Raw genomic sequence first — 109,728 nt, 5'->3', positions numbered from 1 at the left:
GCTCGATGTAGCGAAAGATGAGACGTTGGAAGCAGTAGAAACAGAAACAGGCGAAGCAGCTGAAGAGCTCGAAGTTGTGACAGATGAGACATTGGAAGCAGTAGAAACAGAAACAGACGAAGCAACTGAAGAAATTGAAGTCGTGACAGATGAGACATTAGAAGTAGTAGAAGAACAAGATCATAGCACGATTTCAACTCTTGATAAGGTAATGGGATACTATGAGCAGCTCCGTTCTGCATACAAAAACTTTATTTCCTTTCTAAAATAATTCGACCTACAGGGATCCGTTTGGATTCCTGTTTTTAAATAGGCTCAGTTTTATTCTTTTGGGTTTGAATATAAAAGTGGAATAAATGTATACATCAACATCTTTGATTTTGTAATGGTGTAATTTTGAAAGCACAAAAACAAACGTCTGAGCTAATAAATTTACTTCAGACGTTTGTTTTTTTTATTTCTATTTGGTTTAAAATTTTCATTTAAATTTGAATGAAGATTTGCTATGTATGAATGAAGCCATTCTGGGAGTTTCCCAGTTTTATAGACTTGTTGAACTTCTTTTTCCAATATCCCTAACGGTGGATTGTTTGGATGGATTGGATCATGAAGATTAATTTCTAATAAATCTATATTTATATCTATTTGTTGAGGGTCGGTTTCAATAGACTCTAGCGAATCCTTAAAAGCAGTTTCAATATCTTGTGCATATTGTTGAACTTCATAAAGTTGTTGGATTAATAATAAATACTCCGCACGAAAACGAATAATATCCTTACTCATTTGTGTAAATTTTTTCGTTGCTGCAGCAACTTCTCTCTGCTTTCCCGCAAGTAAATATGGAACAAGCTTTTGTAACCGTTGATTTTTACTTTTATTTATATCTAGTATTTCGTCATTAATATTTTTTATTTTTTTAGTAAGGGAACGTTCATTATTAATAATATTTACTCGGGCAATTTTTTGTTCGATTTGCTCGCGCTTCTTATAAAGAACGGCTAACTTATCATCATATTCTTGTTTTATCGAATTAAAATGTTTTATTTCCGGATACATTTCCACCCTCCTTTTCTATAATTGAAACGTCTCTAACACAATAAATTCGTAATAAAAATTATTTTTTCTGTCTGTGAATAGGGGATTTTAGAGAATATGTAATAATTTTCATCGAACCGCAATGTAAACATGTAATATTATCAAAATTGTTTGTAAATGTTACGGGGTATCTTTTATTACTGTCGATAACTTAGTAATATAAACATGGTCTTCATAGAGTGCTCTCATTAAATCTTCATATTTTTTATTGTATTCTTTAATGCTAGTATTTTTTATAATTAAGGAGTGTTCATAGGATGTTTAAAGTGCTAATAGCTGATGATGATCAAAATGTACGAGAAATTATTAGGTATTATTTTGAGCAACATAATATCGAACTAATTGAAGCTCCTGATGGAATCGAAGGACTTGAGTTAGCAAAAAAAGAGTCACTAGATCTTATTATATTAGATATAATGATGACTAGTATGGATGGCTATGATGTCTGCCGCGAAATACGTAAGTTCTCAGATGTGCCTATAGTTATGTTAACTGCTAAAGGAGAGGAATTTGATCGTGTACTAGGGTTAGAGCTTGGAGCAGATGATTATATTACTAAACCATTCAGCCCGAGAGAATTGGTTGCAAGGATCAAGGCAATACTTCGACGAATTGAATCAAAAGATCAAACAAATCAAAGAATTTCAAGATATATTTATCATGATATTGAAATTAATCTTAATCGTCGGGAAGTCATTGTAAAAGGGGAAAAAATAAACTTTCGACCAAAAGAGTTTGATTTACTAGCTTTTCTAGCAAAATCACCTGGTAATGTCTATACTCGTGAACAATTATTGGAACAAGTCTGGGAATATAATTTCATTGGGGATATTCGTACAGTCGATGTACATATAAAAAAAGTTCGACAAAAACTAAAAAAGGTCAGTTATGATTTAATTGAGACGGTCTGGGGTGTAGGGTATAAATTCGAAGGTAGATTTTGAAGGGAATAATAAGACTAAAGTAAAAAGGTGAGTACATATGTGGAAAGTAGCTATTGGGTCAAAAAATCAAGCAAAGATAAATGCAGTGAAAGCAGCGCTCAGATCAAAGGATGTAAATGTAGATGCCTTTGATATTCCTTCAGCGGTTTCAAAGCAACCGTTCTCAGATGAAGAAACACAGGTAGGCGCAATAAACCGGGCAAAAGGATGTTTAACGAAAGGAGAGTTTGATTTTGCAATAGGGTTAGAAGGTGGAGTTGTTGAATTAGGATCAACAATGTTTTTATGTAATTGGGGTGCACTTGTCACCTCTACAGAGGATGTTTATGTGGCCAGTGGTGCAAAAATTGCCCTGCCAGAAGAGGTTGCCGCCAAAGTTAGAGAAGGTGTTGAACTTGGCATTGTCATGGCTGATTTCACGGGAGTAAATGATATTCGTAAAAAAGAAGGGGCAATTGGTATATTTACAAATGGATATGTTTCAAGAGCTGAGATGTTCACACATGTTGTTAAGTTGTTGATTGGTCAGTATGAATATAAACAGAGTAGCAAAAAGAATTAAATTTGCCATGTTAAAAAGTAATGGATGCTCACCATTACTTTTTTGTTTTAGAAATAATATGAAATGGTCGAATTTTGTCAATTAGTGCTTGTCAACTAAAATTAATTCGCGATATGATAGAAATGAGCACAGAATTAGAGGAGGGAGAAATATGGGGAAGAAATCCAAATTGGTCATCACAACCGTAGTTCTGATGCTAATGTTTGTTGCTGGCTGTTCAGTTTCAAAAGAAGAAATGATAGAAGAGACAAAAAATACCTTTATAGAAGGTTTTCATCAAGAACGTGTCGAGGCCAATGAAGAGACAGCTGAGATTCACTATTTTTTACCAAGTTCATTTTCAGTTTCCGATGTTTCTGAAAATAATGTAATTTTTGAGAAGGGAAATCAGCCTTTTCTGCTTTTTTATAATCCTGCAGAAGGATTAGACAGCCAGGTAAATATGGAACGGGACCTTGAATTTAAAGAAGAGGCTTTGCTGTTTGAAACCATCGATTCAGAAGGTCGTTTTGGCTATATTATGGTTGTCCCTGAAGAGAGTGATCAGTACACTCTTGTCATTGGGGTCGGTGGAATGAAGATAACCACGATGTCATCACTATCTGACTTGTCAGCAAGTGCAAAAGATATGATAGAAGTATTAAATTCGATAAGTTATAAATAAGTGTACAAAGTTAGAAGCATTAAGCCTTCTAGCTTTTTTTTGTTCTCACTTTTATTCTCTTAAAAACAAGGCATGCTAAAGGATATTACTCCATTAGGAACGACTCCATATTAACAGATGTCTTTACATATGTCATTGTTTAGATATAATTTCGTTATACAGATTTTTAGATTACGGATAGAAGGCTGGGATTATCATGAAACAATTTCTAAAAAAGAAAGGTGTAGACCTTTCTCTAAAGACATATTTTATTACTGCTTTAAGTTATATGGCTTTAGGTCTTTTTTCTTCATTAATTATAGGTTTAATTATTCGAACAGCCGGGCAGCAGCTTGGTGAGCATTTTCAATTAGAATGGTCTGAATGGCTTGTAACGATGGGACAGCTTGCAATGGATTTAATGGGCCCGGCAATTGGTGTTGCTGTAGCTTATGGTCTGAAAGCTCCTAGGCTCGTGCTATTTGCAGCTGTTGTCAGTGGAGCGGCCGGTGCGCAGTTAGGTGGTCCTGCAGGCAGTTTTATAGCGGCATTACTTTCAACAGAAATTGGAAAATTAGTATCAAAAGAAACAAGGTTAGATATTATCGTCACTCCTTTCGTCAGCATTGCAACGGGTTTCTTTGTCGCAACATTTATCGGACCTAAAATTGCAAGTGGTCTTGAATGGTTTGGAAGTGTAATTATGTGGGCAGTAGAACAACAGCCTTTGGTGATGGGCATATTAGTGGCGACGTTGATGGGATTAGCATTAACGGCACCAATTTCCAGTGCTGCAATCGCCTTTATGCTTGGTCTTGAAGGAATTGCCGCGGGGGCGGCAACGGTTGGATGTGCTGCGCAGATGATTGGTTTTGCAACGAGCAGCTATCGTGAAAATGGATTTTCCGGGTGGGTTGCTTTAGGAATAGGTACCTCGATGCTTCAAGTAGCGAACATCATTAGAAATCCTCTCATCTTAATTCCGCCGACAGTGGCGGGGATCCTCCTTGCCCCATTTGCAACCATCGTTTTCCAAATGGTCAATAATCCAGCAGGAGCCGGGATGGGGACGAGCGGATTTGTCGGGCAAATCATGACTTTTACTGTCATGGGATTTTCGTGGGACGTTTTTCTCCCAGTCATCCTCCTGCATTTTATTGGACCTGCAGTCATTAGCTTGATATTATCAGAATGGATGAGAAAAAAAGGCTGGATCAAATTTGGAGATATGAAGATAGAACAATAGGAAAAGCAATGTATAATTTATAATTGTTTTATTGTATTTCAAGAAGCAACTCTGAAATTACATACACTAATTCTAACTTATTAATTATTAATTAAAAAGGTGGTTTTCATTATGAAACATGTTGAGTCTAAGGAAATGTTTGAGGAAGTTATAAAAGATGGAAATGTAGTCGTGATGTTTTCGGCGGATTGGTGTCCTGATTGCCGTGTTCTTGATCCTGTATTGCCAGGTATCGTTGCTGACTTTCCTGAGTTTACATTTTACTATGCTGATCGTGATAAGTTGATCGATCTATGCGGAGAGTTGGACATCTTTGGAATTCCGAGCTTCTTAGCATATAAGGATGGCAAAGAAGTCGATCGATTCGTAAGTAAAGACCGTAAGACAAGAACTGAAATTGAATCATTTTTACAAACAGCACTAGACAAATAACTTATTTGAAAGATTTGGCGAAGGAAAAAGTCATGTTACACCCTTTCAAAACTGAACAATTCCTGTTAATATAGGTAAGTCAGAGGGTTCGAAAACTCCCCTCTCTAAAAAAAACTAAAGCGATAGCGCTTGAAATGAAAGGATGTACAAAATGGCAAAAGCTGAAGTAAATCACAGTAAGTATGAAGGCATTCGCTTTGATATTGAGAGTGAAGATGTAATTTTAGTTGATATTTTAGAAACAATTCCTTATGAGTACGTAGGAAAAGATACAGAAGTAGTAATCCCGACAAATGAGTTTACATCTGTATGTCCATGGTCTGGTCTGCCGGATTTTGCGGATATTAAAATTAAATTCATTCCTAATGAACTGTTAGTAGAAATGAAGTCTTTAAAATATTATTTAACATCATACCGCAATGTAGGTATTTATCAAGAGCATGCAACAAACAAAATCCTGGAAGATCTTGTGAATCTGATCAAACCAAAATACATGAAAATTGAAGCATTATGGAATGCTCGTGGTGGTCTTGGGACAGAAGTTGTGTGCGAATATCGTGAAAGTAAATAACTGGATGCAGAAACCTCTTTTACTACTTTAGTAATGGAGGTTTCTTCTTTTGGAACAGAGTGAAATGCATGTTACAATAGTTTCGTAATAAAGTATGCAATGGAGGGACCCCTCATGAAAATAAATCAATTAAAAAAAGAATTGGAACAGCGGTTAGCGAGTGCTGACCGTGTTATTACGTATAACAAGGAAAACGAAGAACTGCGCATTGAAAATAGTAAAACGAAAAAAGGCGTTTCAATTTCACTAGGTAAATTATTAGCAAAATGGGAAAAGCGAAAAGAAGCAGCTATTGATGAAACCATTCATTATGTTGATACATCTTTGCAACTAATGAATAAACGATTGAATTTAGCAGGAAAGGAAAAAGAAATCTTTCCAGTAATTCGTTCAACATCCTTTCCGCTTGAAACAGCTGATGGAAAGAAATTAGTCTATGATGAGCATACTGCAGAAACAAGAATCTTTTATTCTGTAGATCTTGGAAAGTCATATGCACTTTTAGATGAAGAGACGTTAGCAGGAGAAAAAGTAAGTGCAGATAAAATAAAAGAGCTGGCGCGTTTTAATGTTCGGTCATTGCCGACGGAGATGAAGACAGATAAGGTAGCAGGTAACACTTTTTATTTCATCAATTATAATGATGGTTATGATGCTAGCCGTATAGTAAATGATACTCTTATTGAGCAAATGACTAATAAAGTTGAGGGAAAGTTAGCGATTGCTGTGCCACACCAGGATGTATTGATCTTTGCTGATATAGTAAATGAGCAAGGCTATGATGTTCTTGCTCAAATGGTTTTCCAGTTTTTTATGAATGGACGTGTTCCGGTAACCGCTCTACCATTTCTTTATGAAAACGGCGAGTTCGAACCGATTTTTATTTTAGCGCAAAAGAAACCAAAGCAGTGACTGGTTGGTAAATTAAAAGTTAAAAGTTAAAACACTTACCAACTAACCAGCCTTCACCACTAGGGAAACACTAGTGGTTTTTCCTTTTTTTCGTTAAAATAGTGTACATAGAGGAGATGGTGTTTTTTTATGAGCCAGTTTAGAAACTTAATAAAAAAAATTCAAGATATATTTTTTGGTAAAGAAGTTGAACAAATTGAACAACTTGAGGAAATGAAAGAAAGCCAAACTAAATCGTTTGGGAGAATTGAAAGTGATCAGAGAAACGGGGAACCAAAAATAATTCATCGTTATCCAAAGCAGGGCCAGTTTCGTTTTCCTGTTATTGATGATAATGAGCCCAAAACGTCGAATGTACCTTCACCTAAACAAAAGATAGAACCATTACATAAGAGCAAACGACCACTTCAACAACAGGAAATGAAGGCAATTCACAAACCGAGCCCGAAAAAAACGGTTGAGAAATCAATTCCGGCTAAGGAATCAGCTAAAGAAAAAGTGGTTCCAAAATCACGGGAAAAGTTTTTAGGTAATAATTTCAAACCAACATCGATTCCATCGCCAGTCTATGGGTTTGGAAAACGATCGAGAACGAAGGAGGATGACTTACAGATTGATCAGCCGTTAAACAACTCTTTCGAAAAAAAGACATTTCCTACCTATATTAAGTCAATTGAAACCATCGAAAATGAGCTTCTAATAAATCAAAAGCAACAAATGGCTTCGAGCAAAGAGGTTAGTGCAACAATAGAGCAACAGGTAGAGTCTTCAGGAAGTAAATTAGCTCTTGAGTTCGATGTTGTCGAGAATGTGGAGATGGATAACGTTGAGGAACGAAATGAAGACAATGATACTGTAAATTCTGATGATCAACAGGAAGAAGTAGTAGAAATCGAGGGAAAGGTTACAAGCATTGATGAAAATGCAGAAATTGCCGCAGTCAGCGAGGAAGTCTCTTTGATGGAAGCTGAATCTGTAATGAGTGAAGAAGCCGCAATGATAGAACCAGAACCTGCTGTGAATGAAGAAGCCGCAATGATAGAACCAGAACCTGCTGTGAATGAAGAAGCCGCAATGATAGAACCAGAACCTGCTGTGAATGAAGAAGCCGCTATGAAAGCACCAGACTCTGTTATGAGTGAAGAAGTTGCTATGATAACACCCGATTCTGTTATAGATGAAGATGACTCCATGTTAGATGTTGATCCTGTTACGAGTGAAGAACTATACGAAGAAGTAGAGGTCGAGCAACGAGAACAGTATGAAGTCGCTGAAGAAGAGATGGATCATCAAATGGAGAAAGTTGAAGGCAATAATGATGCAGAAGATCAGCCTGCTTTGCCAAAAGAAAGATCGAATCGGGTAGTCATCCCATTTAATGTATTAATGTATACAAAGGATAAAGAAAAACAAGAAAACTCAACGGTAAATGAAACAAAGCAAGAGATTGAAAGTAGCTACGAATTCCCAAGTATTACCTTATTAGATGTTCCACCTGCGCAGGAAGGAGACAGTCAAGAGTGGCTGACTGAGCAACGGCAATTGTTAGAAAATACGCTTGAAAACTTCCATGTAAGTGCTAAAGTCGTAAATGTGACGAAAGGACCAGCAGTTACAAGATTTGAGGTGCAGCCGGCTCTTGGGGTAAAGGTAAGCAAAATAACGAACTTGGCTGATGATATTAAACTTTCCTTATCTGCCAAAGATATCAGGATTGAAGCACCAATTCCAGGAAAGAATGCGATTGGTATTGAAGTTCCGAACCGAGTAAGCTCTCCAGTAGGCATTCGTCAAATTATTAGAAGTAGCGAATTCCAAACAAGTTCGTCGCCATTGACAGTAGTAATGGGATTAGATATATCCGGGAAGGCAATTGTAACCGATATTCAAAAAATGCCGCACGGGTTAATTGCCGGAGCAACAGGCTCAGGGAAAAGTGTGTGTATAAATTCAATCCTGATTAGCCTTATGTATAAGGCAAAACCTGAAGAGTTGAAGCTATTATTAATTGATCCGAAGATGGTTGAGTTGGCACCTTATAATGACATCCCTCATCTCGTAAGCCCTGTTATTACAGATGCAAAACAAGCGACAATTGCCTTAAAATGGGTTGTTGAGGAAATGGAGCGTCGTTATGAACTATTTGCAGAAAGTGGTGTTCGTGATATAAAGCGATATAACCACATACACTGTAAAGACGAGACAATCCCTCCGGCTCTACCGTATATCGTTGTCATTATTGATGAATTAGCTGACTTAATGATGGTTTCTCCACAGGATGTTGAAGAAGCAATATGTCGTATTGCTCAAAAAGCAAGAGCCTGCGGCATTCACTTATTATTAGCAACACAACGTCCGTCTGTCGATGTTATTACAGGTTTAATCAAAGCAAATATCCCAACGAGAATTGCCTTTTCAGTTTCTTCATCAGTCGATTCAAGAACGATTATTGATTCAAGTGGGGCCGAGCGATTACTTGGTAAAGGCGATATGTTATTTTTGGAGAATGGTTCAGGAAAACCAATTCGTGTGCAAGGAAATTTTGTATCAGATGATGAAATTGACCGTGTTATTTATTTTGTCAAAAAACAAGGACAACCAGAATATTTATTTACGAAAGAACAGTTAGTAAAAACCCAGGCAAGTTTTGAACAAGAAGATGACTTGTTTGAAGAAGCTTGCTACTATGTATTTGAACAAGATATGGCGTCTGCTTCCAGTCTGCAACGACGTTTTCGAATTGGCTTTAACCGTGCTGCGAGATTAATTGAAATGATGGAGCATCAAGGAATTGTATCTGAAGCAATGGGAAGTAAGCCGCGAAATGTGTTAATAACAAGGGAAGAATTTGAGAGTCAGCTGGAAACAAATCATGTTTAAGGGCTATTATCTTGAGAATCTTGTCTATTTTTAGAGGAATTATGCTTCCATCCCTTGTTTTCTAGAGCATTGTTATATATGATAATAGCAAGTAACATTTTAATCTTTGAAGATATTATTTTACTGAGTAAGTGAATCAAGAAAAAGCATTTGTTTCGAACATTTACATTAAGGAGTGATCGACATGCAAGAGATTCAGCTATTTGACTTAGTTCAATCAGTTTCTCCAAAGTGGTTACCCTTATTAAGAGAAGATGAACAATCTATGCTCGTTGTTTTGCAGTATGGCCTAGGTAATCTTAGTGAAACTGATTTAAAAGAGATTATTGGTGCAGCCATTATGGAACAACATAAGGAACAGCCTTTGTATCATTAAAATGTTCTAAACTTGCTAGCTTAGTTTTTTGTTTTTACAGCTCACTTATTTACAGGTACCCGTGGAAGGATGAAAATCCACTTCACGGGTATTCATGCGTTACATAGAAGTTGGATATTGTTGTTATAGATAGAAAATGAATGAAATATTTGTGGAATAGTTAATAATAGGTAGTAAATATACTAGTCATTGTAAAGGAACAAGGAGACGTCATGAAAGAAATTGAGTTGAAGTTACAAGGTAAAATAAAGAGATTAACAAATAAGACATTTAAATTTGATGAGCGTGTGAAAGAAGGATGGTTTTCTGCCGTTTATTTCCTGAAAACGAGGGAAATTATTAAACGTCATAAAGAAGATAATGTCGTAACAATGCAGTTCTTTCAAAAAACGAATGCAGTTCTTTGTGGGTCTGACGAAGTCATTGCGCTTATTAAAACGTTTGCCAAAAACCCAGATGATCTTGAAATCCATTCATTAAAGGACGGGGACAAAATTAGCCCATTTGAGACGGTGCTAACGATTAAAGGTCCATATCAAAACTTTGGTTACCTAGAAGGGATTATCGATGGGATTTTGGCGAGAAGGACATCTGTTTCAACAAATGTGTATAATGTTGTGAAAGCTGCACGTAAATCCGGTACCCAAAAGCCGGTCATTTTTATGGGGGACCGAGATGATCACTTTACACAGCAATCGGGCGATGGCTATGCTGCGTTTATTGGTGGTTCAAAAGCGCAGGCTACACATGCAATGAATGAATGGTGGGGGAAAAAGGGCATGGGAACGATGCCTCACGCTCTTATTCAGCTTTTTCAAGGGGATGTTGTTGCGGCTGCAAAAGCTTATCATGAGACTTTTCCCGAGGATGAGTTACAGGCACTTGTTGACTATAATAATGATGTTATTACTGATGCATTGAAAGTAGCCAGAGAGTTTGGTCATAAATTAAAAGGCGTGAGAATTGATACATCAAGAACAATGGTTGATCAATACTTTTTTAGAAATCCCGATGTACTAGGATCATTTGACCCGCGTGGAGTAAACCCAGAATTAATTTTTGCCTTACGCAGGGCATTAGACGACGAAGGCTTTCACCATGTCAAAATTATTGCAACAGGCGGATTTGATGCAAAAAGAATTGAAGAATACGAATCCATTAATGTACCAGTTGATATATACGGGGTTGGCAGCAGTCTGTTAAAAATATCAATCGGGTTTACCGGGGATAATGTTCTTCTAAATGGTGAACACGAAGCAAAGGCCGGACGAAGATATCGTCCTAATCCGCGTCTGGAAAAAGTAGAATAGTCTGCGTATAAATGTTTTGCCAACAAAACTATCGCTACTACTCCTATTGGGTAGGAATGGTAGCGGTAGTTTATTTGATTTCGTACAAAGAACCAGCGTGAACATCTATTGCTAAGACAGCTTTATAAATTAAGAACACCATTTGACTGAGATTTATATGGTAAAGGGGGCGAAAATGGCATGAACGTGAAGGAAATCATTGATTTCAATCTCTTACGTAAAGAAAAACAACAAATCGCCGATCGTACTCTATGTTCTCTCTATGAAGAATATTTTTCTTATCTTGAAACAAGTATCAATTTAAGGGAAAAAGTAAGGGCAAAGCATATGTTTTATCATAAAGTTGGGGTTCCTTTTCAGGAATTGCATCATACAAAATGGAAGTTACAATTTGAACATTGGCTTGCTTTTGATTATGTAACTGTTATGGGTCATCGAATGTTCGATCAATTTATTCGCGAGTACAGTCATCAGTTGCCGAAACCAATGCTCGAAATGAGCAGCTTTCTTTTTTTGATGACACTTGAACCAATACTCATCGAGAAAGTAAATGACCGGCATAAGATTGAAGGAAGGAACCCATTATTCGGAAAAAGTAGTGAAATACAAAGTCTTCATTTTCCTTTTACAGACATTACGAAAGGCGATTTGATTTTTCTTCGTCAAACAAGAGCCGGATTTAAACAAGTAGCAATTGGACCTCATACGAAAATTAAAAAATTAGATAGTAACCGGTTGATGCAGCTAATTCAGGCTGACTATGAAAAGGTAAATAAAAGGAAACCTCATACAAGTTGGAGAGCGTTTCTGAAAGAATTCGGTATTCATTATTTAAAATTTGCAGAAACACTTTGATAGATGACTTTAATAATCGTCCATTAGTGGATGGTTCTTTTTTTATTAGGTATACTTATATTAAAGAAAGATTTTATCTTGAAATGGTTGTGATATCGTTTTTCTGTTATAATGGAAAATGCATGACATAAAAATTCACATACTGGAATAGCATACAATAGCATTAATACATATTAGGCATATACTGTTTTTAGATATCGTTATTAAGGTATGATAATTGAAATTGTGGAGGTCCATTCTATGACAATCTACCATTTTATCGGCATTAAAGGTTCAGGAATGAGTGCCTTAGCCCAAGTTCTTCATGACATGAATTACCAAGTGCAGGGGTCTGATGTAGAGAAGGTCTTCTTTACACAAAAACCACTTGAAGAGAAAGGGATTACGATTCTTCCGTTTAATAAAGAAAATATTAAAGAGGGTCAAGTAATCATTGCCTCTCCAGCATATTCTTCAAGTCATGAAGAAATTGAGCGAGCTAATGAACTAAATATCGATGTACAAAAATATCCTCATTTCCTTGGACAGTTTATTCAGCAATTTACAAGCGTAGCGGTTACTGGCTCACATGGGAAAACATCAACAACCGGTTTACTTTCCCATGTATTAAGTGCGGCACAGCCAACATCATTCCTCATTGGTGATGGAACAGGTAAAGGGGCCGAGAAGAGCAAATACTTTGTTTTTGAAGCATGTGAGTATCGCAGGCATTTTCTTAATTACAAGCCAGATTATGCCATTATGACAAATATTGATTTTGATCATCCTGACTATTTTCGTGATGTAGAAGATGTATACAGTGCTTTTCAGGAAATGGCAATGCAAGTGAAAAAGGCAATCATTGCTTGTGGAGATGATCAGTACTTACAACGTATTCATGCTCAGGTGCCTGTTGTATTTTACGGTCTAAGTGAAGATAATGATTTTCAAGGAAGAAATATTCACGTAGAGAAAGATGGCACAACATTTGATGTATTTGTTCGAAACAACTATTATAGTACATTTAAGATCAATGGCTTTGGTACGCATAATGTATTAAATGCGTTAGCAGTCATTGCTTTATGTCATTACGAAAACATTTCCGTTGAAGCTATTAAAGAACAGCTGCAAACTTTTGCTGGTGTAAAAAGAAGATTTTCGGAAAAATCTCTCGGTAAGCAAGTGCTGATTGATGATTACGCTCATCATCCAACAGAAATTTCGGCAACGATCGAAGCGACAAAGCAGAAATATCCTGACCGAGAAATTGTTGCGATCTTTCAACCGCATACATTTACGAGAACAAAAACATTTCTTGATGAATTTGCAAACAGTCTCAAAAAGGCTGATGTCGTGTATCTTTGTGATATTTTCAGTTCAGCAAGAGAAAATAGCGGAAATTTAACGATTCAAGATTTATTAGACAAAATTCCAGGGGCAAAGCTTATTAATGAAGCTGACATCCATCAACTAAGTAAACATCACCAAAGTGTATTATTATTTATGGGAGCCGGGGATATTCAAAAATTTCAACATGCCTATGAAAAAGGATTCTCGTAACCAAAACCAGAGCAGCTGCTCTGGTTTTTTTATAAGGTGTTTACTTGTCGAAAAAGGCGAGATGATCTAACTTTTTTAAAGGACTATATCGAATGATGTAGAAATTATTAGATAGCATGTTTGATTGAATGTTAAATGGGAATAAAAATGTTGAAGGGAAGTGTAATGATTGTCATGATGATTGTGTATGTAAGTGTTGCCCTAATTGCCGTAGCTTTTACTGTTTTAGTTGTGTATTTGGCAAGGACGCTGCGTTCAGTACAGCATACTCTGGATAATGTTGCAAATACAATGGAAAGTTTAGAGAAACAATTAAAAGGAATTACAGCAGAGTCTACCGAATTATTACATAGGACGAATCGTCTTGCAGAAGATATCCAAGGTAAATCAGAATCATTAAATACCGTATTTACCTCTGTAAAGGACTTAGGAGAATCGATGCAAGGCATTAACAAATCCATCAGGAAAGTGTCTGAGAATGTTTCTTCTCAAGCTGAACGTCAGTCTGACCAAATTGCACAGGCTGTTCAGTGGGGAAATGCTGCCATTGATTTATGGACAAAGTGGAAGAGTAAAAAGGAAGAAAAAGCGTTCAAAGACTAACACACTTGGAGTTGACTGCTTGTATGACACCCAAATATTAACTCCATTAAACAAATTAATAAAGGAGGATTTCAAATGGGAGAAAACAATCAAAACATTCAGCACAAGGAAGATAATTTGAACACGAAGGATTTTTTAATCGGGGCATTAGTCGGTGGTATCGTTGGTGCTACAACAGCCCTGCTACTCACACCAAAGTCTGGACGAGAGATTCGCCATGGGATTAATGAACAGGCACAAATTGCAAAGCTTAAAACAGTTCAATTAAAAGAAACAGCTACTGATTATGCAGGACAAGCAAAACAAAGGTCTTCTGATATTGCCCGAGCTATTTCAGAGCAATCTTCACAAGTAGTTGGCAAAGTAAAAGAAGTAGCAAGTAATGTAAAAGAAGATGTTCGAAATTTACGTAGTGTTGCTGCTGTTCCTGAAGAATTAGATGGTGAAGAAGTAACTGAACAAAATCTTGTCGAAGCTTCTAATGTAGAGCTTCTTCAGGAAGAGGAAGCAGCAGAAGAGTTAGAAAAAGCCAGAGCATAATTAACAAGTGAATATATTGAGAAAACGGTAGAAACACCCTCCTCATTGAGAAATGTCAGGGTGTTTTTACTGTGTGTACTTTACTCAAAATACTTTAACGCTTAAAAGCGTCTAATTATTAAAGAAAAAATCCGTGACAATAATTATTATTTCATATATAATTATTCGTAATCATTAGAAATTAGAAAAATCATTTTTTTAGAATATTTAAAAAACATAAGGAGTGGGGATTATGAGCAACGAACAATTAAATGAATTACGTAATAAACTGGATGAAGTAAACTTACAATTAATGGACGTTATTAATGAGCGTGCAAGACTGGTTCAAGAAATTGGTCGTGTAAAAAGTACTCAAGGTGTAAATCGTTTTGATCCTGTCCGTGAAAGAAAAATGTTAGACTTGATTGCTGAGAAGAATGAAGGACCATTTGAAACGGCAACATTACAGCATATTTTCAAGCAAATTTTTAAAGCAGGTCTAGAATTACAAGAGGATGATAATCGAAAAGCCCTTCTCGTTTCCCGTAAGAAACACCCAGAGAATACAATTGTTACGATTAAAGGCGAAACAATTGGAGACGGGAATCAACGTATGATTACTGGTCCATGCTCAGTAGAAAGCTATGAGCAAGTAGCTGAAGTTGCAAAAGCGATGAAAGCTCAAGGATTAAAGCTATTACGTGGGGGTGCGTATAAGCCTCGTACTTCTCCTTATGACTTCCAAGGGTTGGGATTAGAAGGTTTACAAATTTTAAAACGTGTAGCTGATGAGTTCGATATGGCAGTTATTAGTGAGATTGTGAACCCTGCTGATATCGAGTCAGCAATTGAATATATTGATGTTATCCAAATCGGTGCTCGTAATATGCAAAACTTTGAACTATTAAAGGCTGCGGGCTCAGTTAACAAGCCAGTTCTATTAAAACGAGGTCTTTCAGCAACAATTGAAGAATTCATTAATGCTGCAGAATATATTATCTCAAAAGGGAATGGCAATATTATTCTTTGTGAGCGTGGAATTCGTACTTACGAGAAGGCAACCCGAAATACATTAGATATTTCTGCTGTTCCAATCTTAAAGCAAGAAACTCATTTGCCGGTTGTTGTTGATGTCACCCACTCTACTGGCAGACGTGATCTTTTAATCCCTACTGCAAAAGCAGCTCTTGCGATTGGTGCAGATGCTGTAATGGCTGAGGTACATCCTGATCCGGCAGTAGCGTTATCGGATTCTGCTCAACAGATGGATATCCCGCAATTTAACTCATTTATGTCTGCACTGCGTGAATCAGGTCTATACAAAAACTAATAAACAGCTTACCTCTTCTATGCTTATAGGAGAGGTTTTTTATGCTCCAAATAGGTATACGAGTAAAAAATTACTATTATCAGCGTATAGCTCCAATTAGGAAAACAAATCCTATATAAAAAGATAGGGGTGGTATAGGGATGAGAATAGTAGTAATGGTCGTTAGTTTCCTATTGCTGATTGGTTGTGGAAATCAGGCCCATGAAGGAATGGATAGTACGATAGAATATAGTCAGTTTAGCCATACACCTGTAACTGAACTTGATGCTAAAGAAATGATTGAATTCCTTTATCGAGCTGAAAAGAAGATGAGGGAACCATTAGAAAATACATACGTAAATAATGAAGGAATTGAAGTTTTTTCAAATCAATTTATTAGTAAAAGTGATTTGTTCAAATACTATGAACAGTATTTAACAATTGAATTAGCTGATACACTTGTCCGCAAAGTGACAGATCTAAGCGTTAGCCGCAGTGGTGAGTATTTAGCAGCTTCTAATTACCATTGGTATAGTATTTACGATGCTGTACCGGAGTCAATTAAAATTATCCAACATACAACGATACAAACGGTTGTTGAGATGGATATACTTGATGAACTCGGTCAAGGACGTCTCCAGTATGTCATTATGAAAAATAGATTTGGTGAAAATCCAAAAATTGTTCAAAAGACGCTGTTATATAATTAATGAAGTTAAAAGTTGAAAGCATGGTTTAGTCAAAATGGGATGGTTTCTCTGAAAAAATTCGGAAACTTGTCGATATAAGTAATATGAATCAATTGCGGACCTCCTAAATGTGTCGTATGATAACATTACAATTATCTATTTATAACAAACAGTGATTGAATAAAATAGAGGGGGATCATTGTGAATACAACAACAATATATGATGTTGCCAGAGAAGCGAATGTTTCCATGGCTACAGTATCAAGGGTAGTAAATGGAAACCCTAATGTAAAACCAACTACAAGAAAAAGAGTACTAGAAGCGATTGAGCGATTGGGATACCGTCCGAATGCTGTAGCCCGTGGATTAGCAAGTAAGAAAACTACGACAGTAGGGGTCATCATTCCGGATATATCTAGCATTTTCTTTGCGGAGTTAGCTCGGGGAATCGAGGATATTGCGACAATGTACAAATACAATATCATCTTATGTAACTCCGATCAGAACAAGGACAAAGAGATTCATTTACTTAACACACTACTGGAAAAGCAGGTTGATGGAATTGTGTTTATGGGTGGAGAAATTACGGAAGAGCATGCTGAAGAATTTAAACGTTCACCAGTTCCGATTGTATTAGCAGCTACATTGGATGTAGAGAAAGAAATTCCATCGGTAAATATTGACTATCAACAAGCTACATATGATGCTATTACAGTTCTCATTAAGAATGGACATACGAATATTGGAATGGTGACGGGTTCATTAGAAGACCCAGTTAATGGTTATCAGAAATATCTAGGCTACAAAAAGGCCTTAGAGGAAGCAAGTTTACCGTTTGTTGAAGAGAATGTTGTGATTGGTGATTATACGTATGATTCAGGAATCGAAGCAATGGAGACGTTTCTGAAGATGGAGAACAAGCCGACGGCCATTTTTGCCGGAACTGACGAAATGGCACTAGGTGTGATTCATGGTGCCCAAGACAATGGCTACAGTATTCCGGACGATTTTGAAGTGATTGGTTTTGATAATACTCGTTTAGCTTCAATGGTACGTCCAACACTAACGACTGTTGTACAACCGATGTATGATATCGGTGCCGTTTCCATGCGTTTATTAACGAAATATATGAATAAAGAAGAAGTTGATGATCATATTGTTGTGTTGCCACATCGAATTGAATTTAGAAATTCTACACGCACAAACGATGGAGAGACTTTCTAAAGTTTTCAAGCAGTCTGACTTTTTAAGACAGACTGCCTTCTTCATGACCAAAAGTTAGAGAGTGTGATAAGTTATTCAGGGAGAGAGTTATGAAAAAACTTGATATATTAACACCTTTAGGTATTTTAGTAGGAACAATTATGATTTTCTTCGGAATTTTCTCCAATGCTGGTCCTAGTGGTATCTTCTTTTTTATCCAACTTTCCTCGATTATTATTGTTTTTGGAGGATTAATTGGAGCACTTTTTATTAACTTTTCCGCTGCAGAAATCAAAAAAATACCTCGGGTGATAAAGGAAGCATTCAATACGGATAATCATGATCTGCAAGGGTTAATTCAGACGTTTGTTGAGCTTTCTGGTAAAGCGCGTAGAGAAGGGTTATTAGCGTTAGAGAATGAAATTGAGGATGTAAAAGATCCATTTATTGAAAAAGGAATTCTGCTTGCTGTTGATGGTTTAGAGCCAGAGACAATAAAGGATATTATGATGGCAGAAATTGTTGCACTTGAAGAAAGGCACCGAAAAGGAAGGTCTATTATCGAAAAGGCAGGTGAATATGCTCCTGCTTGGGGAATGATTGGAACGTTAATCGGACTTGTGTTAATGCTTCAAAACCTTCAAGATCCTTCAACGTTAGGACCGAATATGGCAGTTGCTTTATTAACAACACTCTATGGTGTCTTACTGGCGAATTTAATTTTTATTCCAATGGCTAGTAAGCTGGCAAACAAAACAGAAGAAGAGGTGTTCATCAAACAAATTATTGTTGAAGGTGTTATCGGTATCCAATCGGGACAAAACCCAAAAATCCTCGAAGAAAAATTGAGTGCTTTTTTACCATTAGCTATGAATGGCAAAGCTGTAGAAAAAGCGGAGGAAGAATAAAATGGAACGAAGACGTCAACAAAAAAAAGGTGACAAAGGTGCACCAAAATGGATGGTAACCTTTTCTGATATGATGACGTTAATTCTTGTCTTTTTTATCATGTTATTTTCGATGTCAGTTGTTGATGCACAAAAATTTCGAGCCTTATCTGAATCGTTTCAGCAACGAGCCATCTTTGATTTTTATCCTTCGATGATTCCTCTTGATGATCTTATTGAAGATATAACTGATGATGTTGGGCTGCCTGATCATCCTATAAAAGAAGAAGAAAAGGGAAGTTCTCCGATTGATGATGATTTGAACATGATTGATAGTGATGAAGATATCAAGCTGGATAAGTTACTTGCCGAAGTGTTGGCCTTTTTAGAAAGAAATAATCTGACCGATGTGATTTCGGCATTGAGGGATGAACGTGGAGTCGTTCTTGTATTACAGGACAGGATCTTATTTGACTCCGGAGAAGCTGAAATTCTTCCCAGTGCTATTCCATTTCTTACAAAGGTAGGATTGTTATTAGAGAATATCCCAAACATTGTCAAGGTAGAGGGACATACTGACAGCAGATCAATCTCTACATATCGTTACCCATCCAATTGGGAGCTATCTGGTGCACGTGCAAGTAGTGTTATTCGCTTTTTAATTGATACCTACCAACTAGATCCACAACGTTTTATTGCAACAGGATATGGGGAAACGCGTCCGGTTGCACCAAACACAACACAAGAAAATCTACAAAAAAATAGACGTGTGGTCATTGTGATATCAGATCCGACATATTATCCGGATGATACGTACTAAAGTAAATGTAAAATTTAAAATGTAAAATGTAAATTTAGTTTAGAGTTTAGAGTTTAGAGTTTAGAGTTTAGAGTTGAAAGTTAGTGGGAAGTGAGGGATGTTGATTTATGCGGATTGGGATTATTGGGGCGATGAATGAGGAAATTGAATTAATGAGAGAGTCTTTAGAGTTAAAACAAGAATCTGTTCATGCCAAAAATGTATTTTATGAAGGGACATATGCCAATCAGGAGATTGTTTTATGTAAATCAGGCGTAGGTAAAGTGAATGGAGCGATAACAACTCAGATTCTTATCGACCGCTTTAACGTAGATAAGATTATTTTTACAGGAGTTGCCGGGGCTATAGATCCGACACTTGAAATTGGAGATATTGTGATTTCTACTAGTGCGATGCAACATGATATTGATGCCTCAGCACTTGGGTTTCCACGAGGACAAGTCCCTATGTTTGCGGAATCATCCGACTTTCAAGCTGCTGAATCCCTTATAGCGCTTGCTGAGGAAGCAGCAGAGCAGCTTAATGAGATTAACATAATCAAAGGCAGAGTATTAAGCGGTGATCAATTTATTGCGGATCCAGAGATTGTGAAGGAGCTAGACGGACAATTTCAAGGGAAGTGTGTTGAAATGGAAGGGGCTGCAGTCGCGCAGGCCGCGATGTTAAATGAGATTCCTTTCGTGATCATTCGATCCATGTCTGACAAGGCAAATGGCAGTGCTGATGTTAATTTTGCAGAATTTACGAAATTAGCTTCAGAGCGATCTGCTGTGATTGTTAGAAGAATGTTAGAAAAAATGGAATAGCATTGAATTTTGAAAGATTCAGAAATTAAAGCGTGCGATATTTTGATCGCACGCTTTTTTCGATTTAACGTGATTTTGTTTCTGTTCGAATGTGTGAGAGCGCTTTCTCAATTGTTAAATGATTTTTTTCATTTATTTCAAGCTTTCTAGGTATTTCCGGATGAAGTGGATAAGGATCGTCCCATGTATTGATAAGTGGCACAGGAGCTGCTGGCTGCCATGCTTCAATCCAATTGCTAGGTAACAAACCATTTGCTAAATTTTGATTTGTCATCTCTAACCAGATCATTGACCAAGCCCTTGGAACAACACGCCATATATCATAGCCTCCGCCACCAACTGCGATCCAACGACCATTACAATATTCATGTGCAAGTTTATGAGCTAATTTTGGTATTTCTCTATATATTTTAATCGAAGAAGACAAGTGTGTTAAAGGATCAAAGTGATGAGAATCAGCACCATTTTGCGTTAAAATCACATCGGGTTTAAAAAATTCGATCACTTCCCTGAATGATGTTTCATACGCTTCCAACCAAGATTCATCTTCTGTAAACGCATCCAAAGGAATGTTAATTGAATAGCCGTATCCTTTTCCGGAACCCTTTTCATTGACATTGCCAGTACCTGGAAACAAGTATCTTCCTGTTTCGTGAATCGAGAGTGTGCAAACATCAGGATCATCGTAAAAGGCCCATTGTACACCGTCACCATGATGGGCATCAGTATCAACATAGAGTACCTTGGCACCGTATTTTTGCCGCATATATTCAATGGCAATTGAGCTGTCATTATAAATACAAAATCCAGATGCTCTGCCGCGAAAGCCGTGATGAAGTCCGCCGCTTAAATTTAGGGCATGATTCGCCTTATTTTCCATAACTAAATCAACAGCTGTTAATGTGCCTCCAACGAGTAAAGAGGCGGCTTTATGCATATCTTTAAACATTGGTGTATCATCAGTCCCTATGCCATAACTATTGGCAATACCAGGGCTTAATTCACCTCTGCCTGCAGCTTTCACTGCATCAATATAGGCCGGGTCATGGATTAGAGCGATTTCCTCATCGGTTGCAAACCGCGGAGGGACAATTTGTGACTCATCGATAGCATCTATTTTTGTTAATAAGTCGTAGGTTAACTCTAGACGTTTTTGATTAAAAGGGTGATCATCACTGAATTTATAAGTACTCTGGTCTTTTGAATAAATAAAAACAGAATCTTGTTTTGGGAGTCTCATTCTGAAACCCCCGGCATATTTGGCCAAAGTACTTTGTAACCTTCTTTTTCAATTTCAGCAATGATTCCCCTTGGGTCCATAGTTTGGACACGAAATACAAGAATTTTATAATTTAAATCTTTCGATGGATAAACAAGGACACTTGTAATATTAATTTTCTTCTCTTTGAAAATATTGGCGATTTCCGCCAATTTACCGGTAATATTTTCAACACGAACTTCTATTTGTGAACTTGGCTGATGAGCACCCATCAATTGAACAAGAGTGTGTAAAATGTCTGTTTCAGTTACAACACCTACTAATTTATTTTCTTCAGTTACGGGCATACAGCCAATTTGGTGCTCGTAAAACATGGATGCTACCTCTTCAACAAAATCTAATGGATGAGCAGTAATTACATCAGTAATCATGATCGTTGATACAGGCTTCTTTAAGTCTTCTTTGTGATCTTCTTTATGAAAAATGGAAGGACTTGCATCACGAATATCCCGATCGGAAATAATTCCAATAACATGATTTTCTGAGTCAACGATTGGCAAATGACGGATACGATATTGATTTAATAAGTTAATTGCAGTTTCGATTGTATCGTCTTTACTGATCGTAACAGTATTACAGTTCATAATTTCTTCTATAATCATCATTTTCACACTCCTTATTCAAATTAATAGGTAATACGAAAACGCAGTCTATCCAAACTCTTCAATCGATTGAACATTAACCCTTGTCCAATTCGAGCCATGAGGCAGTTAGCAGGATGAGAGCAAATTTAGGGACCATCCGCTGAGTAGCATTCTAATCCACCGATCTTCATCATCTTTTCCATTATTTTACGATACTCCCATACAGTTAATCCAGTGTTTTTTAAATCCCGGTACCAATAAAATTCTGTGGTGATGATAATATAATCTTCCATTGCTTCATCCATCATCGACACTTTGATTAAATGTTTACCAGTTTAAAGTTCAACAGTATTGTAGTTTTTTGTACTAAACATAATTATCACCTGAAAATTTACATAAATTGATGAAGAAAAATGTTGTGCAATGTCATAATATGGCAGTGAATCTGCTATATTATGAGATTAATAGAAAAATATAGTAAAAAGTAAATGTAAAATAAAAAAAATTAAAACAACGGAAATTCCCGATAAATAAGGAATTTTATACAAACAATAGGTCCTGTTACTTTCATTATACATGAATTTTCTGCATAATTCTTCAATTATCAACATAACTCCGCTTTTTCTGACAATTTTTTTTGAATTGAACAAATATTCCAAATATACTATAATTAGAATGTAAATAATACATAATAGAAGAGAGGAAGATGGTATATGAAGGTGGAAACGCTTCCAACACTAAAGGGAAATTTTAATTTACAAGATTATGATGCAACATATAATTCTTTTGATTGGGCTGAAGTTGAAAAGGAATTTTCTTGGAGTCAAACAGGTCGAGTAAATATGGCATATGAGGCCATTGATCGTCACGTTGAGACAGCAAGAAAAAACAAAGTCGCTCTATATTACAGTGATGCGACAAGAGACGAGAAGTACACATTTAAAGACATGATGGATATGTCTAACCGTGCGGGTAACGTATTACGACAAATCAATGTAGAAAAAGGTGACCGAGTGTTCGTTTTTATGCCTCGTTCTCCAGAACTATATTTTGTCATCTTAGGAGCGATCAAATTAGGAGCGATCGTTGGACCTTTATTTGAAGCATTTATGACTGGTGCTGTCCGCGACCGTTTAGAAGACAGTGCAGCGAAAGTGCTTGTTACGACTCCTGATTTATTAGAGCGTGTGCCAATGGACGAGCTTCCAAACCTGGAGAAAGTACTTGTTGTTGGTGAAGATGTGAAAGAAGAAGGTAAGGTTGTAGACTTTAATAGCAAATTAAAAGAAGCTAGTAAAGATCTTGCAATTGAGTGGGTAGACCGTGAAGATGGATTAGTGCTTCACTACACTTCTGGTTCAACTGGAAAACCAAAAGGTGTATTCCATGTTCATAATGCAATGCTACAACATTATGTAACAGGTAAATGGGTACTGGATTTACAAGAAGATGATGTGTACTGGTGCACAGCTGATCCTGGTTGGGTTACTGGAACTGCTTATGGTATTTTTGCACCGTGGTTACATGGGGCTTCAAGTGTTATTCGCGGTGGACGTTTTAGTCCAACTGACTGGTATAGCACGATTGAAAAGTATGGAGTTACAGTTTGGTATAGTGCACCTACAGCATTCAGAATGTTAATGGGGTCAGGTGATGACCTAGTAAATGACTTTGATCTTTCTTCATTACGCCATATCTTAAGTGTTGGTGAGCCGCTGAACCCTGAAGTTGTTCGTTGGGGAATGAAAGTGTTTAACTTAAGAATTCATGATACTTGGTGGATGACTGAAACAGGCGGACAAATGATTTGTAACTACCCTGCAATGGAAATTAAGCCAGGTTCAATGGGTAAACCAATTCCAGGTGTAGAAGCAGCTATTATTGATGACCATGGAAATGTATTACCTCCAAACCGTATGGGTAACTTGGCAATCAAAAAAGGCTGGCCGGCAATGATGAGAAAAATTTGGAACAACGAGCCTAAATACAATGAGTATTTTGCGATCGAAGGCTGGTATGTATCTGGTGACTCTGCATACATGGATGAAGAAGGTTACTTCTGGTTCCAGGGCCGTGTTGATGATGTAATTATGACGGCTGGTGAGCGTGTAGGACCATTTGAAGTAGAAAGTAAGCTTGTTGAGCATCCAGCTATTGCTGAGGCTGGTGTAATCGGTAAGCCGGATCCAGTACGCGGTGAAATTATTAAGGCATTCGTTGCCCTTAGAGACGGCTACGAAGTATCTGATGAGTTAAAAGAAGAAATCCGTAACTTTGTTAAAGTAGGTTTAGCAGCACATGCTGCACCACGTGAAATTGAATTCCGTGATAAGCTTCCAAAAACAAGAAGCGGTAAGATCATGAGACGTGTATTAAAAGCATGGGAACTAGACTTACCAACAGGCGACCTTTCAACAATGGAAGACTAAAGGTTAATGTAAAATTAAAAATGTAAAATTTAAAATGAAAGAACCAAAAAGCTCGGATCCTTTAGGATCCGAGCTTTTAAAGTGTTTTTAGAACTTAATTCTAAATTTTAAATTTTAAATTAGTTTTGTCTGTTTCCTCTACCATTCCCATTGTTCCCTTCTGCTGGTGGCTTAGGGTTTCCCTCGTTAGGACTGTCTGTTGCAGGTGGGGTGTTGATTGGCTCATCAGGAATGTCCAGAACTGGATCTAGTTCATCCGGTTGATCTTCATTCCCGTCACCTGGAACTTTATGATCATTTCCACCTGACATTTCGCCATAAGAGACGTTTTGTGATGGACCAGATTCATTCCCGGCAACATCAACAGCAGTGACATAATATGAGCCATTTCCGCTGACTTGATAAGAGAGTGATCCGGATGATTTTATACTGGCAACTCTAGAATATGAAGATCCATCGACGGTTCGATAAACACGATACCCGACAATATCACTTTCAGTGTGAGCACCCCATGAGAGTGTAGTACCGTTAACCGCCACACTTGTTACTGGATTCGGAGTTTTCCCGTTTTCCTGGGCATAGCGATCCGGGACAATGTTTTTCCACTCTTCAGGAATAAAATTACTCATCTCATTTATCGACAGATAACTTTCTTTAATCATCACACCTGAATCGGCAAATTCATCTGGTGTTGAATCTAATGCTCTATATTTTCCACCTTTCATTGTCACAAAGCGAGTTCTTTGTAAACTGTCATCCACTTTTGTTGGTAAATATTTAACATTAAATAAATCTGTTCTTACTAGACCAGCCTCACGACAAAGGTCGGAAGGAAGAAGACCTGAAATTCCACAGACGGATTGTCTAACAATCCCATCTGGCATTTCGAATCTATGACCTGGAGCCATGATTTCCGGCTTTGAATCGTAGGCAGCATTTGCAAGTCTTGCCCAAATTCGTTGTGTTCTAGGACCTGGTCCAAGTCCGCCAACACGTTCAACTCGCTTCGGTGTATCGTAGCCTAACCAAATACCCAATGTTACATTTGGATTCGAGGCAACAAACCAAGAATCGTGGTAGTCATTTGTTGTACCTGTTTTTCCAGCCCAATCAGCTGAAAATTTTAATAGCCTTGGTACAGATGTGGCAGTCCCACCAGGTTTGAGTACATCACGAAGCATATCAAGTATCAAATAAGAAGTTTGTGGTGAAAACACTTCGACAGGTTCAGATTGATGTTCAAAGATCAAGTCTCCGCTTTTGCTCGTAATCTTTTCAATCATATAAGATTCGATATAGTTTCCATCATTTACAAACGTTGTATAGGCACTTGTATTCATTTCAACAGTTGTACCGTAAGTCAGACCACCGATAGAAGTAGCTTCATATGGCTCGTCAGATTTAATGTTTCGGATTCCCATTTTTAACAACGCGTCCCGTGTTTGCTCATGGGGAACTTTGTTAAAGCTTTTTACAGCAGGTATATTTCTTGATTGCTGTAATGCTTCTCTTGCTGTCATAATCCCTTTATGTGAGTTATCAAAATTGCGCAGCGGACTCCCATTGCGGTAATTCATTGGTGTATCGGGAATGATGAACCCTGGCTGAACAGCTCCGATTTCAAGAGCTGGGGCATAAGCAAGTAATGGCTTCATCGTTGATCCATTAGGTCTTGGTCCTTGGGTAGCGTGATTTAAGTTTTCCCGCTTAAAATCTCGTCCTCCGACAAACGACAGGATCGCACCCGTTTTATTTTCAATTAAAATGGAGCCAACCTCTTCTGGTTCACCTTGCTTCTCTGGACCAAATAAACTGTTGTCCTTTACAACTTCCTGCATAGCATCATAAATTGCTTTATCAATGGTTGTGTAGATTTGATATCCTTTTCGACGTATATCACGTCTGGCATCTTGACGGTATTTTGAAAGGACTTCAAGACGTTCTTCATCACTTAATTCTGCTAAATCAATCTCTGCTGCCTCGATCATTTGTCTGGCAATAATTTCAGTAGCACGTCGCTCTACTTCATACGTTAAGTAAGGGTACTCTTCGATGATTGTAGGCGTAGGTGTTGCTAAATTTGAAAGGATATCATACTCTAACGCATCCTCATATTCTTGTTCCGTAATATAACCTGATTCTTTCATTCGAGTTAAGACGGTTTTCATTCGATTAATACTTGGCTGAATACTTTCTTTCACCTCACCGCCATTTGAAAATGGGGTATAGCCAAATGGACTTTGCGGCAGTCCTGCAATGTAAGCTGCTTGTGGCAATGAAAGGTCTTTTACATCGACACCGAAGATTCCTTGAGCTGCGGCTTGGACACCGGCAATACTTCTTCCATTTGCATTTCTTCCAAAAGGAACGACGTTTAAGTATGCTTCAAGTATATCTTCTTTTTCGAAAAAGTTTTCTAATCTCATGGCAAGGAGTATTTCCTTTGCTTTTCGATCAAAAGAAACTTCACTTGTTAAAATTTGGTTCTTAATCAATTGCTGTGTTAATGTACTTCCACCTGTTTGTACAGATGAATTCGAAAGTTCCTGGAAGGTGGCACGCATTAATGCTTTTGGAACAATCCCCTCATGCTCGAAGAAGTATTCATCCTCTGTAGCAATAACAGCATGAATTAAATAATCAGAAACTTGGTCAATATCTACTTCCCTGCGCTCTAATTCAGAAGGGAGCTCACCAAGAAATTCATCATTGGCAAAGTACACTTCACTTATTTCTTCATAGTCATAAATATCCTTCTTCATTTCATCATAGCTGAGAATCTTTTCGTCTTTGACAAGTGATGCAAAAAATCCGGCACCAGCACCACCAACAAAGAATACGGCCATAATCGCAAATACAATAAAAAGTAGACTAAGATTCCATAATACTTTGTAAGTAATTCGAAATCCTTTTGCGATGTTGCTGCTGCGAAGGCTATTGATGAAAGACTTTCTTGGTTGATTTGATTCCTTATTTTTCATTATCAATCCCCCTAAATAACAGTGATATTATAGCATAAGTTGTCGAAAGTTGATATGTTAAATCATTGGAATATTGACAATAGCAATGTTTCTATGATAAAAAGGAAAAAGTAGTTAATTCGATACTTTCTGCAATGAAAAGGATTCAGTAACAGATATCTCCCTGTGAAAGAGAGCTGGTGGATGGTGCAAACCAGTACAAAGATAGTCCTGTGAATTACACCTTGGAGCATCCTTTGTGAAATTTAGTAGCAAAGGACGGTTAAAACCGTTATTTATTACTTGAGTGGAAGACAAATTTGTCTTCAACAAGGGTGGTACCGCGATCAACTCGTCCCTTTTTTAGGGAGGAGTTTTTTTATTTCGTTATAAGTATTTACCAATTTGGAAATTGATACATTATTGATATTAGGAGGAAATTATGTGATGGATGAAAAAAAGCGAACATTAACAGAAGAGCAAAAGAATGAAGTTGCCCGCCAAGTTGAGATTTTACAAAGAGGGGTTATTCAAATTGTTCCGGAAAATGGACTTAAGGAAAAAATTGAACAATCGGTACTAACTGGTGTACCGCTAAAAGTAAAACTCGGGATGGACCCTTCTGCCCCTGATGTTCATATCGGGCATACGGTTGTCCTCCATAAATTACGTCAGTTTCAAGAATTAGGTCATCAAATTCAACTTATTATTGGTGACTTTACTGGAAGAATTGGTGACCCTACAGGAAAATCAGAAACGAGAAAACAATTAACAGATGAACAAGTAAAAGCAAATGCTGAAACATATGTTCAGCAATACGGGAAAATCCTTGATATGGAAAAAGTAAAAATTTATTACAATTCAGAGTGGTTGTCAAAACTTAATTTTGCTGATGTCGTTGAACTTGCAGGGAAAATTACAGTTGCGAGAATGCTTGAACGTGATGATTTTGAAAAACGTTATAAATCTGGACAATCGATTTCGGTTCATGAGTTTTTCTATCCGCTCATGCAAGGCTATGACTCTGTTGCCCTTGAGAGTGATATTGAACTTGGCGGCACGGATCAAATGTTCAACTTATTAATGGGACGTCATTTACAGGAAGAGTATGGGAAAGGTAAGCAAATTGCCATGATGATGCCATTGATCGAAGGATTAGACGGCGAAAGGAAGATGTCTAAGTCACTTAACAATTACATAGGTATTGATGAGGCACCGAATGAAATCTTCGGAAAATCAATGTCAATTCCTGATGAGTTAATGGTGAAGTATTATAAGTTAGCTACCGATATTTCACTTGAAGAATTAGTGAGATTAGAAGAGGGACTTGCTAATGGTACCGTACATCCACGTGATGCAAAGATGGATTTAGGGAAAAAATTTGTCGAGATGTATCATGGCCCTGAAGCAGCAGAAGAAGCCGTTCATTATTTTAAAACAGTATTTCAACAGAGAGCGTTACCGACTGATATTCCAGAAACTGAGTGGTCGGGCAGTGATGAAATCGGGATTATTGATTTACTAGTAGAATTAAAATTAATGAACTCCAAAGGGGAAGCACGTCGAATGATTCAAAATGGCGGCGTAAAAATTAATGAAGAAAAAGTCACAGATATTCAGCAGCAAGTGAACATTAAGAATGAGATGATCATTCAAGTAGGGAAGCGTAAGTTTGTAAAAATAATAAAATAAATAGAAAACAAAAAAACTTGGACATTTTGTCCAAGTTTTTTTGTTTTCGCATCTTAACGAGAGTAGAACTCAACGATAAATTGCTCTGTAATTTCAGCAGGAAGCTCAGAACGCTCAGGTAAACGAGTGTAAGTTCCTTGTAATTTCTCAGCATCAAAGTCGATGTAAGCAGGTACGAAAGTATTCACTTCTAAAGCATCTTTAATACTAGCTTGATTTTGTGATTTTTCACGTACGCTGATCACTTGACCAGGTTTTACGCGGTATGAAGGAATATCTACGCGTCCGCCATCAACAGTGATGTGACCATGGTTAACTAATTGACGAGCTCCACGACGAGTACGAGCTAATCCCATACGGTAAACAAGGTTGTCTAAACGAGACTCAAGTAAGAACATGAAGTTTTCACCGTGAATTCCGCTCATTTTCCCTGCATCATCAAAGATGCGACGGAATTGACGCTCATTAATTCCAAACATATGACGTAATTTTTGTTTTTCTTGAAGTTGTAAACCGTACTCAGAAAGCTTCTTACGTTGGTTAGGACCGTGTTGTCCAGGAGCGTAAGGACGCTTTTCTAATTCCTTTCCAGTTCCGCTTAATGATACGCCTAAACGACGTGATAATTTCCATGATGGACCAGTATAACGAGCCATTGATTGACTCCTCCTTTGTTATTTTAAAATTTGAATAAAATAACAACAGTACGGTAATCCCATTCATACGCCTATTTTATTTTCACACATCTTCGCTTCGACAGCTAGAAGTTACGTGATGCACCTCATTTTTCAGCCGCTGATGAGGAATAAAATAGGTGAGTAACATATGATGTTTACCTTGGCTGCCATTTTACACAAAGACTAGTATATAAAATTGTGAAAGATAAGTCAAGAAGACAAGGAGAAATATAAAGTAAGGAAACCTAAACTCAATTATAGAATAAGTATATAGAAAGGAATTTACTATAGAGAGAAAAGAGGTCAAAACATGAAAAAAATTTCACGTTTCGAAACAAAGGTCATTCATGACGGCTATGATTCTGAGCAGCATTATGGGAGTTTATCAACGCCTTTATATCAATCTTCAACATTCACTTTTCCAAGTGCGGAAAGTGGTGAAAAACGTTTTGCCGGTGAAGAAGAAGGATATGTTTATTCCCGGCTTGGGAATCCGACAACATCCATTTTGCAGGAGCGTATTGCTAGTTTAGAAGGCGGGGAGGCGGGATTAGCTTTTTCTTCAGGGATGGCTGCAGTTTCGGCAGTGTTGTTTAGCTTAGTAAAGTCCAATGATCACATTTTATGCTCGGAAGGGATCTATGGCTGTACGTTTGGGCTATTACAGTTAATCAAGGAACGGTTTAATGTTGATCACGATCTTATCTCTATGGAAACTGAAGAACAGCTGTTACAGCATATTCGACCAGAAACGAAAGTGATTTATGTTGAATCCCCGATTAACCCTACAATGAAACTGGTTAATTTAGAAATGGTAGTTCATGTTGCCAAGAAAAGGAATATTACTGTTGTCGTTGATAACACATTCTGTTCCCCTTATTTACAAAAACCACTAGAAATAGGCTGTGATGTTGTCGTTCACAGTGCAACTAAATATCTCAGCGGACATGGTGATATCATTGCCGGTCTTGTTGCTGGCAGAAAAGAATATATTCAAGAAGTTGCCATGACAACGCAAAAAGATATTGGGGGAGTCTTGTCACCATTTGATGCTTGGTTGTTACTAAGGGGGATGAAGACGTTAGCAGTCCGTATGGATCGCCATTGTGAAAATGCCATGAAAGTAGCTTTACAGCTTAAAAGTCATCCGAAGGTAAAAAAAGTGATCTATCCTGGAGTTGAAGACTTCGTACAAAAGGAAATCGCAATGAAACAAATGCGAATGCCCGGCGGGATGATAAGTTTTGAAATTGATGGTGGAAAAATGGCTGCCCAAAAAATAATGAACCAATTAAATATGATAAAGATTGCTGTTAGTTTAGGAGATGCTGAAACATTGATTCAACATCCTGCGACAATGACACATTCAGTTGTGCCCCCGGAAGTTCGAGCGAAAATGGGGATATCTGACCAATTGCTTCGTTTATCTGTCGGTTTAGAAGCGTGGGAGGATATTTGGGAGGACCTGGAGCAAGCGCTGAATAATTGTTGAAAGTTCGACTTAAAATGAAAAAATCCTTAAGAAAACACAAGAAAATAATGTGAAGCTAGCAAACCTTGTAGAAACATTTTTGTCCATTGTCGAGAGGAAATGAAAGGAATTAGTCACTGAAAAAAGAAATGATAGATGGATGGAGAATGATGATATGAAGGGTGGCTAGTTGGTATGGAAAAGGTTGCAAAAACGAAACAGAAAGTTGTCGATGCTGCCGTTGCCCTATTTAACGTTCAAGGTTATAACGGAACGTCTATTCGAGAGATTGCAAAACGTGCGGATGTTAACCCTGCGTTAGTCTCCTATTACTTCGGAGGGAAAAAAGGCCTCCTCGAAACGCTCATGACGACATTCCTTGAAGGGTATGTCACTGCGATTGAAGAGGCCGTTGAAAATATCTCAAAGAAAAGCGCGAAAACATGTTTAGTAGAGATGATTAATAATATTCTTGTCTTTCAACAGAAACATCACCATTTAGCCCGTTTTGTTCACCGTGAGACAACATTAGATACAACATTAGTGAGAGAATTAATGTCAACATACATGATGAAAGAAAAGCATTATTATCGCCTTGTCATTGAACACGGGATTAAGCAAATGGAGTTCAGCCGACTTCCGATTGACTTTTTTATCATGCAGCTTAGAGGAATGTTGATCATGCCGTATCTTCACCCGCAATATATTCGTGAAGTGTACCATCTTATACCACATGAACGTTATTTCCTAGAGCGCTATATGACACACATTACAAAATGGGTAGAAGACTATATCTGTTTGAATAAAGGTGATGAAATTCGGCCGAATTCTCATCGTTTGATCATTAAACAATAGAGTTTAGAGCGGTTTTGTTAAGAGATCTGTGGAAACAAGATTTTCTAATCCTTGTCCTAACCCCTGTATACTGTGGGCATCTGACCCATAAATAAGGGGGATTTTCTTGTTCATCGCTTCTTTAATAATCCAACTTGGTGGATAAGGTTCTCCACATAACGGCTTTACAACACCAGCCCCATTATAGTCTAATTGCAGTTGTTGTGCTTTGATTGCCTCCAAAATGTCGATGATTTCTTTCGTATATGACAATTTAGGAGGGAACTTCTTCTGAAATTTATGAACGAGGGTCATGTGACCGATTCGCTTTGGTTTATAGAGACCTAAGTTGGCAGTTATTGACTTTTTAACTGTTTGAAAATAGTTTTCGTAAATACGATCAACTGATCCGAAAATAGGAATCATTTCTTCAAATCCATCTTCGCTAAAGTCTAAACAGTAATACTTACCTTTGTGCTTTAAAAAGTGTACTGAAAGGATACTATCATCAAGAAGAGGACCTACTTCATTAAGAAGACTTCTAGTTTCATCTTCAAAGCCGATGATATAATCAACTTCTAAACCAATGTTGATTTCAATTTTATGCTTGTATTTCTCTTTCATTTTTTTTAACTCAGCTAAATAAACGGGTAAATCTTCTTCTCTCATCGCACTATCTTGCAGTGGAACAGGATCGGTAAAGCTTTTTGGAAGTGGGGCGTGTTCAGTGAAGGTCATTCCAGTTAACCTAAGTTGAAGTGCCCTTTCGATATAGCTTTCTATTGAATCATCTGATCCATGAGGACAAAATGGTGTATGAATATGCCCGTCATAAACCCCCATATTTCTAGCCTCCAGTCTCTTAATTAAAATTAATGTAAAAACTCTTACAATTTTAGAAGAAAAAATTATCAAAATTTCTGTTTCCATGGTATCATAAATATATTCACTTTATATCAAAAATAAATAACAATTGTTGATTAAAGTAGTTTAAACAGATCATACTTTAAGATCCCCATTATTTGTGAATGGGGCCTTCACATAATAATTCTAAATTAGCCTTTATGTAGTGGGAAGGAGGCCCATATTGTCGTGTCACTTTATATTTATGGTATCATTCTTTTATTTGTAATTGTTATCGCTTACGGTGCATATGCGCGTAAGAAGGTGTACAAAGAGGTTGATCGTCTCGAGGCCTGGAAAATTGAGATCATGAATCGTCCGATTACCGATGAAATATCAAAGGTAAAAAGCTTGAAAATGTCAGGACAAACAGAAGAAAAGTTTGAATCGTGGCGAAGTGAGTGGGATGATATCGTTACTGTTCAATTGCCTGATATTGAGGAGTATTTATTCGATATTGAAGAACTAGCGAATAAATACCGCTTTATTAAAGGGAAAGACCTTGTATCAAAGGTGCATCAAAGATTAGAGGAAATTGAATCAAGGTTAAAAGAGATGGCTCAGGAAATTGATGAACTTGTACATAGTGAAGAACAAAATCGTTCTGACATCGTTACCATTCGTAACCTACATAAGGAACTAAAGAAGAAATTTTCATCGAAGAAAGCAACTCTGGGGGAAACTGCGGAATCATTTGAGCACAAACTTACAGAGGTAAGCTCTAAGTTTGAAGTGTTTGATCAGTTAACAGGGGAAGGAAATTACTTTCAAGCAAGAGAATTACTTCTCGTTATGCAAGAGCAGTTAGAGGATACTGAAGCCAAAATGGAACTTATTCCACAATTGATTGCTCAGCTCGACACTGTTTTGCCTGGGCAGTTATCTGATTTGGCTTCAGGGATGAAGGAAATGGAAGAAGACGGATATGTTTTAGAGGAGTTTGAGCTTGAAAAAGATATCGAAGCCATTTACGAACAATTAACTGAAGTGAGAAAGCATTTTGAAGCGGTTGAGTTAGAACAAATGGAACAAAAGTTAGGCGAAATTACACAAGAGATCGATCGTCTTTATGACACACTTGAAGGTGAAGTTTTTGCCAAACAATTTGTTCAAGACGAATTAGGAAATCTTCACACTGCGCTCACAAGGACACATGGTGAAATGGTTGAGCTTAAAGAAGAGGCGGAAACGGTACGATTAAGTTATCGAATCGCTGAACAAGAAATGCAGCTCCATAAAACACTTGAAAAGCAATTGAAGGAATTAGCGAAGAAATTTTCTGTCATTGATGATGTTACAATTAATCAAAAGCATTCATACACAACAATTCGTGAGTTAATCGAAGAATTTCAACAACAATTACTGGAAATAAGAGAAACTACGCAAAAGTGTAAGCAGAATTTAACAACACTTCGTAAAGATGAATTAAAAGCGAAGGAGCAATTAAAGCAGTTGCACAAAAAAATCATGGATGGAAAAAGCTTAGTACATAAAAGTAACATTCCTGGTTTACCGCAAAAGGTGATGTTAAAACATGATGAAGCTTTGCAAAAACTTGATGATGTAAACCAACAGCTAGATGAAATACCTTTGGCGATTGATACTGTAAATGAAAAGTTACAAGATGCACTGGAAAATGTTGAAGAGGCGTATCAGCTCATTGTTGAGACAATTGAAAAATCAACAACAGCTGAGTACATTATTCAATACGGTAATCGTTACCGCAGTGGGAACCAGGCATTGCATGTAGAACTTTTAGAAGCTGAGTACCAATTTCGTAGCTATGACTATGACCAAGCTATTGAAATAGCAGTTAAGGCTCTCGAAAAAATTGAGCCTAATATTCTAGAAAAGATAAATAAAATGATTACAGAAAAACACACCTTAACTTTGAAATAAGTTAAGGTGTGTTTTCGTTCAAAAAGGCTAATTCCATAACAAAAGCTTGAGCGCTAAACCGCTCAAGCTTTTTGTATTAAGAAGCTTTTCGTTGTGTATTTTGTCCGGATGAAGCTTTACTATTACCAATGAAGAATCCGATAATTGAACCGATAATAGCAGGAAGTAACCAACCAACACCTACTCCATATAGTGGGATATATGAAAGGATAGAATGCAGAGCATCTAAATTCATTCCAGTCATAGCCAATCCATCAACAACACTAATCAATGCTGCACCAATTACTGCACCGGCATAAACTTGTGAATGTCCTTTAAAGAATTGATCAAAAAACGACAAGATAATGATAACAATAGCAATCGGATAGATCGCAATTAAAACTGGCAATGAAAATTGAATAAGTTGGGATAAGCCCATATTCGCAATAATCATACTAAATAGTGAAAGAACACCAACCATAACCGGATAAGGTACTTTAGGCATCAGTTTAACAAAGTACTCACCGCAAGCAGAAACTAAACCAACTGATGTTGTTAAACAAGCGAATGTAATGGCTAAGGCGAGTATAATCATACCCATCGAACCGAATAGTTCATTTGCAATACCAGACAGAATCGCTCCACCATTGCTTAAATCTCCTAAAGCTGTAACACTTGATGCACCTAAATAAGCAAGTGATAAGTAAACAAGTGACAATCCTAATCCAGCGATAAGACCAGCTTTGATCGTTGTTTTGGCAATGATATCACGATCAGTAACTCCTCGCTCAGTAACACGAGCAATGATAACGATACCAAATACAAGGGCAGCGATAGTATCCATTGTTAAATACCCCTCTAGGAATCCTTTAAAGAAAGGTGCCGGGGCATAAGCTTCAGCAGGGTCTGCAAAGCTTCCCATCGGAGTGATGATCCCTTTTATTGAAAGCGCAGCTAGTAAAACAAGTAGTATCGGTGTTAGTACTTTACCGATACGTCCTACTAACTTTGAAGGATTTAAAGCAAGCCAAAAAGTTATACTAAAGAATATGACTGTAAAAATAAATAATGGAAGTCCAGTCGTATTCATTGATTCAGGTAAAAACGGAACAGCACCAATTTCAAAAGCAACGGTCCCTGTTCGAGGAATACCAAAAAATGGTCCAATTGCTAAATACATTGTAATTGTAAAAATAATTCCGAAAATTGGATTTACACGGCTAGCAAGCTCCTGTAAATTTCCTCCTGCCTTAGCTATTGCAGCAACAGCTAATAGAGGCAGACCTACACCGGTAATTAAAAAGCCCAATGTTGCTATCCAAACATTCGTCCCTGCCGCTTGTCCCATAGCAGGAGGGAAAATCATATTTCCTGCACCGAGGAACAAAGCAAACATCATAAGACCAATGGCAACAGTTTCTTTAGTGGAAAGATTTTTTTTCATGGAAGATCCCCCTGTCGAATTAAGTCAAAAAGTAAAGAAAAGTTTTACCGAGAATTATATTATCATAACTAAACGTAAATGATATACAAATGAGAAAAAAATAAAAATTCGTGTAATTCTAACTGTTCAAGCAAATCATCATACTTAATCCATTCTCTTGCAAATGGGTTTTTTTGAGGTTTATTAATTTACTGAAAAAATTTTCAAATTGATGATATCGCTTACATTTTCTTGTAGGAGTTGAAAGATTTTGGAAGGTTTTAGTGTGGGATTGACCTTTTTTGCAGTTGCGTTTACCTAGGGTAGTAAGTTGTGATAAAATTTAGTGATTGTAAACCATGAACAGGAGCTTTAATTCTTATGATTTATTTTGATAACAGTGCAACGACTAAACCATATAAAGAAGTAATTGAATCATTAACAAAAGTTTCAACTGATTATTTTGGAAATCCATCCTCTTTGCATGGTGTTGGTAGGGAAGCAGAACGGCTATTAACACAAGCAAGAGAATTAATGGCACAACTCCTCCACGTTAATTCAAATGAACTTATTTTTACGTCTGGAGGAACTGAAGGAAATAATTTAGCGATCAAAGGAATTGCCTTCCAATATCGCAAAAGAGGAAAGCATATAATTACAACCGAAGTTGAACACCCAGCGACCTATGAAGCATTTAAACAGCTCGAAGACTTTGGATTTGAAGTGACGTATTTACCTGTAGATCATACTGGTAAAGTGCAATTAAGTGAACTTAGTAAAGCAATTCGGTCTGAAACAATTTTAGTGTCAATGATTCATGTAAATAATGAAATAGGAGCGGTTCAACCAATTGAAGAGATTGGTATGTTATTAAAGCAACACCCGAAAGTTTTCTTCCATGTAGATCACGTACAGGGAATAACAAAAGTTCCATTGGATTTCAGGAAGGCTCATGTTGACTTATGTTCGATTTCGAGTCATAAATTCCATGGTCCAAAAGGAGTGGGGGCTTTATTTGTCAGAAGCGGTGTCAAATTGTACCCGTTAATAACAGGAGGTTCTCAGGAACAGAAAATTCGTGCCGGTACTGAAAATGTCCCAGCGATTGTCGCAATGACAAAAGCATTACGAATGTCGATCGAAAAATCAGCCAAAGGAATTAAGCACATTGAAAAATTAAAAGTTCGCCTTCATCAGTTTCTTGAGAAACAAGAAGGGGTAATTGTAAATAGCGATATGGAAAAATCAGCACCTCATATCGTGAATTTTTCGATTATCGGTGCAAAGCCAGAAGTCGTCATTCAGTCCTTAAATGAAAAAGGAATTTACGTATCAACGAAATCCGCCTGCTCTTCAAAATTATCTGAGCCCAGCCGGGTGCTAATGGCTTGCGGCTACGGAAAAGAACGCTCGCAAAGTGCAATTCGTGTCAGCTTTTCATTTGAAAATAATGAGCATGAGCTCGAACAATTTATCACTCAACTGGAAATACTTTTTCCAGAATTAATACGAATAATGAGGTAATTGAACATGAAATATGATCATATATTAATTCGATACGGTGAATTAGCTTTAAAAGGGAAAAACCGTTCACAATTCGAAAAACAACTGCAGGATAATATAAAAATTGCGTTAAAAGGACATGACAACTTAAAGATCCAGCGTACCTACGGGAGAATGTTTATCGAATTAAATGGTGAACCACATGAAGAGGTGGTTGAAAAACTTCAGCATGTGTTCGGGATTCATTCCTTTAGTTTAGCGATTAAAGTTAGCAATGAACTTGATACAATTAAAGAAGGTGCTTTGAAAGGATTATTAGAAGCTAATCCGAATGCAAAAACATTTAAAGTATCGGCAAAAAGAGCATTCAAAAACTTCCCGATCGGCTCTCAAGATTTAAACCAACATGTTGGGGGATATATCTTAGCGAACACGGAAAATATTACAGTTGATGTTCATAACCCTGATGTTGAAGTGAAAGTTGAAGTGAGAGAAGTCTTTACGTACATCACGTGTGCCGTATACAGGGGAGCTGGGGGACTTCCAGTTGGTTCAGGCGGTAAAGTTATGCTCATGTTATCAGGGGGAATTGATAGTCCGGTAGCTGGTTATTTAGCGATGAAGCGTGGTGTTAAAATTGAGGCAATCCATTTTCATAGTCCTCCATATACAAATGAGCGGGCAAAACAAAAGGTGGAAGACTTGGTTCGGATTTTAACTAAATTTGGCGGCAAAATTAAATTGCATATTGTCCCATTCACCAATATTCAATTGGCTATCCATCAAGGTGTTCCTAGTAATTATGAAATCACTATTATGCGTAGAATTATGATGAGGATCAGTGAGCAGTTAGCGGCTAACAATAATGCACTCGCTATTGCTACAGGTGAAAGTTTAGGGCAAGTAGCAAGTCAAACGTTATCCAGTATGAATACAATAAACGAGGTAACAAACTTACCGATTATTCGTCCTTTAGTTACAATGGACAAGTTAGAAGTGATCGACATTGCACAGAAAATCGGCACATATGAAACATCGATTTTACCTTATGAGGATTGTTGTACCATCTTCTTGCCACAGGCACCAAAAACAAAACCGAATCGGGCACATGCAAATAAGTATGAGCAAAACCTTGATATTGAACAGTTAATCGCCGAAACGATTGAAAATACGGAAACGGTTATGTTCAAACCGCATGAGAATCTTGAAAAAACAATGGAAGACCTTTTTTAGGAATAATTTCCCAAATTTATTTCAAGCAATTACCAATTAAAAAAATGTATTGTCTTGCTTCTTCGTACACATTCTATGTGTACAAGGAGGTGATACACATGGCAAACAACAATAGTAACTCAAACCAATTAGTTGTACCTGGCGTACAGCAAGCATTGGATCAAATGAAGTATGAAATTGCTCAAGAGTTTGGCGTTCAATTAGGACCAGATGCAACATCTCGTGCTAACGGATCTGTTGGTGGTGAGATCACAAAACGTCTAGTTCAAATGGCTGAACAACAAATGAGCGGTTTCCAACAACAATAATAAAAAAACCTATAACATGGCTTAGAGGAGTGGTCGATGACCACTCCTCTTTTTAATGTGTGAACAAGAAAATAACAATATTTGTCGAGAAAAGAAAAATAAATATTCAAAAAAGTAACTTTGTTATGTATAATATGAGTTGTACGAATATTCAAAGAGGGGGAAATAAGATGAATCGCGAACAATTGATTGCACCAGAGTATTACAACTTATCCCAAGTAGTTGAACAATTTGCTGCACAGGAAGGCAAAGTAGCTATTAAATGGCTTGATGATGCCGGTAATAAAGTTGAATGGACATACTCAAAATTAATGCAAGAAGTAAATAAGTATGCAAACGCTTTATTAAGCAAAGGTCTAGAACAAGGTGATCGTGTACTTCTCATGTTACCGCGTTTACCGCAAGCATATGCCGCATATCTAGCGTGCATTAAAGCAGGGCTTGTTATTATTCCTTGTTCAGAAATGCTACGTGCAAAAGATTTAATTTATCGAATTAATCACGCAGGGGCAAAAGCAGTGATCTCTTATCATATGTTTATCTCTGAAGTTGATAAGGTTAATGAGCCTGTACCTTCTTTAGGATTTAAATTTATTATTGGCGGACAATCTGAAGGTTGGGTAGATCTTGATGAGTTGGCTGAAAATGAAAGCGATTACTATGAAGGTGCAAAAACAAAACGTGATGAAATGGCATTTTTACCATACACTTCTGGAACGACTGGAAATCCAAAAGCTGTAGTTCATACACATGGTTGGACACACGCTCATTTACAAGTTGCTTCAAAAATGTGGTTAGATGTTCAAGAAAACGATACGGTTTGGGCAACAGCAGCACCTGGTTGGCAAAAATGGATCTGGAGTCCGTTCTTATCGACAATTGGTGTAGGCGCAACGGCATTTGTTTATTACGGTAAATTTGAACCGAACGCATACTTAACATTACTGCAAGAAAATGAAATCAATGTATTATGTTGTACTCCAACTGAATATCGTATTATGGCAAAAGTTGATGGGATTGAAAAATATCAATTACCACAATTAAGAAGTGCAGTATCTGCAGGGGAGCCACTAAACCGCGAAGTTATTGACACATTCAGACGTTGCTTTAATGTAGATGTTCGTGATGGTTATGGACAAACTGAAAATACACTATTAATTGGTACATTACTTGGTATGGAAATCAAGCCGGGTTCAATGGGTAAACCAACACCAGGAAATGAAGTCGAAATTATTGATGAAGACGGTAAACCGGTTGGTGTAGGAGAAGTTGGAGATATTGCTGTTCATAAAGACGCTCCAGCACTATTTAGAGAATATTACAAAGATCCTGAACGTACTGCAAAAGCATTCCGTGGCGATTACTATGTTACAGGTGACCAAGCAAGTAAGGATGAAGACGGTTACTTCTGGTTTGAAGGTCGCAGCGATGATATTATCATCAGCTCTGGTTATACAATTGGACCATTTGAAGTTGAAGATGCTCTTACGAAGCACCCAGCAGTAAAAGAATGTGCGGTTGTAGGAAGTCCAGACGAAATTCGTGGTTGTGTCGTTAAAGCGTTTATCGTTTTGCGTAATCCTGAAGATGCAAGTGACGAGTTAATTAAAGACTTACAAGAGCATACAAAAGAATTAACTGCACCATATAAATATCCACGTAAAGTAGAATTTGTGACTGATCTTCCGAAAACAACTTCTGGAAAGATTCGTCGTATTGAGCTTCGTCAACAGGAAATGAAACAAGGATCTAAGTAATTAATTATTCAATCGTTTCTGAACGAGCGCTCGTTTAATAAAGGAAAGGGGCTGTCACTTAAAAGACAGCCCCTTTTTACTTTGCATTGATTATAGAAAACTTCGTTGCACTTTTTGCCAAAATGAATTGTGTTTTAATTTTAATGTTTTGATTTTTTTCTCAGCAAGACGTAAAGTAATCATCTCCGCATGCTGGATACTTAATGCCTCATTATCGACACCCATAATCGGATGGTCATTGCCATCTTGAATGATTTTTATCGTCAGTGATCGCTCACCGCCAAGAATAAAAGATGTTCCTAATGTTCGGTACGTATTATTATTTAGTGATGCTAGTTCACTTACTTGTAAAGATGGAAGCTTAGGATCAACAATCGCTCCTCTTACTGATTTGTTGTAGGCAGTGCTCCCGGTCGGTGTAGAAATGATTAACCCATCACCTCGAAACGTCTCAAAGTGAAGATCGTCAATGAAAACATCCATTACTAATGTCTTAATTACATTTGATCGAATAGTACATTCATTTATACAATAAAAAGGCTTTTGACCATCAATTGAAACTTCAATAACCGCATTACGCCACACTTCAAGTTGTTCGTCCTCTACAGCTGTAATCATTGCATTTGGATCCTTAATATCAAAATCAGTATAAAAACCTAATTGATCAATGTTAATCCCTACATAAAGGCAGTCTTCACGAAAATCAGTTTTGCGAATTGCTTGCAGAAAGGCGTTATCGCCACCAACACTTGCAATAATGTCTGCATCACGATAATCTGAAACAAGTGTGAAGTTATGTTTCTTGGCAAAGTCTCTTAGTGGTTCGATTGCTTTTGTCATTTCTTCTGTTTGCTTATAAAAAAAGTACAAATTTCTGCGGTTAGGCATGTAATCATGTCCCCTTTACTATGAAGTTCACTATGTTAGTATTACTGAAATACTAAAATTTAGTATAGTATTGATAATTTGAAACCTCAAGACACTTTAGCCGTATGTTGTAAAGACGCAATTATCAAAAGATTAAAAGAAAGATTTTCCATATGTAGGAGGGTGAAAATGAGCAAAAAACGTTGGCTTGCTTTAGGTATTGCAGTTGTTCTACTTCTAGCATCAACAGCATTTAATATGATGTCTGCGGTAGCTTTTGGAAATTGGGAAAATATATTTGAAGGAACAGAAGATCCATGGATTGAACGGGTGATTGAAAAGGGAGAGGGGAATGGAAAGATCGTGCTCTTGTCGCTTAATGGTGTCATTCAAGAGGCCCATGATGCACCATCCTTACTGGGGAGTGCAACGTATCACCATCGAAATTTTCTTTCAATGCTTGATCGCGCAGGAGAAGATCCGTTTGTTGAAGGGATCATTATTCGAGTCAATTCTCCGGGCGGAGGGGTTGTAGAGAGCGCTGAAATTCATGACAAAATTACAGAGATTCAAAGTGATTACCAAAAACCGATTTACATATCAATGGGCAGTATGGCAGCATCAGGTGGATATTATATTGCAGCTCCGGCCGATAAAATTGTGGCGAATCCCTCAACGATTACAGGTTCATTAGGTGTTATTTTTCAAACCATTAATGTTTCTGAACTTGCCGAAAACTTTGGGGTGAAAGTAGAAACCGTCAAAAGCGGTCCGTACAAGGATATTATGTCATCAACAAGGGAGATCACTGATGCGGAAAGAGCGATTCTTCAATCGATGATTGATGAATCATACGATCAGTTTGTTGATGTCATTGCTACCGGAAGAGGACTTTCAGAGGAAAAGGTAAGACAGCTGGCTGATGGTCGAATCTATACGGGAAAACAAGCAAAGGAATTACAATTAATTGATGAACTAGGAAGCTTAGAAACAACGATTGAATTGCTTCAAGAGGAAATTGGAAGAGGAAATTTAGAAGTTGTGAAATATGAAACGGCATTTGGCTTCGGTTCTTTCTTTTCAATGGCTGCTCAGAAGATGTTTTCAAGTGACTTTGAGTTAATAGGTTTAAAGGAAGCTCTTTTAAAACCGAACTCTCCTAGTTTAATGTATTTATATTCAGAATAGGGGGTGGCGGGATGGAAGTAACGTATGATGAACAGGAGAAGCTAGAGAATAAGGCAGACGATCTATCCACATCACGAACTATCCGTTTTGCTGGGTTCTGGATGCGTTTTTGGGCCTATTTACTCGATCTGGTCGTTGTCTTTAGCTTAAATGGAATCCTAGCTTATCCAGTGCTCAGATGGTTAGGGATAGTAGAGGTTGAGTATTTCATTTTTTCCATTGAAGCTCTAATCACAGCGCTTGTTGGTTATGTTTATTTCATGGTTATGACGAAGTATGGTGGTCAAACATTGGGAAAGAAAGTGTTTGGGTTAAAAGTCGTTGGAAAAGAGAACGATCAATTATCATGGTCAACGGTTATATTCAGAGAATTGATCGGAAAGTTTATTAGTCAGACTTTGCTTTTTATTGGGTACCTCATTGTTGCTTTTTCAAAAAAGAAACAGGGAGCTCATGATTGGATTGCTGATACGTATGTCATCCATGAAGAATAAAATATAGACTGTAAACCTGCTGGTTCATACTAGCAGGTTTATTTATGTTTGTAAGAGGTCATAATGGAAAAGTATGGAGAATGAATGGAGTTGAGTATGTAACATATGCATTGGGGATTCATTGTATTATTAATTATCATCTTCATTGTCATTCTGATCATGATTACAAAAGTGAACATAGAACTTTTCTATGCTCATGATCAAGACAATGATGAATTAACAATAAAGTTTAATGCCTGGTTTGGATTGTTATCCTATACGATGTCTGTCCCTCTCATTAAGGTCGATAAGGACTCAGCATCGATTATTATTGAAGAAGAACAAAAAGTAGGTCAAAACGATCTTGAGGATAAAAAAAGAAAAATAACCCCAAATCTAATTATTAATAAAATGAAGGAAATGCAAGATTTTTTAAGACACGTTAAAGGTTTACATAAAATTATGCGGCATTTCTTAAAGAATATTTCAGTGACAAAATTTGAATGGCAGACACAGCTTGGGATTGGGGATGCAGCACACACTGGTGTACTAGCAGGAATTGCATGGGGAATTAAAGGTACCGCAATTGGCATTGTCTCTCATTTAATGTTGTTAAAGACGAAACCAAAAATTGCTGTACAACCAGCCTATCAATCTAAGCAATCGTTCACAAGATTAAGATGTATGTTTTCTTTTCGAATAGGGCATGCTATAGGCGCGGGAATTAAGATCGCTAGACATTGGAAAAGGAGGAAGAAAAAATGGCAGACCATCCTATACAAGACTTAATGAAAACGGCAATGGAAAATTTAAAAGAGATGGTAGACGTAAATACAATTGTTGGGGATCCGGTGGAAACACCCGATGGAAGTGTTATACTCCCTGTTTCAAAGGTTGGTTTTGGGTTTGCAGCTGGAGGTAGTGAGTTTGTTGTTGAACAAAATGGCTCTAATGTCCAAGGAGCAAACGGAAATGAACACCCTTTTGGTGGGGGTAGTGGTGGCGGTGTATCCATTACACCGATCGCTTTTCTCATCGTAAATTCTTCCGGTATTAAGATGGTTCATTTAGATAGCAATACTCATCTCTATGAAAAATTGATTGATTTTGCACCACAAGTTGTAGATAAAATTCAGCAAATGTTAGGGAATAACAAACAACAATCGACAACAATGTCCAATCAAACGACACAGACTATGAATAATCCAATGGGGACTCAACCACCGCCAATTTAATAATTATATAAAGATAGGGTTAACACATTGTTAACCCTATCTATAGTTATCACGCACGTAAGCATCTTAGTTGCAATTATTTATCTATACCATTTATACTGAGCACTGTACATAGTTAAATTTTAGGGAAAAATAGAATACTGTTAATCAGGGAGGGTGTTCAAATGGCAAATGTAACGTTTAAAGGGAATGCAGTAACAATTTTAGGTAATGAAGTGAGTGTGGGGGATACAGCGCCAGATTTTAATGTATTAGCAAATGATCTTTCAGCTGTATCATTAGCAGATTCTAAAGGACAAGTGCGATTAATTAGTGTTGTACCGTCTTTGGATACTGGAGTCTGTGATGCTCAAACTCGCCGTTTCAATGAGGAAGCAGCCAAGTTAAACAATGTTAAGATTCTCACAGTGAGTGTTGACTTGCCATTTGCTCAAAAGCGTTGGTGCGGTGCAGCAGGTATTGAAAATGTTCAAACATTATCTGATCACCGTGATCTCTCTTTTGGTCAAGCATATGGCGTTGTAATTGAAGAATTACGTCTATTAACTCGCGCAGTTTTCGTTGTTGACAGCAATGATAAAATTGTTTATGCAGAGTATGTTCCAGAAGCAACTGATCACCCAAATTATGAAGCTGCAGTTGAAGCTGCAAAATCAGCGAAATAATACTTGATGATACAAAAGGGGATGTCTCTAAAGCAAGTAACAGCCACCTCGATCACAAAATCTAGCAGGTAGTGGAACCTTTAGATTCTGTATACGTTCGGGAGAGCTTTTCACTTATGAGACTTCCCTTTTTTAAATGAAAAATATTTGTTACGATTATGGCTGTACATAACTGGATAAGAGTAGTAGGTGCGAATAATTGAAGAAACAACAGAAAGGAGTGTTGTCTGCGTGACAACGAGTTCGATTGAAAAATTATTTCTTGGACTTGATGAGTCTGCCATTCTTCTTCAGGAAAAACTGGAGCTTACATATTTAGAATCTTTAATAGAAGTTGGCGACATCCTGTTTCAACAAGAAGTCCCGCATCAATTTGATGATATAACAACAAAAAGGCTAAAAAATCATTTACTCTCAATTAATCTTCAAGAATTGACTGCGGAAGATATCCGTAAATCCTATCAATTAGCGATATTAAAAGGAAGTAAAGAGGCGATTCAGCCTAACCATTCAATGACACCGGATGCGGTAGCTTTGTTTATGAGTTACTTAGTGAACAAAGTCATCGGAGGTCGTAAGGATGCTGCTATTCTTGACCTGGCTCTAGGCTCAGGCAATTTACTGACAGCTATCTTAAATCATTCTTCTCATCATCTGCGAAGCTATGGAGTTGAAGTTGATGAAACACTCCTCCGTTTAGCTTATGTGAATTCTAACCTGCAACAGCATAAGCTGGAATTGTTTCATCAAGACAGCCTAAAACCGTTATATATTGATCCAGTCGATGTTGTCGTAGCTGACCTTCCGATAGGGTACTATCCAAATGATCAGGTTGCAAAAAAATATAAACTAAGAGCGGATGAAGGTCACTCTTATTCTCACTATTTAATGCTTGAACAAGCATTGAATTATACGACTGAAGGTGGATATCTGTTATTTATCATTCCTAATCACTTTTTCCAAGGTGATCAAGCGCCAAAACTCCATTCCTTTATTAAAGAAAAGGCAGTTATTCTTGCGTTATTGCAATTGCCGCTTTCCATGTTCAAAAATGAAGCACAAGGCAAGAGTATTTTTTTATTACAGAAAAAAAGTAACAATGTAAAAGCCCCTTCGCAAGCCTTATTAGCAGAACTGCCATCATTTTCAAAACAGTCTGCCTTGAGTGATATGGTTACCCAAATTGATCAATGGTTTAAAAAGGAACTTGGGATATAGTCTTGTAAGAATGGGTACATTACTTGATAATGGTAACGTATTCAGTTTGCTGAAAATAACGAATATTACTGTTATCCTATAAAGTTAGTCAAGAAGTATTGTAATTGCGTTCTAGTGGTGTTTAAATAAGGAAGGATTTCATCATATTTGGTAGTTTATTTAGAAGGGGTCTAGCCTCTTCTATTTTCATTTTCAGATATTATTATTAAATTATGAATATTCAACGAGAAGGAGCTGTATAAATATGGCAAAAATTATGGCGATCAATGCAGGAAGTTCGTCATTAAAATTTCAATTGTTAGAAATGCCAAAGGAAGTAGTTGTAACAAAAGGGCTTGTTGAGCGAATTGGTATGGATGACTCTGTGTTCGCAATTGAAGTAAATGGTGAGAAGAAAAAGGATATAAGCAATATTCCAGATCATGCTGTGGCTGTTAAATTATTATTAGATAAATTAACAAGTAACGGAATCATTTCTTCATTAGATGAAATAGAAGGTATTGGACATCGTGTTGTTCACGGTGGAGAAAAGTTTAACGATTCCGTTCTCATTACTGATGAAGTATTAGAAGGAATTGAAGAAGTATCAGAATTAGCACCGCTACATAACCCAGCGAATGTTGTAGGAATAAAAGCATTCAAAGAGGTCCTTCCAAATGTACCAGCTGTGGCCATCTTTGATACGGCTTTTCACCAAACGATGCCAGAACAATCATTCTTATATAGTCTCCCTTATGATTATTATAAAAAATATGGGATACGTAAATATGGGTTCCACGGAACTTCACATAAATATGTTTCAGAACGTGCGGCAGAATTATTAGGCAGACCAATTGAACAACTGCGACTAATCTCATGTCACTTGGGAAATGGGGCAAGTATCGCTGCCATTGAAGGTGGAAAGTCAATTGATACATCAATGGGATTTACTCCGCTTGCTGGTGTGACAATGGGGACACGTTCTGGAAATATTGATCCAGCACTTATTCCGTACATTATGGAAAAAACAGGTCATACAGTCGATGAAGTGCTTAACATTCTAAATAAGAAGAGTGGATTATTAGGAGTCTCCGGCTTCTCTAGTGATCTGCGTGATATTGAAGGACAAGCAGAAGAAGGGAACCACCGGGCTGAGCTTGCGTTAGAAGTGTTTACATCACGAATTCATAAATACATTGGTTCCTATGCGGCAAGAATGTATGGTGTGGATGCTATCATTTTCACTGCAGGTATTGGTGAAAATAGTGATGTCATTCGTGAGAGAGTACTTAGAGGTCTTGAATTTATGGGCGTCTATTGGGACCCGGCACTAAATAAAGTCCGAGGGAAAGAAGCCTTCTTAAATTTCCCGCATTCACCAGTTAAAGTACTTATCATTCCTACAAATGAAGAAGTAATGATCGCTAGGGATACTGTTCGTGTATCGAATCAATAATAAAGTGGAAGCTGCTGATTATTTAACCAATCAGTGGCTTTTTTAATTTTTTTTACGTGTCACATTGTAATATTCATAATGGTAACGATACAATAGAGATAAGGAAATAGTTGGGTTTTGAAGGAAGAGGAGGGATTTCGATGGGCTTAACAGAGCATGAGCAACGGATTTTAGCTGATATTGTAAGATGGGAAAATAGTTATTTTCAGTATGAGGCAACAGACTTTGAATTGACGTATCATAAATGGATGAAACAGAATTATAGTAAATTAAAAGTCAGTCAACAAAGAAAACTATTAAATACGGTTGATAACTTTCTTTTTCATTTGCATTCATTAATTCAAAATTCTACATATCAGCAGGAAGCAAGTGAGAGAATTCTTGATCAGGCACGTATTTTTAATCGGGATATCCAAACTATTCAAGATATGCAATATTTAAAAATCGAGCAGTTAATTTATATTGTGAATCAGCAAATTGCTAAGCAACGCCTTGTTTCTTTTGCTCAAGGAGGACTAGCTGGTATGGGAGGATTGTTATTACTTGGGACGGATTTAGCAGCAGTTGTTGCGATTAACTTACGATCCATCCAACTAATTGCTTCTACATACGGCTATGATTTAAAGAGACCAAATGAAATGATGCTGGCATTAAAACTATTTCACGCTTCAACATTACCAAAAGGCTTACAGCATGAAGCATGGCTCACACTGGAAAAAGAAATTGTCCAGTATGAGGATGAATGGCAGCAGTATTTCTACAGTGGAGAAGATGATGCTGTTACGGATGTATCGTGGCTGCAACAACCAATCCGACAAATTGTAAAAGCGATAATTATCGTAGCGCTTCGAAAAAAGCTCATCCAAGGTGTACCACTATTAGGAATGGCATTTGGGGCAACGATGAATTATCAATTAGCAAGACAAACAACCGAATTCGCCCACCGCTTCTACCAAAAAAGATTTTTACTAGAAAAAGCATAAAAAAACAAACAGGCAACGACTGCCTGTTTGTTTTTATGATTTTTATCTATTGCCTCTTTGAAACACATACAACAATTCTAAATTCTACATTTTTAATTCTAAATTGTATTACTGATGTACAATTTCCGGTTCTAAATGTTGATTCATGCGGTACCAAATCCATAAATCATTGATTGTTGAGGCTAATTCAGAGATTTCATCGTTTAATATACAAGAGCGAATAAAATTCTCTTCTCTATTTAATTGTGACTGCTTTCTATTAATTTCAAACTCTAATTCAGCAATTCGATCAGGAATTCGTCCTCGAATGATTTCCCATTGTAATAGGATATCTGCTTGGGTGCCGTCATCGTATGCATCCCAATCATGGCCAAGTAACGGAATTGAAATACCTAATCGTTTATCAAAAACAAAATCATATCTCATCTTGACACCTCCGTTCTTATAATATTGTACACAATAGTTCATAAAATTGTAACAACTTTTTAATAATAAATCTAGAACTATAGTAAAAATCATCAATCTTTAAACTAACTTTTAGGATTGAATTTATTTTTATACTTTTTTATGAATAAGTATTGCAAATTTATACGATAGTTGTTAAAGTAATGATATTAATAAAGCAACTACTTAAGCAGGTATAAAAAGACCGCTTATTTTTTCGAAAAGCAATGTATAAAAATAATTAAATGAGTATGTATATTCATATATGGAGGGAAAGTAACAATGAGTAAGGAAAAGATTGTATTAGCATATTCTGGTGGATTAGACACTTCAGTTGCAATTAAATGGCTTCAAGAGCAAGGATATGATGTGATTGCGGTTGGATTAGATGTAGGAGAAGGGAAAGATCTTGATTTCGTAAAAGAAAAAGCTCTTAAAGTAGGAGCAGTTGAATCATATACAATTGACGCAAAGAAAGAATTTGCTGAAGGATATGTATTGCCAGTATTACAAGCTCACGCAATGTATGAAGATAAATATCCGTTAGTTTCTGCATTATCCCGTCCTTTAATCTCTAAGAAACTAGTTGAAATTGCAGAGCAGGTTGGAGCAGTGGGAATCGCACACGGTTGTACTGGTAAAGGAAATGACCAAGTTCGTTTTGAAGTATCAATTCAAGCATTAAATCCCGATTTAAAGGTGTTTGCACCTGTTCGTGAATGGCAATGGTCAAGAGACGAAGAGATTGAATATGCCAAGAAACATGATATTCCAATTCCAATTGATTTAGACAACCCTTATTCAATTGATGCAAACCTTTGGGGACGTGCAAATGAGTGTGGAATTCTTGAAGACCCTTGGGCAACACCGCCTGAAGGTGCATATGCAATGACTAAGCCGTTAGAGGAAACTCCAGATACGCCAGAAATTATTGAAATTGGTTTTGAAAAAGGTGTACCAGTTTCATTAAATGGGGAACACTATCAATTAGATCAATTAATTTTAACGTTAAATGAAATTGCCGGCAAACATGGCGTTGGACGTATTGATCATGTTGAAAACAGATTAGTAGGTATTAAGTCTCGTGAAGTATACGAGTGTCCAGCAGCAATGACATTAATTAAAGCACATAAAGAATTAGAAGATTTGACGTTACCAAAAGAAGTTGCTCACTTTAAACCAGTTATTTCAATGAAATTAACCGAAATTATTTATAATGGACTATGGTTCTCGCCATTACAACCAGCGTTACTTGCTTTCTTAGAAGAAACACAAAAATCAGTAACTGGTGTTGTACGTGTGAAACTCTTTAAAGGTCATGCAATTATTGAAGGCAGAAAATCAGAATACTCATTATATGATGAGAAGCTGGCAACATACTCAAAACACGATGAGTTTGACCATGCAGCAGCTGTTGGATTTATTTCTCTATGGGGACTTCCAACAAAAGTTCACAGTATGGTAAATAAGAAGGGAGTCAAACTTTAATGAAGCTTTGGGGCGGGCGCTTTACAAAAAGCGCTGAAGAATGGGTTGATGCATTTGGTGCATCAATCCATTTTGATAAAAACTTAGTGGAAGAAGATATTCAAGGAAGCTTAGCACACGTAAAAATGCTGGGAAAATGCGGCATTTTACAAGAAGAAGAAGTTGAAAAAATAACTAATGGCTTAAACGTCATTTTAAAGAAAGCACAAAATGATGAGTTGGAATTCTCTGTTCATAATGAAGACATTCATCTAAATGTTGAGAAGTTTCTTATCGATGAGATTGGACCAGTCGGTGGAAAGCTACATACAGGTCGCAGCCGTAATGATCAAGTGGCAACAGATATGCACTTATATTTACGAAATCAAATCAAAGAAATTCTTGATGGGGTTAAGGGGCTTCAGCAGGCATTACTTACTCAAGCAAATCAGCATGTTGAAACACTAATTCCTGGTTACACACATTTACAACGTGCGCAGCCGGTTTCATTTGCCCATCATTTAATGGCTTATTTCTGGATGCTTGAACGTGATTATGGACGTTATGAAGACAGCTTGAAAAGGGTCAATATTTCACCACTGGGAGCAGGAGCATTGGCGGGAACGACTTTCCCAATTGACCGTCATTATAGTGCAGAACTTTTAGGTTTTGACGGCATCTATGAAAATAGTCTTGATGCAGTAAGTGACCGTGACTTTATTATTGAGTTTTTAAGTGCTTCATCAATGCTAATGATGCATCTTTCACGTTTATGTGAAGAAATTATCCTATGGTCTTCTCAGGAATTCAATTTTGTTGAAATGGATGATACATTTGCGACTGGAAGCAGCATTATGCCGCAAAAGAAAAATCCAGACATGGCCGAATTAATCCGTGGGAAAACAGGACGAGTATACGGAAGTTTATTCTCGCTGTTAACGATTCTTAAGGGATTACCGCTTGCTTATAATAAAGATATGCAAGAAGATAAAGAGGGTATGTTTGATACGGTTGAAACAGTAAAAGGATCGCTTAAGATTTTTGCTGGGATGATTGAAACGATGACTGTGAAAACAGAGAACATGGAAAAGGCAACAAACTCTGACTTCTCGAATGCGACTGAGCTAGCCGATTATTTAGCTAGTAAAGGGATGCCATTTAGAGAGGCACATGAAGTTGTCGGTAAACTTGTGCTACATTGTATTCAGAAAGGTATTTTCTTACTTGACCTTCCATTTGCAGATTATAAGGAAGCAAGTGAATTATTTGAAGAGAATATCTATGATGTTCTTCAACCAAAAACTGTAGTTGCTCGTCGAAATAGTGCAGGTGGGACTGGTTTTGAACAAGTCAAAAAAGCATTGGAAATCGCTGAGCAAAAAATAAACGAAAAAAAACTTTAACGGATTTCCGTTAAAGTTTTTTTCGTATGAGAAGCATTTTTGGTTTATGAACGGACGATTAATACATCACATTTTGAATGACGTGTAATCGCTTCAGATACGCTGCCGATGAAGAATCGTTCGACAGCATTTAACCCAGTTGCACCTGAGACAACTAAATCAACTTCATATTTTTGAACAATATCTTTAGGAATTTTCACTTTTGGTGCCCCAAATTCCAATACAATTGAAACGTTAGGAACACCTGCTTTTTCAGCTTGTACTTTACACTCTTCCAACATTTCTTTCCCATATTGTTCAGCACGGGTAATAATTGTACGATCATAATGCTCAACAGTCGCAAATGATCTAGTATCAATAACGTGTGTAATAATTAATTTTGCTTCATCTTTTTTAGCTATATCAATTGCTTTTGCAAATGCTTTTTTAGACTCATCTGAACCGTCTATAGCGACTAATATAGTTTGATAGTTTTTTGACATAGGAATCATTCCTCCTTAATATAGCAATCATCTACTACAAATTCATTATAGCATGAATTTTTTGTAAATTATGTGAACAAAAGGTCTTAGTGTGAACGTTTCATGAATAATTTTAGTGCATAATAAAAGTCGAATAAAATGGAGTAAACAAACGAAAGTTAAAGAAGAATTTCGCCATATTACTATTGCAAAAAGGTTTTGCAGATGGTCATTAATGGAAAGAAAGGAGGTAGAATTATGAAGGAAAAACCATTCAACGATTTCGAATATGATCAAGATGGAGAAATGATCGTATATCAACAAGTGATGAATTCTTATTATAATGGTGCTGCCGAACTTACATCGGAAAAGAAAGAAAACGAACAAAATAATGAGCAATAAGCAAGCTGAGAATCATTAGAGCGTGTCTTTAATGGTTCTTTTTGGTTTGGCCGTTGGGTATACTAAGTACAACATAGTTAGAAAGCGGTTTTCTTTTACTATTTTTTCTAATAATAGTATGATTTTATTGACTAAAGAATAATTAAATATAGAACGATGAGCTCATGAAAATGTTCATTACAGATTAGCCAGGGATTGGGGGAAATCGGATGCGTCATGCTTTAATAACTGCTGGAACAAAAGGATTAGGCAAGAAGGTCACGGAGAAACTACTAGAACAAGGTTATTCCGTTACTGTAAATTATCGAAGCGATTATGAAGCAGTTAAGAGGTTCAAAGAGGATATGATCTTTGATGAAGCACGCGTGCATTTTGTACAAGGGGATGTAACAAAGAAAGAGGATATATACCGTCTTATTGATGAAGCTTATGAAAGGTTCGGTCGAATTGATTTATTAATTAATAATGCTGGCCCATACATTTTTGAACGGAAAAAATTAATCGATTATGAAGATGATGAATGGTATGAAATGATAGAAGGTAATCTGAGTGCTGTTTTTCATATGGTCAAAAAAACGATCCCAATTATGAGAAAGCAAAAGTTTGGCCGAATTATTACGTATGGGTTTCAAGGAGCGGGGGGAGCACCCGGCTGGATATATCGCTCCGCTTATGGAGCGGCAAAAGTTGGGCTCTTGTCCTTGATAAAAACAATTGCAATTGAAGAAGCGGAATATGGGATTACCGCAAACATGGTTTGTCCAGGAAATATTATTGGTGATATGAAGGAAGCGACAATCGAAGAATCAAGACAAAAGATCGATCATTCAACACCAATCGGCCGTTCGGGAACGGGAGAGGATATTGCGAGAACGATTGCTTTTTTGTGTGAGGATCAATCAGATATGATCACAGGCACTGTAATTGAAGTGACAGGTGGAGTCGATGTGATTCATCGATATCGGTAAGTATAAAAAACCACTTTTTACCACATCTTAATAATGAGGTGAAAAGTATGAGCAAAATAATGAACAAAAACAAAATTGGATATGTTTTTATTGCTTTTATAGCCATGTTTTTATCAGTTGTCATGCCACAGCCAGTCACTGAAGCATCTTTAATGCAAAGTTTTTCAGTGAAAATTACGGTTATTGATAAAGGTGTTGAACACGAATGGGAATATCATAGCCCTTCCAAGTATGAGTATGAAACAGGCGAAACCGTTATTAAAAATGAGAAAGCAAAAACAGAAGTAGAGAAAATGATGAAACTATTAAACATTTCTGAGAAAGCAACAGTTGAGGAGATGGTCGATTCATTAAAGAAGAATGGCTTTGAAACAATCGAACGTTTGGATGTTCGTTGGATGAATGGTGAGAGCCAATTGTATACGTGGGTTTGGGAAAACGATCAAAGAGAAAAGTAAGTGAGGTGAACCGTGTGAAAATCGGAGTGCCAACAGAAATAAAAAATAATGAAAATCGTGTGGCGATGACGCCGGCTGGCGTTGTTACTTTGGTGAACCATGGGCACGAAGTACATATTCAAAAAGGAGCTGGCATTGGGTCTGGGTTTACGGATGAACAGTATAAAGATGCTGGGGCGATCATCGTTGAAACAGCTCGTGAAGCATGGTCCATGGAGATGGTGATGAAAGTAAAGGAACCATTGCCGGATGAATATGATTATTTTTATGAGGGGCTCATTTTATTTACGTACCTCCACCTAGCGCCGGAGCCAGAATTAACGAAGGCTTTAATTGATAAAAAAGTTGTTGGAATTGCCTATGAAACCGTTCAACTTCCAAATGGTTCTCTTCCTCTACTGACACCAATGAGTGAAGTTGCTGGAAGAATGGCCGCTCAAATTGGTGCGCAATTTCTAGAAAAGCCAAAAGGGGGCAAAGGTGTTCTTTTATCTGGTGTGCCAGGCGTGAAGAGAGGGAAAGTGACGGTTATCGGTGCAGGTGTTGTGGGAACAAATGCTGCAAAGATTGCTATCGGCCTAGGTGCAGATGTAACCATTATTGACTTAAATCCGGAGCGCCTGCGACAAATAGATGATATCTTTGGGAACGAAGTCAACACAATTATGTCTAACCCGCTCAATATTGCTGAAGCTGTGATGGAATCTGATCTTGTCATTGGTGCTGTATTAATCCCAGGGGCAAAGGCACCACGTCTGGTTACAGAAGAGATGGTCAAAGCAATGCAACCTGGATCCGTCATTGTAGATGTTGCGATTGACCAAGGTGGAATATTCGAAACGACCGATCGAATTACAACACATAGTAACCCGACGTATGAAAAGCATGGTGTCGTTCATTATGCTGTAGCAAATATGCCTGGAGCTGTTCCACGCACTTCAACTATTGCTTTAACAAATGTAACAATTCCATATGCCCTGCAAATTGCTAACCGTGGCTATGTAAAAGCATGCTTAGATAACTCGGCATTAGCTAAGGGAATTAACACCTTAAGCGGATATTGTACGTATCAAGCTGTCGCAGACATCCACAATCTAGAATACGCAGATGTCGTGAATTTGTTGGAATTACAGAAAAGCAATTAATAATGTATAATTAATAATGAATAATTAATAATTGAAAACAAAGGGAGAATGACGTTTTGACACGTCAATCTCCCTTTTAATGATTTATTGAGTGTTTTTCAAAAGAGTCTTCTATGTGGTACTACTACAATAATTATAAATTATAAATTATAAATTATTAATTATTTTATGATTTGCATTTCTTTCGGGTAGTTCGTAAGGCATTCGTGACCGTTGTCTGTGACTAACACATCATCCTCAATACGTACGCCGCCAACGTTTGGAACATAGATTCCAGGTTCTATCGTAAACACCATTCCTTTTTGGAGGAGTGTATCGTTATTTTCACTCATGGACGGATATTCATGAACATCAATGCCTAAACCATGACCAATGCGGTGTGGAAAATGGGCACCGTAACCCGCTTGTTCGATGATCGTACGAGCTGTTTTATCGATATCGCCTGCCCGTGTGTTTGGTTTACTGACGGAAAGTGCAGCTTCTTGTGCCTGTAGTACGGTTTGATAAATCCTTTGTTGTTCTTCTTTTGCTTCGTCGATAATGACGGTTCTTGTAATATCAGAACAATAGCCGTTAATGACTACACCGAGGTCAAATAAAACAAAATCTCCGGATTGAAGCTCTTTTAGTCCCGGATGACCATGAGGGTCAGCTGACTTTTCACCACTTAGCACCATCGTTGAAAAGGACATTTTATTGATTCCTTTTTTCTTAAGTTCGAATTCAATTGTTGCTAAAATTTCGAGTTCTGACTTGCCCTTTTTAATGGCGTTAATTCCTATCTCAACACCAAAATCGGCGTATTCAGCAGCCTCACGCAGTATAGATAACTCGCTATCATCTTTCAGCATTCGCATCGTATGCAATTTCGTTTCGACGGATTGAAATACTGCCCCGGGAAAGGAGTTTTGCAGCAACTCGGCACGGTAGTATGTTAGGTGCTCCTTCTCAATAGCAACTTGGTCAAACGCAATTGTGCGTTTCTGTATTTCCTGTTGTAAAAGCCCCCAAGGGTCGTCAGAATCGCTATAGCCAATAACAACACCTTGCCATCCTGTTGAACGAGCTTGGGCGACCTCCATGTTCGGACAAATTAAAAAAGCCTCACCATCAGGAAAAACAACCGTACCTAATAAACGCTCATGTGGTTCACAATAAAAACCAGATAAGTAAAAGACATTCGCTGTTGAAGTGATCAAAGCAAATGAATGTTGTTGTTCTTTTAACCATGAAGAAAGTTCATGAATTCGTCTGTTCATCCAATACACCCCTTTTCTCTCATAGATAACCTAACATTAGCAAAAGAACTCACCGTTAACAAGAGAGGGGGGAGTGTAGAGTTTAGAGTTAATTAATAATTAATAATTAATAATGTAGAATTTAGAATTTAGAATTGGTGAGAGTAATTCAGGTTGCTTTTTAAGACTGCGAAGAAAGTTCTTACAACAACTCTAAACTCTAAACTCTACACTCTAAACTTTACATTGCTTTTTTGAATCTTTTCCCCACTTTTATCCGTATAGATTATTGTGGGGTTAGTTTATTACGTATACTAAATGAAAACGAATGGAGGAGATGTTGATGTTTAAGTTTTTTGGTCGTGTGAAAACGGTGATGAGTTCTGAGTTAAATGCCCTTTTAAATAAAGCTGAGAATCCTGTAAAGATGTTAGATCAAATGTTGCGCGATATGGAGAAGGATTTAGCGGAGGCTGAAGCGACAGTTGCCAGACAAATGGCGAATTGCAAAATGCTCGAGAAGAAAGTGGATGACGCAAGAAATTCAATTTCCAAACGTGAACATCAGGCAATCCAAGCACTCGAAGCAGGTAATGAAGATTTGGCACGGCGTGTCATTGAAGACAAACAAAAACTACAAGTGAATTTTGAAACATTAGATGAGTTGTATCAAGTGGCAAAAACCGATGTTGAAGATCTTCAGCAAAAGTTAAAAGAAATGAAAGAAGAATATCATTCGATGAAGATTAAGAAAGATTCCTTGAAAGTCAGAGCGGAAACAGCAAAGATGAAAACAAAAATGAATCGTTCGATGTCGGCAATTGGTAGTGATCATACGAAACAAGGTTTTGAAAGAATGGAAGAAAAAATTCTCCAATATGAAGCAGAGGCAGAAACAACTTCTGATTTACATGTATCAAAAAGTTTAGATGAAGAACTTGCTTCATTACATGGGAATCAAGAAGTTGAAAACGAATTAGAACAATTGAAGCGCAAATTAGGGAAAGAGTAAATCTTTCCTTTTTTTTGTTCCATTTCTTTGTTGGTAAAGTTCGCAAATAAGTCAGAAATTACATTTTATGATAAAATAATAAACACAAAAGAAATATAGGACAATTTAACAAACTTGGAGAGTGTCTATGAAACTTAAGATATTTCTGAATTACGTAGCACTGACGATAGGCTCGATTATTGTAGCGGTCGGGCTTGAATTGATTTTGGCACCAAATGATTTAGTCGATGGCGGGGTTACAGCATTAGCCATTATGAGTAATTCGATCTGGGGTGTACCGATTTATGTTGTTTTTGTATTATTAAATTTACCGACGCTCTTGTTTGCGGCTAACTTAATGGGGAAACGATTCATTTTTCGAACTATCTATGCAAACGTGGTGACAAGTATTGCGCTCTATCTATTAGCTCCGATGCCGGCGATCACATCATCTGAAGTGCTCATTGTCCTATATGGTGGTTTGATTCTCGGCTTAGGTATTGGTTTAGTTGTCAAGGCAGGAGGAGCGATTGACGGAACGGAAATGATTGCGATGTGGGTGAATAAACGGTATCACATTCCGATCAGTTCGTTTTTATTAGCAATCAATGCCGTAATTCTGACTGGAGCGGCATTTGTCTATTCTTTAGAAAAAGCAATGTTTAGTTTTGCTGTATTTTATCTTGTTTCAAAAACAATTGATTTTGTGCTTGACGGTTTAAATCAAGGAAAATCGGTTACAATTATTTCGGAGCAGCCTGATAAAGTAGGCGAAGTTCTATTAAGAGAGCTTGATGTACAAATTACATACTTATACGGTGAAGGTGGATACTCCGGGGAAAAACGCAAAATTATTTACTGTATTACGAATCGCTTTATCTACCCGAAATTAAAAGAGGTGGTTCTATCGATTGATCCAAGTGCTGTTTTGGAAGCATCATTTGTAGCAGAAACTGCCGGAATCAAAAAATCGTCACCAATTCTATTAAGTGCAGAAAAAAATGATGAAAGCAGCAGGAATTCAAGTGCAAAACCGCGTAGAAAAGTGAAGAGGAAAAAAACAAAGTAAAAGGAGCGATTTGAAAATGAAACTTACATATCATGGACACTCCGTTGTGGCAATTGAAACGAATGGAACAAAGATTTTAATCGATCCGTTTTTAACAGGTAATGGTCAATGTCAGCTTAATGCAAAAGATGTAAAAGTTGATGTTATTCTACTTACTCATGGTCATAATGATCATGTTGGTGATACAGTACAATTAGCAAAAGATAATGATGCACTCGTCGTTGCACCGTTTGAGTTAGCTACATATTTAGGCTGGCAAGGAGTGAACGTCCATCCGATGCATATTGGCGGATCACATACGTTTGAATTCGGAAAAGTAAAGTTAACACAAGCATTCCACGGCTCAAGTGCGATAGATGAAGAAAAGCAAACAATTGTTTATACAGGTATGCCAAGTGGTATTTTGTTCACGGCAGAAGGGAAAACAATTTACCATGCTGGTGATACAGCATTATTCTCTGATATGAAGTTAATTGGTGAATTAAACGAGATTGATGTAGCTTTTTTACCGATTGGTGATAATTTTACTATGGGTCCAGAGGATGCAGCCATTGCAGCAGAATGGCTGAAAGCAAAAAAAGTCGTTCCAATTCACTACAATACGTTTCCTGTTATTGAACAAAGCCCAGAACAATTTGCAGCAAAGTTAAAGAATGGTCAAGGGGTTACGTTAGCTTCCGGAGAATCATTAGACATTTAAATCGTTAGTGGACGTGTATTTGTAAATACACGTCTTTTTTATGTTTTTCCTCATACAATAATGTATAGACAAGTACATTGATTCTGAATAAGGGGGATGCCAGTAATGAAACAACGTCTTTTTTTATGTCTGCTTCTAGGGTTAGCACTTATTTATTATGCACTGCCACGGTTGTCATTTGATGGAATGGCAACTGTTCTATTTTCAAGTTTATGGTTATTTTTTGCTTTCTGTGTTGTTAGTGGCAATTTAATAGGAATGTTATATGGAAAAAAGAAACAAAGAAGCCGTCGTCCACAGAAGAAAGTGAAGAATACTGATCAACAAAAACGCCAATATGGACTATAAGTCATTGCTGTTAGTTACTTTCACCTGTATAATAAAATAGTAGTACAGTTTATAATACAGTTTTGGCAAATCGAAGAAATACAGCCAAAACGAGTGAAAGTATGGTGATGAGGCTTGGCAACAAAACATGAACAAATCTTAGAATATATTACATCTCTGGAAATTGGACACAAAATTTCAGTTAGGCAAATAGCTAAAGCATTAACAGTCAGTGAAGGAACTGCCTATCGTGCCATTAAAGAAGCTGAAAACCAAGGATTAGTAAGTACAATTGAACGTGTTGGAACGATTCGTATTGAAAAGAAACAAAAAGATAACATCGAAAAGTTAACATTTGCTGAAGTGGTTAATATTGTTGATGGACATGTTTTAGGCGGACGAAACGGTTTGCATAAAACGTTAAATAAATTTGTCATTGGTGCCATGAGGCAAGAGGCAATGATGCGCTACGTTGAAGCTGGCAATCTATTAATTGTCGGAAACCGTGATCTCGTTCATAAACTGGCGCTGGAAGCGGGATCAGCTGTACTAATTACTGGTGGATTTGATACGAACGATGAGGTTAAACAATTAGCTGATGAATTAGAGCTGCCAATTATTTCTACAAGCTACGATACGTTTACAGTAGCGGCTATGATTAACCGGGCAATCTATGACCAGCTTATTAAAAAAGAGATTGCTCTTGTTGATGATATCTTAATTCCGTTACAGGATACATTTTATATGACGACATCAAACACTGTTGAAAAATGGTATGAGTTAAATGATAAAACAGGTCATAGTCGTTATCCTGTAATCGATGAAAATATGAAAATACAAGGGGTCGTCACATCAAAAGACGTTATGGGAGCCAATCGTATGACTCCAATTGAAAAAGTAATGACGCGTAATCCGATTACAGTAAATGAGCGAACTTCAGTTGCTGCTTCCGCTCATATGATGGTATGGGAAGGGATTGAATTGTTGCCGGTTGTTGATCAGCAGCGTAAACTGTTAGGAATTATTAGCCGTCAGGATGTCCTAAAAGCATTGCAAATGATTCAACGACAACCGCATGTAGGGGAAACAATTGATGATATCATTACAAGTCGTTTTAAAGAAGTGACAAGCGGCTCGGAGCCTTCGTACATCTGTGAAGTGACTCCACAGATGACAAACCAGTTAGGAACGATTTCATATGGTGTTCTTACTACGCTCGTAACTGAAGCAGGAAGCAGGGTGCTTCGTCAGTATAAAAAGGGCGATCTTGTAGTAGAAAACATTACAATTTACTTTATTAAACCAGTCCAAATAGAAAGTAAAATTGATATTCATCCAAAAGTATTAGAGATTGGGAGAAAATTCGGTAAAGTTGATGTTGAAATCTTCCATGAAGGAAATATTGTTGGTAAAGCATTAATGATGGCCCAATTAATCGATCGGTAACGTATGAAAAAAGGGGATGTCTCATAGCAAGTAACAGTCGCCTCGACGACATAATATAGAAGTTGATCATTGATGTAACTCCTATATTTTGTAAACATTCGAGGAGAGCTGTCACTTATGAGACATCCCCTTATTACTTACTTTGATTGACGGCTTTCTTCAATTACCAATGGTAAAAAGTGCTGATAAGCTCTATAGCCAAGGACAATATTAGCAATACCAAGCAGAGAAAATACGATTCCGACTGTTATTGCTACCCATGTTCCAGTATAAATGATTTGATTAAGTCCAAATGAAACCAGAAACACACCTAAAGCAATATTCGCTTTTGTCTGAATCCATTTCTTCTCCATTGGCGCATTTGAACGCCAAAACTTTACTTTAAAATAAAGGAAGAATACAATGGAAAAAACTACAAAGATTGTAAAAAACATCGCTCTTTATGATCCTCCTATCTACATACCCTATTTCACATTTATTGTATCGTTTCTTGGTAGGAAAAGCTATAGCTATTGAAAATGGTAATTATTTAACGAAGGGGAAGATTTGAATGAAAACAAAAATTATCGAAAAAATAAAGGAATTTAATACGATTATTATTCACCGCCATGTCCGTCCAGATCCTGATGCGATTGGATCACAAGCGGGTTTGGCTGAGATGATTAAAGCGAGTTTTCCCGACAAACAAGTATACATTGTTGGTGAAGAAGAACAATCTTTAACATTTTTAGAAGAAATGGACACTATTTCAGATGATATGTATCAAGGTGCATTAGTCATTATTTGTGATACAGCGAATGTTGAACGAATTAGTGATGAGCGGTACAGCATGGGCAATTTCATTATTAAGATTGATCATCATCCAAACGAAGACCCGTACGGTGATCTCATTTGGGTCGACACGAGTGCAAGTTCTGTTTCAGAGATGATTTGTCAATTGCATGAGGCTGGCAAAAATTCCGGCTTTGTTTTAAATCAAAAGGCAGCTCGATTACTCTATGCTGGTATCGTCGGTGATACAGGTCGCTTCCGCTTTCCAAACACAACTGAGCATACATTTCGTTTTACGAGTGAACTGGTGAAGGTTGGTTTTTCGCGAACAGAATTATATGAACAGTTATACAAAAAAAATCTAAAAGTCGCTCGCTTTGAAGGCTATATTTTGCAAAAGTTCCAAGTCACTGATGCTGGTGTCGGGATTATGAACTTACCGAAGGAATTACTTGAGGAGTTTCATGTATCAACAAGCGAAGCCTCACAGCTTGTTAATACATTTTCAAATGTTGAAGGATTAACGGCGTGGGTATTTTTTGTAGAGGAAGCTGATGGTGAACTAATTCGTGTTCGGCTCCGTTCAAAAGGTCCACAAATTAATCAAATTGCCGCTCAATTCGGCGGTGGAGGACATCCACTAGCAGCAGGAGCCTCCGTTACAGCCTGGGAAGACACAACAAAGGTTGTGGAATTACTTGAGGAAGTGTGTTCAAACTGGAGTTGAGAGTTTAAAGTTTAGAGTTTAGAGTTTAGAGTTGTTTGTGGGTAAAAGCTTAGGAAGATTGTTTAATATTAAGTAAAAAGGATCACCTAAGTTTTTAGGTTGATCCTTTAATTTTAAGCATTTTTGTTTGGACTTCGAAGTAATACTCAGTTATAAATCTAAACTCTACATTCTAAACTCTCAACTATTTTTTCACCGGTATAAACCAAGAGCCTAGCTCAGTTTGGTCGATGTGCACTTCGATCCCTAGCTTTGCCAGTTCTTTTTTTACTAATTCAGTTACTTCTTTTGTTTCCGCATAGGCTGAGTATCCGGCTTTTATTTTTTCAACTTTTGCTCTTGCCAATTCCTTTTTATTTATAATCATCAATTCCACCCCCGGTAATTAGGAAATACTTATTAAGACACTATAGATAATAGGATAGTCAATTCATCATTCTTGTTATCTATATTATAATGCAAAATCCTAATATTGAGGTTTTTTTTGACGAAAATTCAAAGAATATCAACATTTCTATATTGCTAATTCAACTTACTTTTTTAATTTTCATATATAATTCTAACGTTGTAAACAAGTACAATTGCTCAACCTTTAATTGATAGTGATGATCTCCGATAATAAAAGTTTTGTTTTCTATCGTTCGTATCATGGCTTCTTTTGTTTTACTGGCACTTTCTATATCATTATTGATAAGAAAGCTTAATTCGTCTTCGGCAAGCTTTCTTAGCTCGTACAATGTTAATTCGTTAAGTTTTAGCTGTTTTTCATTGGTGAAAGAGACATCTATTTTTTGGATTGTCAGTTTCTTTTGATTTTCTTTATTTAGTTTCTCTTTATCGCTGAGCAGGATTTCAATATCACGATTTAACTCATCAATTTCAAGCTGTTGCATTTTAATTTGATTGATTAACTTTTCATGAACGGTTCCGAAATTATAAAGAAAAAATAACCAACCGATAAGCATTCCAATCACGACTCCAGCAAAAAAACGTTGCCATCCAGGTCGTTGATAGTATGGAGGAACTCTCATTAATTTAAATGCTCCTGAGTTAACCATGTTATTAATGACGTGCCTGTATGGGCTCCACTCATTGCAGCAAAGATCATTAACAGCGTTTTAAAAAGGTCACCATGTAGACCGTTCAGTATACCTCTTTCAAGGCTTGTAATTGCATCAAATGTACCGCCAATGGCAGCAACAAGAGCCCATATCTTTAAACTGTTGGATAGCTCATATATTGTGTGCAGTGGAGGCTTGCCAATTAAAAATGCCCCGATTCCACCTACAATTGCCCCTCCCATGACAACACCAAACGCAACAAAGTAGTTAGTAATTAATGTTGCTAGTACTTCTCGATTCATGGTGGATCACCCTTTCATTGTCCTACTTCTATATCTATTCGCAAGCATTTTTGATATGCTTGTTTTGTAAACAGGATATTTTAATTAATAATGAATAATTTATAATTTAGAATTGGTGAAGGTGGATTCAAAGTAGAAGCTAGTATCTAAATAAATCCTTTGACTTTAAGAGGTTCGTTTCATCTGTGAAAAATGTAAAAAAATTATAAATTATTAATTATTAATTAGATTTTACGGGGGGAAGTGTCAATGGGTTTTGTCCATTTGCATGTATATACAGAATATAGCTTGTTGAATGGGTCATGCCGAATTGAGCAGCTTGTTCAAAAAGCCAAATCAAGTGGTTTTCAAGCTTTGGCAATAACTGATGTCAATGTAATGTATGGTGTTATTCCTTTTTACAAAGAGTGTAAGAAAAATGGGATTAAACCGATTATAGGTATGGAATTGAATGTGGCAGATTTCTTCGATGAAAGTGTTAGAAAGAAAAAGTTTGAAACCTTTTCTTCACTAGTTTTGTTAGCGGAAAATCAGAGAGGCTACAATAATCTATTGAAGCTCTCAAGCCTTGCTCAAAGCCAGGGTTATTCAAATCAACCGATCGTCCTGAAGGAAAACCTTCGTCAGTATAGTGAAGGTTTATTTGCAATATCACCCTTTGCTACAGGAGAGATTGGACAGCATTTACAGAGTGGTAATGTCGGGAAGGCGGAGGAAGTAACTGCGAATTATAGGAAGATGTTTGGAGATAATCACTTCTTTTTAGAAATTCAACCTAGCTATAGGGAACCACATTTATTTAAAAAAGTTATCTCTTTTTCAAGGAAAGTAGACATTGATTTAATCGCTTCAAATCAAGTGTATTATGTAGATGAGAACGAAGCAGCCGCACTTTATTGCTTACATGCGATTAAAGAAGGTCATGTTATTGACATTAATGACATTGATCCTACTCTCATCGGCAGACATTTCATGTCGGGAGAAGAAATTAATCGTCATTTTCATATGATTCAAGATGCAATAGATAATACAAGTCGTCTCTCTGATCAATGTCACGTAGAAATTGAGTTAGGTGGGAAATTCCTCCCTAAGTATCCGGTTGCCAATCAAAGTGCCGGACAATATTTAAGAGAGTTATGCGAAAAAGGATTAAAAGAACGATATGAGGTAGTGTCAGAGGAAATTGTTGCTCGATTGAACTATGAATTAAAAGTTATTGATGGGATGAATTTTAATGACTATTTTCTTATTGTGTGGGACTTTATGGATTACGCACATCGTAACCAAATCATTACTGGTCCAGGCAGGGGCTCAGCGGCAGGATCACTCGTAGCGTATCTATTAAAAATTACAAACGTTGACCCAATAGAACATCAATTATTGTTTGAGAGGTTTTTAAATCCTGAAAGAGTGACGATGCCAGATATTGATATTGATTTCCCTGATACACGCCGGGAAGAAGTCATTCAATATGTCATGCAGAAGTATGGATCCGCACACGTTGCCCAAATTATTACTTTTGGAACTTTGGCGGCAAAAGCAGCGATTCGGGACATTGGAAAGGTAATTGGGATCGAACAAACGACGATCGATTCGATTGCCAAAATGATGCCTTCACGACCTGGGATCACATTAAAGCAAATCCTTGCCGAAACCCCAAGATTACGAGAGCAACTAGCAAAATCAGAGCAAGCTCATTTACTTTTTTCACTTGCACAACAGGTAGAAGGCTTACCGAGGCATACATCCACACATGCTGCAGGGATTGTCATTAGTGATCAACAATTAACGGATATCGTCCCGCTTCAGGAAGGGCATGGCAACATTCCGTTAACTCAATTTTCGATGGATATCTTAGAGGAAATCGGGTTGTTAAAAATGGATTTCCTCGGTTTAAGAAACTTATCATTGATTGAAGAGATTGTGACTCTGATTGAAAAGCGCGATCACAAAAAAATTAATGTAAACCGTATCCCTTTTGATGACGAGAAAACATTTCAGCTGCTTAGTCATGGCGATACAACAGGTGTCTTTCAACTTGAATCATCAGGGATGAGGAAGGTACTGCAACAACTTAAGCCGACAGAGTTTGAAGATATCGTTGCTGTGAATGCTCTTTATCGACCGGGTCCAATGGAAAATATTCCATTATACATAGCTGGAAAGCATGGGAAACGAAAAGTAAACTATTTGCATCCTGATCTGGAGACAATACTGAAAAAAACATATGGGGTGATTGTTTACCAAGAACAAATTATGCAAATTGCCGCCAAAATGGCCGGTTTTTCATTGGGGGAAGCTGATCTTTTAAGAAGAGCAGTAAGTAAAAAGAAGAGAGAAATATTAGAAGAGAATAAGCAGCGTTTTATCACTGGCTGCCAAAAGAAAGGGTATGGGGAACAAATTGCCGCGAAACTGTATGAGCTGATCGTTCGCTTTGCAGATTATGGCTTTAACCGTAGTCATGCGGTAGCATACAGTGTCATTGCCTTTCAATTAGCCTATTTAAAGGCGAACTTTCCGGTAAGTTTTTTGTCTGCATTATTAACCAATTCGATAGGAAACCAGACGAAATTAGATCAATATATATCTGAAGCAAAAAGTAACAATATAATGATCCTGCCACCTTCTATTAATAAAAGCTCTATTGAGTTTATCCCCAGTGAAAAAGGGATATTATTCAGCTTAAAGGCGATAAAAAATGTTGGGATTCAAGCCGTTCACGAAATTATTGAAAAAAGGCAAGATCAAATCTACGAGAGTTTATTTGATTTTTGTCAGAGAGTTTCATTGCGTATTGTCAATCGACGAGCTTTGGAATCGCTGATCGTTGCAGGAGCGTTTGATAAGATGCATCCAAATCGGGCTCAATTATTAGCTTCGTTGGATTCGGCAATTGAATTTGGTGAATTATCTCAGCATGAAAAGGGCCAGACACAATTGTTTACCGGTGAGCTGGTATCCCCGCCGTTAATCGATGTACCGCCATTTACAGAAGAAGAAAAGTTATCTTTTGAACGGGATGTGTTAGGTTTATACCTTTCTGGACACCCTATATTTAAATATAAAAACATCCTTAATAGTATGAATCGAACTGTGATTCGTCATCTTTTACATGAAACGCAAAATAATAAATACCGGATTGTTGGCTTAGTCAATCAACTCAAAACGATTAAAACGAAAAAAGGCCAGCATATGGCTTTTATGACGTTAAGTGATGAAACTGGAGATATAGAGGTAACTGTATTTCCAAACACATTTGAGGCGTATCGTCAGTATTTGGTAAAGGGGGAAGCATTGCTGCTTGAAGGAAATTTACAGCAATCGAACAATAGTACAGCCTTTGCGGTTCAAAAAGTAAAGCCCTTGAAAGATATAAAAATAACTACAAATTATGACAAACGTGTCTATATAAAAATCGACAAGCACCATGATCGTTTTACAAAAAATAAATTTAAAGAGGTTTTAAAAAATTATCCTGGAAGAACTGAAGTCATCGTCTATATCGCTGAAACTAAGAAAACAATCTCGTTGGCAGATGAACTACGAATCGACGCCTCAGCAGAGTGTTTGGCGCAAATTAAGGCGATATTAGGCGAAAAAAATGTGGTATATAAAGCTAGATAAGAGGTTTACTGTTTGCTAGAATCTGATATAATTGTATTCAGTGAATTGGTGGTCAGACCACTAAGGTGTAAATTGTTTAATTAGATAAGGAGAGTGAATTAATTGTCTACAACTAGAGAAGAAGCTCTACATATGCATCGTGTGAATCGTGGGAAATTAGAATCAAAATCAAAGGTGCAAGTAAGAAATGCAAGAGATTTAAGCTTAGCCTATTCACCTGGTGTTGCTGAGCCTTGTAAAGAAATTTTTGACGATAAGCAAAACGTTTATGAATATACAATGAAAGGAAACATGGTTGCTGTTGTCTCTGATGGTACAGCGGTACTAGGGTTAGGGAATATTGGTCCCGAAGCAGCTCTTCCTGTAATGGAAGGAAAGGCCGTGTTGTTTAAATCATTTGCTGGTGTTGATGCATTTCCTATTTGTCTAAAAACAACAGACGTGGAAAAGATCATTGAAACAGTAAAATTACTGGAACCGACTTTTGGTGGCGTGAACTTAGAAGATATTGCTGCACCGAATTGTTTTGTGATTGAAGAGCGTTTAAAGAAAGAAACGAACATTCCAGTTTTCCATGATGACCAACATGGTACTGCAATTGTAACGGTTGCCGGCTTGATTAATGCACTTAAGGTTTCCGGAAAAACAATGAAAGAAATTAAAGTAGTTGCCAATGGAGCAGGTGCTGCTGGAATTGCCATCATTAAATTATTATTCCGTATGGGTGTAAAAGACATTATTATGTGCGACTCCAAAGGTGCGATTTATGACGGTCGTCCATATGGAATGAATGCGATCAAAGACGAAGTGGCGAAAATGACAAACAGAGACAAAATTGAAGGCTCTCTAGAAGATGTCATTAAGGACACTGATGTATTTATCGGTGTATCAGTAGCCGGTGCCTTAACAAAAGAAATGATTCAATCAATGAATCCAGATCCAATTATTTTTGCAATGGCGAATCCGGACCCAGAAATTATGCCAGAAGACGCAAAAGCTGCAGGTGTAAGCGTAATTGGGACAGGCCGTTCAGATTTTCCGAATCAAGTAAACAATGTACTTGCATTCCCTGGTATATTCCGTGGTGCGCTGGATACGCATGCGACTCATATCAATGAAGAGATGAAGATTGCTGCTGTATATGCGATTGCTGATCTAGTATCTGAAGAGGAGTTATCAGCAGACTACGTTATCCCGGCACCATTTGATCCTCGTGTTGCTCCGGCAGTTGCAGCAGGGGTTGCAAAAGCAGCTATGGAGACAGGTGTAGCAAGAAAGAAAGTAGATCCTCAGGAGATTGCTGAAAAAACTCGTCGATTAGCAGTAATAGAAGAATAAAGTACAATGAAGAAAAGGGAAGGGGGGAAGCCTTTCCTTCTCTTTTGCTTTTAGAGGTATTTTATCGAATAAAAGAACTTTTATTTCAACATGCATGTAATAGAAATCGGTAAAATATAGATGAGAGTAGGTGACGAAATGATGTCATCACAACAAGATAAGGTCTATGTTGAGATTATTAAGGCAATTAATAAAATTATTCATGAAGATCAGCTAAAAAGCGGTGATAAACTTCCTTCAGAAAGGGAACTTTCCGAACGCTTACAGGTTGGAAGATCGTCTGTTAGAGAAGCTTTGCGTGCGTTAGAATTGTTAGATCTGATAGAAACAAGGCGCGGGGAAGGAACATTTATAAAAAAGGCGGGGGGATATCGCTTAGTCGAGACTCTGGCTTCCTTTTTTTTAAAGCACGAAAAGGCCCGAAAGGATTTAGCTGAAACAAGAAGAATTGTTGAAGTTGAAGCTTTAAGATTAGCTTGTGACAGGATTACTGATGAACAGCTTAAACAATTAAAACTATTAATAGATCAGTCAAAAAAAGAATGGTCACAAGGTGATCTTCCTGTTGATGCAGATTATTTATTTCACAAAACCATTGTAGAAGCTTGTGATAATCGTTTATTATTATATCTTTGGATGCCATTAGTAGAGTACAACAAAGTTTCTTTGGAAGAATCGCTTGCACGTGATGGTATGGTTGATATGTGGATTGCTGAACATGAACAAATCTATCAGGCAGTTGTTGCAAGGGATAAAGAGTTAGCTGTCGCTTCATTACTGGAACATTTGGAGAATAGTCGATTCTAGTACAGCTACGTTCGATCGTACCTTTATTGCAGTTACTTAGAAAAATATGATATGATAGGGGAAAATTTCGAATTTAGGATCAGGTCCTAAATAGTGAGGTGTCAACGTGTTAAGAGACTTGTTTTCGAAAAAGAAGAAGTATGCAACCATTCCTTCTGAAAAAGCAAAACAAGAAGTTCCTGAAGGGTTAATGACGAAATGTCCTAAATGCAGGGCAATCATGTATACGAAAGAATTAAAGAAGAACTTAATGGTGTGTGATTCATGCGGTTATCATCATCGTTTAACGTCTTATGAACGAATTGAAAGTTTACTGGATGAGCAGACTTTTTTTGAGTATGATGAGAATATGATTAGTGAAGATCCGTTATCGTTTCCAACATATGAGGAGAAGTCGGCGATTGATCGGGAGAAGACAGGTTTAAATGAAGCGATTGTGACTGGGGAAGGTAAAATCAAAGACATACCAACAGTCATTGGTGTAATGGATGCCAGATTTCGTATGGGAAGCATGGGTTCAGTAGTGGGTGAGAAAATTACGAGAGCCATTGAGAGAGCAATTGAGAAGGATGCCCCATTTATTTTATTTTCGGCATCTGGTGGAGCGAGAATGCAAGAAGGTGTTTTGAGCTTAATGCAAATGGCGAAAACGAGTGCAGCATTACAAAAGCTCCATGATCATGGGGGACTCTTTATTTCAGTAATGACTCATCCAACAACAGGCGGTGTGTCTGCGAGCTTTGCCTCATTAGGTGATTACAACCTTGCAGAACCTGGAGCACTTATCGGCTTTGCAGGAAGACGAATCATTGAACAGACAATTAGACAAGAGCTTCCGGAGGACTTCCAAACAGCAGAGTTTCTACTCAAGCATGGTCAACTCGATCGCGTCGTCCCTCGCCACGAAATGCGCGACACCATCGCAACAATATTGGAAATACATCAAAGATAGTTTAGAGTTTAGAGTGAAGAGTGTAGAGTTGTTCGTGAGTAATTTCAAGAAGTTCTTCTTTGAAAGTCTACATTCTTCGATGAAAAATCATTAAAGTAACTCTAAACTCTAAACTCTAAACTCATTAAGGGGGTGAAAGGATGTCTGGGGGACTTAATTTTGAACGTCCGGTGATTGAATTAAAACAAAAGATTGCGGAGTTGAAGCAGTTCACAAAAGATAAAGACATTGATCTTTCTGGAGAAATCGCGAAATTAGAAGATCGTTTAGAGCAATTAGAAAGTGACATTTATGGAAATCTCAAACCGTGGGAACGTGTACAAATTGCGCGTCATAGTGAACGCCCGACAACTTTGGATTATATCTCACATATATTTACAGATTTTCTCGAAATGCATGGAGATCGCCTTTATGGTGATGATGAAGCGATTGTTGCTGGGATTGCCAAGTTTCATGGGCAGCCGGTTACAGTCATCGGTCATCAGCGTGGGAAAGACACGAAGGAAAATCTCCGACGTAATTTTGGTATGCCACACCCAGAAGGATATCGTAAAGCACTGCGCCTCATGAAACAAGCAAATAAGTTTAATCGACCAATTATTTGTTTTATTGATACAAAGGGTGCTTATCCCGGTATGGCGGCTGAAGAGCGTGGGCAAAGTGAAGCCATTGCCAGAAACTTACTTGAGATGGCTGGATTAACAGTTCCAATTATTTGTATTGTTATCGGAGAAGGCGGTAGTGGTGGAGCGTTAGCATTAGGAGTAGGAAATCACATTCACATGCTTGAGAACTCTACATACTCAGTGATTTCACCAGAGGGGGCTGCGGCCTTACTTTGGAAGGATGCTAGCCAAGCACAACGAGCTGCCGAGACAATGAAAATAACGGCTCCTGATTTGAAAGATTTAGATGTCATCGATGAAATTATTCCTGAAGTTAAAGGTGGAGCTCATCGGGATACAGCAATACAAGCGAAAGAGATTGATCGAGTTTTACGCCAATCGTTTGATGAACTCATGAAATTATCAAAGGAAGAGCTTGTAGAACAGCGATATCAAAAATATAAAAATATTGGTCAGTTTACGTTTGTAAATGATAACATCCGTACAAAATAAGAAAGTGCTTTCTCTACTATGAGAAAGCATTTTTATTTCTATTTGCACTTCTTTTTTGACTAAAAGATGAAAATTTTAACTTGAAACAAAAAAAATTTCATTTATATTTATAAATATATAAAAATATTTTCGTTTAAATTTACTTTTGTTAAATAATTCCGAAATTCAGATTTCTTTATGGTATATTGATAATAAGGAGTGGTATGCAATGAAGAGAATAGGTGTACTAACAAGTGGTGGAGACTCTCCAGGAATGAACGCAGCGATACGGGCAGTAGTAAGAAAAGCCATTTATCATGATATAGAGGTATATGGAATTTATTATGGTTATTCAGGCTTAATTACAGGGCAAATAGAGAAATTAGAGATCGGCTCTGTTGGGGATATTATACATCGTGGAGGTACGATTTTATATACGGCACGTTGTGAAGAGTTCAGAACAGAAGCAGGACAAGCAAAAGCAATTGAACAGCTTAACAAGTTTGGAATTGAAGGTCTTGTCGTCATCGGAGGAGACGGCTCTTTTAGGGGAGCAGAGAAATTAACTGAACATGGCTTCCCGACAATAGGTGTCCCCGGTACAATTGATAATGACATTCCTGGCACTGATTTTACCATTGGGTTTGATACAGCATTGAACACTGTCATTAAAGCCATTGATCAAATCCGGGATACAGCGACATCACATGAACGTACATATGTTATCGAGGTAATGGGCAGAAATGCAGGTGATTTAGCACTTTGGTCAGGACTTGCAGACGGTGCGGAAACGATTATAATACCGGAAGTAGAGTACGATATGAATGATGTTGTGAAAAGGTTACGACGCGGGCATGAGCGAGGGAAAAAGCACAGTATTATCATCGTTGCTGAAGGTGTAGGAAGTGGTATCGATTTCGCAAAAAAAATTCAAGATACTACCCAGCTTGAAACGAGAGTAACAGTTCTTGGCCATATACAGCGAGGAGGGTCTCCAACTGGGTTTGACCGCGTACTTGCCAGTCGCTTAGGAGCAAAAGCAGTTGACTTATTATTGAATGGTGTCGCTGGTCAAATGGTTGGAATGGAGAGTAATGTCATTGTAGCTCATCCTATTGCAGAAGCACTTGCAAAAGAACACGAAATTGATCTCGAAATGTATCAGCTTTCACAGGAATTATCGATTTAAGCAATTCATAAGATACAGCTGCGACAACATTAAAACTATAGAAAATGAAATTATATTTGCTTATTTTTAGGAGGAAACGATGAGAAAAACAAAAATAGTATGTACCATAGGGCCGGCAAGTGAAAGTGTTGAAACATTAACTAAACTAATTGAATCCGGGATGAATGTAGCGAGACTTAATTTTTCCCATGGTGATTATGAAGAGCATGGACAAAGAATTATAAACATTCGTGAAGCCGCAAGAATTTCAGGGAAAAGGGTCGCTATCTTACTTGATACAAAAGGACCTGAGATTCGAACACAGACGCTTGAGGGAGGGGTTGCTGAGCTAAAGCAAGGTGAGGAGCTTATAATTTCAATGGAAGAGGTGGTTGGAAATAGTAAGAAAATCTCTGTAACCTACCCTGGACTCGTAAATGATGTAGAGATCGGTTCAAAACTACTTTTAGATGATGGATTAATTGAGCTTGAAGTTATTCGAAAAGGTGAAAAAGAATTAACAACAAAAATACTGAATAATGGGCTTCTTAAAAATAAAAAAGGGGTCAATGTTCCGAATGTGAGCATTAATCTTCCGGGGATTACAGAAAAGGATGCTAATGATATAAAATTTGGAATTGAACAGGGAGTCGATTTCATTGCTGCATCGTTCGTACGGAGAGCATCAGATGTTTTAGAAATTAGAGAGCTTTTGGAAAGTAATAATGTGCCTGATTTACAAATTATACCTAAAATAGAAAACCAAGAAGGCGTCGATAATATTGATGAAATTTTGGAAGTATCTGACGGACTTATGGTTGCCCGTGGGGATTTAGGAGTTGAAATACCAGCTGAGGAAGTACCTTTAGTACAGAAGAACTTAATCAAAAAATGCAATGTTGCCGGCAAGCCGGTCATTACCGCAACACAAATGTTAGACTCAATGCAACGCAACCCAAGACCAACGCGTGCTGAAGCGAGTGATGTGGCGAACGCTATTTTTGATGGGACGGATGCAATTATGCTTTCAGGTGAAACAGCAGCAGGTGATTATCCGGTTGAGGCTGTAAGAACAATGCATAATATTGCTTCAAAAGCTGAGTCTGCATTGATGTATCGGGATATTTTAGATAGTCGAAGTAAAGCCAGTCAGACAACAATTACAGATGCAATTAGTCAGTCGGTATCTCATACAGCACTGAATTTAAATGCAGCAGCAATAATAAGTGCAACAGAAAGTGGTCATACTGCGAGGATGGTTTCAAAATATCGTCCAAAAGCACCGATTATTGCCGTTACAAGCTCTGAAGCGGTTTGTCGCAGGCTGGAATTAGTGTGGGGAGTAAACTCACAATTGGGATCTCAGGCAAGTACAACCGATGAAATGTTAGATATTGCTGTCAATGAATCTTTGAATTCTGGCATTGTTAAGCATGGGGACCTTGTCGTTATTACTGCAGGTGTTCCTGTTGGCGAAACGGGTACAACAAATATTATGAAGGTCCATGTTATTGGCGAAGTAATCGCAAAAGGACAAGGGATAGGGAGAAAGACAGCATCGGGTAAAGTCATTATTGCAAGAAATGCTAAAGAGGCATTGGAAAAAATGAAAGATGGAGCTGTTCTTGTTTCTTATAGCACAGACCGTGATGTGATCTCTGCATTTGAAAGAGCTTCTGCGGTCATTACAGAGGAAGGTGGCTTAACGTCCCATGCTGCCGTTGTAGGATTAAATCTTGGAATTCCGGTTATCGTTGGGGTAGAGAATGCTACTACGTTACTGAAAGAGAACGATGAAATAACTGTAGATGCTTCCCGTGGACATATTTATAAAGGGCATGCGAGCGTACTCTAGATGATATGAGGATAAAGAGAGGGGACTGAGCTGTTCCTTCTCTCTTTTTTTTACAAAAAGTCATTTACTTGTACTATTTTTTCATTTCATCTAATATTTAAGTAGAAACAAAAATAATTATTTGAGTACCTCAAAAAGGGTGAATATGAATGGGTCGTATATTTTTATTACTTTTGATTATCGTGCCGGCTCTTGAAGTAGGAGTATTAATCCTTTCGGGGAATTTAATCGGAGTGTGGCCAACTGTACTCCTTATTATTTTAACAGGTGTGTTAGGTGCTTGGTTAGCGAAGAAAGAAGGACTTCATGCTGTTAGGTTAGCACAAGTCCAGGCCCAAAACGGACAAATTCCTAGTGGTGTTATATTAGACGGGATTTGTATTTTAGTCGGTGGAGTTGTTTTGCTAACCCCTGGTTTTATCACGGATGCAATAGGTTTTATCCTTCTTGTTCCATACACAAGATCGATCATAAAAAAATGGCTGCAGAAAATGATTGAGAGAATGATTCAAAATGGGCAATTTGTTTTTATTTCTCGGAGATAGGCTAAAAGCAATTTAAAATTTAAAATGTAGAATTTAGAATTGAAAAATTAAAGAATCAAGATCACTATATTCGTGAGCTTGATTCTTTTTATTTATAGAATACTTTATGGACATATTCAAACATAATAGCTTATTATGCTGTTTTTTTACCGATGATGAAGTTCCACATGTCGTGAAAAATGTTAGTTCGATATAGGGTACGGATGAAAACAAGTAGAACGGGACCGATAATGAGACCGATAAAACCAAATAATTTATAACCAACAAATAGTGCAATTAACGTTGCTAAAGGATCAATACCAATATTTTGCGATAATATTTTGGGTTCCATGATTTGACGTTGGATAACAATAATCCCATATAAAATTCCGAGGCCAATGGTAAGTGATTGATCACCAGAAAAAAAAGTATAAACAATCCAAGGGATAAAAATCAGTCCTGTACCAAGATAGGGCAGAAGGTCAATAATTCCAATAATTATGGCAATAGTAATTGGGTGTTCTACTTTTAATATTATAAGACCGGCAAGAACAATAAATGTTGTGATTGAAATAAGTGTACATTGAGCAAGTAAGTAGCCGAAAAAAGCACCTTTTAAATCATGGAAAATATTTCTACCACTAGCTATTATTTTTTGGGGGGCATATTTATGAAAAGTTGTCAGTAACCTGGGCCAGTCTTTACTTATAAAAAAGGTTGCTAAAAGTGAAAATACAAAAACTGTTGCTGCATTTGGAAGCTTCATCATCCCATCAGTCATCCCATTAAGTAAGCTGCGAATCGCACTATTAACATTATCAGATAGCGTGGTACTTGTTGATTGAATATAGTTAATGATTGTCATTTGATGTTCCTTGTCCAATGAGTGGAGCATGATTGTCAACTGGTTATAGAGCGGGACAATGTTCGTCGTGAAAAAAGCTTCAATATGTTTTATAAGGATATTGAAATGTGAGGGAACAGATTGTGCTAAATAATTGGACCCTGATATAATTTCAGCTAATAATAATGTTAATAAACCGGTAACAATCCCAATGATAAGGGTGAGGACGAGAAGAACGGACAGAAATCTCGGGCATTTCGTATTCTGTTCAAGAAAATTGACAAAAGGGTTTATTAATATAGCAATAAGTAGACCAATAAAAAAAGGATAGCTAATCTTGAACATAAAATAGGCAACAAAGGTAAGAATAATGATAGTCAGTAGAACAAAGATCAACCGTAAACTGATACGTAATAATTCAGAATTCATAAGAGCAACACCTTTCTTACACTCTATTCACAGAGTAAAAGAAATTGATAATCAAGAGCACTAAAAGGCTTGACCAACGATACTGTTCTATCTATATGTCTTAGAGTAAGAAAAAATAATCCTATTTCCAAAAACTCGTTCGTTTATTAGTAGTATTAATAAATGGAGAGCTAAGTAAGACAACTATCAATAAATTGAAACATGGATAAATTCTAAATAATGTGATAAGATAATTTTTGGTTACGCTAGATAGGAAGGATGGACGTCTTAGCGAATGACACAACCTTTAATATTTATGCTTATTTTATTAGCTGTTGGTATTATTGCAAAAAACCAATCACTCACAATTGCCGTTGTTGTACTGTTGGCAATTAAATTATTGGGATTGGGTGATAAAGGATTTCCATACCTTCAGCAAAAAGGGATTCACATTGGAGTGACAGTCATAACAATTGCTGTCCTTGTTCCAATCGTCACTGGGGAAATAGGTTTTAAAGACCTGCTTGAAGCGATGAAATCATCCTATGCATGGATTGCATTAGGATCGGGGATTTTTGTTGCGATCATTGCGGCTAATGGTATTCAATTACTACAAAATGATCCGCATATTACAGTAGCCCTAGTATTCGGTACGATATTGGCAATTGCCCTTTTTAATGGGGTTGCAGTCGGGCCATTAATCGGTGCAGGAATCGCATATATCGCAATGAAAATCGTACAATTTTTTTAAAGAAAATGTAGATATTTGTACGTATTTGTGATATTTCAGAAAAATCCGAACTATTAGACTTTTTCTTAATATGACAAATAATGTTCGAATATTGTTCACAAAAGTTTAAAAAGTGTTTATAATTAGACACATGAGCCGGAATCCTTCCTACATAGTAATATTCACATAATTCGAAATGTAAGCATTTACGCACATCTGATTAGGAAACAACCAAAGAAACGTAAGAAAACATGGAAAAGGAGAGGTAGTAATGAGTACAACACGTGGTCTAGAAGGTATTGTAGCAACAACATCTAGTGTTAGTTCAATAATTGATGGAGTTTTAACTTATCAAGGATACAATATTGATGATTTAGCTGACAATGCTAGTTTTGAAGAAGTAATTTTCCTTTTATGGAATGGAAGATTACCGAAACAAGACGAGCTTAGTCAATTGACGCAGGAGCTTGCTAATAATTCACAAATTCCACAAGCAATCATTGATCAAATGAAACAGTATCCAATTGACAAAGTTCATCCAATGGCTGCTTTGCGTTCAGCAGTATCTAGTTTAGCGCTATTTGATGAAGAAGCTGATGTAATGGATGAGGAAGCAAATCGCCGTAAAGCAATTCGTTTACAAGCGCAAATCCCTACAATAGTGACAGCGTTTTCTCGCATTAGAGAGGGGAAAGAACCTGTTTCTCCACGTAGTGATCTAAGCTTTGCTGCAAACTTCCTTTACATGTTAAATGGTGAAGTGCCAGATCAGATCGCTGTAGATGCTATTGATAAAGCATTAGTACTTCATGCAGACCATGAATTGAATGCATCTACTTTTACTGCGCGTGTCTGTGTTGCGACACTTTCAGATGTATATTCTGGAATTACAGCAGCGATTGGCGCATTAAAAGGACCTTTACATGGCGGTGCAAATGAAGCTGTTATGAAGATGTTAACGGAAATTGGTGAAGTAGAGAATGTAGAAGGTTATATTCGTAACGCTTTAGATAATAAAGTGAAAATCATGGGCTTTGGGCATCGTGTATATAAAGATGGTGACCCACGCGCAAAACACTTGCGTGAAATGTCTAAGAGATTAACAACAATTACTGGCGAACCAAAGTGGTATGAAATGTCAGTGAAAATTGATGACATGGTCACTGGAGAAAAAGGTTTATTACCAAACGTAGACTTCTATTCAGCTTCTGTATATCACAGCTTAGGAATTAAACATGATTTATTTACCCCTATCTTTGCGGTGAGCCGTACCTCAGGATGGCTTGCACATATCCTCGAACAATATAGTGATAACCGTTTAATTCGTCCACGTGCTGAGTATGTAGGACCTGACAAACAAGTATACATTCCGATGGAACAACGTTAATTTTATAATAGGGGGGTTTTCCTCCCTATCTATATAAATAAATATATTGCATAATAGTCTATATCTTTTAGTTTAGTAGGAGGTTAAAACAATGGCAAACGGAGAACGCATTTCAGTAAATAATGGGGTATTAAACGTCCCAAACAATCCAGTTATTCCATACATAGAAGGAGACGGAATCGGTCCTGATATTTGGGCTGCTGCATCACGTGTATTAGACGCTGCAGTAGAAAAAGCATACAATGGCGAGAAGAAGATTGAGTGGAAAGAAATTCTTGTTGGTGAAAAAGCATTTAACCAAACTGGTGAATGGTTACCAGAAGAATCTTTAGAAGTTATTCGTGAATATTTAATCGCAATCAAAGGTCCATTAACTACACCAATTGGTGGAGGTATCCGTTCATTAAACGTAGCACTTCGTCAACAACTTGATCTATATACTTGCTTACGTCCTGTACGTTACTTCACTGGTGTACCATCTCCAGTAAAGCGCCCTGAAGATACTGATATGGTTATCTTCCGTGAAAATACTGAAGATATCTATGCAGGTATCGAATACAAAGAAGGCAGTGACGAAGTTAAGAAATTAATTAACTTCTTACAAGATGAAATGGGAGTAAAGAATATCCGTTTCCCTGAAACATCAGGTATTGGTATTAAGCCTGTTTCTCAAGAAGGTACTGAGCGTTTAGTTCGTGCTGCTATTAACTATGCAATTGATAATGGCCGCAGCAGTGTAACACTAGTTCATAAAGGTAACATCATGAAGTTTACTGAAGGAGCTTTCAAAAACTGGGGTTACGAGCTAGCTGAAAAAGAATTTGGAGATAAAGTATTTACATGGGCTCAATATGATGAAATCGTTGAGCGTGAAGGTAAGGATGCGGCAAACAAAGCTCAAGCTGACGCTGAAGCTGCAGGAAAGATTATCGTTAAAGATTCAATTGCTGATATTTTCTTACAACAAATCCTAACTCGTCCAAAAGAATTTGATGTAGTAGCAACAATGAACCTTAACGGTGACTACATCTCTGATGCATTAGCTGCTCAAGTTGGTGGTATCGGTATTGCTCCAGGAGCAAACATCAACTATGACACTGGACATGCTATCTTTGAAGCAACTCACGGTACAGCTCCTAAGTATGCTGGCCTTGATAAAGTAAACCCATCTTCTGTGTTATTATCTGGAGAATTAATGCTTCGTCACCTTGGCTGGTTTGAAGCTGCCGATATGATCATGGCTTCTATGGATAAAACAATCGGAAGTAAAGTTGTAACTTATGACTTTGCGCGTCTAATGGAAGGTGCTACTGAAGTTAAATGTTCAGAGTTTGCTGACGAACTAATTAAAAATCTTTAATAGATAAATTTTTAATTAAATTAATACGATTGGGGGAGCAGAATAACATGGCAATTAAGCGTAGAAAGATTTCAGTAATTGGTGGTGGCTTCACTGGGGCTACTACAGCATTGATGGTTGCACAAAAAGAATTAGGTGATGTTGTACTTGTTGATATCCCGCAAATGGAAAATCCTACAAAAGGTAAAGCGCTAGACATGCTCGAAGCTAGCCCGGTACAGGGATTTGACGCAAACATTATTGGTACTTCAAGCTATGAAGATACTGCTGATTCTGATGTGGTTGTGATCACTGCTGGTATTGCCCGTAAGCCAGGCATGAGCCGTGATGACTTAGTAAAAACAAACGAAGGAATCATGAAATCTGTTACGAAAGAAGTTGTTAAGTACTCACCAAACTGCTGCATCGTTGTATTAACAAACCCTGCTGATGCAATGACTTACACAGTTTACAAAGAATCTGGATTCCCAAAAAATCGTGTAATCGGTCAATCGGGTGTACTTGATACTGCTCGTTTCCGTACTTTTGTTTCACAAGAACTTAACCTTTCTGTTGAAGATGTAACAGGCTTTGTTCTTGGTGGACATGGAGATGATATGGTGCCATTAGTTCGCTACTCTTATGCTGGCGGTATCCCATTAGAGAAGCTTATCCCTCAAGATCGTTTAGATGCAATTGTTGAGCGTACTCGTAAAGGTGGAGGAGAAATCGTTAACCTATTAGGTAACGGCAGTGCATACTATGCACCGGCTGCTTCACTAACACAAATGGTAGAAGCGATTCTTAAAGATAAGAAACGTGTCATTCCAACCATTGCATACCTGGAAGGTGAATATGGTTACGAAGATATTTATTTAGGAGTTCCAACTATCATTGGTGGAGACGGCATTGAAAAAGTGATAGAATTAGATTTAACAGATGCTGAAAAAGAAGCACTTGCTAAATCTGTTGATTCTGTTCGTAATGTAATGAGTGTTTTATCATAAGATATGTACAAAAGAAATCCGGTTAATACCGGATTTCTTAATAGAAATAACTGTAAGCGCTTTCTTCTCTAAAGCTAACTAGATGCTACATTTCTAACGAAAGCGGGGGTCATACATGTTTTTCGGGAAAAAAAGAAGGCTGGGCCGTAAAATTTCTGATATTAAAGTGGGCGAGAAGCTGGAGGTTACAGAAAAGATTGAAGATAAGGATCTACTTTTATATTTAGGTTTAACAAATGATCCTAATCCAATCTTTTTACAACATGACTATGCTTCACAAACACCGTATCAAAAACCGATTGTTCCGCAAATAATGATAACAGGGATAGTGTTTTCTGCAATCTCCAGGTATTTGCCAGGACCAGGGAGTACTGTACGAAAGCAAGAGCTTTCTTTTCTTAAACCACTGTATCATTATGGAACAATTAAAATACAGCTCGAAACATTGGCCATAAATGATAAAACCCATACAATCGAGGTGAGTGTTGTCGGTTGGGATGAGGAAGAGGACGTAGTTTTAAAAGGGACGGTAACGGTATGTCCTCCATTTGAACCAAAGCCAATCACTTATCGATCAGGTACATTTGAGAATTTTTAATATAAGAAAGAAGAGTAAGAAAGGGATTTCCTTTTTCTTACTCTTCTTTCGTTTTCCAAATTTGTAAAGATTTTATTAATATTTTATTAAGATTCGTTAATGTTAGTAGTCGATTAGTTGAATAATAAAGGTAGTTATAATACATTAAATTTAGTTGTCGAATGAAGCGGCATAATAGCTAAGTAGAAAAGCGATTTTTCAGGGGGAAAGAAATGTCACAAAAAATTTTAGTGGTGGATGATGAGGAATCGATTGTTACGCTGTTACAGTTTAATTTAGAAAAGGCAGGATATGGTGTTACTGCTGCGTATACTGGAAATGATGCGTTAGCTTTAGCAAAAAATAATGAATTTTGTTTGATTGTCTTAGACTTAATGTTACCAGAAATAGATGGTTTAGAAGTATGTAAACAGCTCCGTCAAGAAAAGGTCATGACACCAATATTAATGCTTACAGCTAAAGATGATGAATTCGATAAAATTTTGGGCTTAGAATTAGGGGCTGACGATTATATGACAAAACCGTTTAGCCCCAGGGAAGTCGTTGCAAGGGTTAGAGCGATTCTTCGTCGAGTCTCTGTTCAAAACATTGAAAAGGATAAACAGGTTGAAGAAGTAAAGGTGATGAAATTTGGTGAGGTTGAAATTTATCCGGATAACTATGAAGTTTTTTACAAAAAGGTGAAGCTTGAACTTACACCTAAAGAATTTGAATTGCTTCATTATTTAGCCGTTCATAAAGGGAAAGTACTGACAAGGGATCAACTATTAAATGCTGTTTGGAATTATGAATTTGTCGGTGATACGAGAATTGTTGACGTTCATATTAGTCACCTGCGCGAAAAGATTGAGCCAAATACGAAGAAACCAATCTATATAAAAACAATTCGCGGTTTAGGATATAAATTTGAGGAGCCAATCCTGAATGATTAAATACCGCTTTCGGATTATTTTAGCTCTATTAGCTGTTATTTTAATGGTATTATCCGGGTTAGGGATATTGTTAGGTCAGTTGTTTAAGGAGTTTTATATTGAGCAATTAACTGAAAGAATGGAAAAAGAAGCAAACCTTGCTTCATTAACTATTATAAATACAACCATTGATGATAACGGAACAATACAGGAGCTGACAGATAAAATAAGTGAAAAACTAGGGGCTCGAATTACAATTATTGATGCCCAGGGTGTTGTACTTGGTGATTCAGATGAAGCCCCTAGCAGGATGGAGAATCATTTGTATCGTCCAGAAATTCAAGCTGTTATCAATGGCGATACTGGGATTGCTACTCGCTATAGCGACACTATTCATGCAGAGCTTTTGTATTATGCGGTACCAGTCATTGAAAATAATGAGATAAAGAGCTTTGTTCGAATTGGCATTCCATTACTAACTTTAAACGAGATCTATCAGAAAATTTGGCTTTTTTTGATTGTTTGCTTATCCATTGCTTTCTTTGTTATTGTTGTTCTTAGTGCTCGAATTACGAACCAAATGTTAAAACCAATTGAAGAAGCAACGAATGTTGCTAAGCAGCTTGCTAAAGGGAATTATGATGTTAGAGCTTCGGTCGGCAGAAATGATGAGACTGGACAATTGAGTCGCTCCATTAATCAGCTTGCTCACAATTTAGATCGTATTTCAAAGAATCATCAAATACAAAAAGAAGAACTCGAAACACTTATTGAGAATATGGGAAGTGGCCTTGTTCTTATCAATGCGAAAGGTGATATCACATTAATTAATCGCAGCTGTAAGGAAATCTTTATGGAGGATACCGATCATTGGTTACATCAACTTTATTATAATGTGATCAAGCACAAAGAAATTATTAAAATTGTTCAGGAAGTTTTTTTAACAGAAGAAAACTACCGGAAAGAAATCACGATCCCAATCAAACTTGAAATGAGACATTTTGATGTTTATAGTGCCCCGATCATCAATAAGAAAGAGAGATTAAAGGGAATCTTACTTGTTTTTCATGATATAACTGAATTAAAAAAACTAGAACAAATGAGAAAAGATTTTGTCGCCAATGTTTCTCACGAATTGAAAACACCTGTTACTTCAGTTAGAGGCTTTGCTGAAACTTTGCTTGACGGCGCGATGGAAAATGAGAAACTTCGCAAAGAATTTTTAACAATTATCCTGAAGGAAAGTGAGCGCCTGCAAGGATTAATTATTGATTTGCTCGAATTATCAAAGATTGAGCAACATCAGTTTGAATTGAATTGGCAAATTACGAAACTTGATAAAATTACTGATGAAGTTATTCTTTTATTACAAAAAAAAGCCGAAGATAAGGGTCTGGAGCTAACGATGAAGGTAGAAGGGAATGCATCTATCGTAGGCGATCCATATCGTTTAAAACAAATTTTTATTAATTTGATTTCAAACAGTATAATGTACACTCCTTCTGGAGGAAAAATCAGTGTAAAGATTGTCGAATTGACTGATATGATTAAATTCCAAATCTCTGATACCGGGATTGGAATCGGACCAGCTGAATTGCCGCGTATTTTTGAACGTTTTTATCGCGTAGATCGTGCGAGAAGCAGGAATTCAGGAGGAACTGGCTTAGGACTGGCGATAGTTAAACATCTCGTAGAGGCACATCATGGCAAACTTGAAGTTGAGAGTGAGATTGGCAAAGGGACAACGTTTACAATTTCTTTTAATAAGGAACGGTGTAAAGTTAAAAGTTGAAAGTTAATAGTTAAAAGTTATGGGCGAAAATATCCAATTTTCGTCCTTTTTGCGTTTTTTTGTCATGATCTGATGAGGATTTACTAGTGGTTATTTACTGAATGATTTTCTTATCTATTATATAATGTGTATATCGAAAAGTAGTACAGGCTTTATGAAACCTTTTTTGAGTTGTTTCGTAACTATAAGAAGAAAAAAAGAAAGAGGGGGATGGAATGGTTAGTGTTAAGCAGGTCATCGTAGGTTTTATTTCACTGATTGGGATTGCTATTTTAGCTTTATTTTTAGCGACCGGTTGGTACATTGTTGATGAATCCGAGCAGGCAGCGTTGATTACCTTTGGTAAAGTTGAGGAGCAGGTAACTGAACCTGGATTACACTTTAAGTTGCCTTGGCCGATTCAAAGAGCTGAAATACTTTCAAGACAAACGTACAGCTTACGTGTAGGCTATGAACAATCCCAAGATGGAGAAGTAGCGAACTATACGGATGAAGCAAAAATGATTACAGGTGACGAAAATATTTTACTTGCCGACCTTGTCGTTCAATGGCGTATTACGAATCCTGAACAGTATTTATTTAATACAGATGATCCGGAAAGAGTATTATTTAATGCGACTTCAGCATCACTTCGTGGTGTCATCGGAAGTTCAAGAATTGATGATGCTCTTACTGATCAACGACCTGAAATTGAAGCAAAAGTAAGGGATTATTTAATTGAATTAATCGAACGGTATCAAATTGGAATTACCGTAATGGATGTTAAACTTCAAAATGTAGAGTTGCCAAACGATGAAGTACGTCGAGCGTTTACTGCGGTTACAGATGCAAGGGAAGAACGATTAACGAAAATAAATGAAGCGAACAAGTATCGTAATCAACGTGTAAATGAAGCAGAAGGGGAAAAGGATGCTGTCATTTCACGAGCTGAAGGGACAAAAACGGAACGTATTGAACGTGCGCGCGGGGATGCGTCAAAGTTTGAAGCGTTATATCGTGAATATCAAAATAATCCAGATGTAACAAGGCAACGTCTAGTACTTGAAACATTGGAACGTGTCTTACCTAATACAGAAATCTATATTATGGATAGCGGTAATAATGATACAGTGAAATACTTACCGATTCGACCTCTTGAGGGTAGAACTCCAGCACCACAACCTGCGCAAGAAGGGAGTGCAAACTAATGAGTGATAACAATATTATTGATATGAATGAGCGTAAGCCAAATCAAGAATGGACGAAGTATACAAAAGTTGGGATCGTTGGTGTTGTGTTAATTGGTATCGTTGCTATCATCATTAGTAACCTTTTTATTGTTGAGCAAGGAGAACATAAAGTTGTTCGTCAATTTGGTGAGGTAGTCCGAATTGAATCACAACCGGGTCTTAGTTATAAAATCCCATTTATTCAATCGGTTACATCGATTCCTAAATATCAAATGGTCTATGATGTAACACCAACAGAAATTAACACACGAGACAAGAAGCGAATGCTAGTTGATAATTACGCAATTTGGAAAGTGGATAACCCGCAACTTATGATCTCAAATGCAAGAACCATTACAAATGCTGAGTCAATTATGTCAAACTTTATATTTTCAGTCATTCGGGCAGAGTTAGGTCAGCTGAATTATGATGAAATTATTAATGATGAAGCATCTGAACGAGGTAGTTTTAATGATCGTGTTCTTGAACAGGTTAATATGTTATTAGAACGTGATAATTACGGGATTTCCTTAACTGATGTAAGGATGAAGCGTACGGATCTGCCGGAGGAAAACGAAGAAGCAGTATACCGTCGTATGATCTCTGAACGTAATTCAATTGCTCAGGACTATCTTTCTCAAGGGGATGCAGAAGCAAACAGAATACGAGCAAACTCTGACCGTGAATACCAAGAAATTGTAGCAACAGCAAATGCTGACGCAAATGTCATCATCGGGGAAGGGGAAGAGGAAGCGGCACGAATTTATAATGAATCATTCAGTAAAGACCGTGAATTTTATAATTTGTACCGTACATTACAATCCTATGAAAAGACAATTGATGATCAAACCGTTATCGTTCTTCCTGCTGATGCACCATATGCAAGGCTGCTTATGGGATTAACGGAATAACTTCTTATTTTAATACCTCGTACTTTTAATAGTGCGGGGTTTTTTATTTGGCTCTGTTATCGTTTGATGTTGATTTTTGGCTCGTTCGTGTGAATTATTAAATTCACACGCCTTTCAGGTACTGAAAGGTTTGAAGGTTAGAATGAACTTGTAAAAGAAAATGTATTTTCTATTATAAGTTCATTCTAACCTTCATAAAACGAGCCAAAAATCAACATCAAACGATAACACAGCCTATAATTTTTTGATATTGTTCGAATCATGATAGAATAGTGAGTAGTTAATGATATGAGGTGAAGCAATTTGAATAAATTAGTATTAATTGATGGGAACAGTATTGCATATCGTGCCTTTTTTGCTCTTCCTTTATTAAATAATGATAAAGGTGTTTATACAAACGCAGTATACGGCTTTACGACAATGCTCTTAAAAGTCATTGAAGAAGAGAAGCCAACACATATGCTAGTTGCCTTTGATGCCGGTAAGACAACATTCCGTCATCAAACTTTTACAGAATATAAGGGTGGCAGGCAAAAAACACCGCCAGAACTATCTGAGCAGTTTCCGCTTATTCGTGAGCTTTTGGATGCGTTTCAAATTAAAAGATATGAAGTAGAGAATTATGAAGCAGATGATATTATTGGAACGCTCGCAAAAAAAGCGGAGCAAGATAACTGGGAAATTAAAGTCATTTCGGGGGACAAAGATTTGCTGCAGCTCGTAACTGATAAAACGACGGTTGCCCTGACCCGTAAAGGGATTTCGAATGTCGATACATATGATGAAAAGACAATTGACGAAACATACGGAATTACCCCGATACAAATTATTGATATGAAGGGATTGATGGGTGATAGTTCAGATAATATTCCCGGTGTTCCTGGAGTCGGTGAAAAAACAGCGCTGAAATTATTAAAACAATTCGGAACGGTCGAAAATGTATTAAATTCAATTGATGATGTTTCCGGGAAAAAGCTGAAAGAAAAGTTAGAAGAACATCGGGAACTGGCATTATTAAGTAAAGAGCTGGCAACAATTTGTGATCATGCCCCGGTTGAGGTGAATTTAGAGGAACTAGTCTTTACAAATTATGATGAACAACAGGTTAGTAAGCTATTTAAGGAACTGGGATTTAATTCTCTGTTAGACCGTTTTGGTGATGACTCAACACCGACAAGCGAAACTGAGTTAGAAAAACTAGACTTTGATATCTTAAGTGAGATAAAGGAAGAAATGTTAGTTTCCCCTTCATCGATCGTTGTCGAGGTGATCGATGAAAACTATCATGATGCTGATATTTTAGGTATTGCTATTGTGAACGAGAAAGGGCGTTATTACATTCCGACTGATGTGGCACTATCTTCAGATACATTTATAGAATGGGCAAAAAATCCAAAAGTGAAGAAAGCTGTGTTTGATGCAAAGAGGGCAATAGTAGCTCTTGGCTGGAAAGGTATTAGCATTGAAGGAATTGACTTTGATCTCCTTATTGCTTCATATCTGTTAGATCCTTCTGTTTCATCTCACGACATTGCTGATATCGCCGAACGTAATGGTCAACATGTTGTAAAGCATGATGAAGTGATTTACGGTAAAGGAGCAAAACGGGCAATACCTGAAGAAAGTGCATTGGCAGAGCACCTCGTTAGAAAAGCAAATGCATTGCATGAGTTGAAGAACGATTTCGAACAAAAGTTAAAGGAGAATAGTCAGTATACACTATTCACTGAACTTGAAATGCCCTTAACAATTATTTTAGGAATTATGGAAACGACTGGTGTTAAGGTTGACGTTGAAGAATTAACGGAGATGGGGAAAGACCTTGATCAAAAGTTAACGACGATCGAGGAAAATATTCACAATCTAGCAGGAACATCCTTTAATATAAATTCACCAAAACAGTTAGGTGAAATTCTATTTGAAAAGCTTTTGTTACCACCAGTCAAAAAGACGAAAACAGGCTATTCTACGTCGGCTGATGTGTTAGAAAAGCTGGAAGAAAAACATGAGATTATTCCAGAAATCCTTCATTATCGTCAACTTGGAAAGTTAAAATCAACATACATTGAAGGGCTGCTCAAGGTTGTTCATCCGAAAACAGGTAAAATTCATACAATGTTTAATCAGGCGCTTACACAAACAGGAAGATTGAGTTCAACTGAGCCAAATCTGCAAAACATTCCGATTCGCTTAGAAGAAGGCCGGAAAATACGCCATGCCTTTATCCCATCGGAACCAGGCTGGTCAATCTTTGCTGCTGATTATTCCCAAATTGAATTACGGGTACTCGCTCATATTGCCAAAGACGAAAAGCTAATTGAAGCCTTTAATAACGATAGGGATATTCATACACAAACAGCGATGGATGTATTTCATGTCTCAAATAAAGATGAAGTAACGTCCAATATGCGCCGCGCTGCAAAAGCAGTCAACTTTGGGATTGTCTATGGAATTAGTGATTATGGCCTTTCTCAGAATTTGGGAATTACACGAAAAGAAGCGGCACAGTTTATTGAGCGTTATTTAGAAAGTTACCCAGGGGTAAAAGATTATATGGAAACGATTGTGGAAAATGCGAGGGAAAATGGCTACGTAACAACGATGCTTAATCGTCGCCGATATCTTCCTGAGATTACAAGTCGTAACTTTAACCAGCGCAGTTTTGCGGAAAGAACAGCAATGAATACACCAATTCAAGGCAGTGCTGCCGATATTATTAAGCAAGCAATGGTTCAAATTGCAAAGCGCATTCAAGAGGAACAGTTAGAAACACGATTACTTCTACAAGTTCACGATGAATTAATCTTTGAAGTACCAGAAGCTGAATTAGAAAAAATAAAAACCATTGTACCAGAAGTAATGGAGCACGCTATGGAATTAAGCGTACCACTTAAAGTCGACTACTCCTACGGAAACACCTGGTACGATGCGAAATAGGAATTTAGTTTAGAGTTAAGAATGTAGAGTTTAGAGTTGTTTTAGTTTTTCATGGATGTTCTTAAAGATTTGCTGCGAAGGATTACTTACACTCACTATAAACTCTAAACTAAAAAAGGGGGTTTGAACGCGTTGCCGGAGTTACCTGAGGTTGAAACGGTTAAGAGGACGTTGCAGACGTTAGTTATAGGAAAAACAATTTCTGATGTGAAAATCTTTTGGCCGAAAATTATTAAACATCCTGACGATGCGGAACAGTTTCGTCAACTGTTAATTGGACAGCAAATTGAGGATATTGACCGCCGTGGGAAATTTTTAAAGTTTATTTTTCAGGATATTGTTCTTGTTTCTCATTTAAGGATGGAAGGACGATATGGGCTTTATCAAGAAGATGAACCGAGAAATAAGCATACACATGTTTGTTTTGTTTTTACGGATCATTCAGAGCTTCGTTATCAAGATGTTCGTAAGTTTGGAACAATGCATCTTTTTCCAAGAGGCACCGAGGAATCCCAACTTCCTTTATCACAATTAGGTGTTGAACCTTTTTCAGATCAATTTACCCCGGCATATTTAAAGAATATCCTGGCAAAAACGCACCGAAAAGTAAAAGTTGTTTTATTAGACCAAGCAAATGTTGTTGGGCTCGGGAATATATATGTTGATGAAGCATTATTTCAAGCGCGTATACATCCTGAGAGGAGTGCAAGTTCATTAAGTGATGCCGAAATTGATCGTCTCCATCAACAAATTAAAGTGACATTGCAAGAAGCGATCGATTTAGGTGGAAGCTCGATTAAATCCTATGTAAATGGACAGGGAGAAATGGGGATGTTTCAGCAACAGTTGTACGTCTATGGAAGAAAAGGAGAACCATGTAAAGTGTGCGAAACGATTTTGTTAAAAACTGTTGTTGGAGGCAGGGGGACGCATTTCTGTCCTAATTGCCAGACATCTTAGAAACAAAGTACGTTGGATAGGCTCCCGCCATATACTATCGTATCTGTTGGTGGAAGGAGCTTTTCACTATGGTAGAAACTCTCTCTTTATTACTATTAGCATTAGCGGTTAGTTTGGATAGTTTTGGTGTTGGTTTAACGTACGGTTTGCGAAAAATGAAACTGCCATTTAGATCGCTGCTTTTCATCGCTTCCTGTTCGGCTGTGTCGATCTTAATTGCGATGGGGTTTGGTAATATTGCCCAGTATTATCTTTCTCCGAAAACCGCTGAAACGATTGGCGGATTCATTTTGATTTCAATCGGACTTTGGGCATTGTACCAAGTATATCGTCCTGCAAAACGCGATAAAAAAACAAAGGATGATGATGTTATTGTCAGTTTTGAAATTAAGATGCTCGGAGTGGTTATCAGGATTTTACGTAAGCCGATGGTTGCTGACTTTGACAACTCAGGAACGATTACTGGAAGAGAAGCGTTTTTGCTTGGAGTAGCGCTATCTCTTGATGCTTTTGGTGCAGGTATTGGGGCAGCTCTTATTGGGTTTTCACCAATGTGGATGGCCATTAGTGTTGCGATAATGAGTGCCTTATGTGTAACAGTTGGAATGAAAAGCGGATATATCTTTTCAGATACACGCTGGGTTAAGAAATTTTCATTTGTGCCAGGGCTGCTATTAATTATACTAGGTGTATGGAAACTTTAATTAGCTGTAAGAGGAGAAGGAAATGACGATAATTGGTTTAACTGGTGGTATAGCAAGTGGTAAAAGTACTGTATCAAACATGATCATTGATTTAGAGATTCCATTAGTAGACGCAGACCAGGTAGCCAGAGACGTGGTCATGCCTGGTGAGCCTGCGTATAACGAAATCGTGTCACACTTTGGTGATCATATTCTTGAAGAAGATGGAACAATTAATCGGAAAAAGCTTGGAGAAGTCATATTCAACAATAAAGAACAACGTGAGGTATTAAATAAGATTGTTCACCCTGCAGTTCGAAGCGAAATGAGAGCACAGACAGAAGCGTATCAACAAGAAGGACACAAAACCATTGTCCTTGATATACCGCTTCTGTTTGAAAGTAAATTAACCTACTTAGTTGAAAAGACCATTCTTGTCTATGTTGATGAGGAAGTTCAATTGAAACGGTTAATGGAACGAGACCAATCAAGTGAACAAGAGGCACAGAGCAGAATAAGCTCACAATTACCGTTAAAAGAAAAAATATCGTTAGCAGACGAAGTTATTAACAATAACGGAACAATTGAAGAAACGAAAAATCAATTACGCACTATATTAAAAAAATGGAATGTTATCTAACCAAAAGCAAAGCTCATAATTGGAGCTTTGCTTTTTGGGTTGCATTAAAGAGAGATGTTGATTTTTGGCTCGTTTTATGGAAAGTCTGAAAGAACTCATAAAAGAAAATGAATTTTCTTTTATGAGTTCTTTCAAACTTTCCGACCTTTCAGTACCTGAAAGGCGTGTGAATTTAATAATTCACACGAACGAGCCAAAAATCAACATCACTCTTTAATGCACTTTCAACTTTCAACACTAAATAATATTCGAATTGCCTAATTATTTTTATTTTTAATGTTTTAGTAAAATTATTGTTCCTTCTTGAATATTATATGTTATACTATTTATAAATTAATGAGACATTTAGTATGACATAAATAATGTGTATTTAATGATTAGGAGGAATAACTACTATGAAGGTTAAAGTTGCTATTAACGGGTTTGGAAGAATTGGAAGAATGGTGTTTCGCAAAGCGATTCTTGATAATAAATTAGATGTTGTTGCTATAAATGCTAGTTATCCTGCAGAGACGTTAGCACACTTAATTAAATATGATAGTGTTCATGGCCCATTTATGGGAGAAGTTTCTCATGAAGAAGGAAAGTTAGTTGTAAATGGTAAAATTGTGAAGTTACTAAGTAATCGTGATCCAAAGCAATTACCGTGGAAAGAGCTTGGTGTTGACATTGTTATTGAAGCGACTGGAAAGTTCAAAACAAAGGAAACAGCTGGTTATCATATTGAAGCAGGAGCGAAAAAGGTTGTTATTACGGCTCCAGGAAAAAATGAAGATGTAACAATCGTAATGGGTGTTAATGAAGGCGATTACGATCATCAAAACCACCACGTTGTATCAAATGCATCGTGTACAACTAACTGTTTAGCACCTGTGGCAAAAGTTCTTGATGAAGAATTTGGAATCGAAACAGGTTTAATGACAACAGTTCACTCATACACTAATGATCAAAAGAATATTGATAACCCACATAAAGATTTAAGACGTGCGCGTTCTTGCGGTCAATCAATTATTCCTACATCTACAGGTGCTGCCAAAGCCTTATCGAAAGTATTACCACAACTTGATGGCAAAATGAATGGTATGGCGTTACGTGTACCAACTCCAAACGTATCGTTGGTTGATTTAGTTGTGAATGTGAACCGTGATGTAACAATTGAAGAAGTAAACAGTGCATTAGAAAACGCTTCAAAAGGTGCAATGAAAGGAATTCTTGGCTTTACAATGGAGCCATTAGTTTCAATTGACTTTAATGGTAATGAACATTCAACAGTAATCGATGGTTTATCAACGATGGTTATGGGCACTAGACAAATCAAAGTTTTAGCTTGGTACGATAATGAGTGGGGCTACTCTTGCCGTGTTGTTGACTTAGTAAACTACGTTGCAAATGGAATCCGTAAAGATTCGGAAATTAGTGTATCATAATTACTGAACTATGAATGTTTTTAAGTTAACTACGTAAGCTATAGAATATCGGTCAATTCCCCCTTAACAAAAATTTTTGTGAAGGGGGATTCAATTTATGGATACGATGGGTCGTCATGTCATTGCTGAATTATGGGGTTGTGATGTGGAAAAGTTGAATAATATCGGCTTTATTGAGCAACTCTTTGTCGATGCAGCCCTGCATGCAGGAGCAGAAATAAGAGAGGTAGCATTTCACAAGTTTGCACCACTTGGTGTTAGCGGTGTGGTCATTATTTCTGAATCACATCTAACTATTCACAGTTTCCCAGAACATGGGTATGCGAGTGTAGATGTGTATACATGCGGGGATCGAATTGATCCAAATGTTGCTTCAAATTATATTTCCGAAGCGCTTTGTGCAAAAACCAGTGAGGTTGTAGAAGTGCCAAGGGGAATGGGACCGATAAAAGTAGGGAAACCTATAGTTAAAGCATTATAATTAATGGAAGAAGAGGTGTAGTGATACATCTCTTTTTAATTTTTTAAAACATCTAGAAAAAACCTACAATAATTCTAAATTCTACATTCTAAATTCTACATTTTAATTGTTCCTTGTCACTCCATTCATTTTTCTATATTATTAAGCTAGAGAGTAAGAAGAGAAGGAATTATAGCAAATAATTGGGGATGATGTAATGCGATGTCCAACGTGTCAGCATAATGGGACGAGAGTACTTGATTCGCGTCCAAGTAATGAAGGGCGCTCAACAAGAAGACGGAGAGAATGTGAGGCATGTAATTTCCGTTTTACAACGTTTGAGGTTGTTGAGGAAACACCACTGATTGTTGTTAAGAAGAATGGGAATCGTGAAGAGTTTAGCCGTGAGAAGATACTTCACGGACTGATTCGAGCATGTGAAAAACGACCAGTACCATTAGAAAAGCTGGAGTCAATCGTCAATAATGTTGAAAAAGAACTTCGAAATAAAGGCGCTTCGGAAGTAGAGAGTCATGAAGTAGGAGAAATTGTCATGGATCATTTAGCCAAGGTTGATGACGTTGCCTATGTTCGATTTGCATCAGTGTACCGACAGTTTAAAGATATAAATGTGTTTATTAATGAATTAAAAGATTTACTGAATCGTGAAGGATCAAATAACTCTAAATGAAGAGCTTAAGACAATGTGCTTAATGCTCTTTTTTTACACGGTGAATTGTTTTGACAGAGAAGGTGAAGGTTATGACTAAATGGCATTGGAATGAGCTGCTTCCAGTTGATCGATATATTGTTCGAACCGTCGATCAGTTTTACGAATATGATCAAAAAGTATTAACACTGCTTTATCAGCCTTTGATTGGTGCGCTAGCTCATAGCCTCTATTTAACGTTATGGTCAGAGCTTGAAAGTGACCAATATTGGGGGGAGGAAGCAACGCATCGGAATCTGATCACATTAATGAATATACCATTAGACAAAATTTATGAAGAACGAAAGAAACTAGAAGGGATCGGGTTGTTAAAGACTTATAAAAAGAAAGATCAAGATGAGGTTGTCTACCTTTATGAGATGCATCCCCCAATGACGGCACATAAATTTTTTCATGATGATGTACTCAGTGTATATTTATATAATCGTCTTGGCAAAAAGAAGTATCTTCAAACAAGAGATCGTTTTTTAACTGAAAAGGTAAATAAAGAGGACTACCAAAATATTACCCTTGGATTTGATCATGTATTTTCATCACTGCACCATTCTGAAATTGTCGCAAATCATTATTCAGAGATGGGTGCTGCAATGAAAGTCGATCAAAATAAAGAGGTTATTCACCGTCCAGACAATGATCCGAAAACTTTTGATCTTGGAAGTTTTGATTTCGGGCTCTTAATTGCAGACTTGCCTCATTTTATTGATGAGGGCATAATAACAAATGAAGTAAAGGAAGCCATTGTACGTTTAGCTTTTGTGTATCGTGTTGAACCGTTAGAAATGAGCCGTATTCTTCAGCAGGCACTGCTTCATCATGATCAACTTGATCTCGAGGAGCTAAGAAAGAAAGTTCAGGACTGGTACCGTATCGAGCACGGAGGGGAACCACCTTCATTAGCTCTTAGGACACAACCTGCGCAATATCGTACTTTGGATCATAAAGAGCCTGTCACTGAGGAAGAACGTATGATTAAGATTTATGAAACCGAGTCACCGTTAACATTATTGGAAAGCAAAACCCCTGGTGCAAAAGTTCCATTAGAGGACGTAAAAATTGTAGAAAGCTTACTCATGGATTATAAATTACTGCCAGGTGTAGCAAATGTATTAATTGATTATGTCTTAATGACAACGGATATGAAGCTTCCAAAACAGTTTGTTCATAAGATTGCCGGGCACTGGTCTAGAAAGAAATTAAAAACGGTCAAAGAAGCAATGGAGTTTGCCAAACAGGAACATCAAAGTGTTCAAGAGTGGAAGCAGAACAAAGATAAAAAGAAACCGCAAAGTACTAATCAAATGAAATATGTTCGGAAAGATACATTACCAAAATGGTTCAAGGAAGAAGAAAAGAAAAAAGAAACAAATGAGAACAAGCAAAATAATGCAGACCTCAATAAAGAAAAACAACGGCTCGAGATGATGATAAGTAAGTTTAATAAGCAAAAAAGAAAGGAGGATTAAACAATGGAATCAATAAAAAAATCATTAAAAATGATCATGAATGAAGGAGAAATGAAAAATCAATATGAACTTTTAAAGTCACAATTAATTCATCATGATCGTATCAAGGAATACTTGCTGGCCCATCCTCATATTACAACTGACATTATTGAACGAAGCCTTCCTAAATTGTTTGAGTACAAAAATGAACTAGAGCACTGTGATCATTGTCCGGGATTAGGTCAGTGTCCTAATTTAATGAAAGGGTATCGTCCTGAACTTTACTTGGACCGGAACCGGATTGAACTCCGTTATGAACCGTGTGGTCAAAAAAGAAAACATGAGGAAAGAAAAAAACAACAATCAATGATCAAAAGCCTCTATATTCCAAAAGAAATCTTACATGCAACTTTTGAAAGCATCGATAAAGATGATGTGAGGTTTAATTCAATTGCCAAAGCCTTCGAATATGCAACAACGATAAAGCCTGGAGAGAGTGCTCAAGGCCTCTATTTCTACGGGAAATTTGGCGTCGGAAAAACATACCTTATGGGGGCAATTGCCAATACACTTGCTGATCGGAATATTGAAACACTTCTCGTCTATGTTCCAGATTTCTTTCGAGAGTTAAAGCAAGCAATATCCGATGGTTCATTTAATGACAAATTAGATATCGTGAAAAATGCTCCTGTTCTTATATTAGATGATATTGGAGCGGAAACGATGTCAAGCTGGACACGTGATGATGTGTTAGGAGTAATCCTTCAGCACCGAATGCTTGAGAGATTACCAACTCTCTATACGTCCAATTATGATTTCGATGAACTCGAAGAACATCTTTCTTATTCCCAAAAAGGTGGGATTGAGCAATTAAAAGCTAAGCGAATTATGGAGCGGATCAAGCACTTAACAATCCCGATTCAAATTGATGGCAGCAATCGCCGGGTAAAAGGAAATGAATATTTCTAGATTTTTACCAACAGCATAATCTACTAATTTGTGTTAGGATATAGAAGAGGCTTTACTATATAAAGATAAAAATGTTATGAAAGCTTGACAAGCTTATGCTTAGAAGATGGAGGTTCAGAGATGAGCATTGATCAAATTTTAGAACGTGCCCTTAAAGGGGAGCGTTTAGATGTAGCTGATGCCATTGCATTGTATAAAAGTGATGAAGTAGAAAAAATGGGCCATGTAGCAAATGAAATCATGAAAAAATGGCATCCTGATCCTGTCACTACTTTTGTCATCGGTCGAAATTTAAATTACACAAACTTTTGTGATACGTACTGTCGTTTTTGTGCATTTTACCGTCCTCCGGGTCATGAGGAAGGCTATGTGTTAGAGGATGAAGTCGTTTTTCAAAAAATACAAGAAACGATTGATGTTGGCGGGACAGAAATTTTAATGCAAGGTGGAACAAATCCAGATTTGCCATTAAGTTACTATACTGACTTACTCAAAAAGATTAAAGAACGGTTTGACATTACGATGCATTCATTTTCACCTGCTGAAATTTGGAAAATGGTTGAAGTGTCAGGGTTATCACTGGAAGAAGTTCTTACTCAATTAAAGGAAGCAGGTCTTGATTCTGTACCAGGCGGGGGAGCTGAAATTCTTGATGACCGTACAAGAAATCGAATTAGTAAGATCAAGACATCATGGCAGGACTGGATCGAATGCATGAAAATGGTTCGAAAAGTCGGCATGCACGGAACGGCTACCATGGTAATTGGTTTTGGAGAGACTGCTGAAGAACGAGCACTGCATTTACAAAGAATTCGTGATGCTCAGGATGAAGCAGAGTGCTTCTTAGCATTTATTTCTTGGACATTCCAACCGGATAACACGAATTTAAAAGGTGAAAAAACTACTCCTCGTGAGTACTTAAAGAACCTGGCAATTTCAAGAATCTTTATCGATAATATTCCTAACTTCCAATCTTCATGGGTAACGATGGGCCCAGAGGTTGGTAAGCAGTCATTATCATATGGCTGTAACGATTTTGGAAGTACAATGATGGAGGAAAATGTTGTGTCAGCAGCTGGAGCGACACATAAAGTTAATACAAATCAAATTTTAACTTTAATACGTGAAGCAGGAAAAGTCCCGGCACAACGTAATACGAAGTACGATATCCTTCGCGTATTTGATAATGAGGAAAAAGCCGAAAAAGATTTTGTTATGCAAAACTAACCTTCTTACTATAAATAACGTCTGTTCTGAACATGAAGTTCAGGATAGGCGTTTTTTTAGTTTAGAATTTAGAGTTGTTTGTGAGAATTTTCTTCGAAGCACTTCCCCCTGAGTTACCCACACCAATTTTACATTTTAAACTTTACATTACGCTTCGAAGATTTCCCCAAAGCCCTTAACTCTAAATTATAAACTCTAAACTCTACACTCTAAACTTTAAACTCCAATCATTATTTCCGAATTTGTCCCATATACATGTAATAGTAATGGGATTGTTAGGAGGGTGAGCACTTGATATCAATTCATTTTCATGAACAAATAGATTGTGAGATTATATATACTCAATTAAAATCTTACTTTGAAAAATATAATGATGTTGGATTAAAAGGTAGAGTTGAATCAGATGGTCAAATCATAACCATCTATTATGATAATCATACCGTTGATTTTTACGAGTCTTTTCAACCGTTACTCGTTAACGTCTTTACAAAGCATGTTATTAGCATGAAAGAGGATGAGTGGCTTCTTGATATTATTGAATCGATGTTTTACTTTGAAGATTATGAGGAGCAGAATCAAATTCTTTCAATTGCTAGATCAATTATTGAAGGAGATCATCAGGATTTAAGCCATTTTCATAATATATCCTCTAGGGAAAAAGTCATTTATCAGGCGTTTTCCAAATTTATTATAGAGGAAACAAACTTTTACTATGAATCGTTCTTAAAGTTTCGTCTAAAAGAGTATTATGAGCAATTAATAGAGACGGTAGGGCTTGCGATTGATGAATATTTACTTGAACAAGAATATCAGCATATGGTTGAAAATTTGCGGTGCTATCTAAAAACCTCCAAACCAATCTTCCCGGTGCTTCACATTTTACATGATCAGAAATTTTATTTTTTTAATGAAGACTTTCATATTCTTGAGCAAAAAGACATTGCTGCTTTTTATGATGAGGAGATTAAATTCGAAGAGGGCTTAAGTATCGGTCAGATTGTTATAAGTCCATTAGTCAGTTTAGCTCCCAAAAAAGTACATCTTTACACAGATGAAATTGATCATGGTGTTGTTCAGACAATCCAAAATATATTTGAAGAGCGTGTGACTGTTTTTTCCAAGCAAGATTTCTCAACTAAAGCCGGTAAAAACTATAAAATATAAATCGACACTTGATTTTACACAAATATATTTTTATAATACGTACATAGTTGAATTTATATCAAGTGTTGATGAGGACAAGAGTCACGTTTTTATCGTTTCAAAGAGAGGGAGGCCATTAGGCTGAGAGCTTCCTATCGAGGAATATGACTTACCACCTCTGAACTTCAGTAGGGAAAGATATGGATGTATTGATTAACTACTGACGGGAATAGACCGTTACTCTAATTCATGAGCCGTTACTGTCAATGTGACGGGAATGAGGGTGGAACCACGAGAATAACACTCGTCCCTTTTTACGGGATGAGTGTTTTTTGTTGTATTTCAAAATATTGGAAATAGGAGTGTAGAAAATGGAACAAATTCAAATTACGTTTCCTGATGGAGCAGTAAAAGAGTTTCCAAAGGGAGTTACAACGGAAGAAATTGCTGGATCAATTAGTCCAGGTCTAAAAAAGAAAGCAGTTGCTGGTAAAGTCGATGGCAAAGTCATTGATTTAAATCGTGCGATCGAAGCGGATGGGGCAATTGAAATTGTAACGCTTGATTCAGCAGATGGTCTAGAAGTGTATCGTCATAGTACTGCACACTTAATGGCACAAGCAATCAAACGTTTATATAAAGATGTCAAACTTGGTATCGGACCAGTGATTGAAAATGGCTTCTATTATGACATTGATATGCCTCATACTTTAACACCTGAAGACTTGCCTAAGATTGAAAAAGAAATGAAAAAAATCATTAACGAAAATCTGGAAATTAAGCGACGTGTTGTAACACGTGAAGAAGCATTAAAAATCTATGAAGACCTTGGCGATCATTTAAAAGTGGAATTAATTAATGACCTTCCTGAAGGTGAATTAATTACGATCTATGATCAAGGAGAATTCTTTGATCTTTGCCGTGGTCCGCACTTACCATCAACAGGAAAAATTAAAGCGATCAAATTAATGAATATCGCAGGTGCATACTGGCGCGGAAACAGCGACAATCAAATGCTTCAACGTATCTATGGAACAGCTTTTCCAAAGCAAGCTGAGCTTGATGAGTATCTCCACTTTATTGAAGAAGCACAAAAGCGCGATCACCGTAAATTAGCAAAAGAGCTTCAGCTATTCATGTTCTCTGAAGAATCACCAGGAATGCCGTTTTATTTGCCCAAAGGACAAATTGTTCGTACTGAGCTAGAGAATTTCTCACGTGAATTGCAGCGTAAAGCAGGTTACGATGAAGTTCGTACTCCATTTATGATGAACCAACGTCTATGGGAGCAATCCGGGCACTGGGATCATTACCATGAGAACATGTACTTCTCTGAAGTTGATGAAACAAAATTTGCAATGAAGCCAATGAACTGTCCGGGACATATGATGATTTTCAAAAATGAACTTCACTCATATCGCGACTTACCAATCCGTATGGCTGAATTTGGACAAGTTCACCGTCATGAGCTAAGCGGGGCATTAAATGGGATGCTTCGTGTTCGAACATTTACACAAGATGATGCGCATATTTTCGTAACACCAGGTCAGATTGAAGATGAAATTAAAGAAGTATTTGCTTTAATTGACAAAATTTACAGTACGTTTGGGTTTGATTACTCAGTTGAACTTTCAACTCGTCCGGAAAAATCAATGGGTAGCGATGAGCTATGGGAGCAGGCAGAAGGTTCACTTCGTAATGTACTAACAGATTTAGGCATTGATTATCACTTAAACGAAGGTGACGGGGCATTCTATGGTCCAAAGATTGACTTCCACATTAAAGATGCGTTAAAACGTAGTCACCAATGTGCGACAATTCAGCTTGACTTCCAAATGCCGGAGAAGTTTGATTTGACATATGTTGATGAAAATAACCAAAAGGTTCGTCCAGTTGTCATTCACCGTGCGATTTACGGTTCAATTGACCGTTTCTTTGGTATTTTAATCGAGCACTTTGCTGGAGCATTCCCAACATGGCTGGCTCCTGTACAAGCAGAGATCATTCCGGTAGCTGACATGCACTTAGACTATGCAAAAGAAGTTAAAGCAAAGCTTCTTGAAGCTGGTGTGCGTGTTCATATTGATACTCGCAATGAAAAAATGGGCTATAAAATCCGTGAAGCACAAATGCAAAAGATTCCATATGCATTAGTTCTTGGAGATAAAGAAATTGAAGAGACAGCAGTGAATGTTCGAAAATATGGAGAACAAAAATCAGAAACAGTAGGTCTTGATCAATTTATTGCTCAAATCACAGAAGAAATCGCGACACGCAGTCGTTCATAACAAATAAAAGCGTCTTGGTTAAGTAATACCAAGGCGCTTATTTGCGGGTGATAAAATTAATAATTAATAATTAATAATTTATAAATAAATTCGAAATAAGATGCTGTGTACTAGCATTATTTGTTTTGGGTATAAATCTGACGTTAGGAAGATTTGCAACCTCAACAAAGTTGAGGTGCTGGGATCAATGTTATTTTCATAGCGACAAATGCATTTTTCAGCTATGAAAATGACATTTGATCTCAGCATACCCAAAACGAATAATGCGGCAGTTTTCAGCTACCCATAAATAACCAGTAAAATAATTTTCAAAAAAGTATTGCGAAATGGTGTATTTTTCGATAAGATAAGAAAGTCATTAAGAGGATGTACAATGTTGTTGACTTGATTAACAACTTGTGTTATAGTTTTTTAGTAACTAAAAATGGGAAACAAAGCAAGCAGAAGCGCCCGCTTCTCACCTGATTGACGCAATAGGCAGTTGGCAGGTTTATGATTCAACTTTTCAGTGGAATTTTAGTGTGGGCGACGTATGCGCCGACGCTTTTTTTACGTCTAAATTATATTGCTTTGATCCGTTTTAATCCTTGGAGGTGGCTAACTATTAGTAAAGACATGATGGTCAATGAGGGCATTCGCGCCCGTGAAGTTCGTCTCATTGGTGCCAATGGAGATCAAATTGGAGTTAAATCAAAACAAGAAGCACTAGATATGGCTCAAAATGCAAATCTAGACTTAGTGATGGTTGCTCCGAATGCTAAACCGCCAGTATGCCGAATTATGGACTACGGAAAGTTTAGATATGAGCAGCAGAAGAAAGAAAAAGAAGCTCGTAAAAATCAAAAAGTCATCAATATTAAAGAGGTGCGTTTGAGCCCAACGATTGAAGACAACGATTTTCAAACGAAACTTCGTAATGCTAGAAAATTCCTTGAAAAGGGAGACAAAGTAAAAGCAGCGATCCGCTTTCGTGGACGTGCCATTACTCACTCTCAAATCGGGAAGGTAGTACTTGAGCGTTTAGCAAAAGAATGTGAGGATATTTCTACGATTGAAGCAAAACCAAAAATGGAAGGTCGTAGTATGTTCTTAATCTTAGCACCTAAAAACGAAAAGTAAGGGTCGATTAGCCCTTATTGGTATTAATTTTTGAAGGAGGAACATTCCATGCCAAAAATGAAAACTCACCGTGGCGCTGCAAAGCGTTTTAAAAGAACTGGATCTGGAAAGCTTAAACGTTCTCACGGTTTCACAAGTCACTTATTTGCAAACAAATCACAAAAGCAAAAGCGTAAGTTAAGAAAAGCTGCTATGGTTCATAGCGGAGACTTCAAACGTATTCGTTCATTATTAACGTACAAAAAATAATTCTGCTTAACAAAAACAATTTTGATTTTTGTTAAAGTTTGAGGAGGGAAACACGATGCCAAGAGTAAAAGGCGGTTATGTCGCTCGTCGTCGTCGTAAAAAGATTTTAAAGTTAGCTAAAGGTTATCATGGTTCAAAACATAGATTGTTTAAAACAGCACAAGGACAAGTAATGAAATCATTACTTTACGCTTATCGCGATCGTCGTCAAAAGAAACGCGATTTCCGTAAATTATGGATTACTCGTATCAATGCTGCTGCTCGTATGAACGGTCTTTCTTACAGCCGTTTAATGCACGGATTAAAAGTTGCAGAAATCAATGTTAACCGTAAAATGTTAGCAGATTTAGCTGTTAACGACGAAAAAGCATTTGCTGAATTAGCAGCAAAAGCTAAAGCAAGTCTTAACGCATAAGTTAAATAGTTACTAGAGAAGGTCACTCTTTTAGGAGAGTGGCCTTTATTATTTTACAAATAGGTGATTTTCTATGACAAATGCTTTTTTATTTACATATATAGTAATAGTTAATGGAATATGTATTGGAATCATGGGTGTTGATAAAGCGAAAGCCAAGAAAGGACAATGGCGAATATCTGAGGCAACGATGTTTATCTGGGCATTACTAGGAGGGGCAGCGGGGATTTATTTAGGTATGAAACTCTATCGACACAAAACAAAAAAGCTGAAATTTAAACTGTTCATGCCTCTGCTTTCTGTTGTTCAACTAGTTTTCATTGCAATAATCATAACGTCCTTTTAGAAGTCATAAAGTAGTAAAAGGAGGTGGTTAGGCTGGATGACATCTTAGACGAGGTACTTTTGTTTATTAAGCAAAGTGGCTGGCTTGCTCCGTTTTTCTTCATTCTTCTTCATATTTTACGCCAATTTCTATTTGTCCCAGTCGTGCTCATTTGTATAGTCGGTGGCTATTTATTTGGTGGTGTATATGGAACGATTTATTCCGTCATTGGCCTGACACTTACGAGTTTGATGTTTTATTTTATTGTCACATCTTTCCCGCTATGGCTAAACAAGCTAACAAAACTGAAAAGCCGTTGGTTTGGAAAGGAAGTGACATTAACACTTGGGCAAATTTCAATTTTGAGGTTATTACCATTTATGCACTTTCATCTGATCTCTCTCTGCATTATTGAACTCACTACAAATTTAAAAGAATATACAATACGATCCTTTATTACAAATATTCCTTTAGCATTTATTTATACTTCATTTGGTCATGTAATTGGCGAGTTAACGATTTATTCGATTATCGTCATGTTAATGGGGTTAGGTGCCTTGTTTTATCTATGCAGAAGAAAGTATACATTAATAAAATGGAAGACATTCTTCTCAACAACGATCGAAAAAACAAACGAACCCGTCTGAAAAAGCCGCTTAGATATCTAAGCGGCTTTAACTATTAATTTCAACTCTAAACTACTCATGGTTTTTCAAAAACTCTTTAACAGGGCTTTTCCACTCAATCGTTGCATTAGGGTAATAAATGAGGATTTCGCGTTCAATAAAGTAAAAATCTTCACGATCAAATCCTTGCAGCTTTGTTTGGTTTTTAGGCCAAATATAGATCGAGACCACTTCAAAAGCATTTTCAGTCGTCCCTAAATATTTCTCTCCTTCAAATAGCACTCCTTTATAAGTAATAAGGAAATTTTTACGAACGTTATCTTTTTCATCATGAAAATAAAATTGTTTTTTTTCATGTGCTAATTCTAATTTACGCTTCGGATTAACTAAATACTTAATCGTACAATAAACAAGAATAATAATAGCAATAATTAGTAAAAGGCGAAATAGGATCACTCCCACAACTGTACCTCCTATCGAAGAAACTATACTTATTTATATTGTATACGAAAAACGATTAAAAAAGTTTCATTCATATCAAAAATAAAAACTTTGTTGAATTTGGTATAATAAAAAATAAGATAATAAAGGTTGAGGAGAGAATAAAACAGTGAACTTAAATAAATTATTTACGATGCAAAGGATTTTAGACGAAAGAATTGTAGAAGAACATCAATTACATGGGAAAAACCTGGTTAATAAAAAAATTGTTGCTCTGCAGGTCGAAGTTGGCGAGTTGGCAAATGAAACACGCTGTTTTAAGTTTTGGAGCTTAAAACCCCCAGCAGAAGATCAAATTATTTTAGAGGAGTATGTAGACGGATTGCATTTCATTTTATCGATCGGGAATGATCTTGATTATAAGGTAACTGAGGTAGGAACAATTGAAGAGAATGGTGTCTCAGTCGTCGATCAGTTTTTGCAGGTTTTTGATTCCATCAATCAATTTTGGAAAGAACAAACAAGTGAAAGCTATGAACGATTATTTGTAAACTATGTATATTTAGGATCTTTGTTAGGCTTTACAAAAGAGAATATAGAAGAAGCATACGACGAGAAAAACAAAGTTAACCATGTGAGGCAGGATGAGGGGTATTAACATTTAATTAGGTAGACAGCAAAACAAAAAAAAATTATTATTTTACAAAAAGATACAAAATAATGGTAAAAAAAGCGCTCTCTTGATGATTCTCGGGCGCTTTTTTTCTTTTTCGACAAATTTGAATTGACTAAATTATTGAAAAATAATAGAATGAGAATGATTTATGAGAGATTAATAGTAGACATGGAGGTTACAACGTTGAGCACGATAACAGAATTGAAAAAAATAATTGCAGATGATCGAGTGACAACGAACGAGACAATTTTGGAGCAACACGGGAGAGATGAATCTTATCATACACCAAGTTTGCCTGATGTCGTTGTGTTTCCTGAAACGACTGAAGAGGTTAGTAAAATTGTTAAATATGCGAATGAAAATAGAATACCAGTTGTTCCTTTTGGACTAGGTACAAGTCTTGAAGGGCATGTCATCCCATATCAAGGTGGAATTTCAATTGATATGTCGTTAATGAACAAAGTATTAGAAGTAAGAGCTGAAGATTTTCTAGTAAAAGTTCAACCAGGTGTGACAAGATCACAGCTTAATAAAGAATTAAAAAAACATGGCTTGTTCTTTTCTGTAGATCCTGGGGCAGATGCCACGTTAGGTGGAATGGCTGCAACAAATGCGAGTGGGACAACTTCAGTCAAATACGGGATTATGCGTGATCAAGTACGGGATATGGAGGTTGTTCTCGCTGATGGTGAAGTAATTCATACGGGGGGATTAGCGGCGAAGTCATCATCAGGTTACCATCTAAACGGCTTATTTGTTGGTTCAGAAGGCACCCTAGGTATTTTTACTGAACTGACATTAAGAGTGTACGGGATCCCGGAAGTAATTATGGCAGCAAGAGCATCTTTTCCAACAGTTGAAAATGCTGTTCAAGCAGTAGTAGGAATTTTGTCTGCAGGTATTCCAATTGCCCGGGTTGAGCTTGTTGACGCACGCTCAATGAAACAGGTAAATCTTCACAGTGGCACATCTTATGATGAGAATCCGACATTATTTTTAGAATTTCATGGGAACGATGCTGGACTTAAACAAGATGTTAATTTTACAACAGAGATTGTTCATGAAGCTGGATGTCGTGATTTTAAATTTGAACTGGATTCAAAGGGCCGTGCACAGTTATGGGATGCCCGTCATGATTTAGCGTATGCCTTTATCCATGGAGCACCAGGCAAACGATTGATGGTTACCGATGTTAGTGTTCCTATTTCGGAACTAGCCGGAGCGATTGAAAATGCTCGTCAACAGATTGATAACATCGGATTAGATGGTGCTTTAGTCGGGCATGTCGGTGATGGTAATTTTCACGCATTAGTGATGATCGATTTAAGTGATGAAGAAGAGGTCAAGAAAGCACATGAATTGAATAGTCGCATTGTTGAATATGCACTAGAAAAAGGCGGAACGTGCACAGGTGAGCACGGGGTTGGTATTGGAAAAAGTAAATATCAACGAAGAGAACATGGGAATGCGATAGAAACAATGAAAGCATTGAAGCAAGCGCTTGATCCTAAAGGGATTATGAACCCTGGAAAAATTTTAGTAGACTGAGGGGGTGTTACGTTACGTTCAGTGGTAAGATATGTAGATTTTTAGATTTATAGTTTTTAAATAAAATATAAAAGGGGAGTAAATCATGAAGAAAAAGAATTTATTTTTAGTAGTAATGATATTAATCATTGGATTATTAGCAACTGCTTGTGGCGGTGGCGATCAACAATCATCAAATGAATCGGGTACAGACGATGCTGGACAAGCTGGCGGAGATGATACGGTTTATACATTACAAGCAGGACATTCACTTCCGGAAGACCATCCTTACACACTTGCATTTCAACAAATGGCTGACAATGTAAAGGAACGTACTGAAGGTCGTGTGCTTATTGAAATCTTTCCAAACAGTCAAATTGGAGCAGAACGTGAATTAACTGAAGGGTTAACGTTTGGAACTGTTGATTTAGTCGTTTCTTCAACTGCACCGGTTACGAACTTTGCACCAGAATTAGGTGTTCTTGACTTACCGTTCTTATTTAATGACCGCGAATCAGCGGTTAAAGTATTAGAAGAAACTGAAATTGGTGAAGAATTATTTGCCAGCTTAGAAAGTCAAGGAATTATCCCTTTATCATGGGGTGAGAATGGATTTAGACATATTACAAATGGAATTCGCCCAGTTGAAAAGCCAGAAGATTTAAATGGTTTAAAAATCCGTACTCAGGAAAATGAAATTCATTTAGCTGCTTTTCAGGCACTTGGAGCACAACCGACACCGATGGCATGGACAGAAGCTTTAACAGCTTTACAGCAAGGCGTAGTTGACGCTCAAGAGAATCCAGCGATTGTTGCTGATCAATTTAATCTTTTTGAAGCAAATCAGAAGTACATGACGTTAACTGGACACGTATATTCTGTAGCGATTTTTATGATGAGTCAAGATACGTATGACAAGTTACCTGAAGATCTGCGTGAAATTGTTGTAGATGAAGGACGTAAAGCTGGTTCATATGAAAGAGAACTAATTGTTGAAATGGAGCAAGAATCATTAGCAAAATTGCGTGAACAAGGAATGGAAATTATTGAAGATGTTGATGTTCAACCATTCCGTGAAGGTATTGCTGATGTTTTAGCTGGTTTTGAAAATCAAGATTTATTACAACGTATTTTAGAAGCACAATAATGGTTCACAAATGGGGGGAGATGTTCGCTCTCCCCATTTTATTTTTTTAGTAGAGAAGGGAAAAGAGATTAAGTAAAGAGATTTTTAAGAGGGTGAAAACGTTATGGGGAAAGCTATACATTATATGAATCTTTCAATCAAGTACCTATTAAATGTTATTTTAGTTACGTTAATTGTCGCTGTTTTTTGTCAGGTGCTATTTCGCTTTGTTTTAAACCAACCATTAGCTTGGACTGAAGAGCTTGCTCGATATTGTTTGGTTTGGATTACTTTTTTAGGAGCAGCCTTTGCGATGTCTAAGAAGGCTCATATTGGGATCGAGGTTTTTGTTAATCTATTACCTTCTGTATTAAGAAAGGCTTCTATCGTATTATCTACGCTCGTTTGTATAGGGTTCTTCTATATTTTAATTCAACAAGGGTTTTCGTTGTCTGAAAGATCAATGGCACAGCTTTCACCAGTATTACGACTTCCGATGGGAGCAGTTTATTCAGTAATACCAATTAGTGGCATTATTTTATCAATTAACCTTCTTCACATTACTTGGATAGAGCTTACGAAGAAGGAGGGTGTATAGTATGGCAACGCTATTATTTTTTATTCTTATTCTTTTATTTTTAATCAATGTTCCAGTTGCAATTGCACTTGGAATGTCAGCCACTTTAGTTTTTATTATTCAAGATTCTGTGCCAATTATTGCTGTTATGCAAAGGATGTTTAACTCAGTCGATTCCTTCCCATTATTAGCCATCCCATTTTTTATTTTGGCAGGTAAGCTAATGGAAAGTGGCGGGATTTCTAGACGACTGATTCACTTGGCAAATGTTATTTTTGGACGTGTCCGCGGTGGATTAGGGCTTGTTTCAATCATGGCATGTGCTTTCTTTGCAGCTATTTCAGGTTCAGCAGCAGCAACAACAGCAGCTGTCGGCTCACTACTTATACCGGCAATGGTCAAAAAGGGATATGATAAAAGTTTTGCAACCGCAATACAAGCAACAGGTGGTACTGTCGGAATTATGATTCCGCCAAGTGTTCCACTCGTGTTATTTGGGGTTATTGCCGGAGTTTCAATTAGCGATTTGTTTATCGCAGGAATTATTCCGGGACTGTTTGTTGTTGCATCATTAATGCTCCTTGTTTATTTTGTCTCTCTTGTTAAAGGATACGGTGGAGGAGAAAAGTTTGGTTTTAAGGACTTTTTATTAGCATTCAAGG

At 37.2% G+C, this 109,728-nt stretch carries 106 protein-coding genes, 1 pseudogene and 3 other annotated features (1 of these 110 running past the window's edge); of the genes and pseudogenes, 89 read left to right on the top strand and 18 right to left on the bottom strand.

Annotation, left to right across the window (positions count from 1 at the left end; translation table 11 throughout):
• The coding region (locus tag ACJ2A9_RS13455; RefSeq protein ID WP_441422180.1) for a hypothetical protein at positions 1 to 271 on the top strand (271 nt) is incomplete at its 5' end.
• Between the two features lie 161 nt (positions 272 to 432).
• Here ACJ2A9_RS13455 and ACJ2A9_RS13450 read toward each other — a convergent pair.
• Positions 433 to 1,056, bottom strand: coding sequence for a hypothetical protein (locus ACJ2A9_RS13450; RefSeq protein ID WP_441422179.1), 624 nt, complete (start codon positions 1,054 to 1,056; stop codon positions 433 to 435).
• Between the two features lie 296 nt (positions 1,057 to 1,352).
• Here ACJ2A9_RS13450 and ACJ2A9_RS13445 point away from each other — a divergent pair, with 296 nt between their 5' ends.
• From ACJ2A9_RS13445 to ACJ2A9_RS13350, 20 genes are all read left to right on the top strand, one after another.
• Positions 1,353 to 2,039 (top strand): response regulator transcription factor, encoded by a 687-nt coding sequence (locus ACJ2A9_RS13445; protein WP_441422178.1) that lies wholly within the window; start codon positions 1,353 to 1,355, stop codon positions 2,037 to 2,039.
• A gap of 37 nt (positions 2,040 to 2,076) precedes the next feature.
• A complete protein-coding gene (locus ACJ2A9_RS13440; RefSeq protein ID WP_441422177.1) occupies positions 2,077 to 2,601 on the top strand; it encodes a DUF84 family protein in 525 nt (174 codons plus the stop codon).
• 151 nt (positions 2,602 to 2,752) lie between these two features.
• Positions 2,753 to 3,265: a hypothetical protein gene (locus ACJ2A9_RS13435; protein ID WP_441422176.1), complete on the top strand. Its 513-nt coding sequence runs from the start codon at positions 2,753 to 2,755 to the stop codon at positions 3,263 to 3,265.
• A 196-nt stretch (positions 3,266 to 3,461) separates the two neighbouring features.
• A complete protein-coding gene (locus ACJ2A9_RS13430; protein ID WP_441422175.1) occupies positions 3,462 to 4,490 on the top strand; it encodes a PTS transporter subunit IIC in 1,029 nt (342 codons plus the stop codon).
• Positions 4,491 to 4,601: 111 nt separating this feature from the next.
• Positions 4,602 to 4,922, top strand: a complete 321-nt coding sequence (locus ACJ2A9_RS13425; protein WP_441422174.1) for a thioredoxin family protein — start codon at positions 4,602 to 4,604, stop codon at positions 4,920 to 4,922.
• Positions 4,923 to 5,073: 151 nt separating this feature from the next.
• A complete protein-coding gene (queF, locus tag ACJ2A9_RS13420; RefSeq protein ID WP_441422173.1) occupies positions 5,074 to 5,493 on the top strand; it encodes a preQ(1) synthase in 420 nt (139 codons plus the stop codon).
• Between the two features lie 114 nt (positions 5,494 to 5,607).
• A complete protein-coding gene (locus ACJ2A9_RS13415; protein ID WP_441422172.1) occupies positions 5,608 to 6,405 on the top strand; it encodes a DUF1444 domain-containing protein in 798 nt (265 codons plus the stop codon).
• A 129-nt stretch (positions 6,406 to 6,534) separates the two neighbouring features.
• Positions 6,535 to 9,285 carry a DNA translocase FtsK gene (locus tag ACJ2A9_RS13410; RefSeq protein WP_441422171.1) on the top strand — a complete coding sequence of 917 codons (2,751 nt, stop codon included), beginning with the start codon at positions 6,535 to 6,537 and terminating at the stop codon, positions 9,283 to 9,285.
• Positions 9,286 to 9,469: 184 nt separating this feature from the next.
• Complete coding sequence (locus ACJ2A9_RS13405) at positions 9,470 to 9,661, top strand: hypothetical protein (protein ID WP_441422170.1); 192 nt, start codon at positions 9,470 to 9,472, stop codon at positions 9,659 to 9,661.
• A gap of 212 nt (positions 9,662 to 9,873) precedes the next feature.
• Positions 9,874 to 10,971, top strand: coding sequence for a nicotinate phosphoribosyltransferase (locus ACJ2A9_RS13400; RefSeq protein WP_441422169.1), 1,098 nt, complete (start codon positions 9,874 to 9,876; stop codon positions 10,969 to 10,971).
• A gap of 180 nt (positions 10,972 to 11,151) precedes the next feature.
• Entirely contained in the window at positions 11,152 to 11,826 is a 675-nt protein-coding gene (locus tag ACJ2A9_RS13395) for a hypothetical protein (RefSeq protein ID WP_441422168.1), read from the top strand.
• Between the two features lie 240 nt (positions 11,827 to 12,066).
• On the top strand, positions 12,067 to 13,365 hold the full coding sequence (gene murC / locus ACJ2A9_RS13390) for a UDP-N-acetylmuramate--L-alanine ligase (RefSeq protein WP_441422167.1): 1,299 nt from the start codon (positions 12,067 to 12,069) through the stop codon (positions 13,363 to 13,365).
• A 147-nt stretch (positions 13,366 to 13,512) separates the two neighbouring features.
• Entirely contained in the window at positions 13,513 to 13,968 is a 456-nt protein-coding gene (locus ACJ2A9_RS13385; RefSeq protein ID WP_441422166.1) for a DUF948 domain-containing protein, read from the top strand.
• A gap of 75 nt (positions 13,969 to 14,043) precedes the next feature.
• A complete protein-coding gene (locus ACJ2A9_RS13380) occupies positions 14,044 to 14,508 on the top strand; it encodes a YtxH domain-containing protein (RefSeq protein ID WP_441422165.1) in 465 nt (154 codons plus the stop codon).
• A 232-nt stretch (positions 14,509 to 14,740) separates the two neighbouring features.
• Positions 14,741 to 15,817, top strand: a complete 1,077-nt coding sequence (locus ACJ2A9_RS13375; protein WP_441422164.1) for a bifunctional 3-deoxy-7-phosphoheptulonate synthase/chorismate mutase — start codon at positions 14,741 to 14,743, stop codon at positions 15,815 to 15,817.
• Between the two features lie 140 nt (positions 15,818 to 15,957).
• Positions 15,958 to 16,506 carry a hypothetical protein gene (locus ACJ2A9_RS13370; protein WP_441422163.1) on the top strand — a complete coding sequence of 183 codons (549 nt, stop codon included), beginning with the start codon at positions 15,958 to 15,960 and terminating at the stop codon, positions 16,504 to 16,506.
• A gap of 180 nt (positions 16,507 to 16,686) precedes the next feature.
• Entirely contained in the window at positions 16,687 to 17,709 is a 1,023-nt protein-coding gene (gene ccpA, locus ACJ2A9_RS13365) for a catabolite control protein A (RefSeq protein WP_441422162.1), read from the top strand.
• A gap of 89 nt (positions 17,710 to 17,798) precedes the next feature.
• Positions 17,799 to 18,596, top strand: coding sequence for a flagellar motor protein MotP (gene motP / locus ACJ2A9_RS13360; RefSeq protein WP_441422161.1), 798 nt, complete (start codon positions 17,799 to 17,801; stop codon positions 18,594 to 18,596).
• Position 18,597: 1 nt separating this feature from the next.
• On the top strand, positions 18,598 to 19,395 hold the full coding sequence (motS, locus tag ACJ2A9_RS13355) for a flagellar motor protein MotS (protein WP_441422160.1): 798 nt from the start codon (positions 18,598 to 18,600) through the stop codon (positions 19,393 to 19,395).
• 107 nt (positions 19,396 to 19,502) lie between these two features.
• Positions 19,503 to 20,201 carry a 5'-methylthioadenosine/adenosylhomocysteine nucleosidase gene (locus ACJ2A9_RS13350; protein WP_441422159.1) on the top strand — a complete coding sequence of 233 codons (699 nt, stop codon included), beginning with the start codon at positions 19,503 to 19,505 and terminating at the stop codon, positions 20,199 to 20,201.
• A 64-nt stretch (positions 20,202 to 20,265) separates the two neighbouring features.
• On the opposite strand, the gene ACJ2A9_RS13345 is transcribed toward ACJ2A9_RS13350, so the two are convergent.
• From ACJ2A9_RS13345 to ACJ2A9_RS13335, 3 genes and pseudogenes are all read right to left on the bottom strand, one after another.
• A complete protein-coding gene (locus ACJ2A9_RS13345; protein ID WP_441422158.1) occupies positions 20,266 to 21,441 on the bottom strand; it encodes an acetoin utilization protein AcuC in 1,176 nt (391 codons plus the stop codon).
• Entirely contained in the window at positions 21,438 to 22,082 is a 645-nt protein-coding gene (locus tag ACJ2A9_RS13340; protein WP_441422193.1) for an acetoin utilization AcuB family protein, read from the bottom strand. Before ACJ2A9_RS13340 ends, ACJ2A9_RS13345 begins: the two co-directional genes overlap by 4 nt.
• 23 nt (positions 22,083 to 22,105) lie before the next feature.
• Positions 22,106 to 22,396, bottom strand: a pseudogene (locus tag ACJ2A9_RS13335) (N-acetyltransferase); the annotation flags it as partial.
• 381 nt (positions 22,397 to 22,777) lie between these two features.
• Between ACJ2A9_RS13335 and acsA the strand changes: the two are divergent.
• Entirely contained in the window at positions 22,778 to 24,493 is a 1,716-nt protein-coding gene (gene acsA, locus ACJ2A9_RS13330) for an acetate--CoA ligase (RefSeq protein WP_441422157.1), read from the top strand.
• 119 nt (positions 24,494 to 24,612) lie between these two features.
• Here the strand turns inward: acsA and ACJ2A9_RS13325 are convergent, their stop codons facing one another.
• Positions 24,613 to 27,474 (bottom strand): transglycosylase domain-containing protein, encoded by a 2,862-nt coding sequence (locus ACJ2A9_RS13325; protein WP_441422156.1) that lies wholly within the window; start codon positions 27,472 to 27,474, stop codon positions 24,613 to 24,615.
• A 125-nt stretch (positions 27,475 to 27,599) separates the two neighbouring features.
• Positions 27,600 to 27,816, top strand: a binding site (T-box leader).
• 84 nt (positions 27,817 to 27,900) lie between these two features.
• Here ACJ2A9_RS13325 and tyrS point away from each other — a divergent pair.
• Positions 27,901 to 29,145: a tyrosine--tRNA ligase gene (tyrS, locus tag ACJ2A9_RS13320; protein WP_441422155.1), complete on the top strand. Its 1,245-nt coding sequence runs from the start codon at positions 27,901 to 27,903 to the stop codon at positions 29,143 to 29,145.
• Between the two features lie 53 nt (positions 29,146 to 29,198).
• On the opposite strand, the gene rpsD is transcribed toward tyrS, so the two are convergent.
• Positions 29,199 to 29,801 carry a 30S ribosomal protein S4 gene (gene rpsD, locus ACJ2A9_RS13315; RefSeq protein ID WP_441422154.1) on the bottom strand — a complete coding sequence of 201 codons (603 nt, stop codon included), beginning with the start codon at positions 29,799 to 29,801 and terminating at the stop codon, positions 29,199 to 29,201.
• Between the two features lie 331 nt (positions 29,802 to 30,132).
• Between rpsD and megL the strand changes: the two genes are divergently transcribed.
• Positions 30,133 to 31,314, top strand: a complete 1,182-nt coding sequence (gene megL / locus ACJ2A9_RS13310; RefSeq protein ID WP_441422153.1) for a methionine gamma-lyase — start codon at positions 30,133 to 30,135, stop codon at positions 31,312 to 31,314.
• 174 nt (positions 31,315 to 31,488) lie between these two features.
• Complete coding sequence (gene refZ / locus ACJ2A9_RS13305) at positions 31,489 to 32,148, top strand: forespore capture DNA-binding protein RefZ (protein WP_441422152.1); 660 nt, start codon at positions 31,489 to 31,491, stop codon at positions 32,146 to 32,148.
• Between the two features lie 3 nt (positions 32,149 to 32,151).
• Here the strand turns inward: refZ and hisJ are convergent, their stop codons facing one another.
• Positions 32,152 to 32,970 (bottom strand): histidinol-phosphatase HisJ, encoded by an 819-nt coding sequence (gene hisJ / locus ACJ2A9_RS13300; RefSeq protein WP_441422151.1) that lies wholly within the window; start codon positions 32,968 to 32,970, stop codon positions 32,152 to 32,154.
• A gap of 249 nt (positions 32,971 to 33,219) precedes the next feature.
• Between hisJ and ezrA the strand changes: the two genes are divergently transcribed.
• Positions 33,220 to 34,929: a septation ring formation regulator EzrA gene (ezrA, locus tag ACJ2A9_RS13295; protein ID WP_441422150.1), complete on the top strand. Its 1,710-nt coding sequence runs from the start codon at positions 33,220 to 33,222 to the stop codon at positions 34,927 to 34,929.
• 76 nt (positions 34,930 to 35,005) lie between these two features.
• Here the strand turns inward: ezrA and brnQ are convergent, their stop codons facing one another.
• Positions 35,006 to 36,352, bottom strand: a complete 1,347-nt coding sequence (gene brnQ, locus ACJ2A9_RS13290) for a branched-chain amino acid transport system II carrier protein (protein WP_441422149.1) — start codon at positions 36,350 to 36,352, stop codon at positions 35,006 to 35,008.
• A gap of 360 nt (positions 36,353 to 36,712) precedes the next feature.
• On the opposite strand from brnQ, the gene ACJ2A9_RS13285 reads away from it, so the two are divergent.
• The 4 genes from ACJ2A9_RS13285 to mbcS all read left to right on the top strand — a co-directional run bounded on the left by ACJ2A9_RS13285 (position 36,713) and on the right by mbcS (position 41,132).
• Positions 36,713 to 37,855 carry a cysteine desulfurase family protein gene (locus tag ACJ2A9_RS13285; RefSeq protein ID WP_441422148.1) on the top strand — a complete coding sequence of 381 codons (1,143 nt, stop codon included), beginning with the start codon at positions 36,713 to 36,715 and terminating at the stop codon, positions 37,853 to 37,855.
• A 6-nt stretch (positions 37,856 to 37,861) separates the two neighbouring features.
• Entirely contained in the window at positions 37,862 to 39,067 is a 1,206-nt protein-coding gene (gene thiI / locus ACJ2A9_RS13280) for a tRNA uracil 4-sulfurtransferase ThiI (protein ID WP_441422147.1), read from the top strand.
• A gap of 98 nt (positions 39,068 to 39,165) precedes the next feature.
• Positions 39,166 to 39,375, top strand: a complete 210-nt coding sequence (locus ACJ2A9_RS13275) for a small, acid-soluble spore protein, alpha/beta type (RefSeq protein WP_441422146.1) — start codon at positions 39,166 to 39,168, stop codon at positions 39,373 to 39,375.
• A gap of 170 nt (positions 39,376 to 39,545) precedes the next feature.
• Positions 39,546 to 41,132 carry an acyl-CoA synthetase MbcS gene (gene mbcS / locus ACJ2A9_RS13270; protein WP_441422145.1) on the top strand — a complete coding sequence of 529 codons (1,587 nt, stop codon included), beginning with the start codon at positions 39,546 to 39,548 and terminating at the stop codon, positions 41,130 to 41,132.
• A 90-nt stretch (positions 41,133 to 41,222) separates the two neighbouring features.
• On the opposite strand, the gene ACJ2A9_RS13265 is transcribed toward mbcS, so the two are convergent.
• The gene (locus ACJ2A9_RS13265; RefSeq protein WP_441422144.1) at positions 41,223 to 42,020 is read right to left on the bottom strand and encodes an NAD kinase; all 798 of its coding nucleotides are present in this window, start codon (positions 42,018 to 42,020) and stop codon (positions 41,223 to 41,225) included.
• Between the two features lie 168 nt (positions 42,021 to 42,188).
• Between ACJ2A9_RS13265 and sppA the strand changes: the two genes are divergently transcribed.
• From sppA to ACJ2A9_RS13225, 8 genes are all read left to right on the top strand, one after another.
• Positions 42,189 to 43,187 (top strand): signal peptide peptidase SppA, encoded by a 999-nt coding sequence (sppA, locus tag ACJ2A9_RS13260; protein ID WP_441422143.1) that lies wholly within the window; start codon positions 42,189 to 42,191, stop codon positions 43,185 to 43,187.
• A gap of 11 nt (positions 43,188 to 43,198) precedes the next feature.
• Complete coding sequence (locus ACJ2A9_RS13255; RefSeq protein ID WP_441422142.1) at positions 43,199 to 43,681, top strand: RDD family protein; 483 nt, start codon at positions 43,199 to 43,201, stop codon at positions 43,679 to 43,681.
• 105 nt (positions 43,682 to 43,786) lie between these two features.
• Positions 43,787 to 44,449 carry a DUF2953 domain-containing protein gene (locus ACJ2A9_RS13250; RefSeq protein ID WP_441422141.1) on the top strand — a complete coding sequence of 221 codons (663 nt, stop codon included), beginning with the start codon at positions 43,787 to 43,789 and terminating at the stop codon, positions 44,447 to 44,449.
• Positions 44,422 to 44,895 (top strand): GerW family sporulation protein, encoded by a 474-nt coding sequence (gene ytfJ / locus ACJ2A9_RS13245; protein WP_441422140.1) that lies wholly within the window; start codon positions 44,422 to 44,424, stop codon positions 44,893 to 44,895. The genes ACJ2A9_RS13250 and ytfJ overlap by 28 nt, the downstream gene beginning before the upstream one ends.
• Before the next feature lie 164 nt (positions 44,896 to 45,059).
• Complete coding sequence (gene tpx, locus ACJ2A9_RS13240; RefSeq protein ID WP_441422139.1) at positions 45,060 to 45,560, top strand: thiol peroxidase; 501 nt, start codon at positions 45,060 to 45,062, stop codon at positions 45,558 to 45,560.
• 231 nt (positions 45,561 to 45,791) lie between these two features.
• A complete protein-coding gene (locus tag ACJ2A9_RS13235; protein ID WP_441422138.1) occupies positions 45,792 to 46,778 on the top strand; it encodes a class I SAM-dependent methyltransferase in 987 nt (328 codons plus the stop codon).
• 244 nt (positions 46,779 to 47,022) lie between these two features.
• Positions 47,023 to 48,213 carry an acetate kinase gene (locus ACJ2A9_RS13230; protein WP_441422137.1) on the top strand — a complete coding sequence of 397 codons (1,191 nt, stop codon included), beginning with the start codon at positions 47,023 to 47,025 and terminating at the stop codon, positions 48,211 to 48,213.
• Positions 48,214 to 48,353: 140 nt separating this feature from the next.
• A complete protein-coding gene (locus ACJ2A9_RS13225) occupies positions 48,354 to 49,196 on the top strand; it encodes an EcsC family protein (RefSeq protein WP_441422136.1) in 843 nt (280 codons plus the stop codon).
• Positions 49,197 to 49,304: 108 nt separating this feature from the next.
• On the opposite strand, the gene ACJ2A9_RS13220 is transcribed toward ACJ2A9_RS13225, so the two are convergent.
• A complete protein-coding gene (locus tag ACJ2A9_RS13220) occupies positions 49,305 to 49,622 on the bottom strand; it encodes a hypothetical protein (RefSeq protein WP_441422135.1) in 318 nt (105 codons plus the stop codon).
• Positions 49,623 to 49,922: 300 nt separating this feature from the next.
• Here ACJ2A9_RS13220 and ACJ2A9_RS13215 point away from each other — a divergent pair, with 300 nt between their 5' ends.
• Together ACJ2A9_RS13215 and argH are read left to right on the top strand one after the other, a co-directional pair.
• The gene (locus ACJ2A9_RS13215) at positions 49,923 to 51,128 is read left to right on the top strand and encodes an argininosuccinate synthase (RefSeq protein WP_441422134.1); all 1,206 of its coding nucleotides are present in this window, start codon (positions 49,923 to 49,925) and stop codon (positions 51,126 to 51,128) included.
• Positions 51,128 to 52,510: an argininosuccinate lyase gene (gene argH / locus ACJ2A9_RS13210; RefSeq protein ID WP_441422133.1), complete on the top strand. Its 1,383-nt coding sequence runs from the start codon at positions 51,128 to 51,130 to the stop codon at positions 52,508 to 52,510. The genes ACJ2A9_RS13215 and argH overlap by 1 nt, the downstream gene beginning before the upstream one ends.
• A 44-nt stretch (positions 52,511 to 52,554) precedes the next feature.
• Here argH and ACJ2A9_RS13205 read toward each other — a convergent pair whose 3' ends face one another.
• Positions 52,555 to 52,992, bottom strand: coding sequence for a universal stress protein (locus tag ACJ2A9_RS13205; RefSeq protein ID WP_441422132.1), 438 nt, complete (start codon positions 52,990 to 52,992; stop codon positions 52,555 to 52,557).
• A gap of 237 nt (positions 52,993 to 53,229) precedes the next feature.
• Between ACJ2A9_RS13205 and ACJ2A9_RS13200 the strand changes: the two genes are divergently transcribed.
• The 4 genes from ACJ2A9_RS13200 (at position 53,230) to ald (ending at position 55,944) form a co-directional block, all read left to right on the top strand.
• Positions 53,230 to 53,373 carry a hypothetical protein gene (locus tag ACJ2A9_RS13200; RefSeq protein WP_441422131.1) on the top strand — a complete coding sequence of 48 codons (144 nt, stop codon included), beginning with the start codon at positions 53,230 to 53,232 and terminating at the stop codon, positions 53,371 to 53,373.
• A gap of 209 nt (positions 53,374 to 53,582) precedes the next feature.
• Positions 53,583 to 54,341 (top strand): SDR family oxidoreductase, encoded by a 759-nt coding sequence (locus tag ACJ2A9_RS13195; protein ID WP_441422130.1) that lies wholly within the window; start codon positions 53,583 to 53,585, stop codon positions 54,339 to 54,341.
• Between the two features lie 47 nt (positions 54,342 to 54,388).
• Positions 54,389 to 54,799, top strand: coding sequence for a hypothetical protein (locus tag ACJ2A9_RS13190; RefSeq protein ID WP_441422129.1), 411 nt, complete (start codon positions 54,389 to 54,391; stop codon positions 54,797 to 54,799).
• Positions 54,800 to 54,813: 14 nt separating this feature from the next.
• Entirely contained in the window at positions 54,814 to 55,944 is a 1,131-nt protein-coding gene (gene ald, locus ACJ2A9_RS13185; protein WP_441422128.1) for an alanine dehydrogenase, read from the top strand.
• Positions 55,945 to 56,105: 161 nt separating this feature from the next.
• On the opposite strand, the gene ACJ2A9_RS13180 is transcribed toward ald, so the two are convergent.
• Positions 56,106 to 57,203: a M24 family metallopeptidase gene (locus ACJ2A9_RS13180; RefSeq protein ID WP_441422127.1), complete on the bottom strand. Its 1,098-nt coding sequence runs from the start codon at positions 57,201 to 57,203 to the stop codon at positions 56,106 to 56,108.
• A 322-nt stretch (positions 57,204 to 57,525) separates the two neighbouring features.
• Here ACJ2A9_RS13180 and ACJ2A9_RS13175 point away from each other — a divergent pair, with 322 nt between their 5' ends.
• The 5 genes from ACJ2A9_RS13175 to ACJ2A9_RS13155 all read left to right on the top strand — a co-directional run bounded on the left by ACJ2A9_RS13175 (position 57,526) and on the right by ACJ2A9_RS13155 (position 61,715).
• On the top strand, positions 57,526 to 58,194 hold the full coding sequence (locus tag ACJ2A9_RS13175; protein WP_441422126.1) for a PspA/IM30 family protein: 669 nt from the start codon (positions 57,526 to 57,528) through the stop codon (positions 58,192 to 58,194).
• Positions 58,195 to 58,321: 127 nt separating this feature from the next.
• Entirely contained in the window at positions 58,322 to 59,242 is a 921-nt protein-coding gene (locus ACJ2A9_RS13170) for a YitT family protein (RefSeq protein ID WP_441422125.1), read from the top strand.
• Positions 59,243 to 59,258: 16 nt separating this feature from the next.
• On the top strand, positions 59,259 to 59,942 hold the full coding sequence (locus ACJ2A9_RS13165; RefSeq protein ID WP_441422124.1) for a metal-dependent hydrolase: 684 nt from the start codon (positions 59,259 to 59,261) through the stop codon (positions 59,940 to 59,942).
• Positions 59,943 to 60,047: 105 nt separating this feature from the next.
• The gene (locus tag ACJ2A9_RS13160; protein ID WP_441422123.1) at positions 60,048 to 60,290 is read left to right on the top strand and encodes a hypothetical protein; all 243 of its coding nucleotides are present in this window, start codon (positions 60,048 to 60,050) and stop codon (positions 60,288 to 60,290) included.
• A 114-nt stretch (positions 60,291 to 60,404) separates the two neighbouring features.
• Positions 60,405 to 61,715 (top strand): DRTGG domain-containing protein, encoded by a 1,311-nt coding sequence (locus tag ACJ2A9_RS13155; RefSeq protein WP_441422122.1) that lies wholly within the window; start codon positions 60,405 to 60,407, stop codon positions 61,713 to 61,715.
• 137 nt (positions 61,716 to 61,852) lie between these two features.
• Here ACJ2A9_RS13155 and ACJ2A9_RS13150 read toward each other — a convergent pair whose 3' ends face one another.
• Positions 61,853 to 62,149 (bottom strand): YtpI family protein, encoded by a 297-nt coding sequence (locus ACJ2A9_RS13150; protein WP_441422121.1) that lies wholly within the window; start codon positions 62,147 to 62,149, stop codon positions 61,853 to 61,855.
• Positions 62,150 to 62,265: 116 nt separating this feature from the next.
• On the opposite strand from ACJ2A9_RS13150, the gene ACJ2A9_RS13145 reads away from it, so the two are divergent.
• On the top strand, positions 62,266 to 63,213 hold the full coding sequence (locus ACJ2A9_RS13145) for a DHH family phosphoesterase (protein ID WP_441422120.1): 948 nt from the start codon (positions 62,266 to 62,268) through the stop codon (positions 63,211 to 63,213).
• Between the two features lie 184 nt (positions 63,214 to 63,397).
• Here the strand turns inward: ACJ2A9_RS13145 and ACJ2A9_RS13140 are convergent, their stop codons facing one another.
• The 3 genes from ACJ2A9_RS13140 to ACJ2A9_RS13130 all read right to left on the bottom strand — a co-directional run bounded on the left by ACJ2A9_RS13140 (position 63,398) and on the right by ACJ2A9_RS13130 (position 64,576).
• A complete protein-coding gene (locus ACJ2A9_RS13140; RefSeq protein WP_441422119.1) occupies positions 63,398 to 63,580 on the bottom strand; it encodes a hypothetical protein in 183 nt (60 codons plus the stop codon).
• 160 nt (positions 63,581 to 63,740) lie between these two features.
• Positions 63,741 to 64,244, bottom strand: coding sequence for a sporulation membrane protein YtrI (ytrI, locus tag ACJ2A9_RS13135; protein ID WP_441422118.1), 504 nt, complete (start codon positions 64,242 to 64,244; stop codon positions 63,741 to 63,743).
• On the bottom strand, positions 64,244 to 64,576 hold the full coding sequence (locus tag ACJ2A9_RS13130) for a YtrH family sporulation protein (RefSeq protein ID WP_441422117.1): 333 nt from the start codon (positions 64,574 to 64,576) through the stop codon (positions 64,244 to 64,246). Before ACJ2A9_RS13130 ends, ytrI begins: the two co-directional genes overlap by 1 nt.
• A gap of 249 nt (positions 64,577 to 64,825) precedes the next feature.
• Between ACJ2A9_RS13130 and dnaE the strand changes: the two genes are divergently transcribed.
• The 8 genes from dnaE to ACJ2A9_RS13090 all read left to right on the top strand — a co-directional run bounded on the left by dnaE (position 64,826) and on the right by ACJ2A9_RS13090 (position 75,965).
• Entirely contained in the window at positions 64,826 to 68,203 is a 3,378-nt protein-coding gene (dnaE, locus tag ACJ2A9_RS13125; protein ID WP_441422116.1) for a DNA polymerase III subunit alpha, read from the top strand.
• A 132-nt stretch (positions 68,204 to 68,335) separates the two neighbouring features.
• Complete coding sequence (locus ACJ2A9_RS13120; RefSeq protein WP_441422192.1) at positions 68,336 to 69,541, top strand: NAD(P)-dependent malic enzyme; 1,206 nt, start codon at positions 68,336 to 68,338, stop codon at positions 69,539 to 69,541.
• A 141-nt stretch (positions 69,542 to 69,682) separates the two neighbouring features.
• Positions 69,683 to 70,348 carry a FadR/GntR family transcriptional regulator gene (locus ACJ2A9_RS13115; RefSeq protein WP_441422115.1) on the top strand — a complete coding sequence of 222 codons (666 nt, stop codon included), beginning with the start codon at positions 69,683 to 69,685 and terminating at the stop codon, positions 70,346 to 70,348.
• A 106-nt stretch (positions 70,349 to 70,454) separates the two neighbouring features.
• Positions 70,455 to 71,300: an acetyl-CoA carboxylase, carboxyltransferase subunit beta gene (gene accD / locus ACJ2A9_RS13110; RefSeq protein ID WP_441422114.1), complete on the top strand. Its 846-nt coding sequence runs from the start codon at positions 70,455 to 70,457 to the stop codon at positions 71,298 to 71,300.
• A gap of 140 nt (positions 71,301 to 71,440) precedes the next feature.
• Positions 71,441 to 72,418 (top strand): acetyl-CoA carboxylase carboxyl transferase subunit alpha, encoded by a 978-nt coding sequence (accA, locus tag ACJ2A9_RS13105; RefSeq protein WP_441422113.1) that lies wholly within the window; start codon positions 71,441 to 71,443, stop codon positions 72,416 to 72,418.
• 208 nt (positions 72,419 to 72,626) lie between these two features.
• The gene (gene pfkA, locus ACJ2A9_RS13100) at positions 72,627 to 73,586 is read left to right on the top strand and encodes a 6-phosphofructokinase (RefSeq protein ID WP_441422112.1); all 960 of its coding nucleotides are present in this window, start codon (positions 72,627 to 72,629) and stop codon (positions 73,584 to 73,586) included.
• Between the two features lie 79 nt (positions 73,587 to 73,665).
• Positions 73,666 to 75,420, top strand: a complete 1,755-nt coding sequence (gene pyk / locus ACJ2A9_RS13095; protein ID WP_441422111.1) for a pyruvate kinase — start codon at positions 73,666 to 73,668, stop codon at positions 75,418 to 75,420.
• Between the two features lie 149 nt (positions 75,421 to 75,569).
• Positions 75,570 to 75,965, top strand: a complete 396-nt coding sequence (locus ACJ2A9_RS13090) for an FxsA family protein (protein ID WP_441422110.1) — start codon at positions 75,570 to 75,572, stop codon at positions 75,963 to 75,965.
• 133 nt (positions 75,966 to 76,098) lie between these two features.
• On the opposite strand, the gene ytvI is transcribed toward ACJ2A9_RS13090, so the two are convergent.
• A complete protein-coding gene (ytvI, locus tag ACJ2A9_RS13085; RefSeq protein ID WP_441422109.1) occupies positions 76,099 to 77,217 on the bottom strand; it encodes a sporulation integral membrane protein YtvI in 1,119 nt (372 codons plus the stop codon).
• Between the two features lie 274 nt (positions 77,218 to 77,491).
• On the opposite strand from ytvI, the gene ACJ2A9_RS13080 reads away from it, so the two are divergent.
• From ACJ2A9_RS13080 to ACJ2A9_RS12955, 26 genes are all read left to right on the top strand, one after another.
• The gene (locus ACJ2A9_RS13080) at positions 77,492 to 77,947 is read left to right on the top strand and encodes a DUF441 domain-containing protein (protein ID WP_441422108.1); all 456 of its coding nucleotides are present in this window, start codon (positions 77,492 to 77,494) and stop codon (positions 77,945 to 77,947) included.
• Between the two features lie 250 nt (positions 77,948 to 78,197).
• A complete protein-coding gene (citZ, locus tag ACJ2A9_RS13075; RefSeq protein ID WP_441422107.1) occupies positions 78,198 to 79,313 on the top strand; it encodes a citrate synthase in 1,116 nt (371 codons plus the stop codon).
• Positions 79,314 to 79,404: 91 nt separating this feature from the next.
• Positions 79,405 to 80,673, top strand: a complete 1,269-nt coding sequence (icd, locus tag ACJ2A9_RS13070) for an NADP-dependent isocitrate dehydrogenase (protein ID WP_441422106.1) — start codon at positions 79,405 to 79,407, stop codon at positions 80,671 to 80,673.
• A gap of 47 nt (positions 80,674 to 80,720) precedes the next feature.
• Positions 80,721 to 81,659: a malate dehydrogenase gene (mdh, locus tag ACJ2A9_RS13065; RefSeq protein ID WP_441422105.1), complete on the top strand. Its 939-nt coding sequence runs from the start codon at positions 80,721 to 80,723 to the stop codon at positions 81,657 to 81,659.
• Between the two features lie 115 nt (positions 81,660 to 81,774).
• Complete coding sequence (locus ACJ2A9_RS13060; protein ID WP_441422104.1) at positions 81,775 to 82,257, top strand: MaoC family dehydratase; 483 nt, start codon at positions 81,775 to 81,777, stop codon at positions 82,255 to 82,257.
• A 212-nt stretch (positions 82,258 to 82,469) separates the two neighbouring features.
• A complete protein-coding gene (locus tag ACJ2A9_RS13055; protein WP_441422103.1) occupies positions 82,470 to 83,189 on the top strand; it encodes a response regulator transcription factor in 720 nt (239 codons plus the stop codon).
• Positions 83,182 to 84,960 (top strand): two-component system histidine kinase PnpS, encoded by a 1,779-nt coding sequence (gene pnpS, locus ACJ2A9_RS13050; RefSeq protein WP_441422102.1) that lies wholly within the window; start codon positions 83,182 to 83,184, stop codon positions 84,958 to 84,960. The genes ACJ2A9_RS13055 and pnpS overlap by 8 nt, the downstream gene beginning before the upstream one ends.
• Before the next feature lie 215 nt (positions 84,961 to 85,175).
• Positions 85,176 to 86,147, top strand: coding sequence for an FtsH protease activity modulator HflK (gene hflK / locus ACJ2A9_RS13045; protein WP_441422101.1), 972 nt, complete (start codon positions 85,176 to 85,178; stop codon positions 86,145 to 86,147).
• Positions 86,147 to 87,079: a protease modulator HflC gene (gene hflC / locus ACJ2A9_RS13040; protein ID WP_441422100.1), complete on the top strand. Its 933-nt coding sequence runs from the start codon at positions 86,147 to 86,149 to the stop codon at positions 87,077 to 87,079. The genes hflK and hflC overlap by 1 nt, the downstream gene beginning before the upstream one ends.
• Before the next feature lie 303 nt (positions 87,080 to 87,382).
• Entirely contained in the window at positions 87,383 to 90,016 is a 2,634-nt protein-coding gene (polA, locus tag ACJ2A9_RS13035; protein WP_441422099.1) for a DNA polymerase I, read from the top strand.
• 132 nt (positions 90,017 to 90,148) lie between these two features.
• Positions 90,149 to 90,976 (top strand): DNA-formamidopyrimidine glycosylase, encoded by an 828-nt coding sequence (gene mutM / locus ACJ2A9_RS13030; RefSeq protein ID WP_441422098.1) that lies wholly within the window; start codon positions 90,149 to 90,151, stop codon positions 90,974 to 90,976.
• A gap of 68 nt (positions 90,977 to 91,044) precedes the next feature.
• Positions 91,045 to 91,680 carry a sporulation membrane protein YtaF gene (gene ytaF / locus ACJ2A9_RS13025; RefSeq protein WP_441422097.1) on the top strand — a complete coding sequence of 212 codons (636 nt, stop codon included), beginning with the start codon at positions 91,045 to 91,047 and terminating at the stop codon, positions 91,678 to 91,680.
• Positions 91,681 to 91,702: 22 nt separating this feature from the next.
• Positions 91,703 to 92,299, top strand: coding sequence for a dephospho-CoA kinase (gene coaE / locus ACJ2A9_RS13020; RefSeq protein ID WP_441422096.1), 597 nt, complete (start codon positions 91,703 to 91,705; stop codon positions 92,297 to 92,299).
• Positions 92,300 to 92,694: 395 nt separating this feature from the next.
• Positions 92,695 to 93,726, top strand: a complete 1,032-nt coding sequence (locus ACJ2A9_RS13015) for a glyceraldehyde-3-phosphate dehydrogenase (protein ID WP_441422095.1) — start codon at positions 92,695 to 92,697, stop codon at positions 93,724 to 93,726.
• 97 nt (positions 93,727 to 93,823) lie between these two features.
• Positions 93,824 to 94,207 carry an adenosylmethionine decarboxylase gene (speD, locus tag ACJ2A9_RS13010; RefSeq protein WP_441422094.1) on the top strand — a complete coding sequence of 128 codons (384 nt, stop codon included), beginning with the start codon at positions 93,824 to 93,826 and terminating at the stop codon, positions 94,205 to 94,207.
• Positions 94,208 to 94,403: 196 nt separating this feature from the next.
• A complete protein-coding gene (gene nrdR / locus ACJ2A9_RS13005) occupies positions 94,404 to 94,877 on the top strand; it encodes a transcriptional regulator NrdR (protein WP_441422093.1) in 474 nt (157 codons plus the stop codon).
• Positions 94,878 to 94,948: 71 nt separating this feature from the next.
• A complete protein-coding gene (locus ACJ2A9_RS13000; protein ID WP_441422092.1) occupies positions 94,949 to 96,379 on the top strand; it encodes a replication initiation and membrane attachment family protein in 1,431 nt (476 codons plus the stop codon).
• A 3-nt stretch (positions 96,380 to 96,382) separates the two neighbouring features.
• Entirely contained in the window at positions 96,383 to 97,327 is a 945-nt protein-coding gene (gene dnaI, locus ACJ2A9_RS12995; protein WP_441422091.1) for a primosomal protein DnaI, read from the top strand.
• 120 nt (positions 97,328 to 97,447) lie between these two features.
• Positions 97,448 to 98,554 carry a cyclic dehypoxanthinyl futalosine synthase gene (gene mqnC, locus ACJ2A9_RS12990; protein WP_441422090.1) on the top strand — a complete coding sequence of 369 codons (1,107 nt, stop codon included), beginning with the start codon at positions 97,448 to 97,450 and terminating at the stop codon, positions 98,552 to 98,554.
• Positions 98,555 to 98,845: 291 nt separating this feature from the next.
• On the top strand, positions 98,846 to 99,718 hold the full coding sequence (ytxC, locus tag ACJ2A9_RS12985) for a putative sporulation protein YtxC (RefSeq protein WP_441422089.1): 873 nt from the start codon (positions 98,846 to 98,848) through the stop codon (positions 99,716 to 99,718).
• A gap of 56 nt (positions 99,719 to 99,774) precedes the next feature.
• Positions 99,775 to 100,012: a binding site (T-box leader), on the top strand.
• 56 nt (positions 100,013 to 100,068) lie between these two features.
• A complete protein-coding gene (thrS, locus tag ACJ2A9_RS12980) occupies positions 100,069 to 101,985 on the top strand; it encodes a threonine--tRNA ligase (protein ID WP_441422088.1) in 1,917 nt (638 codons plus the stop codon).
• Between the two features lie 432 nt (positions 101,986 to 102,417).
• Positions 102,418 to 102,541 (top strand) — a sequence feature (ribosomal protein L20 leader region).
• A 59-nt stretch (positions 102,542 to 102,600) separates the two neighbouring features.
• Positions 102,601 to 103,104 (top strand): translation initiation factor IF-3, encoded by a 504-nt coding sequence (infC, locus tag ACJ2A9_RS12975; protein ID WP_441422191.1) that lies wholly within the window; start codon positions 102,601 to 102,603, stop codon positions 103,102 to 103,104.
• A 48-nt stretch (positions 103,105 to 103,152) separates the two neighbouring features.
• On the top strand, positions 103,153 to 103,353 hold the full coding sequence (rpmI, locus tag ACJ2A9_RS12970) for a 50S ribosomal protein L35 (protein ID WP_441422087.1): 201 nt from the start codon (positions 103,153 to 103,155) through the stop codon (positions 103,351 to 103,353).
• 55 nt (positions 103,354 to 103,408) lie between these two features.
• Positions 103,409 to 103,768: a 50S ribosomal protein L20 gene (gene rplT, locus ACJ2A9_RS12965; RefSeq protein ID WP_441422086.1), complete on the top strand. Its 360-nt coding sequence runs from the start codon at positions 103,409 to 103,411 to the stop codon at positions 103,766 to 103,768.
• 73 nt (positions 103,769 to 103,841) lie between these two features.
• Complete coding sequence (locus ACJ2A9_RS12960) at positions 103,842 to 104,114, top strand: DUF1294 domain-containing protein (protein ID WP_441422085.1); 273 nt, start codon at positions 103,842 to 103,844, stop codon at positions 104,112 to 104,114.
• A gap of 59 nt (positions 104,115 to 104,173) precedes the next feature.
• Positions 104,174 to 104,740 (top strand): TVP38/TMEM64 family protein, encoded by a 567-nt coding sequence (locus ACJ2A9_RS12955; protein WP_441422084.1) that lies wholly within the window; start codon positions 104,174 to 104,176, stop codon positions 104,738 to 104,740.
• Positions 104,741 to 104,791: 51 nt separating this feature from the next.
• Here ACJ2A9_RS12955 and ACJ2A9_RS12950 read toward each other — a convergent pair whose 3' ends face one another.
• A complete protein-coding gene (locus tag ACJ2A9_RS12950) occupies positions 104,792 to 105,181 on the bottom strand; it encodes a sigma-w pathway protein ysdB (protein WP_441422083.1) in 390 nt (129 codons plus the stop codon).
• 148 nt (positions 105,182 to 105,329) lie between these two features.
• Here ACJ2A9_RS12950 and ACJ2A9_RS12945 point away from each other — a divergent pair, with 148 nt between their 5' ends.
• The 5 genes from ACJ2A9_RS12945 to ACJ2A9_RS12925 form a co-directional block, all read left to right on the top strand.
• Entirely contained in the window at positions 105,330 to 105,818 is a 489-nt protein-coding gene (locus ACJ2A9_RS12945) for a dUTP diphosphatase (protein ID WP_441422082.1), read from the top strand.
• 186 nt (positions 105,819 to 106,004) lie between these two features.
• Positions 106,005 to 107,384 carry an FAD-binding oxidoreductase gene (locus tag ACJ2A9_RS12940; RefSeq protein ID WP_441422081.1) on the top strand — a complete coding sequence of 460 codons (1,380 nt, stop codon included), beginning with the start codon at positions 106,005 to 106,007 and terminating at the stop codon, positions 107,382 to 107,384.
• An 85-nt stretch (positions 107,385 to 107,469) separates the two neighbouring features.
• Positions 107,470 to 108,510, top strand: a complete 1,041-nt coding sequence (locus tag ACJ2A9_RS12935; RefSeq protein ID WP_441422080.1) for a DctP family TRAP transporter solute-binding subunit — start codon at positions 107,470 to 107,472, stop codon at positions 108,508 to 108,510.
• 103 nt (positions 108,511 to 108,613) lie between these two features.
• Positions 108,614 to 109,087 (top strand): TRAP transporter small permease, encoded by a 474-nt coding sequence (locus tag ACJ2A9_RS12930; RefSeq protein WP_441422079.1) that lies wholly within the window; start codon positions 108,614 to 108,616, stop codon positions 109,085 to 109,087.
• Position 109,088: 1 nt separating this feature from the next.
• A protein-coding gene (locus ACJ2A9_RS12925) for a TRAP transporter large permease (protein ID WP_441422078.1) crosses the window boundary here: on the top strand, positions 109,089 to 109,728 show its 5' portion. The gene runs 629 nt beyond the window's last position; 640 of the gene's 1,269 nt are visible here — the first part of the coding sequence; it begins with the start codon at positions 109,089 to 109,091; the stop codon falls past the right edge of the window.

It is taken from the genome of Anaerobacillus sp. MEB173 (genome assembly GCF_052119505.1).
GTDB lineage: Bacteria > Bacillota > Bacilli > Bacillales > JBJMAU01 > JBJMAU01.
The sequence above is the reverse complement of the archived record's forward strand: the minus strand, read 5'-3'. Positions and strand labels throughout refer to the sequence as shown.

Coding starts and splice junctions, on each gene's coding strand:
- ACJ2A9_RS13450 (WP_441422179.1), bottom strand. CDS start 1,056: ATGTATCCGGAAATAAAACATTTTAATTCGATAAAACAAGAATATGAT.
- ACJ2A9_RS13445 (WP_441422178.1), top strand. CDS start 1,353: ATGTTTAAAGTGCTAATAGCTGATGATGATCAAAATGTACGAGAAATT.
- ACJ2A9_RS13440 (WP_441422177.1), top strand. CDS start 2,077: ATGTGGAAAGTAGCTATTGGGTCAAAAAATCAAGCAAAGATAAATGCA.
- ACJ2A9_RS13435 (WP_441422176.1), top strand. CDS start 2,753: ATGGGGAAGAAATCCAAATTGGTCATCACAACCGTAGTTCTGATGCTA.
- ACJ2A9_RS13430 (WP_441422175.1), top strand. CDS start 3,462: ATGAAACAATTTCTAAAAAAGAAAGGTGTAGACCTTTCTCTAAAGACA.
- ACJ2A9_RS13425 (WP_441422174.1), top strand. CDS start 4,602: ATGAAACATGTTGAGTCTAAGGAAATGTTTGAGGAAGTTATAAAAGAT.
- queF (WP_441422173.1), top strand. CDS start 5,074: ATGGCAAAAGCTGAAGTAAATCACAGTAAGTATGAAGGCATTCGCTTT.
- ACJ2A9_RS13415 (WP_441422172.1), top strand. CDS start 5,608: ATGAAAATAAATCAATTAAAAAAAGAATTGGAACAGCGGTTAGCGAGT.
- ACJ2A9_RS13410 (WP_441422171.1), top strand. CDS start 6,535: ATGAGCCAGTTTAGAAACTTAATAAAAAAAATTCAAGATATATTTTTT.
- ACJ2A9_RS13405 (WP_441422170.1), top strand. CDS start 9,470: ATGCAAGAGATTCAGCTATTTGACTTAGTTCAATCAGTTTCTCCAAAG.
- ACJ2A9_RS13400 (WP_441422169.1), top strand. CDS start 9,874: ATGAAAGAAATTGAGTTGAAGTTACAAGGTAAAATAAAGAGATTAACA.
- ACJ2A9_RS13395 (WP_441422168.1), top strand. CDS start 11,152: ATGAACGTGAAGGAAATCATTGATTTCAATCTCTTACGTAAAGAAAAA.
- murC (WP_441422167.1), top strand. CDS start 12,067: ATGACAATCTACCATTTTATCGGCATTAAAGGTTCAGGAATGAGTGCC.
- ACJ2A9_RS13385 (WP_441422166.1), top strand. CDS start 13,513: ATGTTGAAGGGAAGTGTAATGATTGTCATGATGATTGTGTATGTAAGT.
- ACJ2A9_RS13380 (WP_441422165.1), top strand. CDS start 14,044: ATGGGAGAAAACAATCAAAACATTCAGCACAAGGAAGATAATTTGAAC.
- ACJ2A9_RS13375 (WP_441422164.1), top strand. CDS start 14,741: ATGAGCAACGAACAATTAAATGAATTACGTAATAAACTGGATGAAGTA.
- ACJ2A9_RS13370 (WP_441422163.1), top strand. CDS start 15,958: ATGAGAATAGTAGTAATGGTCGTTAGTTTCCTATTGCTGATTGGTTGT.
- motP (WP_441422161.1), top strand. CDS start 17,799: ATGAAAAAACTTGATATATTAACACCTTTAGGTATTTTAGTAGGAACA.
- motS (WP_441422160.1), top strand. CDS start 18,598: ATGGAACGAAGACGTCAACAAAAAAAAGGTGACAAAGGTGCACCAAAA.
- ACJ2A9_RS13350 (WP_441422159.1), top strand. CDS start 19,503: ATGCGGATTGGGATTATTGGGGCGATGAATGAGGAAATTGAATTAATG.
- ACJ2A9_RS13345 (WP_441422158.1), bottom strand. CDS start 21,441: ATGAGACTCCCAAAACAAGATTCTGTTTTTATTTATTCAAAAGACCAG.
- ACJ2A9_RS13340 (WP_441422193.1), bottom strand. CDS start 22,082: ATGATTATAGAAGAAATTATGAACTGTAATACTGTTACGATCAGTAAA.
- acsA (WP_441422157.1), top strand. CDS start 22,778: ATGAAGGTGGAAACGCTTCCAACACTAAAGGGAAATTTTAATTTACAA.
- ACJ2A9_RS13325 (WP_441422156.1), bottom strand. CDS start 27,474: ATGAAAAATAAGGAATCAAATCAACCAAGAAAGTCTTTCATCAATAGC.
- tyrS (WP_441422155.1), top strand. CDS start 27,901: ATGGATGAAAAAAAGCGAACATTAACAGAAGAGCAAAAGAATGAAGTT.
- rpsD (WP_441422154.1), bottom strand. CDS start 29,801: ATGGCTCGTTATACTGGTCCATCATGGAAATTATCACGTCGTTTAGGC.
- megL (WP_441422153.1), top strand. CDS start 30,133: ATGAAAAAAATTTCACGTTTCGAAACAAAGGTCATTCATGACGGCTAT.
- refZ (WP_441422152.1), top strand. CDS start 31,489: ATGGAAAAGGTTGCAAAAACGAAACAGAAAGTTGTCGATGCTGCCGTT.
- hisJ (WP_441422151.1), bottom strand. CDS start 32,970: ATGGGGGTTTATGACGGGCATATTCATACACCATTTTGTCCTCATGGA.
- brnQ (WP_441422149.1), bottom strand. CDS start 36,352: ATGAAAAAAAATCTTTCCACTAAAGAAACTGTTGCCATTGGTCTTATG.
- ACJ2A9_RS13285 (WP_441422148.1), top strand. CDS start 36,713: ATGATTTATTTTGATAACAGTGCAACGACTAAACCATATAAAGAAGTA.
- thiI (WP_441422147.1), top strand. CDS start 37,862: ATGAAATATGATCATATATTAATTCGATACGGTGAATTAGCTTTAAAA.
- ACJ2A9_RS13275 (WP_441422146.1), top strand. CDS start 39,166: ATGGCAAACAACAATAGTAACTCAAACCAATTAGTTGTACCTGGCGTA.
- mbcS (WP_441422145.1), top strand. CDS start 39,546: ATGAATCGCGAACAATTGATTGCACCAGAGTATTACAACTTATCCCAA.
- ACJ2A9_RS13265 (WP_441422144.1), bottom strand. CDS start 42,020: ATGCCTAACCGCAGAAATTTGTACTTTTTTTATAAGCAAACAGAAGAA.
- sppA (WP_441422143.1), top strand. CDS start 42,189: ATGAGCAAAAAACGTTGGCTTGCTTTAGGTATTGCAGTTGTTCTACTT.
- ACJ2A9_RS13255 (WP_441422142.1), top strand. CDS start 43,199: ATGGAAGTAACGTATGATGAACAGGAGAAGCTAGAGAATAAGGCAGAC.
- ACJ2A9_RS13250 (WP_441422141.1), top strand. CDS start 43,787: ATGCATTGGGGATTCATTGTATTATTAATTATCATCTTCATTGTCATT.
- ytfJ (WP_441422140.1), top strand. CDS start 44,422: ATGGCAGACCATCCTATACAAGACTTAATGAAAACGGCAATGGAAAAT.
- tpx (WP_441422139.1), top strand. CDS start 45,060: ATGGCAAATGTAACGTTTAAAGGGAATGCAGTAACAATTTTAGGTAAT.
- ACJ2A9_RS13230 (WP_441422137.1), top strand. CDS start 47,023: ATGGCAAAAATTATGGCGATCAATGCAGGAAGTTCGTCATTAAAATTT.
- ACJ2A9_RS13225 (WP_441422136.1), top strand. CDS start 48,354: ATGGGCTTAACAGAGCATGAGCAACGGATTTTAGCTGATATTGTAAGA.
- ACJ2A9_RS13220 (WP_441422135.1), bottom strand. CDS start 49,622: ATGAGATATGATTTTGTTTTTGATAAACGATTAGGTATTTCAATTCCG.
- ACJ2A9_RS13215 (WP_441422134.1), top strand. CDS start 49,923: ATGAGTAAGGAAAAGATTGTATTAGCATATTCTGGTGGATTAGACACT.
- argH (WP_441422133.1), top strand. CDS start 51,128: ATGAAGCTTTGGGGCGGGCGCTTTACAAAAAGCGCTGAAGAATGGGTT.
- ACJ2A9_RS13205 (WP_441422132.1), bottom strand. CDS start 52,992: ATGTCAAAAAACTATCAAACTATATTAGTCGCTATAGACGGTTCAGAT.
- ACJ2A9_RS13200 (WP_441422131.1), top strand. CDS start 53,230: ATGAAGGAAAAACCATTCAACGATTTCGAATATGATCAAGATGGAGAA.
- ACJ2A9_RS13195 (WP_441422130.1), top strand. CDS start 53,583: ATGCGTCATGCTTTAATAACTGCTGGAACAAAAGGATTAGGCAAGAAG.
- ACJ2A9_RS13190 (WP_441422129.1), top strand. CDS start 54,389: ATGAGCAAAATAATGAACAAAAACAAAATTGGATATGTTTTTATTGCT.
- ACJ2A9_RS13180 (WP_441422127.1), bottom strand. CDS start 57,203: ATGAACAGACGAATTCATGAACTTTCTTCATGGTTAAAAGAACAACAA.
- ACJ2A9_RS13175 (WP_441422126.1), top strand. CDS start 57,526: ATGTTTAAGTTTTTTGGTCGTGTGAAAACGGTGATGAGTTCTGAGTTA.
- ACJ2A9_RS13170 (WP_441422125.1), top strand. CDS start 58,322: ATGAAACTTAAGATATTTCTGAATTACGTAGCACTGACGATAGGCTCG.
- ACJ2A9_RS13165 (WP_441422124.1), top strand. CDS start 59,259: ATGAAACTTACATATCATGGACACTCCGTTGTGGCAATTGAAACGAAT.
- ACJ2A9_RS13160 (WP_441422123.1), top strand. CDS start 60,048: ATGAAACAACGTCTTTTTTTATGTCTGCTTCTAGGGTTAGCACTTATT.
- ACJ2A9_RS13150 (WP_441422121.1), bottom strand. CDS start 62,149: ATGTTTTTTACAATCTTTGTAGTTTTTTCCATTGTATTCTTCCTTTAT.
- ACJ2A9_RS13145 (WP_441422120.1), top strand. CDS start 62,266: ATGAAAACAAAAATTATCGAAAAAATAAAGGAATTTAATACGATTATT.
- ACJ2A9_RS13140 (WP_441422119.1), bottom strand. CDS start 63,580: ATGATTATAAATAAAAAGGAATTGGCAAGAGCAAAAGTTGAAAAAATA.
- ytrI (WP_441422118.1), bottom strand. CDS start 64,244: ATGAGAGTTCCTCCATACTATCAACGACCTGGATGGCAACGTTTTTTT.
- ACJ2A9_RS13130 (WP_441422117.1), bottom strand. CDS start 64,576: ATGAATCGAGAAGTACTAGCAACATTAATTACTAACTACTTTGTTGCG.
- dnaE (WP_441422116.1), top strand. CDS start 64,826: ATGGGTTTTGTCCATTTGCATGTATATACAGAATATAGCTTGTTGAAT.
- ACJ2A9_RS13120 (WP_441422192.1), top strand. CDS start 68,336: ATGCATCGTGTGAATCGTGGGAAATTAGAATCAAAATCAAAGGTGCAA.
- ACJ2A9_RS13115 (WP_441422115.1), top strand. CDS start 69,683: ATGTCATCACAACAAGATAAGGTCTATGTTGAGATTATTAAGGCAATT.
- accA (WP_441422113.1), top strand. CDS start 71,441: ATGTCTGGGGGACTTAATTTTGAACGTCCGGTGATTGAATTAAAACAA.
- pfkA (WP_441422112.1), top strand. CDS start 72,627: ATGAAGAGAATAGGTGTACTAACAAGTGGTGGAGACTCTCCAGGAATG.
- pyk (WP_441422111.1), top strand. CDS start 73,666: ATGAGAAAAACAAAAATAGTATGTACCATAGGGCCGGCAAGTGAAAGT.
- ACJ2A9_RS13090 (WP_441422110.1), top strand. CDS start 75,570: ATGGGTCGTATATTTTTATTACTTTTGATTATCGTGCCGGCTCTTGAA.
- ytvI (WP_441422109.1), bottom strand. CDS start 77,217: ATGAATTCTGAATTATTACGTATCAGTTTACGGTTGATCTTTGTTCTA.
- ACJ2A9_RS13080 (WP_441422108.1), top strand. CDS start 77,492: ATGACACAACCTTTAATATTTATGCTTATTTTATTAGCTGTTGGTATT.
- citZ (WP_441422107.1), top strand. CDS start 78,198: ATGAGTACAACACGTGGTCTAGAAGGTATTGTAGCAACAACATCTAGT.
- icd (WP_441422106.1), top strand. CDS start 79,405: ATGGCAAACGGAGAACGCATTTCAGTAAATAATGGGGTATTAAACGTC.
- mdh (WP_441422105.1), top strand. CDS start 80,721: ATGGCAATTAAGCGTAGAAAGATTTCAGTAATTGGTGGTGGCTTCACT.
- ACJ2A9_RS13060 (WP_441422104.1), top strand. CDS start 81,775: ATGTTTTTCGGGAAAAAAAGAAGGCTGGGCCGTAAAATTTCTGATATT.
- ACJ2A9_RS13055 (WP_441422103.1), top strand. CDS start 82,470: ATGTCACAAAAAATTTTAGTGGTGGATGATGAGGAATCGATTGTTACG.
- pnpS (WP_441422102.1), top strand. CDS start 83,182: ATGATTAAATACCGCTTTCGGATTATTTTAGCTCTATTAGCTGTTATT.
- hflK (WP_441422101.1), top strand. CDS start 85,176: ATGGTTAGTGTTAAGCAGGTCATCGTAGGTTTTATTTCACTGATTGGG.
- hflC (WP_441422100.1), top strand. CDS start 86,147: ATGAGTGATAACAATATTATTGATATGAATGAGCGTAAGCCAAATCAA.
- ytaF (WP_441422097.1), top strand. CDS start 91,045: ATGGTAGAAACTCTCTCTTTATTACTATTAGCATTAGCGGTTAGTTTG.
- coaE (WP_441422096.1), top strand. CDS start 91,703: ATGACGATAATTGGTTTAACTGGTGGTATAGCAAGTGGTAAAAGTACT.
- ACJ2A9_RS13015 (WP_441422095.1), top strand. CDS start 92,695: ATGAAGGTTAAAGTTGCTATTAACGGGTTTGGAAGAATTGGAAGAATG.
- speD (WP_441422094.1), top strand. CDS start 93,824: ATGGATACGATGGGTCGTCATGTCATTGCTGAATTATGGGGTTGTGAT.
- nrdR (WP_441422093.1), top strand. CDS start 94,404: ATGCGATGTCCAACGTGTCAGCATAATGGGACGAGAGTACTTGATTCG.
- ACJ2A9_RS13000 (WP_441422092.1), top strand. CDS start 94,949: ATGACTAAATGGCATTGGAATGAGCTGCTTCCAGTTGATCGATATATT.
- dnaI (WP_441422091.1), top strand. CDS start 96,383: ATGGAATCAATAAAAAAATCATTAAAAATGATCATGAATGAAGGAGAA.
- mqnC (WP_441422090.1), top strand. CDS start 97,448: ATGAGCATTGATCAAATTTTAGAACGTGCCCTTAAAGGGGAGCGTTTA.
- thrS (WP_441422088.1), top strand. CDS start 100,069: ATGGAACAAATTCAAATTACGTTTCCTGATGGAGCAGTAAAAGAGTTT.
- infC (WP_441422191.1), top strand. CDS start 102,601: ATGATGGTCAATGAGGGCATTCGCGCCCGTGAAGTTCGTCTCATTGGT.
- rpmI (WP_441422087.1), top strand. CDS start 103,153: ATGCCAAAAATGAAAACTCACCGTGGCGCTGCAAAGCGTTTTAAAAGA.
- rplT (WP_441422086.1), top strand. CDS start 103,409: ATGCCAAGAGTAAAAGGCGGTTATGTCGCTCGTCGTCGTCGTAAAAAG.
- ACJ2A9_RS12960 (WP_441422085.1), top strand. CDS start 103,842: ATGACAAATGCTTTTTTATTTACATATATAGTAATAGTTAATGGAATA.
- ACJ2A9_RS12940 (WP_441422081.1), top strand. CDS start 106,005: ATGGAGGTTACAACGTTGAGCACGATAACAGAATTGAAAAAAATAATT.
- ACJ2A9_RS12935 (WP_441422080.1), top strand. CDS start 107,470: ATGAAGAAAAAGAATTTATTTTTAGTAGTAATGATATTAATCATTGGA.
- ACJ2A9_RS12930 (WP_441422079.1), top strand. CDS start 108,614: ATGGGGAAAGCTATACATTATATGAATCTTTCAATCAAGTACCTATTA.